This is a genomic window from Sulfitobacter sp. L-8 (assembly GCF_056859255.1).
Map to the genome: position 1 here is coordinate 166,010 of NZ_JBSXOD010000052.1, position 112,736 is coordinate 278,745.

At 58.1% G+C, this 112,736-nt stretch carries 111 protein-coding genes, 1 tRNA gene and 1 riboswitch (2 of these 113 running past the window's edge); of the genes, 62 read left to right on the top strand and 50 right to left on the bottom strand.

The window, feature by feature from the left end; genetic code table 11:
• Positions 1-1,871: the 5' portion of a carbamoyl-phosphate synthase large subunit gene (gene carB, locus AC13DE_RS12705; RefSeq protein WP_483048019.1), read on the bottom strand. It extends 1,489 nt beyond the left edge of the window; the window shows 1,871 of its 3,360 coding nt (coding positions 1-1,871); its start codon is at positions 1,869-1,871; its stop codon lies off the left edge, out of view.
• A gap of 170 nt (positions 1,872-2,041) precedes the next feature.
• On the bottom strand, positions 2,042-2,806 hold the full coding sequence (locus AC13DE_RS12710; protein ID WP_483048020.1) for an alpha/beta fold hydrolase: 765 nt from the start codon (positions 2,804-2,806) through the stop codon (positions 2,042-2,044).
• Positions 2,807-2,861: 55 nt separating this feature from the next.
• On the opposite strand from AC13DE_RS12710, the gene AC13DE_RS12715 reads away from it, so the two are divergent.
• Positions 2,862-3,236, top strand: coding sequence for a hypothetical protein (locus tag AC13DE_RS12715; protein ID WP_483048021.1), 375 nt, complete (start codon positions 2,862-2,864; stop codon positions 3,234-3,236).
• On the opposite strand, the gene AC13DE_RS12720 is transcribed toward AC13DE_RS12715, so the two are convergent.
• A complete protein-coding gene (locus AC13DE_RS12720) occupies positions 3,233-3,628 on the bottom strand; it encodes a (R)-mandelonitrile lyase (protein WP_483048022.1) in 396 nt (131 codons plus the stop codon). The genes AC13DE_RS12715 and AC13DE_RS12720 overlap by 4 nt on opposite strands.
• A gap of 95 nt (positions 3,629-3,723) precedes the next feature.
• Between AC13DE_RS12720 and AC13DE_RS12725 the strand changes: the two genes are divergently transcribed.
• On the top strand, positions 3,724-4,545 hold the full coding sequence (locus AC13DE_RS12725) for an SDR family NAD(P)-dependent oxidoreductase (RefSeq protein WP_483048023.1): 822 nt from the start codon (positions 3,724-3,726) through the stop codon (positions 4,543-4,545).
• 120 nt (positions 4,546-4,665) lie between these two features.
• On the opposite strand, the gene glyA is transcribed toward AC13DE_RS12725, so the two are convergent.
• Positions 4,666-5,943 carry a serine hydroxymethyltransferase gene (gene glyA, locus AC13DE_RS12730; protein ID WP_483048024.1) on the bottom strand — a complete coding sequence of 426 codons (1,278 nt, stop codon included), beginning with the start codon at positions 5,941-5,943 and terminating at the stop codon, positions 4,666-4,668.
• Positions 5,944-6,111: 168 nt separating this feature from the next.
• Between glyA and AC13DE_RS12735 the strand changes: the two genes are divergently transcribed.
• Together AC13DE_RS12735 and AC13DE_RS12740 are read left to right on the top strand one after the other, a co-directional pair.
• Positions 6,112-6,867, top strand: a complete 756-nt coding sequence (locus AC13DE_RS12735; protein ID WP_446296392.1) for an NAD kinase — start codon at positions 6,112-6,114, stop codon at positions 6,865-6,867.
• Between the two features lie 109 nt (positions 6,868-6,976).
• Positions 6,977-7,177 (top strand): CsbD family protein, encoded by a 201-nt coding sequence (locus AC13DE_RS12740; protein WP_446296393.1) that lies wholly within the window; start codon positions 6,977-6,979, stop codon positions 7,175-7,177.
• 60 nt (positions 7,178-7,237) lie between these two features.
• Here AC13DE_RS12740 and AC13DE_RS12745 read toward each other — a convergent pair whose 3' ends face one another.
• Positions 7,238-9,133 (bottom strand): propionyl-CoA synthetase, encoded by a 1,896-nt coding sequence (locus AC13DE_RS12745; RefSeq protein WP_483048025.1) that lies wholly within the window; start codon positions 9,131-9,133, stop codon positions 7,238-7,240.
• A gap of 282 nt (positions 9,134-9,415) precedes the next feature.
• Between AC13DE_RS12745 and AC13DE_RS12750 the strand changes: the two genes are divergently transcribed.
• Positions 9,416-9,544, top strand: coding sequence for a malic enzyme (locus AC13DE_RS12750; protein WP_446296395.1), 129 nt, complete (start codon positions 9,416-9,418; stop codon positions 9,542-9,544).
• A 73-nt stretch (positions 9,545-9,617) separates the two neighbouring features.
• Here AC13DE_RS12750 and AC13DE_RS12755 read toward each other — a convergent pair whose 3' ends face one another.
• Entirely contained in the window at positions 9,618-11,891 is a 2,274-nt protein-coding gene (locus AC13DE_RS12755) for an NADP-dependent malic enzyme (RefSeq protein ID WP_483048026.1), read from the bottom strand.
• A 230-nt stretch (positions 11,892-12,121) separates the two neighbouring features.
• Here AC13DE_RS12755 and AC13DE_RS12760 point away from each other — a divergent pair, with 230 nt between their 5' ends.
• From AC13DE_RS12760 to AC13DE_RS12780, 5 genes are all read left to right on the top strand, one after another.
• Positions 12,122-12,517, top strand: a complete 396-nt coding sequence (locus tag AC13DE_RS12760; RefSeq protein ID WP_446313736.1) for a cytidine deaminase — start codon at positions 12,122-12,124, stop codon at positions 12,515-12,517.
• Positions 12,518-12,520: 3 nt separating this feature from the next.
• Positions 12,521-13,825, top strand: a complete 1,305-nt coding sequence (locus tag AC13DE_RS12765) for a thymidine phosphorylase (protein ID WP_483048027.1) — start codon at positions 12,521-12,523, stop codon at positions 13,823-13,825.
• Entirely contained in the window at positions 13,825-15,018 is a 1,194-nt protein-coding gene (locus AC13DE_RS12770) for a phosphopentomutase (RefSeq protein ID WP_483048028.1), read from the top strand. The genes AC13DE_RS12765 and AC13DE_RS12770 overlap by 1 nt, the downstream gene beginning before the upstream one ends.
• A gap of 145 nt (positions 15,019-15,163) precedes the next feature.
• Positions 15,164-15,805 (top strand): uracil phosphoribosyltransferase, encoded by a 642-nt coding sequence (upp, locus tag AC13DE_RS12775; RefSeq protein WP_483048029.1) that lies wholly within the window; start codon positions 15,164-15,166, stop codon positions 15,803-15,805.
• A 91-nt stretch (positions 15,806-15,896) separates the two neighbouring features.
• On the top strand, positions 15,897-17,291 hold the full coding sequence (locus AC13DE_RS12780) for an SPOR domain-containing protein (protein WP_483048030.1): 1,395 nt from the start codon (positions 15,897-15,899) through the stop codon (positions 17,289-17,291).
• On the opposite strand, the gene AC13DE_RS12785 is transcribed toward AC13DE_RS12780, so the two are convergent.
• Both AC13DE_RS12785 and AC13DE_RS12790 read right to left on the bottom strand, forming a co-directional pair.
• On the bottom strand, positions 17,238-18,017 hold the full coding sequence (locus AC13DE_RS12785; protein WP_483048031.1) for an SGNH/GDSL hydrolase family protein: 780 nt from the start codon (positions 18,015-18,017) through the stop codon (positions 17,238-17,240). The two genes, AC13DE_RS12780 and AC13DE_RS12785, sit on opposite strands and share 54 nt — an antisense overlap.
• 9 nt (positions 18,018-18,026) lie before the next feature.
• Positions 18,027-19,040: a hypothetical protein gene (locus AC13DE_RS12790; protein WP_483048032.1), complete on the bottom strand. Its 1,014-nt coding sequence runs from the start codon at positions 19,038-19,040 to the stop codon at positions 18,027-18,029.
• Between the two features lie 107 nt (positions 19,041-19,147).
• Between AC13DE_RS12790 and AC13DE_RS12795 the strand changes: the two genes are divergently transcribed.
• A complete protein-coding gene (locus AC13DE_RS12795) occupies positions 19,148-19,618 on the top strand; it encodes a GNAT family N-acetyltransferase (protein WP_446296404.1) in 471 nt (156 codons plus the stop codon).
• A 76-nt stretch (positions 19,619-19,694) separates the two neighbouring features.
• Here AC13DE_RS12795 and AC13DE_RS12800 read toward each other — a convergent pair whose 3' ends face one another.
• Positions 19,695-21,320, bottom strand: a complete 1,626-nt coding sequence (locus AC13DE_RS12800) for an AMP-binding protein (protein ID WP_483048033.1) — start codon at positions 21,318-21,320, stop codon at positions 19,695-19,697.
• Between the two features lie 178 nt (positions 21,321-21,498).
• Here AC13DE_RS12800 and AC13DE_RS12805 point away from each other — a divergent pair, with 178 nt between their 5' ends.
• A complete protein-coding gene (locus AC13DE_RS12805) occupies positions 21,499-22,155 on the top strand; it encodes a sulfotransferase family 2 domain-containing protein (protein ID WP_483048034.1) in 657 nt (218 codons plus the stop codon).
• A 67-nt stretch (positions 22,156-22,222) separates the two neighbouring features.
• Here AC13DE_RS12805 and AC13DE_RS12810 read toward each other — a convergent pair whose 3' ends face one another.
• From AC13DE_RS12810 to AC13DE_RS12840, 7 genes are all read right to left on the bottom strand, one after another.
• A complete protein-coding gene (locus AC13DE_RS12810; protein ID WP_483048035.1) occupies positions 22,223-24,424 on the bottom strand; it encodes a 3-hydroxyacyl-CoA dehydrogenase NAD-binding domain-containing protein in 2,202 nt (733 codons plus the stop codon).
• 27 nt (positions 24,425-24,451) lie between these two features.
• Positions 24,452-24,751 (bottom strand): acetyl-CoA acetyltransferase, encoded by a 300-nt coding sequence (locus AC13DE_RS12815; protein WP_483048036.1) that lies wholly within the window; start codon positions 24,749-24,751, stop codon positions 24,452-24,454.
• The gene (locus AC13DE_RS12820; protein ID WP_446296409.1) at positions 24,751-25,962 is read right to left on the bottom strand and encodes an acetyl-CoA C-acetyltransferase; all 1,212 of its coding nucleotides are present in this window, start codon (positions 25,960-25,962) and stop codon (positions 24,751-24,753) included. Before AC13DE_RS12820 ends, AC13DE_RS12815 begins: the two co-directional genes overlap by 1 nt.
• A gap of 18 nt (positions 25,963-25,980) precedes the next feature.
• A complete protein-coding gene (locus AC13DE_RS12825) occupies positions 25,981-26,619 on the bottom strand; it encodes a glutathione S-transferase family protein (RefSeq protein WP_483048037.1) in 639 nt (212 codons plus the stop codon).
• A 300-nt stretch (positions 26,620-26,919) separates the two neighbouring features.
• Complete coding sequence (locus AC13DE_RS12830) at positions 26,920-27,132, bottom strand: hypothetical protein (protein ID WP_446296411.1); 213 nt, start codon at positions 27,130-27,132, stop codon at positions 26,920-26,922.
• 52 nt (positions 27,133-27,184) lie between these two features.
• Positions 27,185-28,966 carry an acyl-CoA dehydrogenase C-terminal domain-containing protein gene (locus AC13DE_RS12835; RefSeq protein ID WP_483048038.1) on the bottom strand — a complete coding sequence of 594 codons (1,782 nt, stop codon included), beginning with the start codon at positions 28,964-28,966 and terminating at the stop codon, positions 27,185-27,187.
• Between the two features lie 48 nt (positions 28,967-29,014).
• A complete protein-coding gene (locus tag AC13DE_RS12840) occupies positions 29,015-29,416 on the bottom strand; it encodes a MerR family transcriptional regulator (RefSeq protein ID WP_446296413.1) in 402 nt (133 codons plus the stop codon).
• 223 nt (positions 29,417-29,639) lie between these two features.
• Here AC13DE_RS12840 and AC13DE_RS12845 point away from each other — a divergent pair, with 223 nt between their 5' ends.
• On the top strand, positions 29,640-30,386 hold the full coding sequence (locus tag AC13DE_RS12845) for a helix-turn-helix transcriptional regulator (protein WP_483048039.1): 747 nt from the start codon (positions 29,640-29,642) through the stop codon (positions 30,384-30,386).
• A gap of 158 nt (positions 30,387-30,544) precedes the next feature.
• Complete coding sequence (locus AC13DE_RS12850; RefSeq protein ID WP_446296415.1) at positions 30,545-30,721, top strand: hypothetical protein; 177 nt, start codon at positions 30,545-30,547, stop codon at positions 30,719-30,721.
• On the opposite strand, the gene AC13DE_RS12855 is transcribed toward AC13DE_RS12850, so the two are convergent.
• Complete coding sequence (locus tag AC13DE_RS12855; RefSeq protein WP_446313981.1) at positions 30,718-31,104, bottom strand: MerR family transcriptional regulator; 387 nt, start codon at positions 31,102-31,104, stop codon at positions 30,718-30,720. The genes AC13DE_RS12850 and AC13DE_RS12855 overlap by 4 nt on opposite strands.
• Positions 31,105-31,221: 117 nt before the next feature.
• Between AC13DE_RS12855 and AC13DE_RS12860 the strand changes: the two genes are divergently transcribed.
• Genes AC13DE_RS12860 through AC13DE_RS12870 form a run of 3 tightly spaced genes read left to right on the top strand, consistent with a single transcriptional unit; the run spans position 31,222 to position 33,510 of the window.
• Entirely contained in the window at positions 31,222-31,644 is a 423-nt protein-coding gene (locus AC13DE_RS12860) for a PaaI family thioesterase (RefSeq protein WP_446296417.1), read from the top strand.
• Positions 31,641-32,153, top strand: coding sequence for a PaaI family thioesterase (locus tag AC13DE_RS12865; RefSeq protein ID WP_483048040.1), 513 nt, complete (start codon positions 31,641-31,643; stop codon positions 32,151-32,153). Before AC13DE_RS12860 ends, AC13DE_RS12865 begins: the two co-directional genes overlap by 4 nt.
• A complete protein-coding gene (locus AC13DE_RS12870; RefSeq protein WP_483048041.1) occupies positions 32,146-33,510 on the top strand; it encodes an MATE family efflux transporter in 1,365 nt (454 codons plus the stop codon). Before AC13DE_RS12865 ends, AC13DE_RS12870 begins: the two co-directional genes overlap by 8 nt.
• 27 nt (positions 33,511-33,537) lie before the next feature.
• On the opposite strand, the gene arsC is transcribed toward AC13DE_RS12870, so the two are convergent.
• The 4 genes from arsC to AC13DE_RS12890 are packed head-to-tail and all read right to left on the bottom strand — an operon-like array spanning position 33,538 to position 35,712.
• Positions 33,538-33,897 carry an arsenate reductase (glutaredoxin) gene (arsC, locus tag AC13DE_RS12875; protein WP_483048099.1) on the bottom strand — a complete coding sequence of 120 codons (360 nt, stop codon included), beginning with the start codon at positions 33,895-33,897 and terminating at the stop codon, positions 33,538-33,540.
• Entirely contained in the window at positions 33,894-34,937 is a 1,044-nt protein-coding gene (locus AC13DE_RS12880) for a quinone-dependent dihydroorotate dehydrogenase (RefSeq protein WP_483048042.1), read from the bottom strand. The genes arsC and AC13DE_RS12880 overlap by 4 nt, the downstream gene beginning before the upstream one ends.
• Positions 34,934-35,365 carry a DUF1330 domain-containing protein gene (locus AC13DE_RS12885; RefSeq protein ID WP_446313283.1) on the bottom strand — a complete coding sequence of 144 codons (432 nt, stop codon included), beginning with the start codon at positions 35,363-35,365 and terminating at the stop codon, positions 34,934-34,936. The genes AC13DE_RS12880 and AC13DE_RS12885 overlap by 4 nt, the downstream gene beginning before the upstream one ends.
• Entirely contained in the window at positions 35,362-35,712 is a 351-nt protein-coding gene (locus AC13DE_RS12890) for a DUF952 domain-containing protein (RefSeq protein ID WP_446296422.1), read from the bottom strand. The genes AC13DE_RS12885 and AC13DE_RS12890 overlap by 4 nt, the downstream gene beginning before the upstream one ends.
• A gap of 154 nt (positions 35,713-35,866) precedes the next feature.
• On the opposite strand from AC13DE_RS12890, the gene AC13DE_RS12895 reads away from it, so the two are divergent.
• Entirely contained in the window at positions 35,867-37,423 is a 1,557-nt protein-coding gene (locus AC13DE_RS12895; protein ID WP_483048043.1) for a bifunctional metallophosphatase/5'-nucleotidase, read from the top strand.
• 63 nt (positions 37,424-37,486) lie between these two features.
• On the opposite strand, the gene AC13DE_RS12900 is transcribed toward AC13DE_RS12895, so the two are convergent.
• The 3 genes from AC13DE_RS12900 to AC13DE_RS12910 all read right to left on the bottom strand — a co-directional run bounded on the left by AC13DE_RS12900 (position 37,487) and on the right by AC13DE_RS12910 (position 40,544).
• The gene (locus AC13DE_RS12900; protein ID WP_483048044.1) at positions 37,487-38,734 is read right to left on the bottom strand and encodes an MFS transporter; all 1,248 of its coding nucleotides are present in this window, start codon (positions 38,732-38,734) and stop codon (positions 37,487-37,489) included.
• A gap of 455 nt (positions 38,735-39,189) precedes the next feature.
• Positions 39,190-39,549: a cupredoxin domain-containing protein gene (locus tag AC13DE_RS12905; protein ID WP_446313281.1), complete on the bottom strand. Its 360-nt coding sequence runs from the start codon at positions 39,547-39,549 to the stop codon at positions 39,190-39,192.
• Between the two features lie 101 nt (positions 39,550-39,650).
• Positions 39,651-40,544 carry a LysR substrate-binding domain-containing protein gene (locus AC13DE_RS12910; RefSeq protein ID WP_483048045.1) on the bottom strand — a complete coding sequence of 298 codons (894 nt, stop codon included), beginning with the start codon at positions 40,542-40,544 and terminating at the stop codon, positions 39,651-39,653.
• A gap of 96 nt (positions 40,545-40,640) precedes the next feature.
• Here AC13DE_RS12910 and AC13DE_RS12915 point away from each other — a divergent pair, with 96 nt between their 5' ends.
• Both AC13DE_RS12915 and AC13DE_RS12920 read left to right on the top strand, forming a co-directional pair.
• Positions 40,641-41,864 carry an acyl-CoA dehydrogenase gene (locus AC13DE_RS12915; RefSeq protein WP_446313570.1) on the top strand — a complete coding sequence of 408 codons (1,224 nt, stop codon included), beginning with the start codon at positions 40,641-40,643 and terminating at the stop codon, positions 41,862-41,864.
• 86 nt (positions 41,865-41,950) lie between these two features.
• The gene (locus AC13DE_RS12920) at positions 41,951-44,131 is read left to right on the top strand and encodes a thiamine pyrophosphate-dependent enzyme (protein WP_483048046.1); all 2,181 of its coding nucleotides are present in this window, start codon (positions 41,951-41,953) and stop codon (positions 44,129-44,131) included.
• On the opposite strand, the gene AC13DE_RS12925 is transcribed toward AC13DE_RS12920, so the two are convergent.
• From AC13DE_RS12925 to AC13DE_RS12960, 8 genes are all read right to left on the bottom strand, one after another.
• Positions 44,128-45,360, bottom strand: a complete 1,233-nt coding sequence (locus AC13DE_RS12925) for a mandelate racemase/muconate lactonizing enzyme family protein (RefSeq protein WP_446313568.1) — start codon at positions 45,358-45,360, stop codon at positions 44,128-44,130. The genes AC13DE_RS12920 and AC13DE_RS12925 overlap by 4 nt on opposite strands.
• Positions 45,361-45,423: 63 nt before the next feature.
• On the bottom strand, positions 45,424-46,515 hold the full coding sequence (locus AC13DE_RS12930; protein WP_483048047.1) for a Zn-dependent alcohol dehydrogenase: 1,092 nt from the start codon (positions 46,513-46,515) through the stop codon (positions 45,424-45,426).
• 220 nt (positions 46,516-46,735) lie between these two features.
• The gene (locus AC13DE_RS12935; RefSeq protein WP_446296796.1) at positions 46,736-48,070 is read right to left on the bottom strand and encodes a lyase family protein; all 1,335 of its coding nucleotides are present in this window, start codon (positions 48,068-48,070) and stop codon (positions 46,736-46,738) included.
• A 3-nt stretch (positions 48,071-48,073) separates the two neighbouring features.
• The gene (locus AC13DE_RS12940; RefSeq protein WP_483048048.1) at positions 48,074-48,784 is read right to left on the bottom strand and encodes an alpha/beta fold hydrolase; all 711 of its coding nucleotides are present in this window, start codon (positions 48,782-48,784) and stop codon (positions 48,074-48,076) included.
• Positions 48,777-49,565 carry a 3-oxoadipate enol-lactonase gene (gene pcaD / locus AC13DE_RS12945; protein WP_483048049.1) on the bottom strand — a complete coding sequence of 263 codons (789 nt, stop codon included), beginning with the start codon at positions 49,563-49,565 and terminating at the stop codon, positions 48,777-48,779. The genes AC13DE_RS12940 and pcaD overlap by 8 nt, the downstream gene beginning before the upstream one ends.
• 21 nt (positions 49,566-49,586) lie before the next feature.
• Positions 49,587-50,558: a threonine ammonia-lyase gene (locus AC13DE_RS12950; RefSeq protein WP_483048050.1), complete on the bottom strand. Its 972-nt coding sequence runs from the start codon at positions 50,556-50,558 to the stop codon at positions 49,587-49,589.
• Complete coding sequence (locus AC13DE_RS12955; RefSeq protein WP_483048051.1) at positions 50,555-51,382, bottom strand: alpha/beta fold hydrolase; 828 nt, start codon at positions 51,380-51,382, stop codon at positions 50,555-50,557. Before AC13DE_RS12955 ends, AC13DE_RS12950 begins: the two co-directional genes overlap by 4 nt.
• Positions 51,382-52,068: a haloacid dehalogenase type II gene (locus AC13DE_RS12960; protein ID WP_483048052.1), complete on the bottom strand. Its 687-nt coding sequence runs from the start codon at positions 52,066-52,068 to the stop codon at positions 51,382-51,384. Before AC13DE_RS12960 ends, AC13DE_RS12955 begins: the two co-directional genes overlap by 1 nt.
• Positions 52,069-52,252: 184 nt before the next feature.
• Between AC13DE_RS12960 and AC13DE_RS12965 the strand changes: the two genes are divergently transcribed.
• The gene (locus AC13DE_RS12965; protein WP_446296790.1) at positions 52,253-52,681 is read left to right on the top strand and encodes an FKBP-type peptidyl-prolyl cis-trans isomerase; all 429 of its coding nucleotides are present in this window, start codon (positions 52,253-52,255) and stop codon (positions 52,679-52,681) included.
• Positions 52,682-52,830: 149 nt separating this feature from the next.
• Positions 52,831-53,943, top strand: coding sequence for a THUMP domain-containing class I SAM-dependent RNA methyltransferase (locus AC13DE_RS12970; protein ID WP_483048053.1), 1,113 nt, complete (start codon positions 52,831-52,833; stop codon positions 53,941-53,943).
• 80 nt (positions 53,944-54,023) lie between these two features.
• Here AC13DE_RS12970 and AC13DE_RS12975 read toward each other — a convergent pair whose 3' ends face one another.
• From AC13DE_RS12975 to fabA, 3 genes are all read right to left on the bottom strand, one after another.
• Positions 54,024-54,815, bottom strand: a complete 792-nt coding sequence (locus AC13DE_RS12975; RefSeq protein WP_446296788.1) for an enoyl-ACP reductase FabI — start codon at positions 54,813-54,815, stop codon at positions 54,024-54,026.
• Between the two features lie 9 nt (positions 54,816-54,824).
• Entirely contained in the window at positions 54,825-56,054 is a 1,230-nt protein-coding gene (gene fabB / locus AC13DE_RS12980; protein ID WP_446315906.1) for a beta-ketoacyl-ACP synthase I, read from the bottom strand.
• A 126-nt stretch (positions 56,055-56,180) separates the two neighbouring features.
• Entirely contained in the window at positions 56,181-56,690 is a 510-nt protein-coding gene (gene fabA, locus AC13DE_RS12985; RefSeq protein ID WP_446296191.1) for a bifunctional 3-hydroxydecanoyl-ACP dehydratase/trans-2-decenoyl-ACP isomerase, read from the bottom strand.
• 160 nt (positions 56,691-56,850) lie between these two features.
• Here fabA and irrA point away from each other — a divergent pair, with 160 nt between their 5' ends.
• Positions 56,851-57,279 carry an iron response transcriptional regulator IrrA gene (gene irrA / locus AC13DE_RS12990; protein ID WP_446296192.1) on the top strand — a complete coding sequence of 143 codons (429 nt, stop codon included), beginning with the start codon at positions 56,851-56,853 and terminating at the stop codon, positions 57,277-57,279.
• 83 nt (positions 57,280-57,362) lie between these two features.
• Here irrA and AC13DE_RS12995 read toward each other — a convergent pair whose 3' ends face one another.
• The gene (locus AC13DE_RS12995) at positions 57,363-58,232 is read right to left on the bottom strand and encodes a hypothetical protein (protein WP_446296193.1); all 870 of its coding nucleotides are present in this window, start codon (positions 58,230-58,232) and stop codon (positions 57,363-57,365) included.
• A 114-nt stretch (positions 58,233-58,346) separates the two neighbouring features.
• Between AC13DE_RS12995 and miaB the strand changes: the two genes are divergently transcribed.
• The 16 genes from miaB to AC13DE_RS13075 all read left to right on the top strand — a co-directional run bounded on the left by miaB (position 58,347) and on the right by AC13DE_RS13075 (position 73,322).
• Positions 58,347-59,666, top strand: a complete 1,320-nt coding sequence (gene miaB, locus AC13DE_RS13000) for a tRNA (N6-isopentenyl adenosine(37)-C2)-methylthiotransferase MiaB (RefSeq protein WP_483048054.1) — start codon at positions 58,347-58,349, stop codon at positions 59,664-59,666.
• A 222-nt stretch (positions 59,667-59,888) separates the two neighbouring features.
• Positions 59,889-60,464 (top strand): OmpA family protein, encoded by a 576-nt coding sequence (locus tag AC13DE_RS13005; RefSeq protein WP_446296195.1) that lies wholly within the window; start codon positions 59,889-59,891, stop codon positions 60,462-60,464.
• Between the two features lie 12 nt (positions 60,465-60,476).
• Positions 60,477-60,791, top strand: a complete 315-nt coding sequence (locus tag AC13DE_RS13010; protein WP_446296196.1) for a hypothetical protein — start codon at positions 60,477-60,479, stop codon at positions 60,789-60,791.
• Between the two features lie 133 nt (positions 60,792-60,924).
• Entirely contained in the window at positions 60,925-61,932 is a 1,008-nt protein-coding gene (locus AC13DE_RS13015) for a PhoH family protein (protein WP_446296197.1), read from the top strand.
• Positions 61,933-61,999: 67 nt separating this feature from the next.
• Positions 62,000-62,545: an rRNA maturation RNase YbeY gene (gene ybeY / locus AC13DE_RS13020; protein ID WP_483048100.1), complete on the top strand. Its 546-nt coding sequence runs from the start codon at positions 62,000-62,002 to the stop codon at positions 62,543-62,545.
• Positions 62,545-63,453, top strand: a complete 909-nt coding sequence (locus AC13DE_RS13025; RefSeq protein WP_483048055.1) for a hemolysin family protein — start codon at positions 62,545-62,547, stop codon at positions 63,451-63,453. Before ybeY ends, AC13DE_RS13025 begins: the two co-directional genes overlap by 1 nt.
• Positions 63,450-64,958, top strand: coding sequence for an apolipoprotein N-acyltransferase (gene lnt, locus AC13DE_RS13030; RefSeq protein WP_483048056.1), 1,509 nt, complete (start codon positions 63,450-63,452; stop codon positions 64,956-64,958). Before AC13DE_RS13025 ends, lnt begins: the two co-directional genes overlap by 4 nt.
• Before the next feature lie 30 nt (positions 64,959-64,988).
• A riboswitch (SAM-SAH riboswitch) is annotated at positions 64,989-65,036 on the top strand.
• A gap of 4 nt (positions 65,037-65,040) precedes the next feature.
• Positions 65,041-66,225, top strand: a complete 1,185-nt coding sequence (metK, locus tag AC13DE_RS13035; RefSeq protein WP_483048057.1) for a methionine adenosyltransferase — start codon at positions 65,041-65,043, stop codon at positions 66,223-66,225.
• 116 nt (positions 66,226-66,341) lie between these two features.
• Complete coding sequence (gene trmB / locus AC13DE_RS13040; RefSeq protein WP_483048058.1) at positions 66,342-67,043, top strand: tRNA (guanosine(46)-N7)-methyltransferase TrmB; 702 nt, start codon at positions 66,342-66,344, stop codon at positions 67,041-67,043.
• 165 nt (positions 67,044-67,208) lie between these two features.
• Positions 67,209-68,561 carry a 3-phosphoshikimate 1-carboxyvinyltransferase gene (aroA, locus tag AC13DE_RS13045; protein ID WP_483048059.1) on the top strand — a complete coding sequence of 451 codons (1,353 nt, stop codon included), beginning with the start codon at positions 67,209-67,211 and terminating at the stop codon, positions 68,559-68,561.
• A complete protein-coding gene (locus AC13DE_RS13050) occupies positions 68,561-69,175 on the top strand; it encodes a (d)CMP kinase (protein WP_446314168.1) in 615 nt (204 codons plus the stop codon). The genes aroA and AC13DE_RS13050 overlap by 1 nt, the downstream gene beginning before the upstream one ends.
• Before the next feature lie 184 nt (positions 69,176-69,359).
• Positions 69,360-69,737, top strand: coding sequence for a rhodanese-like domain-containing protein (locus AC13DE_RS13055; protein WP_483048060.1), 378 nt, complete (start codon positions 69,360-69,362; stop codon positions 69,735-69,737).
• Between the two features lie 319 nt (positions 69,738-70,056).
• Entirely contained in the window at positions 70,057-71,733 is a 1,677-nt protein-coding gene (gene rpsA / locus AC13DE_RS13060; RefSeq protein ID WP_446296205.1) for a 30S ribosomal protein S1, read from the top strand.
• Between the two features lie 273 nt (positions 71,734-72,006).
• Positions 72,007-72,291 carry an integration host factor subunit beta gene (gene ihfB / locus AC13DE_RS13065; protein WP_446296206.1) on the top strand — a complete coding sequence of 95 codons (285 nt, stop codon included), beginning with the start codon at positions 72,007-72,009 and terminating at the stop codon, positions 72,289-72,291.
• On the top strand, positions 72,291-72,641 hold the full coding sequence (locus AC13DE_RS13070; RefSeq protein ID WP_483048061.1) for a LapA family protein: 351 nt from the start codon (positions 72,291-72,293) through the stop codon (positions 72,639-72,641). Before ihfB ends, AC13DE_RS13070 begins: the two co-directional genes overlap by 1 nt.
• Positions 72,642-72,677: 36 nt before the next feature.
• Positions 72,678-73,322 carry a phosphoribosylanthranilate isomerase gene (locus AC13DE_RS13075; RefSeq protein ID WP_483048062.1) on the top strand — a complete coding sequence of 215 codons (645 nt, stop codon included), beginning with the start codon at positions 72,678-72,680 and terminating at the stop codon, positions 73,320-73,322.
• A gap of 12 nt (positions 73,323-73,334) precedes the next feature.
• Here the strand turns inward: AC13DE_RS13075 and kdsA are convergent, their stop codons facing one another.
• Genes kdsA through AC13DE_RS13090 form a run of 3 tightly spaced genes read right to left on the bottom strand, consistent with a single transcriptional unit; the run spans position 73,335 to position 76,487 of the window.
• On the bottom strand, positions 73,335-74,168 hold the full coding sequence (gene kdsA / locus AC13DE_RS13080) for a 3-deoxy-8-phosphooctulonate synthase (RefSeq protein WP_413851341.1): 834 nt from the start codon (positions 74,166-74,168) through the stop codon (positions 73,335-73,337).
• Positions 74,165-75,850, bottom strand: a complete 1,686-nt coding sequence (locus AC13DE_RS13085) for a KpsE/RkpR family capsule polysaccharide export protein (RefSeq protein ID WP_483048063.1) — start codon at positions 75,848-75,850, stop codon at positions 74,165-74,167. Before AC13DE_RS13085 ends, kdsA begins: the two co-directional genes overlap by 4 nt.
• Positions 75,828-76,487: an ABC transporter ATP-binding protein gene (locus AC13DE_RS13090; protein WP_413851337.1), complete on the bottom strand. Its 660-nt coding sequence runs from the start codon at positions 76,485-76,487 to the stop codon at positions 75,828-75,830. Before AC13DE_RS13090 ends, AC13DE_RS13085 begins: the two co-directional genes overlap by 23 nt.
• A 247-nt stretch (positions 76,488-76,734) precedes the next feature.
• Between AC13DE_RS13090 and AC13DE_RS13095 the strand changes: the two genes are divergently transcribed.
• The 3 genes from AC13DE_RS13095 to AC13DE_RS13105 all read left to right on the top strand — a co-directional run bounded on the left by AC13DE_RS13095 (position 76,735) and on the right by AC13DE_RS13105 (position 79,585).
• Positions 76,735-77,322 (top strand): uracil-DNA glycosylase family protein, encoded by a 588-nt coding sequence (locus tag AC13DE_RS13095; protein WP_446314165.1) that lies wholly within the window; start codon positions 76,735-76,737, stop codon positions 77,320-77,322.
• Complete coding sequence (locus AC13DE_RS13100) at positions 77,315-78,100, top strand: SseB family protein (protein ID WP_446296211.1); 786 nt, start codon at positions 77,315-77,317, stop codon at positions 78,098-78,100. The genes AC13DE_RS13095 and AC13DE_RS13100 overlap by 8 nt, the downstream gene beginning before the upstream one ends.
• A 63-nt stretch (positions 78,101-78,163) precedes the next feature.
• Positions 78,164-79,585 (top strand): FAD-binding oxidoreductase, encoded by a 1,422-nt coding sequence (locus AC13DE_RS13105; RefSeq protein ID WP_446315909.1) that lies wholly within the window; start codon positions 78,164-78,166, stop codon positions 79,583-79,585.
• Between the two features lie 88 nt (positions 79,586-79,673).
• Here AC13DE_RS13105 and AC13DE_RS13110 read toward each other — a convergent pair whose 3' ends face one another.
• On the bottom strand, positions 79,674-80,204 hold the full coding sequence (locus AC13DE_RS13110; protein ID WP_446296213.1) for an adenine phosphoribosyltransferase: 531 nt from the start codon (positions 80,202-80,204) through the stop codon (positions 79,674-79,676).
• Positions 80,205-80,417: 213 nt separating this feature from the next.
• Entirely contained in the window at positions 80,418-81,290 is an 873-nt protein-coding gene (locus AC13DE_RS13115) for an S-methyl-5'-thioadenosine phosphorylase (protein ID WP_483048064.1), read from the bottom strand.
• Between the two features lie 169 nt (positions 81,291-81,459).
• On the opposite strand from AC13DE_RS13115, the gene AC13DE_RS13120 reads away from it, so the two are divergent.
• Positions 81,460-83,121 carry a SulP family inorganic anion transporter gene (locus AC13DE_RS13120; protein ID WP_446296215.1) on the top strand — a complete coding sequence of 554 codons (1,662 nt, stop codon included), beginning with the start codon at positions 81,460-81,462 and terminating at the stop codon, positions 83,119-83,121.
• A gap of 73 nt (positions 83,122-83,194) precedes the next feature.
• Here AC13DE_RS13120 and AC13DE_RS13125 read toward each other — a convergent pair whose 3' ends face one another.
• The gene (locus AC13DE_RS13125; protein ID WP_483048065.1) at positions 83,195-83,800 is read right to left on the bottom strand and encodes a flavin reductase family protein; all 606 of its coding nucleotides are present in this window, start codon (positions 83,798-83,800) and stop codon (positions 83,195-83,197) included.
• Positions 83,801-83,883: 83 nt separating this feature from the next.
• Between AC13DE_RS13125 and AC13DE_RS13130 the strand changes: the two genes are divergently transcribed.
• Positions 83,884-84,375, top strand: a complete 492-nt coding sequence (locus AC13DE_RS13130) for a GNAT family N-acetyltransferase (RefSeq protein WP_446296217.1) — start codon at positions 83,884-83,886, stop codon at positions 84,373-84,375.
• A gap of 52 nt (positions 84,376-84,427) precedes the next feature.
• Positions 84,428-85,192, top strand: a complete 765-nt coding sequence (locus AC13DE_RS13135; protein ID WP_446296218.1) for an EcsC family protein — start codon at positions 84,428-84,430, stop codon at positions 85,190-85,192.
• On the opposite strand, the gene modC is transcribed toward AC13DE_RS13135, so the two are convergent.
• From modC to modA, 3 genes are read right to left on the bottom strand one after another with little or no spacing between them, the layout of a single operon-like run.
• Positions 85,189-86,277, bottom strand: a complete 1,089-nt coding sequence (gene modC / locus AC13DE_RS13140) for a molybdenum ABC transporter ATP-binding protein (protein ID WP_483048066.1) — start codon at positions 86,275-86,277, stop codon at positions 85,189-85,191. The two genes, AC13DE_RS13135 and modC, sit on opposite strands and share 4 nt — an antisense overlap.
• On the bottom strand, positions 86,274-86,963 hold the full coding sequence (gene modB, locus AC13DE_RS13145; protein ID WP_446296220.1) for a molybdate ABC transporter permease subunit: 690 nt from the start codon (positions 86,961-86,963) through the stop codon (positions 86,274-86,276). The genes modC and modB overlap by 4 nt, the downstream gene beginning before the upstream one ends.
• Positions 86,960-87,685 carry a molybdate ABC transporter substrate-binding protein gene (modA, locus tag AC13DE_RS13150; RefSeq protein ID WP_483048067.1) on the bottom strand — a complete coding sequence of 242 codons (726 nt, stop codon included), beginning with the start codon at positions 87,683-87,685 and terminating at the stop codon, positions 86,960-86,962. The genes modB and modA overlap by 4 nt, the downstream gene beginning before the upstream one ends.
• A 120-nt stretch (positions 87,686-87,805) precedes the next feature.
• Here modA and AC13DE_RS13155 point away from each other — a divergent pair, with 120 nt between their 5' ends.
• The 11 genes from AC13DE_RS13155 to AC13DE_RS13205 all read left to right on the top strand — a co-directional run bounded on the left by AC13DE_RS13155 (position 87,806) and on the right by AC13DE_RS13205 (position 99,995).
• Complete coding sequence (locus tag AC13DE_RS13155) at positions 87,806-88,273, top strand: NUDIX hydrolase (protein WP_446296222.1); 468 nt, start codon at positions 87,806-87,808, stop codon at positions 88,271-88,273.
• A gap of 64 nt (positions 88,274-88,337) precedes the next feature.
• Positions 88,338-88,787, top strand: a complete 450-nt coding sequence (locus tag AC13DE_RS13160) for a DUF1178 family protein (protein ID WP_483048068.1) — start codon at positions 88,338-88,340, stop codon at positions 88,785-88,787.
• Positions 88,788-89,042: 255 nt separating this feature from the next.
• Positions 89,043-90,281, top strand: a complete 1,239-nt coding sequence (locus AC13DE_RS13165) for an aspartate kinase (RefSeq protein ID WP_446296224.1) — start codon at positions 89,043-89,045, stop codon at positions 90,279-90,281.
• A 160-nt stretch (positions 90,282-90,441) separates the two neighbouring features.
• On the top strand, positions 90,442-92,703 hold the full coding sequence (gene ptsP, locus AC13DE_RS13170) for a phosphoenolpyruvate--protein phosphotransferase (protein WP_483048069.1): 2,262 nt from the start codon (positions 90,442-90,444) through the stop codon (positions 92,701-92,703).
• Between the two features lie 442 nt (positions 92,704-93,145).
• Entirely contained in the window at positions 93,146-94,306 is a 1,161-nt protein-coding gene (locus tag AC13DE_RS13175) for an iron-containing alcohol dehydrogenase (protein WP_483048070.1), read from the top strand.
• Positions 94,306-94,746: an acyl-CoA thioesterase gene (locus tag AC13DE_RS13180; protein ID WP_446295027.1), complete on the top strand. Its 441-nt coding sequence runs from the start codon at positions 94,306-94,308 to the stop codon at positions 94,744-94,746. Before AC13DE_RS13175 ends, AC13DE_RS13180 begins: the two co-directional genes overlap by 1 nt.
• Before the next feature lie 159 nt (positions 94,747-94,905).
• Positions 94,906-96,066 (top strand): glutamate 5-kinase, encoded by a 1,161-nt coding sequence (proB, locus tag AC13DE_RS13185; RefSeq protein WP_446295028.1) that lies wholly within the window; start codon positions 94,906-94,908, stop codon positions 96,064-96,066.
• Between the two features lie 137 nt (positions 96,067-96,203).
• A tRNA-Cys gene (locus tag AC13DE_RS13190) sits at positions 96,204-96,277 on the top strand.
• A 362-nt stretch (positions 96,278-96,639) separates the two neighbouring features.
• Positions 96,640-97,293 carry a protein-L-isoaspartate O-methyltransferase family protein gene (locus AC13DE_RS13195; protein ID WP_483048071.1) on the top strand — a complete coding sequence of 218 codons (654 nt, stop codon included), beginning with the start codon at positions 96,640-96,642 and terminating at the stop codon, positions 97,291-97,293.
• Positions 97,294-97,349: 56 nt separating this feature from the next.
• Positions 97,350-98,783 carry a TolC family outer membrane protein gene (locus AC13DE_RS13200; protein ID WP_483048072.1) on the top strand — a complete coding sequence of 478 codons (1,434 nt, stop codon included), beginning with the start codon at positions 97,350-97,352 and terminating at the stop codon, positions 98,781-98,783.
• 75 nt (positions 98,784-98,858) lie between these two features.
• On the top strand, positions 98,859-99,995 hold the full coding sequence (locus AC13DE_RS13205) for a hypothetical protein (RefSeq protein ID WP_483048073.1): 1,137 nt from the start codon (positions 98,859-98,861) through the stop codon (positions 99,993-99,995).
• Between the two features lie 275 nt (positions 99,996-100,270).
• Here AC13DE_RS13205 and AC13DE_RS13210 read toward each other — a convergent pair whose 3' ends face one another.
• Positions 100,271-100,591 carry a DUF6280 family protein gene (locus AC13DE_RS13210; RefSeq protein ID WP_093915679.1) on the bottom strand — a complete coding sequence of 107 codons (321 nt, stop codon included), beginning with the start codon at positions 100,589-100,591 and terminating at the stop codon, positions 100,271-100,273.
• A 220-nt stretch (positions 100,592-100,811) separates the two neighbouring features.
• On the opposite strand from AC13DE_RS13210, the gene efp reads away from it, so the two are divergent.
• From efp to AC13DE_RS13225, 3 genes are all read left to right on the top strand, one after another.
• Positions 100,812-101,375: an elongation factor P gene (gene efp / locus AC13DE_RS13215; RefSeq protein ID WP_446295494.1), complete on the top strand. Its 564-nt coding sequence runs from the start codon at positions 100,812-100,814 to the stop codon at positions 101,373-101,375.
• Positions 101,376-101,695: 320 nt separating this feature from the next.
• Entirely contained in the window at positions 101,696-103,324 is a 1,629-nt protein-coding gene (locus tag AC13DE_RS13220; protein ID WP_483048074.1) for an amidohydrolase, read from the top strand.
• Positions 103,321-104,196 (top strand): CobW family GTP-binding protein, encoded by an 876-nt coding sequence (locus AC13DE_RS13225; protein ID WP_483048075.1) that lies wholly within the window; start codon positions 103,321-103,323, stop codon positions 104,194-104,196. Before AC13DE_RS13220 ends, AC13DE_RS13225 begins: the two co-directional genes overlap by 4 nt.
• 33 nt (positions 104,197-104,229) lie before the next feature.
• Here AC13DE_RS13225 and ygfZ read toward each other — a convergent pair whose 3' ends face one another.
• Positions 104,230-104,973 (bottom strand): CAF17-like 4Fe-4S cluster assembly/insertion protein YgfZ, encoded by a 744-nt coding sequence (gene ygfZ, locus AC13DE_RS13230; RefSeq protein ID WP_483048076.1) that lies wholly within the window; start codon positions 104,971-104,973, stop codon positions 104,230-104,232.
• A gap of 66 nt (positions 104,974-105,039) precedes the next feature.
• On the opposite strand from ygfZ, the gene AC13DE_RS13235 reads away from it, so the two are divergent.
• Positions 105,040-105,714, top strand: coding sequence for a TIGR04283 family arsenosugar biosynthesis glycosyltransferase (locus AC13DE_RS13235; protein WP_446314456.1), 675 nt, complete (start codon positions 105,040-105,042; stop codon positions 105,712-105,714).
• 28 nt (positions 105,715-105,742) lie between these two features.
• Here AC13DE_RS13235 and AC13DE_RS13240 read toward each other — a convergent pair whose 3' ends face one another.
• Positions 105,743-107,599 carry an ABC transporter ATP-binding protein gene (locus AC13DE_RS13240; RefSeq protein WP_483048077.1) on the bottom strand — a complete coding sequence of 619 codons (1,857 nt, stop codon included), beginning with the start codon at positions 107,597-107,599 and terminating at the stop codon, positions 105,743-105,745.
• Positions 107,600-107,748: 149 nt separating this feature from the next.
• Here AC13DE_RS13240 and AC13DE_RS13245 point away from each other — a divergent pair, with 149 nt between their 5' ends.
• Positions 107,749-108,957: a pyridoxal-phosphate-dependent aminotransferase family protein gene (locus AC13DE_RS13245; protein ID WP_483048078.1), complete on the top strand. Its 1,209-nt coding sequence runs from the start codon at positions 107,749-107,751 to the stop codon at positions 108,955-108,957.
• A gap of 224 nt (positions 108,958-109,181) precedes the next feature.
• Here the strand turns inward: AC13DE_RS13245 and AC13DE_RS13250 are convergent, their stop codons facing one another.
• Positions 109,182-110,297, bottom strand: coding sequence for a pyridoxal phosphate-dependent aminotransferase (locus AC13DE_RS13250; protein WP_483048101.1), 1,116 nt, complete (start codon positions 110,295-110,297; stop codon positions 109,182-109,184).
• A gap of 137 nt (positions 110,298-110,434) precedes the next feature.
• Between AC13DE_RS13250 and AC13DE_RS13255 the strand changes: the two genes are divergently transcribed.
• Entirely contained in the window at positions 110,435-111,226 is a 792-nt protein-coding gene (locus AC13DE_RS13255) for a crotonase/enoyl-CoA hydratase family protein (RefSeq protein ID WP_483048079.1), read from the top strand.
• Between the two features lie 200 nt (positions 111,227-111,426).
• Here the strand turns inward: AC13DE_RS13255 and AC13DE_RS13260 are convergent, their stop codons facing one another.
• Positions 111,427-112,736 carry the 3' end of a valine--tRNA ligase gene (locus AC13DE_RS13260; RefSeq protein ID WP_483048080.1) on the bottom strand. 1,627 nt of this gene lie beyond the right edge of the window, so 1,310 of the gene's 2,937 nt are visible here — the last part of the coding sequence; its start codon lies off the right edge, out of view; it ends in the stop codon at positions 111,427-111,429.

Consider the following 112,736-nt stretch of genomic DNA (forward strand, 5'->3'; position numbering starts at 1 on the left):
TTCACCATGATGGTTTCGTAACCAGCATCGGTCAGCGCATAGCAGGCGTGACAACAACAATAGTCAAATTCGATCCCTTGCCCGATACGGTTCGGACCGCCGCCCAGTATCACCACCTTGCTGCGGTCCGACGGGCGCGCTTCGCACTCGACCTCGCCAAAGGCAGGTACCTCGTAGGTGGAGTACATATAAGGAGTCTGAGCCTCGAATTCCGCCGCACATGTATCGATACGCTTGAACACAGCCTTGACGCCCAGGTTAAGGCGGGCGCGGCGTACATTGTCTTCGTCACGGCCGGTCAGCGTCCCAAGACGCGCGTCCGTAAAGCCCATCATCTTGAGCTTGCGCATCCCGTCCTCTGTCAACGGCAGGCCGTCTTGACGCACTGTATTCTCGGCTTCGACGATTTCGCGGATGCGGGCAAGAAACCAAGGGTCAAACATCGTGACACCGTGAATATCTATATCGGACATGCCGTGGCGCATGGCCTGCGCGATGGTGCGCATCCGGTCCGGTGTCTGTTTGCTGATCGCGTTTATCAGTGCCGCTTCGTTTTGGGGAGCATCGGCAGGCAAATCAGCATTCAGGCCGGGGATCACGACCTCGTCAAATCCCGTCAGGCCGGATTCCATCGAAGCCAGCGCCTTTTGCAGTGACTCGTGGATCGTGCGGCCAATTGCCATTGCTTCGCCCACGGACTTCATCGCGGTGGTCAGATAGGGCTCAGCCCCGGGGAATTTTTCGAAAGCGAACTTCGGTATTTTGGTGACGACATAGTCGATTGTCGGCTCGAAGCTAGCCGGAGTGACACCGGTGATGTCATTGTCCAGTTCATCGAGCGTGAAACCTACAGCCAGCTTGGCCGCGATCTTGGCGATCGGAAAGCCTGTCGCTTTTGATGCCAGCGCTGAAGACCGCGAAACACGCGGGTTCATTTCGATCACGACCATACGGCCATCGGCAGGGTTCACCGCCCATTGGACGTTCGATCCACCGGTTTCCACGCCGATTTCACGCAGTACGGCGATAGAGTGATTGCGCATGATCTGATATTCTTTGTCGGTCAGCGTCAGCGCGGGTGCCACGGTGATTGAATCGCCGGTGTGGACCCCCATCGGATCAACATTTTCAATTGAGCATACGATGATCGCATTATCGGCGGTGTCGCGAACCACCTCCATTTCGAACTCTTTCCACCCGAGCAAAGATTCGTCGATCAGGATTTGCCCCATGGGCGACGCATCCATTCCCGAACGGCAGAAAAATTCGTAATCATCACGGTTATACGCAACGCCACCGCCGGTTCCACCCATCGTGAAGGCCGGGCGGATAATGGCGGGCAGACCGACATATTCCAGTGCCTCCAATGCAATCGCAACGCCCGCAGCAAGGTCTTTCTTACCGGCTGCGTTTTTGGGTGCAGTCACAATGGTCGCCTTGGGATTTTCGATGCCCAACCGATCCATCGCTTCGCGGAACAGCTTGCGGTCCTCGGCCATCTCGATGGCTTCGCGCTTGGCACCGATCATCTCAACGCCGAATTTTTCCAGTACACCCATTTCCTCGAGCGCGAGCGAGGTGTTCAAGCCGGTCTGGCCGCCCATGGTGGGAAGCAACGCGTCGGGGCGTTCCTTTTCGATGATCTTCGCCACGATCTCGGGTGTGATCGGTTCGATATAGGTAGCGTCCGCAAGGCCGGGGTCGGTCATGATCGTCGCCGGGTTGGAGTTGACCAGGATGACGCGGTAGCCTTCTTCCTTGAGCGCTTTGCAGGCCTGCGCGCCTGAATAATCAAATTCGCAAGCCTGGCCGATAACGATAGGCCCCGCACCAATGATCATGATCGATTTGATATCGGTTCTTTTTGGCATGTTCAGGCCCCCGGAAATTTGCAAATTCTCCGCGTTATAGGCCTTGGAGTGCGAGGTGCAAGGGGGGATGTCGGCTTATCGTGTCAGCTTTTCGGCAGTCGCTGATGTGAACAGGGGCCAAGTTTGGATATGCATTCACATGTTTGCGGACGGCCCTCCGCCAAGGCATGTCAATCCGAGTTCAAAAATGCCCGAACCGCTGCTTCGAAGGCACGGGGGTTTTCCGCGTGGAGCCAGTGTCCCGCTTTGGGAATCTTCGCGAAGTAAGCCTTTGGGAACAGCCGTTTGATCGTTGGGCGGTAATCAGACAGAACATAATGCGACGTCGCGCCAGACAGAAAAAAAGCAGGACCATTGAACGAACCTGTGACCGCTTCGGGCCAGCCGACGATATCAGGCATCGCAGCCTCAAGTACGTCAAGGTTCAGCTTCCACGATTTCGCAGCTACGTCCAGCGACTGCGTAAAAAAGCTTTGCAAGGCTGGTTCAACCCCAGCCGCAGCCAGTTGATCCTGTGCATCTGAACGCCGTGTGAGCAGGGACAGATCAACGCTGCGCATGGCGTCGATGAATTCTTGCTGACTATGGTTATACGGCACGGGGGCAATGTCTGCTATGATCAGCCGGCGCACTAAATCAGAGTGTTTCAGGGCGAGCATCATCGATGCCTTGCCCCCCATTGAGTGACCGCACACATCCATAGGGGCACCCAGGTGTTCGATGACTTCAGCCAGATCACCAGCCATGTCTTGATAGGTTTGCGTGTCCGCACGGGGGCTGTCGCCGTGATTGCGCATGTCCACGGTGACGACACGGCGCTGGTCGGCAAGGCGTTTGGCGATAACGTTCCAGTTGCGCTCGGACCCGAAAAGGCCGTGAGCGATGAGCAGGGCAGGAGTGTCGGTAGCGGTGCCGAATTCGGAATAATTTAACATGGTGAAAGGTTTAGAGACATTGCTTGAGACATGCCAGAACGATTACAGTGCTGGTATGTTAGATCAAAGTGACATCACCACCAAGATAGAAACCGTGGAGCGGGCGCTATACGCCAAACTTGGGGTCAGAGGCCGCGACCTGGCCCAGGCTCTGCGAAGAGCAGGGCGTCGATTGCCTTCTCGGATACGCAAGCAGGGCGCTATTCTCGCGCAGGCAGAGTTTATGGCCAGCAACCCGAAACTGGCACGTCAGATCGAAGTCGCGCCGGTTCATGACGCATTCGTTAAGGTGATAACGCATTTGAATGAAATCGATGTGGGCAAGCGACGGGTAGACCGTCTGTTGGGCGTCGCCGGTACAATAGCCTTTAACATTCTGGTCATCGTCGTGGCTTTTATCGTGTTCCTGTGGTGGCAGGGGTATGTTTAGGCGCTGTACTGCGCTTCGGTGACATGCTCCAGCCAATTGACTGCCTTGCCATCCAGCGCCTCTTGTATCGCAAGGTGGCTCATGGCGCAGTCGCTCGCGGCCCCGTGCCAGTGTTTTTCACCGGGCGCAAACCAGACCGTGTCTCCGGGCCGTAGCTTTTGTACAGGCCCGCCTTCGGTTTGGGCCAGACCGGCACCCGACAGGATCAGGAGCGTCTGTCCGAGCGGGTGGGTGTGCCAAGCCGTGCGCGCGCCCGGTTCAAACGTGACCGTCGCTGCACGAACGCGCGCGGGATCAGGAGCGGACACGACTGGCTCTAGCCGAACCGACCCGGTAAAATACTCGGGTGATCCGATCTCGGACGGGCGGGCGTCAGCGGGTCTTATATCCATGGGTAGCTCCGTGTGCAGGCTTTGGTTCGTGCCACTGGATCATGTAACCGATGCCAAGGGCAAGTGATCTTAGACTTTCACGGTAAAGCGGCTAGATGTCACATAATGATAACAACCAGGAAAAGAGTGCAGAATTGACAGGTACAGCTTTGATTACGGGTGCTTCATCAGGCATCGGCAAGGAATTTGCACGGATACATGCGAAAATGAAGGGCGACGTTATTCTCGTGGCCCGCCGCGAAGACAGCTTGATTGAACTGAAAAACGAGCTTGAGGCGAAAGAAGGTATCACAGCTCATGTGATGGCTTGTGACCTTGCCCACCCCGGAGCAGCGGAAAAGCTGTATGATCGTGTGAAAGCAGCCGGGCTGAGGGTAGATATCCTGATCAACAATGCGGGTTTCGGTGGTGCGGGCCGTCATATCGAGCGCCCTCTGGCCGACGAGCTGGAGATGATTGACCTGAATATCAAGGCGCTTGTCACGCTGACACATCGATTTGCGAACGATATGGCCGCCGCGGGCCACGGGCGTATCCTGAACGTCGGATCGACCGCCGGCTTCATGCCCGGTGCATTGCAGGCTGTCTATTTCGCTACCAAGGCGTTCGTGAATTCGTTCAGTCAGGCGATTGATCAAGAGCTTCGCGGCAAGGGTGTCACCTGCACCGTACTCACACCCGGTTATGTCGAAACCGAATTTGCCAAGCGCAGCAACCTGGAAGACACGCCGCTGGCCAAGAACGGTGCCACGGCGCGGAGTGTGGCGCAATATGGCTATGATGCGATGCTTGCCGGCGACCTGGTTGCGGTAAATGAGCGAAAGCTGAGTTTTGCGGTCAATTGGGTGATCCCGCTGCTGCCTCGACGTATGGTGCTGAAGATGACCCAGAAGATGCAGACCAGGAAAAACGTCTAGGGGGCAAACGAAAGCTTGCCAGAGCCGTTTCATCGGTCTGAGAAAAGAGGGGGGCGCTGCCCCCGCCCTTTGGGCCCCCCCGGGATTTTTGTCCATTTGGAAGGGGGGCAATCTTTGACTTTACAGGTTCGGGTAGATCGGGAACCGCGCGCACAGGGCTTCGACTTCGGTTTTAACCTTTGCTTCGATATCGGCATTGCCTTCCGCGCCGTTGGCGGCCAGCCCATCGACGACTTCGATGATCCAGTCGGCAATCTGGCGGAATTCGGCCTCTCCGAACCCGCGCGTGGTACCCGCAGGAGAACCGAGGCGGATGCCGGAAGTGACGGTTGGCTTTTCGGGGTCGAACGGCACGCCGTTTTTGTTGCAGGTGATATGGGCACGGCCCAAAGCCTTGTCGACGATATTACCAGTGACGCCTTTGGGCCGCAGGTCGACCAGCACCACATGGGTGTCGGTCCCATGGGTGACTGTATCGAGCCCGCCTTTGATCAATTGGTCGGACAGGGCCTGCGCATTGGCGATGACCTGTTTGATGTAGGTCTTGAATTCGGGACGCAGGGCCTCGCCAAAGGCCACGGCCTTGGCGGCGATCACATGCATCAATGGGCCGCCCTGGATACCGGGGAAGATCGCGGAGTTGAACTTTTTCGCCAGAGCTTCGTCATTGGTCAGGATCATCCCGCCGCGGGGGCCGCGCAGGGTTTTATGCGTCGTTGTGGTGGCCACATGGGCGTGCGGGAAGGGCGAGGGGTGTTCGCCCGCCGCCACGAGGCCAGCAAAATGCGCCATGTCGACATGCACGTACGCGCCCACCATGTCTGCGATCTCGCGCATGCGCTTGAAATCAATCTGGCGCGGAATCGCGGAGCCCCCGGCGATGATCATCTTGGGCTTATGCTCTTTGGCCAGTTCTTCGACTTGATCATAATCCAGCAGGTTGTCTTGTTTGCGTACGCCGTACTGGATCGCGTTGAACCACTTGCCGGACTGGTTCGGGGCCGCACCATGGGTCAGGTGGCCGCCGGCGTCGAGGCTCATGCCCAAGATCGTGTCGCCGGGTTGTAGCAGGGCCATGAATACCCCCTGGTTGGCCTGCGAGCCCGAGTTCGGCTGCACATTGGCAAAGCTACAGTCGAACAATTTGCACGCGCGTTCGATGGCGAGGTTTTCAGCAACGTCGACAAATTCACAGCCACCATAGTAACGACGCCCGGGATACCCTTCGGCGTATTTGTTGGTTAGAACCGAACCCTGCGCAGCCATCACCGCAGCCGACACGATGTTTTCGGAAGCGATCAATTCAATTTCATTTCGCTGACGGCCCAGTTCATCCGTGATGGAGCCGAAGATTTCGGGATCTGCTTCGGACAGGGGGGTTGTGAAAAATCCGGACATGCGCGTTTTCCTTTGAAGTGAGGCCAGGGTTGGGGCTATCTAGCTGAATCCTCGACGGGGGTGAAGGTCGATTGCGCCACAACCGGCTTTATATACGTCAAAGCTGGTAGCCATCCGCAGAATGTGGTTCCTTTGGGCAAGAATATCCCTCATTGGAAATAGTTACCTATGAAGATCGCTTTTACAGCCAGCCGCTCGGAAGTTGCTCAGGAGGCACTGACAGCTCTAGCGGCACGTTATGGCAACGTAGATACCGCCCGGGCAAAAGTGATCGTCGCATTGGGGGGCGATGGGTTCATGTTGCAGACCTTGCACGAGACCCAGGCGCTGGGAGTGCCGGTCTATGGCATGAACAGGGGTACCATCGGCTTTTTGATGAACGAATATGCCGAAGACGATCTGGTTGAACGTCTGGATGCAGCAGAAGAAGCGGTCATCAATCCGTTGGTCATGGTGGCCACCCACGCGACTGGGAACACGTCCAAGGCTTTGGCCCTGAACGAGGTTGCATTACTACGTGAAGGGCCGCAGGCTGCCAAGCTCAGGATCAGTGTCGATGGCCGCGTCCGGATGGAGGAACTGGTGTGCGACGGGGCCTTGGTGGCCACGCCAGCGGGATCAACTGCATATAACTATTCGGCGCACGGGCCGATCCTGCCTATTGGCGCGGATGTGCTGGCGCTGACCGCCATGGCCGCATTCAGGCCCAGACGTTGGCGCGGCGCGCTTTTGCCCAAGACCGCGACGGTACGATTTGACGTGCTCGAGCCTGACAAGCGCCCCGTCATGGCGGATGCCGATGGTAACTCTTATCGAAATGTCGTGTCGGTTGAAATCACCTCGGACCCTTTGATCGAACACCGAATTCTGTTCGATCCCGGGCATGGGTTGGAAGAGCGTCTTATCAGTGAGCAATTCAACTGAATCCCTTGGCGTGGTGGAACCAAATACCGCTTGCCACGTTTGATTATACGAAGCGTAGAAAGCCTCAGAGAGGTTTTTTCACTGGCTTAATGATAAAAGGAGTTATGCTATGAATTGGGATACAATTAAAGGTAACTGGAAACAGATGAGCGGTAAGGTCAAGGAGGAATGGGGCGATCTGACCGACGATGATGTCACTGAAGCCGCTGGCGAGCGTGATCAGTTGGTGGGCAAGATCCAGACCCGCTATGGCGTCGCCAAAGATGAGGCTGAACGTCAGGTAGACACGTTCGCAGCCAAGCATCGCTAAGCATTGGACTTACTGAAAAAGGCGGCCGCGATGGCCGCCTTTTTACGTCTGCCACCCCGATCATGTCTCTGCTGCGTACCCGACGGTTTGAAGCGACTGTTTGATTTCATCCAGCACGTCAGGGTCATCGATGGTAGCAGGCAGCTTGAACGGCTCGCTATCGGCCAGCTTGACGATCGTTGCCCGAAGAATCTTGCCTGACCGGGTCTTGGGCAGACGATCCACGACGAGGGTCAGCTTATAGGCGGCCACCGGGCCGATCTGATCGCGTACCATTTTGGCGCATTCGGCAACTATTTCGGCGTGAGGCCGGTTAACACCTTTGGAAAGACAGACCAGACCCAAAGGCACTTGCCCCTTGAGAGCGTCGCTGACCCCGATCACCGCACATTCCGCGACGTCGGGATGGTTGGCCAGAACCTCCTCCATTGCGCCGGTTGACAGACGGTGGCCCGCGACATTTATCACGTCATCGGTCCGCGCCATGATATAGAGATATCCGTCTTCGTCGATCATTCCCGCATCGCCGGTTTCGTAGTAACCGGGGAAAGTGGTAAGGTAGCTTTTGCGAAACCGGTCTTCGGCGTTCCATAGGGTCGGCAAGGTACCGGGGGGCAGCGGTAATTTGATCGCGATCGATCCCAGGGTACCGGTCGGCTGGCGGTGGCCTGCTTCGTCCAGGATCTGCACGTCATAGCCCGGCATCGGCACTGTGGGAGACCCAAGCTTGACCGGCATCGCCTCCAGCCCGGCGGGATTGCCGGCAATTGTATAGCCGGTCTCGGTTTGCCACCAATGATCATACACTGGCTTGCCCAGCTTGTTCTGGGCCCAAACCACCGTGTCGGGATCGGCACGTTCACCTGCAAGATACAAAGCGCGCAAGCACGAGATGTCGTATTTGGCGATCTCCTCGCCCTTGGGGTCTTCGCGTTTGACGGCGCGGATCGCGGTGGGGGCGGTAAAGAAACTGCGGACGTTATGTTCGGATATGATACGCCAGAAGGTGCCGGCATCAGGGGTTCCGACGGGTTTGCCCTCGAATACCACGGTCGTATTGCCGTGGATCAAGGGGCCATAGCAGATATAGCTGTGCCCGACGACCCAGCCCACATCTGACGCGGCCCAAAAGACATCACCCGGATCGACGTCATAGATGTTTTTCATCGTCCAGTTCAAGGCAACCAGGTGCCCGGCCGTTTGGCGGATGACACCCTTTGGGGCACCTGTGGTACCAGAGGTGTACAGGATATAGGCCGGGTGATTGCCTTGGACGGGGACACAATCGGCAGGAGCGACCCCGACCTGCGCGTCGTGCCAATCTAGATCGCGCCCCTCTATCATGTCGCATGGAGATTGTTCGCGCTGCAAGATCAGGCAGAAGTCGGGCTTGTGCCGCGACTGGTCGATGGCGCTGTCGAGAAGGGGTTTATATGCGACAATCCGGTTCGGCTCGAGCCCGCAAGAGGCGGCGATGATTGCCTTTGGGGTGCAGTCATCGATACGGACGGCAAGTTCGTTTGCAGCGAAGCCACCGAACACCACCGAATGCACGGCACCGATGCGCGCACAGGCCAACATCGCTTCGACAGCTTCGGGAACCATCGGCATATAGATGATCACGCGGTCGCCCTTGCCGATTCCATTGGCGCGCAAAACCCCTGCTGCTGCGGCAACTCGGGTTTGCAATTCGGCATAGGTGACCTTGGTTTTGGTGCCGGTAATCGGGCTGTCGTGAATAATTGCGACTTGATCGGCGCGCCCGCTGGCGACATGCCGATCCACGGCGTTGTAACAACCGTTCACCTTCGCCTCGGCAAACCATTCGTACAGATCATCGCCTTTGTCGTACAACGCTCTGGTTGGGGGCACGTCCCAGTCGATGGCTTTCGCCTGTTCCAGCCAATAGGCTTCGGGGTCGTCTTGCCAGCTTTTGTAAGTCTCGTGATAGCCCATTTTATGCTCCCTCCCGTGATCGTATGGGAATGTGGTATGTCACCGAAGTGGGGAAGGGCAAGGATGTTACGCAAAGCTGTGTCGTATCTTGCCGCCGAGCTAGCGCCATGTCGGATCTATTCGCGGGTGATTTTCACACCGCTGGCAAAAACTTGATCTTCGTCATTGTCGAAAACGTGCAGCAATGTCGATTTCCTGTCAGAAGTTTCCAAACCGTGCGCCATGGTTGGGGCAGAGGCGGCAGACGGCGGCCTCTCAGTCTTTGATCAAAGGATGAAGACAATGGGTGATAAGATCGCGAACAAGAAGAAGAAGGCCAAAGCGGATGCGCGGCCAGCCAAGCCGGTGCCAAGCGTTTTGGCGGACATCAAGCCGATATTCGCTGCGAAAGGCGGTAAATCAGCCAAGTGACCCGGTCTGATCAATGAGAGACGCCGCCACGGGAATGGCGGCGTTTATCCGTGCATCGACCTTCCGGCAGGGTTCAGCCGTAATGTGCCACTGGGGTGCCTGCAATGGCACCGACGTTTAACAACCCGCGCGCGGTTATCGAAGGTGACACGATGTGGGCTCGATTGCCCATTCCCATCAGAATCGGCCCGACCTCCAGCCCTGCGCCTTTCATCTTCAGAATGTTGCGCACCCCTGATGCCGCATCGGCGTGGGCAAAAATCAGCACGTTAGCGGCACCTTCCATCCGGTTGGAGGGAAGCAGACGACTGCGCAGTTCCGGATCCAATGCCGCATCAATGTTCATTTCGCCCTCGTAGCAGAAATCATGGTTCCCCTCGTCCAGAATCTTGAGCGCGGCACGCATGCGCTTTCCGGTCCCTTCGCCCTGGTTGCCGAACTGGCTTTGGGAACACAGCGCAATTTTCGGTTCAATGCCGAAGCGACGCACATGGCGGGCGGCACCGATGGCAATTTCAGCGATCTGCTCGGGGGTTGGATGCAAATGTACCTGGGTATCGGCAATGAAAAGCGGACCGTCTTCGAGAATCATCAATGACAATGCACCGTGCGGGCGACGGCCATCACGACCCAGTACCTGTTCCACATAGTTCATATGCCACCGGAATTCGCCGAAGGTGCCGCAAATCAGGCTGTCGGCTTCTTCGCGGTGCACCATCACGGCACCGATAGCGGTGGTATTGGTGCGCATGATCGCACGGGCGATATCGGGCGACACGCCGCGGCGCGCCATGAGCTGGTGATACGTCTCCCAATAGTCGCGATAACGTGGGTCGTTTTCGGGGTTCACCAGATCGACGGTTTCGCCAAGCCGGATCGTGAGTCCCGCTTTTTCGATGCGGCGCTCAATCACCTCGGGTCGACCGATCAGGATCGGACGTTCGCTGGTTTCTTCGACCATCGCCTGAGCGGCCCGCAGGACGCGTTCGTCTTCGCCTTCGGCAAATACGATACGGCGCGGTGCGGCGCGCGCGGCTTCGAAGACCGGGCGCATGAGCATCGAGGATTTGAAAACCGAACTGTCCAGCTTGTGGCGATAGGCGGCAAGATCTTCGATCGGGCGGGTAGCGACGCCTGTCTCCATGGCGGCCCTGGCAACCGCAGTGGACACGACCCCGATCAAACGCGGGTCAAAGGGCTTTGGGATAAGATAGTCGGCACCAAAGGTCAGCTGTTCACCTTGATAGGCTGCGGCTGCTTCGGCCGAGGTGGTCGCGCGGGCGAGGGCGGCAATCCCGTCGATGCAGGCGATCTTCATTTCATCGTTGATCGTGGTCGCACCAACGTCAAGCGCACCGCGAAAGATGAACGGAAAACACAGCACGTTATTGACCTGATTGGGAAAATCAGAGCGCCCGGTTGCGATTATCGCGTCTGGTGCAACCGCGCGGGCCAGGTCTGGCATGATTTCAGGCGTGGGGTTGGCAAGTGCGAATATGATCGGGCGAGTGGCCATTTTCTGAACCATCTTCGGGCTAAGGACGCCGGGACCGGACAGCCCGAGAAAAAGATCGGCATCATCGATCACATCATCCAGGTCGCGCAGGTCGGATTTCTGGGCATATTCGGATTTGATCGGGTTCATGTCGACCTCTCGACCTTCATAGACCAAGCCATGGATATCGCAGAGCCAGACATTTTCACGTTTCACCCCGAGTTTCAGCAGCATGTTCAGGCAAGCGATGCCGGCCGCCCCGCCGCCGGTGGACACGATCTTGATATCCTCGAATTTCTTGTTGGCAACGAAAAGCGCGTTTTTGACCGCCGCCCCGACCACGATCGCCGTGCCGTGCTGGTCATCGTGAAACACGGGTATATTCATGCGTTCGCGGCAGATCCGTTCGACGGTAAAACAATCGGGAGCTTTGATGTCTTCAAGGTTGATGGCCCCGAAGGTGGGTTCAAGTGCACAGACTAGGTCAGCCAGCTTTTCAGGGTCGGGTTCGGCAAGTTCGATATCGAAGCAATCGATGTTTGCGAATTTTTTGAACAGGACAGCCTTGCCCTCCATCACCGGTTTCGACGCCAAGGCCCCGATATTGCCCAGACCCAAAACCGCAGTACCGTTTGTGACCACACCGACAAGATTTGCACGAGTGGTGTACAAAGCGGCCGTTGACGGGTCGGCTTTGATCTCGAGGCAGGCTTCGGCGACGCCTGGTGAATAGGCGCGCGCAAGATCGCGCCCGTTTGCCAGAGGCTTGGTCGCGCGTACCTCCAGTTTTCCAGGTTTCGGTAGGGCGTGATAATCGAGCGCAGCTTGGCGCAGGTTGGGCGCGTCGGTCATGGCAGGTGGTTCCTTGAAAAGAATGGTTTAGCGTTAAACTATTTTTCAGAGTGCGCCAACCGGGCATTTGACACAGGCGCTTCCTTGCGTGCGTTGAGGGGGCCAGCCCCCATCGTGGCAAGCCACGATTCCCCCGGAGTTCTATTGGCAAAATGAAGCTGGGAATTTTATCGCTTTTGGCATCGCAACTTCGGGTAAAGGTTTTTATAGTTTTTACAAACGGGGGAAGCATGACAGACGATCTACGTAAGAATGCCATTACTGTGCGGGCGAACGCCTATGCGCCATATTCGGATTTCAAGGTCGGAGCCGCGCTGCGTGGTGTGTCCGGCAGGATATACGTCGGCTGCAATGTCGAAAACGTCGCTTATCCCGAAGGAACCTGCGCCGAAGCCGGGGCCATCGCTGCGATGGTTGCCGCGGGCGAAACCGAATTCGTCGAGGTTTACGTGATTTCAGGTAACCCTTTGCCGGTGACGCCCTGTGGCGGGTGTCGTCAGAAACTGGCGGAGTTTGGCAAGGCAGGCGCAAGGGTTACGATGGGTACAACGGCAGGAGGCGAGGAGACGATGACGCTTTTGGAGCTGTTGCCCGGGGCGTTTGGCCGCGCACATCTGGAGCATTGAGCAGTGAGTGCCCGCGTCATTCTTGCAAAATTGCGGCATCGGCAGTCACCCACCCGCGAGGAACTTGTCTGGTTCGCGACAGCGTTGGCCGATGGTCGGGTCAGTGATGCGCAGGCCGGTGCCTTTGCCATGGGGGTGTGTCAGGTTGGGCTGAGCGATGTGGGGCGTGTCGCGCTGACCTTGGCGATGCGTGACAGTGGCCGTGTATTTTCGTGGAACCTGGACGGTCCTGTGCTGGACAAGCATTCGACCGGTGGGGTGGGCGATTGCGTCAGTCTTGTTCTGGCCCCCGCACTGGCGGCATGCGGTGCCTATGTACCGATGATTTCGGGACGTGGTTTGGGGCATACCGGCGGCACCCTGGACAAGATCGAGGCGATCCCTGGGGTGAACTCTCAGGTCGATGAAGCGAAGTTTCGCCAGATTGTCATGCAAGTGGGCTGTGCCATAGTCGGTGCGACAGATGACATTGCACCGGCGGACAAGCGGCTTTACGCGGTGCGGGATGTGTCTTCTACTGTGGACAGTCTTGATCTGATTACGGCGTCGATACTGTCGAAAAAGCTGGCGGCGGGCCTTGATGGGTTGGTTTTGGATGTCAAGGTGGGGAGCGGGGCCTTCATGAAGGACCTTGGCCAGGCGCGGGCCTTGGCGACCGCGCTGACCAAGACGGCGAACGCCAGCGGTTGCCGAACCACTGCAATCATCAGCGATATGAGCCAGCCTTTGGTTCCGAGTTTGGGAAACGGGCTGGAGATCGCCGAGGTGATGCGGGTGTTGACGGGACAGGTAAGTGGCCCGGTGGTTTCGGTTTGTGCCGCCTTGGGAGGGGTGTTGCTGGCCAACGCGGGACTGGCCGGAGATGTCCAGACGGGTGCCGATGCCATTGTCGGTGCGATCCGGTCCGGGCGCGCGGCCGAAAAGTTCGGCCATATGGTTGCCGAGATGGGCGGACCCCCGCAATTTGTCGAGAACTGGAGCCGGTTCTTGCCCGAGGCGACGATCATCGGGGAGGTGCGGTCGTCGGCAAACGGATATGTGACCGCCATTGACGGGGAGGCGTTGGGGCTTGCCGTGGTCGCGTTGGGTGGCGGGCGCGTGATCGAAGGCGACCAGATCAACACCGCAGTCGGTATATCAGACGTGGTGCGATTGGGGGCTCATGTGTCGCGGCGCGCCCCGTTGGCGGTGGTGCACGCCGTGCGCAATGCTGACGCTGAAAAGGCGGCACAAGCAATCCGTGCGGCGATCACGATTTCGCCCGAGCCCGTTACGCCACCTGATTTGATCGTGGAGCGCGTCGGCTGATGGCACGCGCATTTCTCGTTGTCATGGATTCGGTCGGCATTGGCGGCGCGCCTGATGCGCATGGTTTTTTCAACGGTACCGTGCCCGATAGCGGGTCGAATACGATTGGGCACATCGCTCAGGCCTGTACCGAAGGCCGAGCTGACGAAGGCCGTTATGGGCATTTAAACGTGCCGCACATGATGGCAATGGGCCTGGGACGAGCTGTGGAACTTGCAAGTGGCGTGCGTATCCATGGATGGGATCGACCGGTGACCGGTGCCTGGGGGGCGGCCACGGAGATTTCGCGCGGCAAGGATACGCCATCGGGGCATTGGGAACTCGCCGGTTTGCCTGTGCCCTGGGCATGGCATTACTTTGATGACGTTACGAATTCATTTTCCGACGACCTGGTGAACCAGCTCGCCTCATTGGCCGGAACCACGGGTATTTTAGGAAATTGTCACGCGCCGGGCACCGCGATTATCGAGGAACTGGGTGCCCAGCACATCGCGAGCGGATTGCCGATTTGCTACACGTCGGCGGACAGCGTGTTGCAGATTGCAGCTCACGAGCAAAGCTTTGGGTTGGCCAGGCTTTTGGATCTGTGCGCCCGGGTCGCCCCGGTTGTTCACGAGATGAAAGTGGGCCGGGTGATTGCGCGTCCTTTCAGCGGGAGCGCCGAAGCGGGGTTCGTTCGTACGCCGAACCGGCGTGACTTTGCCATTACGCCGCCTGGACCGGTTCTGAGCAACTGGGTACAGGATGCGGGACGGCGTACCTATGCGGTGGGTAAGATTGGCGACATCTTTTCAATGGCAGGGTTCGACGAGGTGCGAAAGGGGACGGATGCGGAATTGATGATCCACCTGAATGATCTTGTCGAAACCACCGAAGACGGCAGTCTGACATTTGCGAATTTCGTAGAATTCGATAGCGTGTATGGGCATCGGCGTGATGTCGCGGGATATGCGCGGGCGCTGGAGTGGTTTGACATGGAGATCGGGAAGGTGATCGGCAAGCTGCGTGCCGACGACCTGCTTGTCCTGACAGCGGATCACGGGAACGATCCCACCTGGGTAGGCACGGATCACACGCGTGAGCGCGCGCCTGTACTGATGTCGGGGCGGGGCAGAGGCAGCGTGGGGCAGATTGGGTTTCGTGACGTGGCGGGGCTGATTGCTGGCCATCTAGGCGTGCCGGTCCGTCGTTAGCGGGCAGGGGGCCAGCCCCCATCGCGGCATGCCGCGACCCCCCCGGAGTTTATTTGGCAAAATGAAGCAACGCGAACTTGGGGAAGGTTGCGAAGCGAGGCTTTTCGGGGCAAGAGTTCAACATGTAATATGGAGAATGCCCGTAATGTCCCAGTCCGATCAGCATCTGACAGTTGTCAACCACCCGTTGGTTCAGCACAAGCTGACGATCATGCGCGACAAAGAGACACCGACGGCAGTGTTTCGACAGTTGTTGCGTGAAATCAGTCAGTTGTTGGCCTATGAGGTGACACGCGGCCTGCCGATGACGACCAAGCGGATCGATACGCCGATGCAGCCGATGGATGCACCGACGCTGGATGGCAAAAAGCTGGCGCTGATTTCGATCCTGCGGGCGGGCAATGGGCTGTTGGACGGTGTGCTGGAGTTGATCCCTTCGGCGCGGGTTGGTTTTGTCGGACTTTACCGTGATGAGAAAACGCTGGAGCCGGTAAAGTACTATTTCAAGGTGCCCGAAGGAATGGACGACCGGTTGGTGATTGCGGTTGATCCCATGTTGGCGACCGGGAATTCATCGGTGGCGGCGATTGATATGCTGAAGGAAGCCGGGGCGACGAATATCCGCTTTTTGTGCCTGCTTGCCGCCCCGGAGGGGATCGCACGCATGAAGCAGGCGCATCCTGACGTTCCGATTGTGACTGCGGCGGTGGACGAAAAGCTGAATGAAGCCGGGTATATCGTGCCGGGCCTCGGTGACGCCGGCGACAGGATGTTCGGCACCAAATAATGCCTGTAAATTGGTGCGCATCGGTAAGCGACTCTTTACTCTGATCCAGTGATGGCGCATGGTTCACCTACTAGATCATGTGGGGGCGCAGATGAAGATAACTAAAATTATGGCGATGGCTGTCGTGTTGGGGGCGTTCAGCGGCGGGATGTTGCAGGCGCAATCGTTTCGCGATCAGCCCGCCGAATTTCCACCAATGTCCTATAAGGGCAAGCAGTATGTAGACAGCAAGGGCTGTGTTTTCATTCGCGCCGGCATAGACGGGAACGTCACATGGGTGCCAAGAGTGTCGCGCAAGCGTCAGGGGGTGTGTGGTTTCAAGCCGTCGAACGTTGGAACCGCCGCGGCGAACCCGTCGACGAACACCGACACAGCGATCCAGATCACGCCCGACAACGGCAGTGTCGCGCAACCCGCAGCGCGTGTTGCGACAGCGCAAGTCACTCCGCGCCCCGTGCCAGTGCGGCGTAGCGCACCGGCAGTAGTGCGCAAGGCAGCGCCGAAGGTTGTACGTCAAACCGCGCCGCGTCCGGTTGTGGTTGCCAAGGCACCGGCCCCCGTTGTCGTACCATCTGTCAGGGTGCCGGCGTCAGCCGTGCAAGCGGGGGGAGCGTGCCCAGGCCGCTCGGCCCTGAGCCAGCGTTACTCCGGTTCGAACCGCCGAGGCTTGGCGGTGCGTTGTGGTCCGCAGTCTGCACCTATTGTGGCATCGCAGCCCGCACCCATCATGGTCGCACCCCAGGCCGGACGCGTGGCGACGGTACCCGGGACACAGCGTCAGCATGCAGGTGTGGTGACCACTGTCCCCTATGACCGCAGTGTTGCAGGTATAACGGCCACGACCCGTATCGTGCCCAAACACGTAGCGCGGAACCGGTTGAACACCTCGGCCAATGTCGCTGTTCCCCACGGGTACAAGCAGGTCTGGACCGATGGCCGTCTGAACCCCAATCGGGCCGAGCAGAACCTGGAAGGACGTGCCCGTATGCTTCTGATCTGGACGAATTCGGTCCCGCGTCGGTTGATCAATCAAGCCACAGGCAGAGACATGACGGCGCAAATACCGCTTGTTTACCCTTATACGTCGATCGAACAGCAGCGCCGCGAACTGGGCGAGGTTACATTTGCGACGCGTGACGGCCAGCTGGTCAAGCGGATTGTACGTAACTCGCATACCGCAAGGGTCGGCCACAAGCCGGTCGTGTCCAGCAGATCTGCGGCCAAACCTGTCGCCGGCGCCTCCGCTCGCCGGATTGAAGCAACAGGGAATAGCTATGTGCAGGTCGGTGTGTACAGTCACAGCTCCAACGCGCAAAAGACCGCACGGCAGATTGCAAATATGGGGATGGGCGCACGTATCGGCAAAACGACCCGTGGCGGCAAGACCCTGCTGACCGTTCAGGCAGGACCGTTTGGGAAGGCTTCGGCCCCGTCAGCGGTGAGTTCGCTGCGGCGGGTCGGCTTTAGCGACGCCTATATCCGCTAAGCCGCGCGCATCTGCATCTACGTCTGGCCAGTCGGAGATAATCCGGCTGGCTATTTCGTTTCCCCATAGCGCATAGATTTCGGGACCAGGGTGATACCCGTCTTCCGCCAGTTGGGTGTGGTCAAGCGCGACGCTGAAGGGGACATGGCGGACATGGGGATCCGGATGTGCCAGCCGCGCCAGCGCCGCGTTAAAGCGGTGAGCCTCGCGGCCAAGCGACCACCGCAGGGGCTGCGGTAGAATGGGAAAGTCTCCCAATGGGGGAACGCCGGAAAGATAAATCAGTCGCGGCGCAAACAATGTATCGAGCCTTTCGATCAACCTTTGTTGCTGCCGCAGCCAGAGAGACCTTGGAACGGCATGTGTCACGTCGTTGACGCCAAGCGCGGTGACGATGATGTCGAACGGCGCGGGGTCCAGGCCGTTCAGCGTATCCAGCGTGCTGCGCGTGGTTGCGCCGGTTCGTGCCACCAACCGCCAGTCAATCGTGAATTGGCTGGCAAGCAACCGGATAAGCTGACCTGACAGCGCTTGTGACTGTTGACCGACACCGACCCCTGCCGCCGATGAATCGCCCAGGATGAGGATCGAAAGCGGCGGGCCATCGCCAACCTGGCCAAACCGCGGGCCGTCGGCTTCGGGAAGGCGCAGCGCACGCGCCCGTACCCTAAAGCCTTGTGCCAAAAGAATGGGGAGCATCAAAACGCGAAGACTGACATCGAACATCAGCGGTGCCTATCCAACGCAGATGTCTTGCAATCTCAGCCAATCAGCGTCGTTCAGAAGCGGTGCCGTTTCCTGGCCGTTCATCGGGTCACGTTCAATCAATGCGCGAACCGTTGCGTCAGTTTTGTCGCGTGCCTGAGCGAATGGTGTACTGTGGAGCCTTTCCGCGGCAAACCGGGACAGCAAGGCGTCTGTCGGCGGTGGGTGGCCTTTCTGGCTCATCAGTCGTTCGGCATAGCTTTCGAGGGCCGCGTCGGAGACATCACCCGTCGTCAAAAGCCGGAAGTTTTCGCGCAATCCGATAGAGGAAAGCATATCGGCCAACGGGTCACTGACATCGCGGTTGGCCAGCTCTGACAGAATGAAGCCGCCGGCCACGTCGGGTGAATCGTAATTTTCAAACAGGGACTTGTCCAATACGATCAAGCCACCCGGTAACAGCAGGCTGGGTCGTGTCATCGCCGGCAGCACGACCAGCGGTCCTGCTGAGAGGCGCGCGCCGAGTTTGGCAAGGGCTAAGCGACCGCGAGGAAGGGTGCAGGCCACACCGGATACACGTTCGATTTGCTTGAGCAGCGCCGCACCGATGGTAGCAGTTTTTACCTTTGGTACGACACGCAGTGTATGGTCTTGCACCGCACCTGGCAGCCAAAAAATGGCCAGGGCTGCCACAACAAGAAACGACGCCAGGACACCATAGAGCCGAAGCCTGCCGGGACGCGGGCGACCACGGTCCACCACCTTGCGCAATGTTTCGATCGCAGCGATCATCTCGGCTTCGGAATCCGGAATTTCCAGCGTCTCGGAGGGGTCCCCGTCGGGGTGGTAGATAGCTGGTCGCAAACCGGGATTCTTGCGGTCCACCGCAGCCAGCGACCAGTGGGCCAGTGCTTGATCTTTCAGGTTTGATATCACCAAGGTCGCATCCCCGATGGATACGATTACCTCGCGCCGCTGTTCATCTGGACCAGCACGCCAAAGGCCCGTTGCTTCTAACCGGGCATATTTTGTGAGCGCCGTCATAACCTGTAGTATACTGCCATATCGTTTTCGCTAGTCTACCATCTGTTACGGGTTGAGCAATGGGGGCAGTTGGGCCAGCATGTGACAATTCTGGAGGAGATATGCATATGAAGATAAAACCCGCTCAAGTTGCCGATACAGCGGTTCTCGCTGACATGTGGTATAAGGGCTGGTACCAGGCTCATGCGAAAATAGTACCGCGCGCGCTTCTCAACCTACGTACGCCGGCAGAGTTTGCCGCGCGCATGGATGCACATCTGGGACAGACGCATGTGGCGTGGCAGGATGATCAGATTGTCGGATTTTTCATGCTCGACCAAGACGAGATATATCAGTTCTATGTGAACCACCCGTATCAGGGTACCGGCATTGCGACAAGGCTTATGCACGCGGCGGAACAAGCATTGGGCGACGGGCTGAAGTGGCTGGCCTGTTCAGTCGGTAATGAGCGTGCCGCCGCATTTTATGAAAAATGCGGATGGACGCAGGCTGGGGCGATCCCTTACGAGGTCGAGACCGGAGAGGGCCCGTTGGTGGTCGATGTCTGGCGGTACGAAAAACGACTGAACATAGCTTGAAAGCACCGGCGCCTTTCCCAACTTGCACCCCTTGGCTGGAATGGCGCGCGAGCGGGCGTAAAGCGGGACACTTCGCTTAAAGCGCCGCCGCGGATTTGCGCAGTTCAAATTTCTGGATCTTCCCGGTCGAGGTTTTTGGAAGCTCCTGAAACACAATCTTTTTTGGTGTCTTGAAACCGGCCAACGTTTCGCGTGCAAAGGCGATCATCGCAGCCTCGTCACCGACAGCGCCAGCTTTGAGTTCGACGAAAGCGCAGGGCACTTCGCCCCATTTTTCGTCCGGTTTGGCGACGACGGCGGCCAAATTAACGTCAGGGTGTCCCATCAAGACGCCTTCGACCTCTACCGATGAAATGTTTTCTCCGCCCGAGATGATGATGTCTTTGGCGCGATCCGCGATCTGGATGTGACCATTCGGGTGCTGCACCGCCAAATCGCCTGAATGGAAGTACCCCCCTTCAAAGGCTTCGCGCGTGGCGGACGGGTTTTTGAAATACCCTTTCATCACCGCATTGCCGCGGATCATGATTTCGCCTTGTGTCGTACCATCGCGTGCGACCTGCGCCATCTGGTCATCCAGCACGGTGATCTCCTCCATCATTGGCATGGCCACACCCTGACGGGCCTTGATCGCGGCGCGCTCGGCCCCTTGGGCGTTGTCCCAAGCGGGATCCCACAGGCATTCGGTGACGTGGCCGTAGGTCTCGGTCAGCCCGTAGACCTGCGTGACGTTGAACCCCAAGGCTTCGATCTTGGACAGGGTGGCGGGGGCAGGGGGCGCACCGGCGGTAAATACTTCGACCGTGTGATCAAAGGTACGCCGTTCGTTTTGCTGTGCGTTGACCAGCATGTTCAGCACGATAGGAGCCCCGCCGAAATGGGTCACACCCAGGTCCGCAATCGCATCGTAGATCGCGGCGGCGGTCACATCGCGGCAGCACACCAGTGTCCCGCCCAACAATGGCATCATCCAGGTGTGGTTCCATCCGTTGCAATGGAAAAGCGGCACGATCTGCATGAATACGGGGCGCATGACCATGCGCCAGCTGATCACTGTGCCCATTGTCATCAAATAGGCCCCACGGTGATGATAGACCACGCCCTTGGGCCGCCCGGTGGTGCCCGAGGTGTAATTCAGCGCGAGGCTTTCCCATTCGTCCTGCGGCATCACCCATGAAAACTGAGGGTCAGCTTCGGCGATCAGATCCTCGTATTCGCGGTGCCTGCCTGACGCGGGGTAGCCGGCACTGGGGTCGGGCACCTCGATGATCATCGGCGCATGCTCTCCTGCCTGCGCACAGGCCGCTTCTGCCAATTCGATGAATTGCGTATCGGCCAACAGAACACGGGCTTCGCCGTGATCAAGGATATAGGCGACGGTATCCACATCCAGCCTTGTATTGATTGTGTTCACCACCGCGCCGCATGCCGGAACGCCAAAGTGCGCTTCGGCTTGCGCTGGTACGTTCGGCAGCAGGGTCGCCACGACCTGCCCGGGGCTCACTCCAAGTTTGACCAAGCCCGAGGCCAGCCTGCTACACCGGGCATAATACTGCGCGTAAGTCAGGGACATCGCGCCATATGAAACAGCGGTCACGTCGTGGAATACCGTTGCCGCGCGTTGCAGATGCGACAGGGGGGTAAGTGCGACGTAATTGGCGCGACATTTGTCCAAGCCATCTTCGTTTGTCATCCAACCCATGGTATTTCCTGCCGTTTAGAACATTATCGGCATAAGTATTGCGTGGGAGCAGGGTTTTTGAAAAGAGTGAAACCGCATAGCCATTCGGAGACTGACGCATTTTGTGCACATTGCTGAACTTGGAGCGCACCCGCGCATTGGGCTTTATTGACCCGCGCAGCCCGACCGGGGACGTGATGTGATCATCAGCAAGGGTCGGGGTTATATCTTTGTTCACATTCCAAAAACCGGCGGAACATCATTGGCGCTGGCATTGGAAAGCCGCGCCATGAAAGACGACATGATGATGGGTGATACGCCCAAGGCGGTGAATCGCCGCAAACGGTTGGACGGTGCCAACGCTGCGGGGCGTCTTTGGAAACATTCTACATTGGCAGATATCGAGGGCTTGGTGCCACGGGATGAGATCGCGCGAATGTTTGCCTTTACCATGGTGCGCAACCCCTGGGACCGGATTGTCAGCTATTTCCACTGGTTGCGAGAGCAGACATTTGACCATCCGGCGGTGGCATTGGCCGGGCGGGTAGACTTTGGCACTTTTGTAAACACGCCGTTTGTACAGGCAAGCCTGCAAGCCGCACCATACGGCCATTATATGCGCGACAGCCTGAAACAAGAGCAGTGCAAGCTGTTCATTCGGGTTGAACATTTCGCCCAGGATGCCGCGCCGCTGTTTGATCATCTGGGGTTCGACCTGATCCTCGCACATAAAAACACATCGAACCGCGAGCGGGACTATCGAGGGTATTACACTGCGCAGACACGTGATCTGGTAGCCGGGCTTTGCGCCGAGGACATCGCGCGTTTCGGGTACCGTTTCGACACCCGAGGGTGAAAACGGCCAGCAGGGGATGCTGGCCGCTTCAAAAGTATTCATGCTTGGGTCAATACCGGTTTAAGTTTTAAGCGGCCTTGGCGTCCGGCCCGAAGCGACCATAGAAGGTCTGGTTCTTCTCGGCCATTTCACGCAGCAGGTCAGGGCATTTGAACCGCTCGCCGAACTGCGCTTCCAGCTGGTCACAACGTTCCGCGGCATAGGGCGTGCCGATGATGTCGAGCCAGCTGAACGGGCCGCCGGACCAGGGCGCAAAGCCCCAGCCAAGGATCGCGCCCACGTCGCCTTCGCGGATATCTTCCAGCACGCCTTCTTCCAGCGCACGTACCGCTTCGAGCACTTGCACGAACATCAGACGGTCCTGCACATCGCGCAGGTCTGGCTGTTCCTCGGCCAGCGGGAACTTGTCGTGCATCCCCTTCCAATAGCCCTGACGCTTGCCCTTTTCGTCATAGTCAAAGAAGCCCGCGTTCGCCTTGCGGCCCAGACGACCCAGATCTTCCATCCAGAAGATCAGATCATCCGCTTGGCTGGCAGGATAGGCATTGCCCATGGCCGCCTTGGTCGCGCGGGCAATCTTGGCCCCCAGATCGATCGAGGTCTCATCGGTCAGCTGCACCGGCCCCACGGGGAAGCCCAAAAGCTGTGCCGCGTGATCGACCAGTTGTGGCGCTGTGCCTTCGGTGATCATCCGCGCGCCTTCGTTGGCATAGGGGATGATGCAGCGGTTGGCATAGAAGAACCGCGCGTCGTTGACCACGATCGGCGTCTTGCGGATCTGACGCACATAGTCGAGCGATTTGGCCACCGCACGGTCACCGGTTTCGGCCCCCTTGATGATCTCGACCAGCGCCATTTTTTCGACGGGAGAGAAAAAGTGGATGCCGATGAACTGATCCGCCCGGCTGGAGGCTTTGGCCAGTTCGGTGATCGGCAGGGTCGAGGTGTTGGAGGCAAAGATGCAATCCTCGGGGATCACGGCTTCGACCTTCTTGGTCATCTCGGCCTTGACGGCAGGGTCTTCGAAGACGGCTTCGATGATCAGGTCACAGCCTTTCAGCGCGTCCAGATCGGTGGTTGCGGTGATCAGATCCAGGGCGGCGGCTTTCTTTTCCTCGGTGGATTTCTTGCGCGCGATGCCCTTGTCAAAGAAGCCGGCGGAATAGGCTTTGCCCTTGTCGGCGGCTTCCTGCGTCTGGTCGATCAACACGACTTCGATCCCGGCTTGCACGGAGACAAGCGCGATGCCCGCACCCATCATGCCAGCCCCCAGAACGCCCAGTTTCTTGACGCGCTGGTCGGCAACGCCTTCGGGACGTACCGCGCCTTTTTCCAGCGCTTCCTTGTTCAGGAACAGCGACCGGATCATGGCAGAGGAGGACGGGTTCAGCAGGATATTGGTGAACCAACGCGCCTCGATCTTCAGCGCGGTATCAAACGGCACAAGCGAACCTTCGTAAACGGCGCTCAGCAACGCCTTGGCCGCAGGGAAGGCACCTTGGGTCTTGCCGTTGACCATCGCATTGGCCCCGACAAACGTCATGAAGCCCGCAGGGTGATAGGGGGCACCACCTGGCATCTTGTAGCCTTTGGCGTCCCAGGGTTTCAGAATGTCCGCATCCTTTGCATTCAGCACCCATTCCTTTGCGGCGGCTACCGGATCAGCGACGACTTCGTCGATCAGACCGGCAGATTTCGCGGCAGCAGGGGCAACCATCTTGCCTTCCAGCAAGAAGGGCGATGCGGCCATCGCGCCCAGTTTGCGCGCCAGACGGGTGGTACCGCCCGCGCCGGGGAAGATACCGACCATGATCTCGGGCAGGCCGATGCGCGCCTTGGGGTTATCGGCGACAAAGATGCGGTGCGTGGCAAGCGGGAGTTCAAGCCCGATGCCCGCGGCAGTGCCGGGCAGGGCAGAGGCAATCGGCTTGCCGCCCTTGTTGGTCTTGGCATCCATGCCCGCGCGTTCGATCTTGCGCAGCAGGGCATGCATTTTCATCGTGCCGTCAAACAGCCCCTGTGCGGGGTCGTCCCCTGCGTCTTCGCGCATCTTGGCAAGCAGGTTCAGGTCCATACCACCGGCAAAGGATCCGTCCTTGCCAGAGGTGATCACCGCCCCCTTGATGGCGTCGTCGGACAGGACCGTGTCGATGATGCTGTCCAGCTCGGACAGGCCCTCGATCGACATGACGTTCATGGATTTTCCGGGCACGTCCCAGGTGATGATGGCGACGCCATCGGCGTCTGTCTTCATGGTGAAATCGGTCATTCAAATCTCTCCCTGATTTGGAGTGTGTTACGAGCGCTGAGGCGTATAGTCAGCGAATTTTTCAAGCAGTGAGCGGATCAAGGCGATGGTGGCTTCGGGGCCTTTGTCGCAGTCATCCGCGCTTAGCAGTATCCGTTTGAAGTCCTTGAACCGCTCGCGGTCATAGCTGTCGCTTGGATCGTTGCGATGCTTGAAGAACAGCGGCGGCGTGGCCTGATACAGGCGCACGTATTGCCCCCCGCGTTCTTCTGCGAGCTTAAGGTCCCTCAGCCCACGCCGCGCTGCCAGATCGGCTACGGCGTGGAAAGGATGCGGCTGGTCGCCCATCAAACGCGCTCGATGATGGTGGCGGCACCCATGCCGGAGGCGATACAAAGCGTGGCCATCCCGACTTCCTTGTCCGAACGCTCAAGCTCGTCCAGCAGCGTGCCGATGATCATCGCGCCGGTGGCTCCCAAGGGGTGACCCATGGCGATCGACCCGCCGTTCACGTTTACCTTGCTTTCATCAACGTCGAACGCCTGCATGAAGCGCATGACCACGGCGGCAAAGGCTTCGTTGACCTCGAACAGATCGATGTCGTTGATGTTCATGCCATTGTCGGCAAGGATCTTTTCGGTCACGGGAACGGGGCCGGTCAGCATGATGGTCGGGTCGGTCCCGATCTTGGCGGTCGCACGAATACGCGCGCGCGGCTTGAGACCGTATTTCTCGCCGAATTCCTTGTTCCCGATCAGGACAGCCGCCGCACCGTCCACGATGCCCGAGGAGTTCCCCGCGTGGTGGATGTGGTTGATCTTTTCGAGGTGCGGATATTTCATCAGCGCGACCTTATCAAAGCCGGGCATGACCTCGCCCATCTGCTGGAACGCAGGGTTCAGCGCGCCAAGTGATTGCATGTCGGTCTGGGGGCGCATGTATTCGTCATGGCTGAGGATAGACAAGCCGTTCTGGTCTTTTACGTCGATCACCGATTTTGCGAACCGGCCTTCGTCCCAGGCTCGCTTCGCTCGTTGTTGCGACTTGACGGCAAGCTGGTCGGCCTCGTCACGGGTAAAGCCATATTCGGTAGCGATAATATCGGCCGAAATTCCCTGCGGGACAAAGTATTTCTCCATCGCGATCGTAGGGTCGACGGCAATCGCAGCACCGTCGCTTCCCATCGCCACACGGCCCATCATTTCAACGCCGCCGGCGATATAAGCCATGCCAGCGCCGCCGCGCACCTGGTTAGCGGCAAGGTTCACCGCCTCCATCCCGGATGCACAAAAGCGGTTGATCGCAAGCCCGGGGATGCGCTCGTCCAAATCTGAGGCCAACACCGCTGAGCGGGCCAGACAGCCTCCTTGCTCCATCACTTGTGTCACGTTGCCCCAGATTACGTCCTCGACGGCGTGCCCTTCCAGGTTGTTACGCTCCTTGAGCGCGTTCAGCGTCAATGCGGACAGGCGCAGCGAGGTTACCTCGTGCAGCGACCCGTCTTTACGACCCTTGCCGCGCGGCGTGCGTAATGCGTCATAAATGTATGCTTCGGTCATGTGATCTCTCCGTTTCTGTCAGGCGCGGTCAGCTGGGCTGCCGGGCATTAAATCATAAGGGGCTTTCCAACCCGGTGTTTCGCTCAGGCGCGAAAGCCACGCGTCGATATGAGGCCAATCCGTCCGGTCAAATCCGAAAGGTTCCGGGTAATAGAGATAGCCACAGCAACTCAGATCGGCGTTTGTTATCTGGTCTCCGACAATCCACTGACGGCCATCAAGATGATCATTGAGCACCGCATACGCCGCCGCTAAACGACCTTGCATAAAGGCGATGACTTCCTTGGGGCGCTTGTCTTCAGGCAAAAAATTCGCGAGAAAGCGCGTCATCCCCGCGTTGGAGCTCAGCTTGTGGTTGTCCCACAGCACCCATCGCAAGATCTCGCGGCGTTCGTCGGCGTTTTTCCCGTCAAACTTGCCAGACTTTTCCGAAACGTAATCTTGTATGACACCGGACTGGGTGAGTCGGACATTACCGTCGACCATAACCGGGGCTTCACCCATATTGTTGATGCTCGTACGATAATCAGGAGTACGGGTCTCACCGCCGAAAAAGTCGACCTTTACCGGTTCCCAATCGAGGCCGGACAGTTGGAGTGCGAGGGCAGCTTTGTAAGCGTTGCCACTTTCGCCAAAACAGTAAAGTTTGATGGTCATATATGCCTCCCATAGGCGGTAGTAGAGTTAATCGTTGCGGTGGGGGTATCACACCCCCACACCCCCGTGGAGTTTTTTCGGCAAAATGAAAATGACGTTATTCTTGTTAAGCAAATGCTAAGTGTTCTGGGGTATCAACACTGGGCGGGGCAGGCTGGAGAGCCGAGCCGCGTGCAAAGTGAAACCCTGCTTTGGTCTTAAGCTGTAATAGGGCCAGAGCAGGGCGACAGGATTTCATTTTGCCAAAGAAACTCTCCCCGAAGGGTCGGTATCGTACAGGCGTATCTTCGAAGGTTCCTTTCATTTTTTCCGATCATCCAATTCGGCGTTGAAAAGCCGAAGGCGCGCAGTGAGATTTTCTTGGTTCGTAACGCTGTTAAAATTTTCGAATATAAATGACAGCGCTTCACCTTCGTCCAAACCTGCTTCGGAAGAAAACTTTTTGAGGCGACGATACCCGTCTTCTGTCATTGCCACGGGAAAGCGGCGGGTCAGGCGAAAACGTTTAGGCATAGCGGTCCTTTCTCTGGGCGTGAGGAGCGGGGTTTCTCCCACTCCCCGCAACTTAGAAGTTTGCCGAATCCAGCGCCATTACTGTCTGTGCGCCTGTTTCAATTCGGGTAAGGTGCAAAGCTGTCGCGGGCAATTGGCGGGCCATGTAAAACCGTCCGGTAGCCAGTTTGGATTCGAAGAAGGCGGGGTCGCCTCCCTTGTCCGCGAGGGCTTGCCTGGCGGCGATCGCCATTCTTGCCCACATGTAGCCCAAGCAGACGTGCCCGAACATATGCATGAAATCATTTGATCCTGCTAAGGCGTTGTTAGGATTCTTCATGCCATTTTGCATGAAATACATCCCCGCTGATTGCAGATCCTTGCTTGCTGCTTTCAGCGGTTCCAGGAAATTCTTGTCGAACTCGGCGTCCTGGCCTGCATTGTCCTTGATAAAGGTTTTGATCAGGTCGAAGAACGCCATGACATGCTTGCCACCATCTTGTGCCAATTTGCGTCCGACCAAATCTAACGCTTGAACACCGTTGGCACCTTCGTAAATCATGGCAATCCGGGCATCGCGCGTGAATTGGGACATTCCCCATTCCTCGATATAGCCATGGCCGCCATAAATCTGTTGCGCCTTGATTGTCATGTCATAGCCAACATCGGTCAAGAAGCCTTTGATGACGGGGGTCATCAGCGAGATCAACCCGTCGGCAGCGCTGTCACTCGAACGGTGTGCGGCGTCGATCAGATTTGCCCCCCATAAAATGAATGCCCGCGCCCCCTCGATGAAGGATTTCTGTTCCATCAGGCTTCGGCGGATATCCGGATGCACAATCAATGGATCGGCGGGGCCGTCGGGGTTTTCGGCCCCGGTGACGGCGCGGCCCTGCAAACGGTCCTTGGCGTAGGCCAACGCGTTTTGATAGGCGACGTCGGCTTGTGCCAACCCTTGCATGCCCACCCCGATCCGGGCTTCGTTCATCATGGTGAACATGGCACGCATGCCTTTGTGTTCTTCGCCCAGCAGATATCCGACGGCACCATCATAGTTCATGACACAGGTTGAGTTGCCGTGTATCCCCATTTTTTCTTCGATGGAACCGACGGATACGGCGTTTCGATCGTCGAGAGACCCATCGTCATTGACCATGAATTTCGGGACAATGAACAGCGACACGCCCTTGATGCCTTCGGGGCCGCCTTCAATTTTCGCCAGCACCAGGTGAATGATGTTGTCAGCCATGTCGTGTTCGCCGGAGGAAATGAAGATTTTCTGTCCGGTAATCTTGTAGCTGCCGTCGCCCTGAGGTGCGGCCTTGGTCCGCATCAAGCCAAGATCAGTGCCGCAATGCGGTTCTGTCAGGTTCATGGTGCCGGTCCATTCGCACGAAACCATGTTCGGCAGGTAGGTTTCTTTTTGCGCGTCCGATCCATGGGCGAGGATTGCGGATGCGGCACCATGGGTCAGACCCTGGTACATGGTGAATGCCTGGTTAGAGGCCGAGAACATTTCTCCTACCGCAGAACCGAGGATATAAGGCATGTTCTGCCCGCCATATTGCTCGGGCATGTCCAGACCGGTCCAGCCGCCTTCCTTGACCTTGGCGAAGGCTTCCTTGAAACCTTTCGGGGTGTAAACCACGCCGTTTTCAAGCCGGCAGCCTTCCTTGTCGCCAACCGCATTCAGGGGGGCAAGAACTTCGGAGGTCAACTTTCCAGCTTCTTCGAGGATCGCGGAGGTGAAATCTGCTTCTAGTTCCTCATAACCGGGGATGGAAGACTCAGTGACGTTCAACACGTTATGCAAAACGAACTGCATGTCTTTGATTGGGGCGGTGTAGCTAGGCATGTGGTCTTCTCCCTTGGCCAGGCGGTCGTCGATTATGTTTCGTGTGATTTATTCGGCGGCGTTGCGCGTGCTGTTGATCGAGGCGATCATTTTTTCACCCCATTTCAACTGGTTTTTCAGATCATCTATAGCATTGGTAAGGTCGTCACGCTGTGCCTCAAGCTCGGCCAGGCGCTCGCGAGCGATATCATAGGTGCGCGCAAGTTGGGTCTGCTGCTGATCGCCCATATGATACAGGTCCAGAAGCTGGCGGATCTCTTCCAGGCTAAAGCCAAATCGTTTCCCGCGGAGGATCAGCTTGAGCCGAGCGCGGTCGCGTTTGGTAAACAACCGCTTTTGCCCATGGCGTTCGGGGAAAAGCAACTCTTTGGCTTCGTAAAAACGCAAGGTGCGCGGTGTCACATCGAATGCGGTACACATCTCGCGAATGGTCATTGTTGTGTTCGACATTTACGGTACTCGCTAAGTTATTTTGCTTCGTACAATAGGTATCTGCGTTTACTGCCCCGGCAATACTATGGAACATGAGGTTGACGTAAGCCAGACGTCACGTCACATGCGGGTTTGACGTTAGGGAACGTTACGTAAGCCCGAATTTTGCCTTATTCAATGAAAGGGTAGGAACAAAGCAGCGCGAGACACACACAATTCAGTGAACAAACAAGGAGCGGATATGACGGAAAGGTTGGAACTGCACGCATTCATCGGGCGCGTTAGAAAGACAACGTCTTATGCGTCCTTGTGGTTGTTGATTCAACGATATGCGAGAGACAACGATTTTCGCAGCGTCACTTACCACAGCATTGATGTGCAGTCTTTGGGGGCAGAGAATTTCGGGGCTGTGGAATTTGGAATTCCAGCCGATTTCCGGCGTGTATATCTGGAAGAGCATCTATATCTGGATGATCCGTTTCCAGCGATCGCGGCGACGCGGACCGAGCCTTTCTATTGGTCAGACATTACAGGTTCTGTGCAGCTTACCGCCAGGCAGTCGACCTATATCGAAAAAGCAAGTAAGGCGGGCTTTGCAGATGGGATGATAATGCAGGTCTTTGGGCCGCAGGCGCGAAATGCGTTGGTGAGTATCGGCTTTCAGAAGGGAAGACCTAGACTTTCACCCCAAGAGGTTACGGAAATGCAATGGGCCGCTCAGTCCGTTCATTTACATTTTTGCAGCATGTCCAAGCCGACCGATGGACAACATTCCCGTTTATCACCGCAAGAGCTTGAAGTGCTGCGCTGGATAGCCCGTGGCAAAAGCAATACCGTGATCGCTGAAATCATGGGGCTTTCACGCCACACAGTGGATACGATCATTCGCCGCATGTTCGGTAAGTTGGACGTGACAGACAGGACTCGCGCGGCGGTCAGGGGGCTCGCATTCGGCCTGATCCACCAATCTTCGGACTACTTGGCATAGCAATCAACGTGTAGCGTAACTGCGTGACATGTTCGCTTGGTAGAAAACAGTTAACATGGTAACTTCAACTTTAACGATTAGACATTAAATTTTGTTTTTGTTAACCATTACCGAGTGTGCGTAAACTTGGGTATAGAGTAAAGGTGGCTTAGTTGGTTATGCCAGATGTCGTTGGAGTAGATGCGCTGCGTGTTGCAGCAAGCAAAGTGGAAGATGCAGCTTACGAACTTGCTGCTGACGTAAACAGTGATCTGGTCTCGGAAATGATTGTTCTCGCGGCCGAGCTCACCCGGATCGCCGATATTGTTTCACGACGCGCGGCGCAGGTCCGCTAGGTCGCGGAATCCAGCTTGAGAAGTGATTGAGCCGTATCATCACGGAGCCGTTGAAGTTCTGCGATTGCTTCGTCTAATTGTACGCGCTGATCTTTCAATTCTTCAAGCTGGTGGTCTGCACTGACCACCCACGCGCGCATTTGGGCGTGGGTTCCTTCCTTTTCATAGATAAGCAGCCACTGGCGTATGCCTTCAAGGGTATATCCAAATTTACGCCCCCGCATGATCAGCTTCATTCGGGCGATTTCACGGGGCCCATAGCTGCGCGACCGGCCTTCGCGATCGGGATGAAGAAGCTCAATATATTCGTAGTAACGCAGTGTGCGCGGCGTGACGTCAAACTCTGCACACATCTCTTTGAAGCTCAGGCGTTTTTCAGTCATTGTTCTCTCCTCAGAAAAGAAACCTATGCGTAACATTCTGCAAGCGCAACACTCGGGGTTGCTCTAGGTGACCAGCTTGGTTGATATGGAACGGTGAACAACAATCAAGGGCAATTCATGTTAGACAAGCTGCGGATGGCCGAACAGTTCATTGCTGCCCTACCTTACAGTGCAGCGTTGGGAATGAAGCTCGAAGAACTCAATGACGGGGTATCGGTGATTTCCATGCCCTATGATGAAAGATTTGTCGGGGACCCACGCACCGGGGTAATTCACGGCGGGGCGGTATCGGCGCTTATGGATACGTGTTGTGGGGCGGCGGTAATGAGCCACCGCAGCAACCCCGGCGGTACCGCGACAATAGACTTGCGCATCGAATATCTGCGCATCGCCAAGCCGGGACAGCGGATAACGGCGCGAGCCGAATGCTATCATGTGACACGCTCGGTTGCGTTTGTTCGTGCCACGGCCCACGACGAAGAAGATGACAACCCTGTCGCAACCGCGACCGGCAGTTTCACCGTAGAGGGTCGCAGATGAGCGTACGTGGCAAGCCGGAAGCGGTTCAGGTTGTGAAGAAACGCCGCGACTCTGCGTTGCGGGCCTTGGTTGATGGGGTGCCCTATATCAAGTTTCTCGGTATCGAATTTGATCGCCGTGGCGATGAACTGACGGGGATTTTGCCGTTCTCCGATAAGTTCATCGGGAACCCGATGCTTTCGGCATTGCATGGGGGTGTGACTGCTTCGTTTCTTGAGGTCACATCGATCATTACCCTAAGCTGGGCTTATCTTTGGGACGACCTCGAAGCGGGTATCATCAAGGTAGACGCAGAGCGCGAACCGAATCTGCCGCGCTTGCCAAAGACGATAGATTTCACACTCGACTACCTGCGTTCCGGTTTGCCGCGCGATGCCTATGCACGGGCACGCATCAACCGGTTGGGGCGACGGTATGCTTCGGTGCAGGTCGATGCATGGCAGGATAACCGCGATAAACTGTTTGCCCAGGCCACCGGTCATTTCTTGATGCCGCAGCGACGTGACTGAAACGATCCCTAACGATGAGATAAAGGCGTTTGCGCGCGGCAAGGTGGCGGCGCGTGACGTTGTGACTCATCGCCGGGTACTGAATATCGCTATTCCCATCGTCGTTTCAAATGCCACAGTCCCGATATTGGGGGCGGTGGACACCGGCGTGGTCGGTCAGTTGGGTCTGGCTGCCCCGATCGGCGCGGTCGGGATCGGGGCAATCATCCTCTCGGCGCTGTATTGGGTATTTGGCTTTTTGCGGATGGGCACCGTCGGGTTGACTGCGCAGGCAGCGGGCAATCAGGACGACGCCGAAGTGGCTGCGCTTTTGACCCGGGGATTGTTGATCGGGAGCCTCGCCGGCATGACGTTGATCCTGTTGCAACTGCCGTTGTTTTGGGCTTCCTTTCAGGTGTCTCCGGCAAGCTCTGATGTGGAAGGGCTGGCACGAGCATATATGCGAATTCGCATATGGTCGGCCCCGGCGGCGATTTCGATTTATGCGATCACCGGTTGGTTGATCGCCCAAGAGCGTACCCGCGCGGTACTGGTCATTCAACTCTGGATGAACGGCATGAACATCTTGCTCGACCTTTGGTTCGTGCTGGGTCTGGATTGGGGGGTAGAAGGAGTTGCCTTTGCCACGTTCCTTGCCGAATGGACGGGTGCGGCGCTCGGTCTGTGGCTTTGCCGGGCGGCGTTTGCTGGTCCGGCCTGGCGCGACTGGGTGCAGGTGTTCGACGGGCCTCGATGGATCAACATGGCCCGCGTCAACAGCGATATCCTGATCCGATCATTATTGCTCCAGGCGATCTTCGTATCGTTCCTGTTTCTGGGGTCGGGCCTTGGTGATGTCACGTTGGCCGCCAATCAAGTCCTGCTGCAATTTCTGATGATTACGGCTTTCGCGTTGGATGGCTTTGCGTTTGCTGCCGAAGCTTTGGTCGGTCGCGCCATGGGGGCCAGACAACGCGATATCGTGCGTCGCAGCGCCGTGCTTACCAGCGGCTGGGGTTTTGTCATCTGCGTGTTGATGGCCGTTGTCTTTGCATGGGGTGGCGGGGCTATCATCGACCTGATGACCACCGCCGTTTCTGTACGTGCAGAGGCGCGCGTGTTTTTACCTTACATGACCGCGGCACCGTTGCTGGGGTGGGCGTCGTGGATGCTGGACGGCGTTTTCATCGGAGCGACGAGATCGCGAGACATGCGAAACATGATGGCCGTATCCTTTGCGATCTACGCGGCAAGCGTTATCATCCTGTTGCCCTGGCTGGGCAATCATGGATTGTGGATATCGTTGCTGATTTCATTCGTCGCGCGCGGTGTCAGCCTGGGGCTGCGATATCCGGCGCTTGAACGGTCCGTCGCCTAGACGGTCCAGCGAAACCCGTGGGTAATTCTAACGCGACGCTCCGCCTGCCCACAGTGGTTTGATCGCCTCGGGTGGCCGGCCAATGATCGCTGCGGTGCCTTTGAACGCGATTGGCCGTTCGATAAGAACCGGAAATTCGGCCATTGCCCGCAGCAGATCGTCATCGCTGGATGTCTTGGACAAGTTCAATTCCTTGAACTTGGCTTCTCCCGTGCGCATCATATCGATCGGGCGCAGGCCGAGAGCTTTTGAAGCGGCCAAAAGCTCTGCTTTGGTGGGGGCGTCATCCATGTAACGTCTGATCGTGACATCAACCTTTGCCTGTTCGATCAAGCCCAAGGTTTGACGCGACTTTGAACAACGCGGATTATGCCACAGGGTGATCATAGCCATTTTTTCCGCCTGCTGCCGACAGCGTCGGCAACAGTGTCGAACCCATCATGTTTTAACAATTTGTCCAATCCGCGCGCAATATCTGCCGCCAGTGACAACCCGCCATATACCAACGCGGTATATAGCTGTACTGCGCTCGCACCCGCACAGATCTTGGCATACGCGTCCTCGGCTGAACTGATGCCGCCGACGCCGATCAGCGGAATATCGGTTAGCGTCGAAAGCCGGGCGAGAACGCGCGTCGACTTTTTAAATAGGGGGGCACCGGATAATCCGCCCATCTCGCTGCGGTGGTGGCTTTGCAGGCCGTTGCGATCCAGTGTTGTGTTTGTCGCGATAATGGCTGCAACGCCCGCGTCGTTGGCAACGTCTGCGACGTCGGCAGTTTCGGCTTCGGTCAAATCCGGGGCAATTTTCAGAAACACAGGCGTATCGCCGCGCACGGCCATTACGCCAGCCAGCAGCCCAGCCAGTGCAGCCTTACCTTGTAGATCGCGAAGCTTTTCGGTGTTGGGGGATGACACGTTGACCGTCGCAAAATCCACATGATCCCGCGCCACTTCCATAACTCTGGCAAAGTCAGCGGCGCGATCCTGGCTGTTCTTATTAGCCCCAAGGTTCAATCCGACCGGCACACCGGCACCACGTCGCGCAAGGCGGGTGCAGATCACCTGCATCCCGTCATTGTTGAACCCAAAGCGGTTGATCGCCGCCCGGTCTTCGGTCAGTCGAAACAGCCGGGGTTTTTCATTGCCGGGCTGGGGCAAGGGGGTCGCGGCACCCACTTCGATAAAGCCGAACCCAGCATTGGAGAGAGGCGCAACGGCCGTGGCATTCTTGTCAAACCCCGCTGCCAGCCCGACCGGGTTAGGCAAAGACATGCCGGCGACGATCGTTTTCAATCTGGACGATGTGACCGGGCCTGGCGATGGTGCCAATCCTGCGCGCAGTGCCGCTATGGCGACGCCGTGGGCTGCCTCCGGGTCGATGCGGTGCAAGGCGCGCAGGCCCAGCTGTTCGGCGACTCGCCTCATGCAAATTGATCGGTCAAGGGCAACGGGGCGCTGCGTATTAACCTTGAGGTCGCTACCGCCGCTTGCCGATGTACCACCGCCAGCTTGTAGCGCGGATCGGATATCATCCGCAAAAACGCATGGGCGTTGGGATATTGCGCGATGAACATCAGATCCCAGGCTTCGTCACCGGGGCCGATCAAGGTTGCTTCGAATTGACCGCGCCAAAGGATCGACCCGCCCACGTCAGCCAAAACTGGCCCACTTTCGGCCCCGTAGTTCTTGTAGGCCTGCGCACCGGTCAGGGCCTTTGACGCCAAGGCATGATCATCTGGATAACAGGCCTTTTCGCGCAGACGCACGAGATTCAGCATGTTTATCGGGGTCTCGCGGTCCAGCGCTTTGAAGCTGTCAAACTGGTCCCGGTCCGGGTCGATATAGTTGGTCATCCTTTTTCACTTTCAAAGCCGGCCGGAAATTCATGGGCACCGTTCACCAGCGGCAAGGGCTGGGCCCATACGACATCCGGCATTGTCAACTCGCGATAAAGATGCGGAAACTTGGCGTTGCCGCGCGATATTTCCCATCTCAAGGCATCGCCCAGGCGTTCCGTCTCGATGGCGAGCAGAAACAAATCGGTTTCATCGGCAAAATGCTTTGCCGCGGTTTCGGCCGCTTGGCTTGCGGTGGAGAAATGCACATAACCGTCGGTGACGTCGATGGGCGCACCGCGGGTGGACCCGTTCTGGCGCAGGGTTTGCCATTCGTCGGCGCGGAATATTTTGTATATCAGCATGACCTTGTGATGCCTCGGTATAATCGATGGGTCAAGGGGCGACCGCCGTGCCACGCCAATTCGATTGGCTTTGTCATTCGGGCCGATGAAACATCTTTGAAAACAAACGCGATACGGTCACGATACGTCAAACCTTCAACCTGGGGAGATGACCATGAAACGATTCCTTTCGGCCACCGCGGTTCTTGCGCTGACGTCCGGCGCGGCAGCGGCTGACTTTAACCTGACAATTTTGCACACCAATGATTTCCACTCGCGGTTCGAACCGATCAGCAAATACGACGGTCCGTGCCCTGCCGAGGATAACGCGGCGGGTGACTGCTTTGGAGGCACCGCCCGTCTGGTGAACGCAATCAAGGACGCGAAATCGCGAAGCTCCAACTTCGTGCTCGTCGACGGGGGGGACCAGTTTCAAGGATCGCTGTTTTACACGCGCTACAAGGGTAAGATGGCAGCCGAGATGATGAATATGCTTGGCTATGACGGGATGACAGTCGGAAACCACGAATTTGACGACGGACCGGAGGTGCTTGCCGGGTTCATGAACGAGATCAATTTTCCGATCCTGATGTCGAATGCTGACGTTTCCGCAGAACCGTTGCTTGCGGGCAAGTTGGCTAGGTCGGCGGTGATCGAACGCGCAGGCGAGCCCATTGGGTTGATCGGGCTTACCACCGAAGACACGCCCGAACTTGCCAGCCCCGGTGAAACGGTGGTTTTTCTCGACTCGGTCGCGGCGGTTCAAGGCGAAGTCGATTTGCTGACGGCGCGGGGTGTAAACAAGATTATCGTGCTCAGCCATTCCGGCTATGGCGTGGATCAGATGGTCGCAAAAAACACCACGGGCGTTGATGTGATCGTGGGTGGCCACAGCAATTCACTGCTCAGCAACACAAATGATCGCGCCGATGGACCTTATCCCACCATGGTCAACCAGACAGCCATCGTGCAGGCCTATGCCTATGGTAAATACCTCGGTGAACTTAACGTGACCTTTGATGATGAAGGTAACGTCAAGCAAGCCTCGGGCGAACCGGTTCTGATTGATGGACGCACGCCCGAGGACGAAGCCACGCTGGCGCGGATCGCCGAGCTTGCCGCCCCGCTTGAAGAAATACGCAACAAGGTTGTCGCCAATACCACTGACCCGATCGACGGGGATCAGGCGGTTTGCCGGATCAAGGAATGCCAGATGGGCAATCTTGTGGCTGATGCGATGTTGGACAGAGTCGCCGATCAAGGTATCGAGGTCGCGATCCAGAACAGTGGCGGGTTGCGCGCCTCGATTGATGCCGGAGAAGTCACCATGGGTGAGGTGCTGGCGGTGCTGCCTTTCCAAAACACGCTGTCGACTTTTCAGGTTTCCGGGGCAGAGCTGATCGAAGCACTTGAAAACGGGGTTAGCCAGATCGACAAGGCGGCGGGTCGGTTTCCTCAGGTCGCGGGGATGACATTTACCGTGGATCCCAAGGCCGACGTGGGGCGTCGCATAAGCGATGTAACGGTATCGGGTATGCCCATTGACCCGGAAAAGACGTATGGAATGGTATCGAACAATTATGTACGCAATGGCGGGGATGGCTATGCGACGTTTAAAACCGCAAAGAATGCGTATGACTATGGCCCCGATCTGGCCGATGTAACCGCTGAATTCATTGCCAAGAATGGCGATTATACCCCGTATATCGATGGTCGAATAAAGATAAAGTAGCGCGCACAATTCTGCGTGGCACTGTGCCTTTCAATGCGTGGGCACCGTGCTTCGCATGGCTTTTCACGCGTTGCCGGAGACACTGTCTGCCTTGGCAAAGGCCGCCGTTTGCGGTGTTGAAATACGCCCGCCCGGAACCGGCCGGAAATCAATCTTGTCTTCCGCGGGAACTGCTTCGCGTTTCATGATGCGGAACATGGTGTAGAAGATGATCACGACGTGACTGCCCGCCGTGATGACAAACAGCGCGCGATCTGCGAAGCCCGCCATCGCCCAACCGGCGATCAATGGGCCGACAATTCCACCGACACCATAAAGCAACAGCAAGCCGCCGGAAATTTGGATCGAGGTTCCAGGGGCAGCGTGGTCATTGGCGTGGGCGACAATGACCGGATACATGGCGAAAATGGACCCGCCTAAAACCCCTGCCAGCACCAGATTAAGGGCTCTGCTGTCAGGCGCGAAAACAAGAAATGCGGCATCGGCGGCAAGGGCGAGCACCGCCAACCCGATCAAGACGTGACGTCGGTCAGTCTTATCTGACAGCCAGCCAACGGGAATCTGCGCCAGTGCTCCGGCCAAGATCGGAATGGATGTGAAAAGCGCAATTGTCGCGAGAACAAGCCCGACACGTTCGGCGTAAACCGCAGCAAGCGTGCCGAAGGCCGAATTGGAAACCCCGACGAATAGCACCGCGATGACGGCCACAGGGGAGTTGCGCCAAAGTGCCTTGAGATCAAGATTGACGCTAACCAGCGGGGCAGGGGTCGCACTGGAACTGACAGCGGTCGGAACCAGTGCCAAGCAATAAAAGATCGCGGCAATCGCGAAAAAGGTAAATCCGTTCGGGTCCCCCACCGTCAACAGCATTTGGCCCGCAGTGGTCGCGCCCAAGTTAACCATCGTGTAGACTCCAAACACCTTTCCTCGGCTGGAAGGTTCGGTCTGTTCGGACAGCCAGCTTTCCACAATCATTGCCGCCCCGGCAAAGCAGAAACCGCACAGGGCCCGCAGAATGATCCAGGCGATCGGAGTCACCAGCAACGCGCTCAGCAATATGGAAATTGCCGCGATCGCGGCCATCGCACCGAATGCCCTGATGTGACCAACGCGCCCGACCAGCCGGGCGGTGAAGATGCAGCCCGACACATAGCCGATAGCCCAGCCGGTTCCCAATAAACCCAACGACAGCGCCGAGAACCCCTCGTATTGCCCGCGCAGAGGTAAAATCAGCCCATTTATCCCGCCAGCGAAAAGCAGAAATGCGGAGCCAAGCAACAAGGTACTGACAGGCAGGAATTGGCGAAGCATAAGGGGGCCTTTAATCTGTCATGCCTGCGACGGCGGGTCATGATACGGTTCTACGTGACGGTCATCGCGCCGGTCACGATGGTCTATCCATCCTTGCCTTTGGCTGCACAAGCATAGGGCGGTTTAGTGATTTGCATATCTGTCTGCAACATAGACCTTGCCCCGGTTAAGTAAAACCGAATGTCGGTAACCTATGCGGCGATATCACTGTGCGGGACGGCGTGGCATTCATCGGTTGGGATTTGAGGTATCAAAATTGCGCATGACGTCGAAGGCAGAAAGTGAATGCCGGCGGGAACATCTGCTGGTCCGATAACGGGGACGTCAATTTTCAACTGGGCCGCTGATGCAAACGCAAGGGCAGCAAGACATGGTATTTCGTGCGGCCATGGTCTGGTCACAGTCGGCACAATAACGGATGAGGGCTGAAACCCGCGTCCCCTAGCGGGTCATCGTTATTCGCTGAGCGGGGGCGCGGCGAAGCTGATCTCGCCGGTATAGCTTACTTCGCCGTACCGGGTTTCACCGGTGGCAACGAACTGTAGCGGAGTTTTGCTGTCGACAGGATACGTAAAGGTTTGGCCCCGGCTCATGTTACCTGATTTCCAACTTTTTCTGTCGCCCAGGATTGAGCGGACGTCTGATGCCTCGTTGGTAAACTGAACTTTGTCACCGGGTTGCAGATAGGTTACCGCCGGGAAGAACCCCCGGTCGTGTATCAAGACATAATGGGTCTGGGCGACTGCGCTGCCAGCGCTGAGCACCAAGCCGACTGTCACGGATACCATCGCCGTTTTGCGAACAGAATTATACATTGTACCGCTCCTTACCATCATTCGGGCAGAGTCGGTGGTCTCCATCCGAGCAAGTTGAGCTTCATTTAATGAACTATTAAGGCGTAATTAGGGCAAATTGGTTATAAATGCCTATCCGTTTGGGCCGCCACCCATCCTTTGAAAGATTTCAACGCCGCTGTTTCGACGCGATCCTCGGGCCAGACAAGGTAATAATTGCCGATACTGTGGGTGGTTTGGGTCGATGCCAATACCAGTTGTCCATCGCGCAGATAGGGGGCTGCGGAAAACGTCGGCAACAGGGCTACTCCCAGCCCGTGTACCGCTGCCTGCGCCATGGTGGAAAACTGATCAAAGACCATACCGGCAGGGGGGTCCTGTGTGACGCCGAGCGCACGCAGCCATCGCGACCAACCGCGTGGGCGGGTGTCAAGATGCAATAGCGGATAGGTGAGGATTTCAGCGGCGTTTTCCAAAGGAGCACCCAAAAGCTCGGGCGCACAGACCGGCACGACGGTTTCTGGCATAAGATGCAGATAACCGACGCCGGGCCAGTCCTCCTTGCCAAAGTGAATTGCGGCGTCGAAAGGGCTGTTCTGGAATGAGAACGGGTGAAGTCGGGTGCTGAGGTTCACCGTGACTTCGGGGTGGGTCTGGGCGAAATCGCGCAATCTGGGGGCCAGCCAATGCATGCCGAACCCCGGCAGTATGGCAAGGTTCAGCGCACCGGCCGTCGGGTTGGTACGGGCTGATATCGACGCCTGTGCCAGCTTGTTAAGTATGTCGCGCACCTGCACGACATAACTTTTCCCCGCGTCGGTCAACACCAACTGACGGCCCTGCCGCCCAAGCAGGGCAACGCCCAACTGATCTTCCAACGTCTTGAGTTGCCGGCTGATGGCGCTTTGGGTCAGCGATAACTCGCGTGCCGCCTGCGTGGCACTGCCAAGCCGGGCAACTGCTTCGAAAGCGAGCAATGAATTGACCGAAGGCAGGAAGCGACGCGGCGCTATCATATGACTTTTACTCATAGGTTCAGGACAAAGCAGCGATAGTCATTTGCCGTTTGCTTTGCAATACTGCCCCAAATTCGCACCCCGAGGAGAACACCGATGAGCACTGAATTGCCAGTATTGAAAGCAAAGGACGCACCGGACATGGGGAGCTTTGATTGGGCAGACCCGTTCCGCCTTGTCGATCAGTTGACCGAAGACGAGCGCATGATCCAGCAAAGTGCCCGCGCGTATGCGCAGGAAAAGCTGCAGCCCCGCGTGATCGACGCCTTTGCCAACGAAACCACCGACCCTTCGATATTTCGCGAAATGGGCGACATGGGGCTTCTGGGCGTCACGGTGCCCGAGCAATATGGCGGGCTGGGGGGGAGCTATGTTTCCTACGGTCTGGTCGCACGTGAAGTTGAACGTGTGGACAGTGGCTATCGGTCGATGATGTCGGTGCAATCCAGCTTGGTGATGTATCCGATCTACGCCTATGGCTCGGAAGAGCAGCGCATGAAGTATCTGCCGAAACTGTCCAGTGGCGAATTCATCGGCTGCTTTGGCCTGACAGAACCGGATGCGGGCTCCGACCCTGCGGGCATGAAGACCCGTGCGGTGAAAACCGCCAATGGCTACAAGCTGACGGGCTCCAAGATGTGGATCTCGAACGCGCCGATCGCGGATGTTTTCGTGGTCTGGGCCAAGTCCGAAGAGCACGGCGGCAAGATCCGCGGCTTCATCCTTGAAAAAGGCATGAAGGGTCTGTCCGCACCCAAGATCGGCAATAAGCTGTCGCTGCGCGCCTCGATCACAGGCGAGATCGTGATGGACAACGTCGAAGTCGACGAAGATGCGTTGCTGCCCCATGTCGAAGGTCTGAAAGGCCCATTCGGCTGTTTGAACCGCGCCCGATATGGCATCAGCTGGGGCGCACTGGGGGCCGCTGAATTCTGCTGGCACGCCTCGCGTCAATACGGTCTGGATCGCAAACAGTTCAACAAGCCGCTGGCGCAGACACAGCTGTTCCAGAAAAAGCTGGCCGACATGCAGACCGAAATCGCGCTTGGACTGCAAGCCTCGTTGCAAGTGGGTCGTCTGATGGACAATGCCAACGCCGCGCCGGAAATGATCTCTATCGTCAAGCGCAACAACTGCGGCAAGGCGCTGGACATCGCCCGCATGTCCCGCGACATGCACGGCGGCAACGGCATCAGCGGCGAATTCCAGGTGATCCGCCACATGATGAACCTCGAGACGGTGAACACCTATGAAGGCACGCACGACGTGCACGCGCTGATCCTGGGCCGCGCCCAGACCGGCCTGCAGGCGTTCTTCTAAAGCATTGGAAAAGGGGCTCCATGCCCCTTTGGGACCACCATTCTTGCCACTGATCTGGCAAGATACGCATAGTCATAAGGTGTAAGATGGACCGTGTTCAGATCGTCCATGACAATTTCCTGCGTCGCGTTTCGGCGCGGGATTTTCCCGTTGGCGGCGGCGTCACGCCCGGTTTGTCGGACGCTGAGGCGATCAGGCTTTATCGCGCTCAGGTTCTGTCGCGGGCGCTCGATCTACAAAGCCGGGTCATGCAGAAACAGGGGCAGGGGTTTTACACCATCGGCTCCAGCGGCCACGAAGGGATGGCGGCTGTCGCGCATGCCCTGCGCCCCGATGATATCGCGTTCCTGCACTACCGCGACGCTGCATTCCAGATTGCCCGCGCAGATCAGGTCGAGGGTCAGGATATGATGCGCGACATGTTGCTGTCGTTTGCGTGTTCGGCTGATGATCCCACCAGCGGTGGCCGCCACAAGGTGTTGGGTAGCCGAACGTTGATGATTCCGCCGCAGACCTCGACGATCGCCAGTCACCTGCCAAAGGCCGTCGGTGCTGCACATGCGCTCGGGCTTGCCCGGCGCAATCCCCCCGAACACCAAATGCTGCCGCGTGACGGGATCGCGATGTGCAGCTTCGGCGACGCCTCCGCGAACCACTCTACCGCGCAGGGCGCTATCAATGCCGCCAGTTGGACCGCGGTTCAGGGGGTTCCTCTGCCGCTGCTGTTTGTCTGCGAGGACAACGGCATCGGCATATCGACGAAAACGCCAACCGGCTGGATCAAGGCTTCCATGTCAGCGCGGCCGGGGTTGCGCTACTTCGAGACCGATGGACTGGACCTCTATGCGGCCTATGCGTCGGCCAAACAAGCCGCTGATTACGTCCGCAAACACCGCAAGCCTGCGTTTTTGCACCTGCGCACGGTTCGGCTTTACGGCCACGCCGGGGCCGATGTCGCGACATCATACCTGCCCCGTGCCGAGGTCGAAGCAGACGAGGCGAATGATCCGCTGTTGCATACCGTGCGCTTGCTGAGCGCGGCTGGGGTGATGGACCCAACGGATGCCTTGACGCTCTATACCCGAACACTTGATCGCGTGGCCGAGGTCGCCAGCGATGTCGTCACCCGCCCACACCTGACGACGGCCGCTGACGTGATGGCAAGCATTGTGCCTCCGAAACGGTTCTGCGCCCCGACCAATGGTCCCAGCGTCGAACACCGCGCCGATGTATTCGGCAGCGACCTTGCCCAGATGGACAGCCCGCAGCCGCTCTCCAGGCTGATCAACTGGGCGCTGCACGATCTGATGCTCGCACATCCCGAAACGCTGTTGATGGGCGAAGATGTCGGTCGCAAGGGCGGCGTCTATGGCGTCACGCAAAAGCTGCACCAACGCTTTGGACCGGCCCGCGTGATCGACACCCTGCTCGACGAGCAAAGCATTTTGGGATTTGCCATCGGTGCTGCGCATAACGGCTTCATTCCGATGCCCGAGATCCAGTTCCTTGCCTACCTCCACAACGCCGAAGATCAACTGCGCGGCGAAGCTGCGACGCTCCCGTTCTTCAGCAATGGTCAATGGTCCAACCCGATGGTCCTGCGGATCGCGGGGTTGGGGTATCAAAAAGGCTTTGGCGGCCATTTTCACAATGACAACTCGCTGGCGGTGCTTCGCGACATTCCCGGCATCGTCATCGCGTGCCCGTCCAGCGGGGCAGATGCTGTATTGATGCTACGTGAAGCACACAGGCTGGCCCGCGAAGAACAGCGCGTGGTGGTATTTGTCGAACCCATAGCGCTTTACCCGATGCGCGATCTGCTGGAGCCGGGCGACGGCGCATGGATGACCTTCTATCCCGACCCGGACCAGCGTATCGGGCTGCAAGATATCGGCGTGTATGGAGACGGTTCCGATCTGGCGATCCTGACCTATGGCAATGGCCATTACCTAAGCCGCCAGGCCCAGGTCGACCTTGCCGCCCGGGGCGTACAGTCGCGCGTCATCGACATGCGCTGGATCGCGCCATTGGCCCAAGATGCGATCATTGCAGCGATCGGTGCGCGGCCCGTACTGATTGTCGACGAATGCCGCCGTACCGGTGGGCAGGCCGAAGCACTGATGGCGCTCCTGCAAGAACGCGGTATCGACAGCTACGCCCGGCTCACGGCCCAGGACAGTTTCATCGCCACGGGCCCGGCCTATGCCGCGACACTTCCATCGCGCGAAAACATCGTGGCGTCGGCGTGTGCCTTGGTGGGCCGCTAAGTCTTTATCGACGGGGCCCCGCCCTCGAATGCGTTCCCGTTGACATAATCACACGGGTCCTCCTGCATCTGCAAATGCAGGTCCTGACCATGGTAAGGATGCGCCCGGGCCAATGCTTCGTCCACGTCAATGCCCAATCCGGGGGCGGTCGGTGCCTCGATGTACCCGCCTTCGACACGGATGCAGCTTTTGATCAACTTGTCATGGAACGGGGTTTCGATACATTCGCACATCAGGATGTTGGGGATAGATACCGCAAGTTGAATGTTCGCCGCCCATTCGATGGGACCCGCATAAAGATGCGGGGCGACCTGTGCGTTATAAACCTCTGCCATAGCCGCGATCTTCTTCGCTTCCCATATGCCCCCGGCGCGCCCCAACGCAGGTTGTAATATCGCCGCCGCCCCCGCTCGCAACACCGGGGCAAACTCGGCCTTGGTGGTCAAACGCTCTCCGGTGGCTACGGGGATCGGTACAGCACGGGCCACGGCTGCCATCTGCTCGACTGCATCGGGCGGGATCGGCTCCTCATACCAAAGCGGGTCATAGGGTGCGATCGCTTGCCCCAACCGGATTGCGCCGGCAGTGGTGAACTGCCCGTGGGTTCCAAACAATAGATCCGCCTTTTCGCCAACCGCGTCACGGATAGCTTTGCAAAACGCGACGGACCGCGTGATATCCGACATCGCCGGCATATGCCCGCCGCGCAGGGTATAGGGCCCCGCAGGGTCAAACTTGACCGCTGTATAGCCACGCGCAATGCAATCCAACGCGGATTCTGCCGCCATCTGGGGCGAGGTCCAGAAACCCGTCATGTCATGATGCGCAAGCGGGTACAGATACGTATAGCCGCGAACCCGCTCATTCATCCGCCCGCCGATCAGGGCATGAACGGGCCGCTCACGGTGCTTGCCCAGGATATCCCAACAGGCAATCTCCAGCCCCGAAAAAGCGCCCATTACCGTCGGGTCGGGACGCTGTGTAAACCCCGAAGAATACACCCGCCGATACATCAGTTCGATATTTTCTGGGTTCTCGGCGTGCATGTGGCGCTCGAAAACGTCCTGGATAACTGCCCGCATCGCGGCCGGCCCCACCGTCGACGCATAGCATTCACCCCAACCGACGATGCCGGTATCCGTTGTGACCTTCACCAATATCCAGTATCGCCCCCCCCATCCTGGTGCCGGAGGGGCCGTCACGATCACATCCAGATCCTGCAACTTCATCGCGCGACCCTCTCTTCCAAATGGTTCAAAATCCCGGGGGTGCGGGGGCTGGCCCCCGCGTCGTTATCGATCAAACAGAATGACATTGCGCCGTGCAGCCCCTGTCTTGGTATCGTCAATAGCCTCGTTGATCTGCCCGAGCGACCACCGCCCCGATATCAGTTGGTCCAGCTTCAACCGTCCTTGGGTATAAAGATCGACCATCCATGGGATGTCACGCTGGATCACCACATCACCCATTTTCGACCCAACCATACCTTGCCCCATCGCGGCCAGCATTACCGGCTCATAGGTCGATACGTCGCCCGAATGTGGCATCCCGACCATGACCACACGCCCCCCGGCCGCCAGATATTTAGGCGCATCGTCATAGGCGGGAATAGCACCTACCGTAACAATCACCGCGTCAACGCCCGCGCGCCCCACCAAACCGGCGACCTTGCGCCAAGGCTTGTCGTCCGTGGCCAGCACCCCGTCCGTCGCTCCGAATTCTCGGGCGATCGCCAGCTTCTCTTCGCTCATGTCTACTGCAACGATGCGCCTGGCCCCGGCAATCCGCGCCCCTTGAATGGCGTTCAGTCCGACGCCACCCGCGCCGATCACCACGACATCCTGACCGGGGCGCAATGCAGCTGCATTCACCACCGCGCCGACGCCCGTGATTACGCCGCATGCAATCAGGCAGGCCGCGTCTTTCGGGATGTCCGGGCTGATTTTCACCACCTGCGCCTGATCGACGACCACTTTTTCGGCAAACGCACCCGACGCCATCGCCTGATGCAACTTGCCACCTTCCTTGGTCTTCAGCGGTCCGGTATCACCGTCATAGGGTGTTTCGCAAATCACCGGCCGGCCACTGGCGCAACTGGGGCAGGACCCACATGCCCGGATAAGCGTGACGATGACGCTATCGCCAGGGGCCAGGCCGCTGACCTGTTCACCTGTTGCGCTGATACGACCCGCAGCTTCGTGACCATAGACTGCAGGTAACGAACCGCCCCAGCCGCCTCCTGCATAGGAAATGTCGGAGTGACAGATCGCTACAGCGTCAAGCGTCACCTCGACTTCGCGGCCCTCGGGAGCCCGCAACTCGACATCTTCAACAACAAGGGGGGCACCAAACTCGTGGCAAACAGCGGCTTTGATCAGTGGCATCGCAGGTCCTTTCGAGCGCGTGAATTTCAGCCAAGGTGACGCCTGCCCGTTTCAGGTGCAAGCCTCTTTGTGATCGTGTCAGTCAATTCCAGCGGTGCGCGGGGGGATCGGCCACGATGTCGACCTGACGACGGCGTAAATATCGCCTTTGGTGTGCTCTGACTTGCTTGGGTTCGATGTAATTTGATGTGATTTGGTTCTATATGCTTGGCTGCACGCGCTAGCTGTTTGACATTGCCCGGGCCCGCGAGACAAACGCAGCTGCATCGTGCGGTGCCTGGCCCAACTGTGCCGCAGGGTCAAACAATGACCCCGGCACGCTGGGATAATCCGCGTGTACCAGGTCCGCCAGCGGGACCTGTTTTTCCAAAGCATCAAGGCAGAGTTGCTTGGTTATTCTTTGTGCTTCGGGGCGGGGCATGAACTCGGCCAACGCAAAACTCAGGGCTTCGGCGTGGATCAACCCCAGCTCTGCGTGCAGGGCGCTGTGCATTTTTACCGGGTGCGGCGATATGCCTGACGCCAGCCGCTTGGCTTGAGACAGCGCAGAGGCCAGGCACAACGTCAGTTGTGGCACCGCCATCCATTCCGAGAACCAAGCACCGCCATCGCGTTGATGCTGGTGCGCGGCAGCAGCCTGCAAGGTTACGCGTTGCCCGGTAAACTGGTGACCAAGTGCGATGATTGCGGAAGGTCCCACCGGGTTTTGCTTTTGGGGCATCGTCGACGACGCACCCGAAGCTCCCAGTGCGACTTCGGTGATACCTGTCATCGTCAAGCCAAGGGTGCTTTGCGCGATATGCGTCAGCGCCGCCATCACGCGACCTTGCCAATCGGCGATGCGCAAGATCGGACCGCGATCGACATGCCAACTGCGCTTGGGATCATTCAGCCCCAGTGCCTTGGCCAGCCCCGCGCGGGTTTCAGCCGCTTTCGGCCCCAAAGCGGACCCGGTGCCGGCGGCACCTGACAGCGACACGAACAACGAGGATTTGCGCACGCTTTCAAGCTCCTCGATGGCGCTGCACAGCGGCATCCCCCATTCCGCCAACACCGCGCCCCAGCTTGTTGGCGTGGCGTGCTGTCCATAGGTCCGGGCAGGAAGCGGCACCGCTGCATGCGCCTGCGCCGCATCGGCAAGATGGCCGATGATCTCGCGCAGATCGGTTTCCGCCAGCAGCAATGCCTGACGCAGGCGCAGCATCAAAGCGGTGTCGATGATATCCTGGCTGGTCGCGCCCCAATGAACGTGCTGCGCGAACTCAGGTGCCTGCATTTCCGACCGGAACTGGGCCAGCAGGCCCGGTACACACACGCCGTTTTCGCCGGTCGACGCCGCGACGGCACCCGGATCAACCTGAATTTCCAACGACGCGCGATGGATAGCGGCAGCGCTGATTTCGGGGATTACGCCCAGGCCTCCCTGTACTTTGGCTAGCGCGCCTTCGACCAGCAGCATGGCCCGGATCGCCGCACTGTCCGAAAACAGTCGGCCGGCATCGCCGGTCTGGAAAAGATGCGCATACAGGGGGCTGTCAAAAACGCTGGCGGCCATCGGTTACCTCGATAAAATCGTTTCGATGATCCGCGCCAAACGGGCGGGATCTGTTAAGAAGGGTGAATGGCCGGTAGCCATTTCATAGACATCCTTGTCCGGCCAGTCCTGTGTCATGGTGACCTGATAGGCAGGAGGGATCGTGCGATCATCCATGCAGCGGATATAGCTGCGCGGCAGCGACTCGGCGCGGCGTGTGTCAGGCAGGGCAACAGTCGTGGGGGCAATCGCTTGCGCACACAGGCGCGGTATTGCGAATTCTGCCGCACCGGGCGGGCAATCGTTGTAAAACAAAGCCTCGGTCATCGTGGGGTCAAGGGTAAAGCTCTTGCCGTCGTCGGCCATGCGCACCGCAGGCATCAGGGGCTGGCTGGGGGCCTGCTTGCGCATGTCGGCAAGGGTCATTCCGGGGGCCGGCACATAGGCGCATAAATAGATCAGCCGCGCCATCGCAGCAGGGTTTTTTTGCGCGGCGGCGCTGATCGCGAACCCGCCCATCGAATGGCCCACCACCACGGTCTGGGGGGTCGACGCGGCGAGCACCGCGTCGGCATAGCTGTCGAGGGTAACATCGTTGACGGGTGTCGGGTCATCCCCGTGTCCTGGAAGGTCTATGGCACGGGGCGTATGCCCCAAAGCGCGCAATTCGGGTAACAGATCACGCCAGCACCACGCGCCGTGACACGAGCCGTGTACCAGTAAAATGTCAGACATGGCCGACGCTTCTTAGGAAATCAGTCAACACGCGGGCGTATTCCCGAGGATGCTCCACGCAAGGCAGATGCCCGGCCTTGCGGATGACATGAAACTTTGAACCGGGTATCAGGTCGACCGTTTCGCGAACCAGATCGGGCGGGGTCGACCCGTCTTCAGCACCTGCGATGCCCAGACAGGGCAAGCGCATCGCGGCGGTGGGCGTATAAAAATCTGTTCCCGAGATCGCGGCGGAACACCCCGCATAGCCTGCGTCCGGCTGACGCACGACCATGTTGCGCCACAGTTCCAGCTCTGGGGTGCCTCGAAAATCAGCGGCAAACCAACGCTCCATAATCGCGTCGGCCAGGCTTTCGATGCCGTTCTCCTCTACTGCCTTGATCCGCTCGGCCCACATGTCTGGCGTACCGATCTTGGCGGCGGTGTTTGACAGGACCAGCGCCCGGACCAGATCCAGACGCTTGGTTGCCAAGCCCTGTGCGATCATGCCGCCAATGGATAGGCCGACAAAGACGCTTTCCTTTACTTCCAGAAAATCCATCAGCTTTTCGGTGTCGCTGATCAAGGATCCCATTTTATATGGTGCAGGCGGGCAGGTCGACAGTCCATGGCCCCGCTTGTCAAATCGGATGATCCGCAACCCCTTGGGTAGGAACGGCAAAATAGGGTCCCACAGGCGCATGTCGGTGCCAAGCGAATTGGCAAAGACCACCGGCGCGCCGTCGTCAGGGCCGTCGACGCGATAATGCAGGCGCACTTCGCCCGTATCAAAAAGCTTCATATCTGTGGCTCCTTTGCTGGATCAATCAAGAGTGGCAAGGGCGCGGGCGAACATATCGCTATCCACGTTCCCCCCCGAAATGGTTACGATCACATCGCTGCCGTTTATCTGATCCGTGCGGAAAAGAGCGGCAGCGAGCGCCACAGCCCCACCGGGTTCGGCAACGAGTTTCAGACGGTTGAACGCGTGGGCAACCGCTTGCAGAGCTTCGTCGTCGCTGACCGCAAGACCGGGACCGCACAGTCGTTGCATGATCGGAAAGGTCAGGTTGCCGGGTTGCGGCGTAACGATTGCATCGCAAATTGACCCGCCGCTGTTGGCATTGCGCTGTATCTGTCCTGTTTGCAGCGAACGGGCCACGTCGTCGAACGCCTCGGGTTCGGCGGGGCGCACCCGCAGGGTAGGGGCGTCGACCTCAAGCGCGAGCGCGATACCGGATGTCAGCCCCCCACCGCCACAGCACACAATCACATCGGCGTTTTCAATCCCTGCCTCAACCGCCTGTTGCGCAATCTCGAGCCCCGTGGTGCCTTGGCCCGCAATCACCTGCGGATTGTCGAAAGGTTTGATCAACGTCAGATCTCGGTCTTCGGAAAGCCGCGCGCCGATGGCATCGCGATCCTCGCTCATGCGGTCGTAAAGCACGACTTCGGCCCCAAGCGCTCGGGTATTGGCGATCTTCAGGCGCGGTGCGTCGGCGGGCATGATGATCACCGCAGGCACCCCGTGCAGCTTGGCCGCATAGGCGACGCCTTGGGCGTGATTGCCGCTGGAAAAGGCGATGACACCTTTGGCCCGCACTTCCGGATCCAACGCCGAAACCGCCGACCAACCGCCGCGAAACTTGAAGCTGCCGGTGTGCTGCAAACATTCGGGCTTTACCCAGACACGCCGCCCCGCGATGTCATCCAGAAACGGCGAATTCAGCAAAGGCGTGCGCCGCACGTGCCCCTCCAGGCGTCTGGCAGCAGCACGGATCATGTCGATGTTCATTGCATTTTCCCGATCCATTTGCGCAAGGCCGCCACCGCTTCGGGTTCATCCAGAAACGGTATATGCCCGCGGCCTGGAACCCGTGCAACCACCATATCGGGGCGTCTTCTTTCCATTTCCGCCAGCGTGTCTTCGCTAAGCAGGTTGGAATTCATCCCGCGGATGCAGGCCAGCGGCAAGCCCTCCAGCGCATCGAAAAATGGCCATAAATCGGGCGAGGGCTTGGCAAACGCCTTGGCAACGGCGTCGCGCAAATGCTTGTCATAGGTGATGGTAAGGCCGGTATCGGTCTGGGTGTAGTGCTTGACCGCTTCCTCCATCCAGCGGCTTTCGGGCACACCTTCGAATTCGGGAAATACTCGCGGCATCGCCTCGGCCGCTTCGACATGGGTCTTGGCAGCGGGATCACGGCCGATGTACTGCATGATGAAGTCCAGCCCCTGCGGGTCGATATGCGGTCCCACATCATTGAACGCGACGCCCAGCAAACGGTCCCTGGCACCCACGGCCAACCCCATTGCGTTCAGCCCGCCGCGCGAGGTTCCCAGGATGGCCACTTTGTCGATGCCGAGATGGTCCAAAAGCTCAAGAGCGTCTCGGCATTCCACAGGGGGCGAATAGTGGGACCAGTCCGGGTCGAAATCGGACCGCCCGCGTCCACGATAATCCATCTTGATCAACCGGTTACCGGATAGATGCGGGGTCACGTAGTCGAAATCCGCCGTAGATCGTGTAAGCCCCGCCAGGCACAGTATCGGCAGGCCCTGGCCACCTTCATCCGTGTAAAACAGGCTCAGCCCGTCTGAACTGTTGAACGTTGGCATTATACACCAGCCAGTTTGGGAATGCCGTCCAGTTGTTTCAGAACATGCACCGGTGTCCACGGTAATCGGTCTACCGGATCGCTATTTCTGTTTACCCAGGCGGTGGTAAATCCATAGCCTGTCGCGGCCCCTGCGTCCCAACCGTTTGAGGACACGAACAAAACCTCGTCCTTGCTGCACCCGAATTGCTGGCCCACCAGGTCATAGACCCGGGAATCGGGTTTGAAGACCCCGACCGTTTCGACCGATAGCAGAACATCCAACGTGCCGCCGATACCCGCTGAATCGACGGCCCCTTGCAGCATCGCAGGCGATCCGTTCGACAGGATCGCCGTGTTCAATCCCGCGTCTTTCAAGGTTTGCAGCATTTCTGGCACCTCGGGATACGACTGCAACTCCCAATACAGGGCCAACAACCGCTCTCTTAGCGGAGCGTTGCCATCATGCCCGGTCTTTTCCAGAGCCCAGTCCAGCCCATCCTGGGTGACTTGCCAAAAATCGTCATGCGCCCCCGTCACGGCACGCAGCCAGGAATAATTCAGCTGCTTTTGGCGCCAATGCTCCGCCACCTGCGGCCAATCGTTCCGCAATGCGGCGAAATCCGGTTCGGATGCAGCTTGCCGTGCGGCGGCGGTGACATCGAAAAGCGTACCATATGCGTCAAAAACGCAGGTCGTGATCGGCATGTATTGTCCTTTCGGATTGTTCACGCAGCACAGTGCCACGGCCCGCGGGGACAGAAAAGGCCGAAAAACCGGAGCCAAGGGGGTTTACGGCGGCGCGCAGGCTTGAAACACTAAGCACCGAACCCGGAGCACCCGCGCAGATACGCGGCCTCCTGTATTTAATCATCAACGATAGGAATATTTTATGACGCAGGTTAAAGCCGGCGATACGGTCGCTATCCACTATACTGGCACGTTACTTGACGGCAGCACGTTTGACAGCTCGGAAGGTCGCGAGCCGTTGGAGTTCGTGGTCGGGTCCGGCCAAATCATTCCCGGCCTTGATGTTGCGCTTCCCGGTATGGAAGTCGGCGACAACAAGATCGTCAAGATCGGCAGTGACGATGCCTACGGGCCGCTGAACCCGGAAATGCGCCAGGCTGTGCCACGCGAAGGGATTCCGGCGGATATCCCTCTCGAGGTGGGTACCCAGCTACAAATGCAAACCCCGGATGGTCAGGCCATGCCGGTGACGGTCGTCGAAGTAGATGATGCAACCGTGACCCTGGATGCAAACCACCCATTGGCGGGCAAAGATCTGCAATTTGACATCAAGCTGGTGAAAATCGCCTGATACCGCCTGACCAAGACGTCGGTGCGGGGACTGCCCGCACCGCGGCCCGTCCGCCGGTTCAGGCGATTGCGCGGTACAACGCGCAACGCTATGGCGGCCTGCCGAAGATTATGCTCGAAACCCGGCGCTGCCCGCAGTAAGCAGCGACCATGGATACACAACACACTTTTGATATTTTCATTGTCGCGTCGCCGGGTCTCGAAGATATCCTGCTGAACGAAGTTATCGAAAAAGGCTTCGCCAATCCGTTGGTATCACCCGGAGGTATCACCATCCAGGGCGGCTGGTCCGATGTCTGGCGGGCAAACCTGGAACTCCGCGGGGCCACGCGGGTGTTGGCGCGAATTGGCTCGTTCATGGCGTTCCATCTGGCACAGCTCGATAAGCGGGCCCGGAAATTCCCCTGGGCACAGATATTGCGCCCCGACGTGCCGGTGCGCGTCCAGGTCACAACCAAGGCTTCACGGATCTACCATGCCGGTGCTGCCACCCAGCGGATCGAAACGGCCCTGCGCGAGAGCCTGGGTGCTACGATCTCACCAGAAGCAGCCCTGGTGCTGAAGGTACGGATCGACGATAATGTGGTGACGATCAGCCTCGATACCTCCGGTGAATCGCTGCACAAACGTGGCCACAAGGAAGCCGTCGGCAAAGCCCCGATGCGCGAAACCCTCGCTGCGCTTTTGCTGGGCAAGGCCGGCTACCGCGGCACGGAAACAGTCGTCGACCCCATGTGCGGTTCGGGTACATTCGTGATCGAAGCCGCAGAGATCGCTTTGGGGTTGAACCCAGGCCGCAGCCGCCAATTTGCCTTCGAATCCCTGGCCTCTTTCGACGCTGACGCCTTTGCCGCACTGCGCAACACTGCCCCGAAATCAACCAACCTGCGTTTCTTCGGATCGGACCGTGACGCAGGTGCCATCCGTATGAGCCGCGCCAATGCCGAACGTGCAGGCGTGTCGGATCTGACCAATTTCGAAAACCACGCAGCGGGTCAGTTGCAACCCCCGCCAGGGGGGCCGGGGTTGGTTATGGTAAACCCACCCTATGGCGGCCGCATCGGCAACAAGAAATTGCTCTACCCGCTATACGCAACTTTAGGTCAAACATTGCTGGCTCGGTTCAAGGGCTGGCGTGTCGGTCTGGTGACCTCCGAACCGCCGCTGGCCAAGGCCACAGGCCTGCCCTGGAAGCCGCAGGGTGCCGCCATCGCCCACGGCGGCATGAAGGTGTGGTTCTATCAGACCCCACCGTTGCGATAGGGCCACGGGCCTTCCAAATGGCATGAAATCCCGGGGTCCGGGGCAGCGCCCCGGTCCGTCAGCGACACGTCAAACAACGTTTAAAGATTTTCCGCCTGCGGCATGCCCAGGATATGAAACCCACCGTCTACCCGAATGGTTTCGCCGGTCGTGCAGGCCCCGGCATCCGACACCAGATAGACGGCGGTCCCGCCGACAGCTTCCAATGTCGCATTCGCACGCAACGGGGCATTCTGATCGGTATGTTTATAGGTTTTTCGCGCCCCGCCAATCGCGGCACCGGCAAGCGTCTTCATCGGTCCGGGGCTGATTGCATTGACGCGAATGCCCTCGGGTCCAAGGTCATTGGCCAGATAACGCGTAGCGGATTCAAGGGCCGCCTTGGCGACACCCATCACGTTGTAATTTGGGACAACCCGGTTCGACCCCTGATATGTCAGCGTCAGCAGCGTGCCGCCGTTTTCTTTCATCAAAGGATGCGCTCGGCGGGCAATTTCGATGAAGGAATACGCCGAGATGTCCAGCGAGTGTTTGAAATTCTCACGTGACGTATCCATGAAGCGCCCCGTCAGTTCGGACTTGTCCGAAAACGCAATGGCGTGCACCACAAAATCTATCGTAGGCCAACGTGCCCCAAGCTGGTCGAATGCCCGGTCAAGTGATGCGTCATCGGTCACATCGACATCTACCATGAAATCCGAACCAACGCTCTGCGCCAATGGTTTAAGCCGGGTCCCGAACGCGTCGCCCTGATAGGTAAACGCCACTTCCGCTCCGGCTTCGGCCATGGCGCGCGCGATACCCCAAGCGATAGACCTCTCATTCGCGACACCCATGATCAGGCCGCGTTTTCCCTTAAGCATACCAGACATCTGCGGCCCTTATTCTTTGAATTTGGAAAGGATCATCGACCCGTTGGTGCCACCAAACCCGAACGAGTTGGTCATCACCGAATCCAGCTGTGCGTTGTCAACTCGTTCCAGCGCGATTTCCGACGGGTCCAGCTTCGGGTCGAGATCGAAGACATTGATCGATTTTGCGATGAAATCGTCCTTGAGCATCAGCAGGCAAAAAATCGCTTCCAACGCTCCGGCGGCCCCTTGGGCATGACCGGTCATGGATTTGGTCGAACTCACCGGCGGGGTATTGCCTTGCCCGAAAACCCGGCGGACCGCTTCGATCTCGCCGACGTCGCCCACCGGCGTCGATGTTCCATGCGCGTTGATATAGTCGACTTTCCGCCCCTCGGGCAGGGTTTGCAAGGCCAACCGCATGGCGCGCTCGCCGCCTTCGCCCGACGGTGCCACCATGTCATGACCATCCGATGTGGCTGCATAACCGGTTACTTCGGCATAGATAGTTGCCCCGCGCGCTTTGGCGTGCTCAAGCTCTTCGAGCACCACCATACCGCCGCCACCAGATATCACAAACCCGTCGCGATTGGCGTCAAATGCCCGGCTCGCAGTTTCGGGGGCATCATTGTATTTGCTGCTCATGGCGCCCATCGCATCAAACAGGCACGACAGGGTCCAGTCGAGCTCTTCTCCGCCGCCTGCAAACATGATGTCTTGCTTGCCCATCATGATCTGCTCTGCCGCGTTGCCGATACAGTGCAGCGATGTTGAGCAAGCGGAGGTGATGGAATAGTTGATGCCTTTGATCTTGAAGGCGGTCGAGAGGTTTGCGCTGACTGTCGATGACATGGATTTCGGAACCGCAAAAGGCCCGATCCGCTTGGTCGCACCGGTGTCTTTCACGATGTTATGCGCGGTGAATATCGCCGAAGTCGAAGGACCACCGGACCCGGCGACCAGACCGGTGCGCGGGTTGCTGATCTGATCCTCGGTCAGCCCTGCGTCGGCGATGGCCTGACCCATGGCAAGGTAAGCATATCCGGCACCGTCACCCATGAAGCGCAACGTGCGTTTGTCGATATGATCGGCAAGATTGATCTTGAGTGTGCCGGCGACCCGGCTGCGAAACCCGTGCTCGGCCATTTCCGGGCTCGCGACAATGCCGCTGGTCCCGGCCATGAGAGATGCACGCACTTCCTCCGCGTTATTCCCGATGGATGAGACAATCCCTAACCCTGTGACGACGACGCGGCGCATGGCGCTCTCCTTGATCTTTCGGGCCTCGGCCCAGTTTGTCGCACGCTTGGCATCCTCATGGGTACTTGCCGCGCGTTCAATCCCCGTTTGCCGCCATTAGGGCGACAAATCAAGTCATCTGTCGGCTCAGCTTTCCGACAGGGCGACCTTCATGTCCTTGACCATATAGATGACTTCGCCGTCGGCTTCGACGATGCCGTCGGCCACACCCATGGTAAGGCGGCGCGTCTGGATGGCTTTGGTAAAGTCGATCTTGTAGGTCAGCATCTTGCGGTCGGGGCGTACCATGCCGGTCAGCTTCACTTCGCCCACGCCAAGCGCATAACCGCGCCCCTGCCAGCCGCGCCAGCCCAGGTTGAAACCGGTAAGCTGCCACAGACCGTCAAGGCCAAGGCAGCCCGGCATGATCGGGTTGCCGGGGAAGTGGCAGTCAAAGAACCACAGGTCGGGCGTGATATCGAATTCTGCGGTAATATGACCCTTGCCGTGCGCGCCCCCGTCGGCGGAAACATCTGTGATCCGGTCCATCATCAGCATCGGCGGGGCAGGCAGTTGCGCATTTCCCGGACCGAAAAGTTCACCACGGGCACATTTAAGCAGACCTTCTTTGTCGAAACTGGTGGGGTAATCGGCCATATTGTCGCGGCTCCTGCGGTCAGAATTTCAAGTTCATAGCGGTCTAGCATTGCGCAGATGGTGCCCGCAAGGGTGCAGGTGCCGAGGTCATTCAGGGTTTTTATTTGAAAACCATGCACTTTGTCCTCTATATATATCCCGAATGGCCCAAGAGTGTGTAATGACCCAAGTGATGCAGAAGATCAGTTCCGATTGGTTATCGAAGGCCGGCCTGCGGCCAACCCGGCAACGAATGACACTTGCGCAGCTTTTGGTGGGCGATGGTCAACATCGACACGTGACGGCCGAAAGCCTGTTTGAAGCGGCCAAGGGGCAGGGCGATGCGGTCTCACTGGCCACGGTCTACAATACCTTGCGCGCCTTTTGTGACGCCGGATTGATGCAAGAGGTTACCGTGGACGGGTCGAAAAGCTATTTCGACACCAACACCCATGACCACCCGCATTTTTTCTGGGAGGACGAGGGTTGCCTGACCGACGCGCCTTCGGATCAACTGGTGATAGCGAAGCTCCCCGAAGCACCGGACGGGGCCGAAATCGCATCGGTTGATGTGGTTATCCGTCTGCGCCGCAAATCCTCACCGCGTTAGACCGATCGCGCCCATTGGCGTGGCCGTAGGGACACCCCCGGACCCGGCGTTTCATCGGCCGGGTTTTGACGCGAAAAGAAATTTCAAAACCATTGTCCCGGCTCCATCAGTCCCAAATCCAAGAGCTGGCGTGAGTGCCATTCGAACGGCGCGGAGTTGTGCCACTTGAACGTATGGATATCGAACGTGCTACCTGGATTTCTTTTCAAGGCCTTGGCCGTGCGGAATGAACATACCGCCGCCGTGAGGTTATGGTGCCAGGGGCAGGCGTAGGTATTATATTCTTCGTCGTTGAAAGTAAAATTCGTCTGCAGGCGCAGGCCCGGTTTGGCCTTGAACAGAGATATCCTGTCGATCCTGCGCCGGGACGCGGGGACGTGCTCCTCGAACCGCCAACGCAGTCCGCCGTAAAAATCCAACTGGCGATCTTTGGGAGGTGCCTCAATAGTGTCGCCGGGGCGGGCAAGCGCGTAATAGCCCGAGCGGTCCATATGCGCCTGATCCAGCGATACCGCGTTGGGGTACCTGTCCAGATCTTCTGCATAAAGGTCAACGACATACGTAAGCATCGCATCCCGTCGCTCTTCGGTGTGAAAGCCCAGCATTTCGCCGATGCTGCGCGTTTCACAAAACGGGTAGAACAGATATTCAGCATTGTAGCAGAAATACAGCCACTGCCCTGGTGCGGCGTCAATCATCCGGTTGACGGCAGTCTCCAGCGCCAGGTCCCTGTCGGGGTCGTAGTCAATGCGAATGACGGTCCCGGCCACATCGCGCGCCAGTTCAAAGCTGGGCGGCATCAACACGATCACCTGGGAAAACCTGTATTGCTGGTGATGCCTTACGGTGGTGTCGATCTCAACGTCATCTTCCACAAGGATCAGGGCGATCGGACCCTTTGCCAACGCGGCTTGCCCTTCGCTTAAAAAGTGATCAAGACTGCGATATTGCATGAAACCCCGACGTCAGTGGATACCCTTTCTAGATCGGCTAAATCGGGACGCATTGCAAGACAACGCTGGCGCTGTTAGACCGCGTTTTTGCACTTCGTATCAACGGACCTTATCATGACCGCGCCCAAAAAGCTGTTCATCAAGACCTATGGCTGCCAGATGAATGTTTACGATAGTGAACGCATGGCCGAAGCCTTGGGCGATACCTATGTCGAAACCAAGACGGCCGCTGACGCCGACCTGATCTTGCTGAACACCTGCCACATCCGTGAAAAAGCGGCGGAAAAGATATACTCCGAACTCGGTCGCCTGAAACCACTGAAGACCCAGAACCCAGAGCTGAAGATCGGTGTCGCAGGGTGCGTTGCCCAGGCTGAAGGGGCTGAAATTATGCGCCGACAGCCCGCCGTCGATCTGGTGGTGGGGCCGCAATCGTATCATCGCCTGCCTGCAATGGAGGCCCGGGTGCGTTCCGGAAAAACTGCGCTTGATACGGATTTCCCCGAAGAGGACAAGTTCGACAAGATGAAGGGCAGGGGCAAAGCCCGGCGCGCACCTTCCGCGTTTCTGACAGTGCAGGAAGGATGCGACAAATTCTGCGCCTTTTGCGTGGTGCCCTATACACGCGGTGCCGAAGTGTCGCGCCCGGCAAGCCGGGTCCTGAACGAAGCGCGCGAATTGGTCGAACGCGGGGTTCGCGAGGTGACATTGCTGGGCCAGAACGTGAATGCCTATCATGGAGCCGGCCCCGAAGGTGCCGATTACACGCTTGCGCGTCTTATTCGTGAACTGGCGAAAATAGACGGGCTGGAGCGTATTCGCTATACCACCAGCCACCCCAACGATATGGATGATGAACTGATCGCCGCCCATGGCGAGGTTGAAAAGCTGATGCCCTATCTTCACCTTCCTGTGCAGTCCGGGTCAGATCGTATCCTCAAGCGGATGAACCGCAGCCACACCGCCGAAAGCTATCTCAGGCTGATCGAACGTATCCGCGCCGCCCGTCCCGACATCGTCATGTCGGGCGATTTCATCGTTGGCTTTCCTGAGGAGACCGACGCCGATTTCGAGGCGACGATGGATCTGGTCCGGACAGTGAACTATGGCTATGCCTATTCATTCAAGTATTCGACCCGTCCCGGCACCCCGGCAGCAGAGCGACCCCAGGTGGATGCGGCGGTGGCCGATGCGCGCCTTCAACGTTTGCAAGGGCTTATCACTGATCAGCAACGGGCCATTCAAGACGCGATGGTGGGACGAGACCTTTCGGTTCTGGTCGAAAAAACCGGGCGTGACGACGGGCAGATGGTGGGCAAATCCGAATATCTTCATTCCGTTCATATCGACAACGCCCGGGCCGCGATAGGTGAGGTCGTAAAGGTAAGAATCGTAGACGCAAAAACCAATTCATTGACCGCGCATCAACTTTGAGACGAAAAAGCCAAGACGTCGGCCCGGCTGATTGTCATGCAATTGGTCCACAATTGTCGCGTATTGGCCTAAGTGTTGCCATAATATAATAAATACCGCTGCATTCTTACTTCACAGAACCGTTAATACCTCTTAATCTCTCGATATTATTGCGGAAAGCTGCGGTGCTTCGGTGTCTTTGCGGTCTTTTCAGCGGGGGACATAAGAAAAAGGACGAAGGCTGTGTTAGACACATTTTCCAAAGGGCTTCGGCTGTTCGCTGGTACGATGATCGCCGCGACATTCGTATTCCAGGCATCGGTTGTCGATGCTCAAACCAGATCGCAAGGTGGGCGCGACAAGGGGCAGTATATCCCTACGATCTGGGTTGACCCGGATGGGTGTGAGCACTGGGTGATGGATGACGGCGCAGAAGGGTACATGACCCCTAACGTCAGCCGCCAGGGCATTCCGGTCTGCCGCCGGGGCAATGTCTGCGGCGTCATGAATACCGATCAGTTTTTTGCGACTGACAGCTACCGTATCAATCAGCAAGGCAAGGCGCGTCTGGCCGAGTTTTTTAAAACTACCGGCGCGGTTTCGTATATCATCAACGGCCATACCGATAGCCGCGCCTCTGACGAATACAACATGAGGCTGTCATTGAACCGGGCGAATTCGGTTGCGGTCATTGCCAAGCAAACCGGGGCACGTATCGCGGATGTCCGGGGTTACGGCGAACGTCTACCGGCGGCACCGAACGGCACGGCGGCTGGCATGGCGAAGAATCGCCGTGTCGAAATTATCTGCATCCGCTAGGGGGATAACAACGTGATAAAAACAAAAGTTATATTGGTCGTCGCCAGCGCCTTGGGCCTCGGGGCATGTGCAGACTTCGAAGGCCGCGGGTATCCCGCAGACAAAAGCATCGACCGCGGCATCGACACCAAACACCTTAGCCAATTGCAAGCCGGCATCTGGGTTGATCCCAACGGGTGCGACCACTGGATCATCGACGACGGTCTGGAGGGTTACCTCAGCCAGCGTCTGGATAAATATGGCAAGCCGGTCTGTTCGGGTGTGGCCCAGCCAACCTATACCGTGGGTGATTTCAAGGGCGGATCCCGGATCCCCGACCCCAACTGATCTTGCTGGGCGATCCCATCGTTCTCGGGCCGGGGCGTTTTGCGCCTCGGCCTTTTTTGTCTGATATCGAGGGTTCTCATTTGCTGCGAATGCCCCATATCGTTAAATGTACACTCTCGAATAGGAACAGGCTTTGAGCTCCAGTGAAATTATCCCGCCTTCAGGCACCACGTCACAACTATTGGAATACCCCGATAACAGGCTGTTGATCGACCTGTGCGGTGCCTACGATGCGCATCTTGCCGCCATTGAGAAAGCTTTTGGCGTACAGATTGTCAGGCGGGGCAATCAGCTTTCGGTGATGGGCGAAGACGACGCGATCGTACGAACCGCATCGGTTCTCGATACGCTTTATGCCCGCCTGGAAGGCGGCCGCGGCATAGAACCTGCCGATGTCGATAGTCTGCTGCGAATGGGCGATTCCGCTGTCGGAACAGGTGTGCGCGCAGGTGACCAGCTAGAAATGCCAATTCTGGGTGGCATCGAAATCCAGACCCGGAAAAAGCGCGTCGAACCGCGTACAGCGGCACAAAAAGCATATGTGCATTCGCTATTCGCCAATGAACTGGCCTTTGGTATCGGGCCGGCGGGGACCGGTAAAACCTATCTGGCCGTCGCAGTGGGCGTGTCGATGTTCATCGGCGGACATGTCGACAAGATTATCCTGTCGCGCCCCGCTGTCGAAGCAGGGGAGAAACTCGGTTATCTTCCAGGTGACATGAAGGACAAGGTCGATCCGTACATGCAGCCGCTATATGATGCGCTGAATGATTTTTTACCGGGCAAGCAACTTGCCAAACTGCTCGAGGATAAAAAAATCGAGATCGCCCCATTGGCCTTCATGCGGGGGCGTACCCTGTCGAATGCCTTCGTGGTACTGGACGAGGCGCAGAATGCCACCTCCATGCAAATGAAAATGTTCCTGACACGTCTGGGCGAAGGGTCACGTATGGTTATCACTGGTGACCGGACCCAGATCGACCTGCCGCGCGGTGTCGCCTCGGGGCTTCAGGACGCCGAACGGCTGCTCAAGTCCATCCCCAAAATCAGCTTCAACTACTTCACATCCAAGGACGTGGTGCGCCATCCTCTTGTTGCCGCGATCATCGAAGCATACGAAGCAGATACAGGTCACGCATGATCTCTGGTCCTTTCATTTTGCCTCGTAAACTCCGGGGGTCCGGGGGCTGGCCCCCGGTCTGCCAATGATGGATGATCTCCACATCGTCGAAGAAGACCGGCGCTGGTCCGCGCTTGATCTGGCTGCCTTGGGCCAGCGGGCCGTCACCGCGACCTTGCGGCATCTCGACGTCGATCCCTCCGCCGCCGAGGTGTCGATTCTCGCGTGCAATGACGATCGCATTTCGGCACTGAACGCCGATTATCGTGGCAAGCCTGCGCCGACCAACGTGCTAAGCTGGCCGTCCCAGGAACGCGGTGCCCCGGACGACGGCGGTATTCCGCTTCCGGTAAAGCCGGATTTTGACGATGTTCTCGAATTGGGTGATATCGCTATCTCTTACGATACCTGTTCGACCGAAGCTCAAGCGATGGGCAAATCCATGGCCGATCATGTGACGCATCTGCTTGTGCACGGCGTTCTGCATCTGCTGGGGTACGACCATGAACGCGACGCGGATGCGGCGTTAATGGAGCAGATCGAAGTGGAAGTACTTGGCAAACTGGGGTTGGATGACCCATATAAGGAGAACGCGGGAACACTTCCTGCATCAACACATGAAGACAGGACCTGATGGGCGAGACAGACGGATCATCTGAGGCGGCGCACAGCGCGCGGCCCGAAGACACATTGATAGCGGTTGACACTGAAGATTTAGAGGACGCCCCAAAAACCGGGGGGTTCTTCTCACGGATGATGGGGGCTCTCAGCACATCTGATGCCCTCGACGAAGAAGAGACTACGGCCGCGCAGGCCGACAGGTTGTCGGCGCGTGGCATGATGAACTTGCGTCGGATGAGGGTCGACGACGTCGCCGTTCCCAAGGCAGATATCACCGCGGTACCGATTACCACCAGTCTGGAAGAACTGGTAAGCGTTTTCAAGGAAAGCGGCCTGACACGCCTGCCGGTCTATGACGGCACGCTCGATACGCCGGTGGGCATGGCCCACCTCAAGGATCTGGCCTTGACCCATGGCTTCAATGGCAACACCGAAGACTTCGATCTGGCCGCGATGCTGCGCCCGCTCGTTTACGTGCCGCCGTCGATGACGATCGGGGTTCTGCTCACCAAGATGCAGGCAGAGCGGCGGCATATGGCACTGGTCATCGATGAATATGGTGGCGTTGACGGGCTGGTTACCATCGAAGATCTGATCGAACAGGTCATCGGGGAAATTGAGGACGAACACGACGTCGACGAAGGCAAATACTGGACCGTGGAGAAACCGGGCTGTTATCTCGCGCTTGCCAAGACCCCCCTCGATGATTTCGAATCCGAGATCGGCCACTCCCTTACCGACCATGACGACGTGGACGAAGAGGAAATCGACACCCTCGGGGGGCTGGTCTTCATGCTGTCGGGGCGCGTTCCCGCGCGTGGTGAAGTCGTCGTGCACCCCGATGGGCCGGAGTTCGAGGTGATCGACGCTGACCCACGCCGGATCAAACGTCTGCGGGTACGGATGCCAGGCAAATCATGATGCCAACCGCAAGACGTACGTGGCTGCGGTTTGCCGGTGCTATTGGCGCGGGTGCCGTGGGGGCGTTTGGTCAAGCTCCTTATGATATGCCGGCTGTCATGTTCCTCAGCGTCGTGGCGCTGGTGTTTCTGTTTCGGTACAGCCCTCGACCCATGCACGCTGCCGCCGTCGGCTGGGGCTTCGCAGTGGGTTACTTCATGCATGGTTGGACCTGGCTGCTCTCTCCGTTCATGGTCGATGCCGAACGCTACGCCTGGATGGCCCCTTTCGCCCTGGTTTTGCTATGCGGTGGGCTTGCCCTGTACTGGGGGCTGGCGTTCGGAATAGCGCGCTGGCTGTCGCCCCGATCCTGGCCGTTGATCATTTTGCTGCCGACCGCGGAATTGCTGCGCGGCTATCTCTTTACAGGTTTTCCATGGGGCATGTTCAGTCAGGGCCTGGTGAATCTCTGGCCCGGTCAGGGGCTGGCTGTAATCGGGCCGTATGGTATGACCCTGTTGTTTGTCGGCCTTGCCGTTGCCTGCGCGCGTCCAGCAAGTGGCTTGTTCGTGCGTCGCGCGGGGATGTACGCGCTGTGGGGTGTCGCAGCCGTGTTGCTGATCGTACCGTTCAGCCGGTCCGAGGCCGCCTTGACCGATTTCACCATTCGGATGGTGCAGCCTAATGCCGCACAAAAAGACAAGTGGGACCCCACGAAAATTCCCGAATTCTTTGATCGCCAGCTTGCCTTCACCAGCGCTCCGCCCGCGCCGGGCAGCCGGCAACCGGATCTGATCCTTTGGTCGGAAACCGCCATTGCCTGGCCGCTTGACCTGGCACAGGGCGCGCTTGACTACATCAGCGTTGCTGCTGAGGGCAAGCCTGTGGTGCTCGGGGTGCAGCGTCGCACCGAGACACAGTTCTATAACTCCGCGATCCTGCTTGGGGCTTCAGCGAACGTGACGCAGACCTATGACAAGCACCACCTGGTGCCATTTGGCGAATATGTTCCCTTTGCCGACGTGGTGAACCGTTGGGGCATTCGCGGTATCGCGTCACAGTTCAATTCCGGGTTTTCTGCCGGTCCCGGCGCAGAGCTGATGGATCTGGGGCCCTTGGGTCAGGCCCTGCCACTGATCTGCTACGAAGCGGTGTTCGCACGCGACGTCAACGCGGCCCCCGAGAGACCCGCGTTCTTGATGCAACTGACGAATGATGCGTGGTTCGGCAAGGGGCAGGGGCCGTTGCAACACCTTGCGCAGGCGCGGATGCGCGCAATCGAACAGGGCCTGCCGATGGCGCGTGTCGCCAATACCGGCGTGTCGGCGATGATTGACCCCTGGGGGCAGGTCACCGCAAGCCTTGCACTGAACCAAGCCGGTTTCCTTGATGCGCGCCTGCCTGCCCCCCGTGCGGCAACGATCTATAGCAAGTTGGGGGAGTGGCCATTTCTTGCGGTTTTATTCGCCGGGTTCGGGGTGCTGGTCATCAGTCGCTCCAGAAGGTCGGAGAAAGTTAGAGTTTGACCCGCCTGCTCGTCAAAGTTAAGCCCTATGTATCGGCCACAACGGCTTCCTGACGTGGCTACGAAACCTATTGGAGCACTAAATGTCCCGCATGAATTATACCTTCACCTCGGAATCCGTTTCCGAGGGCCACCCAGACAAGGTTTGCGACCGGATTTCTGATGCCGTTCTCGATGCCTTTCTGACTGAAGAACCCGAAGCGCGGGTCGCCGCGGAAACCTTTGCCACCACCAATCGCGTGGTCATCGGCGGCGAAGTCGGCCTGTCGGATAGAGACAAGCTGAGTGAATATATGGGCAGGATCGAAAGCATCGCCCGTGCTTGCATCAAAGACATCGGCTATGAGCAGGACGAGTTCCACCACGCCACATGCGAGATTACCAATCTGCTGCACCCGCAGTCCGCGCATATTGCGCAGGGTGTAGATGCGTCGGGCGACAAGGAAGAGGGTGCCGGCGATCAGGGCATCATGTTCGGATTTGCCACCACCGAAACACCCGAACTCATGCCCGCGCCGATCCATTATGCCCATGCGATCCTGCGCCGACTGACCCAAGCCCGCAAGGACGGCACCGAACCCACATTGCGCCCCGACGCGAAAAGCCAGCTTTCCGTGCGCTATGAGAACGGCAAACCGGTCGGTGTGTCTTCGATCGTGTTGTCGACGCAGCACGCGCATGAAAGCCAGACCAGCGCCGACATCCGCGATATCGTCGAACCCTATATCACCGAAGTCCTGCCCGAAGGCTGGATCACCGCCGACACCGAATGGTGGGTGAACCCAACCGGGACTTTCGTGATTGGCGGCCCTGACGGCGACGCCGGGCTCACCGGGCGCAAGATCATCGTCGATACCTATGGCGGCGCGGCCCCGCACGGGGGCGGCGCGTTCTCGGGTAAAGACCCGACAAAGGTCGATCGTTCGGCCGCCTACGTTGCCCGTTATCTGGCCAAGAATGTGGTCGCGGCGGGGCTGGCCGAGAAATGCACGATCCAGTTGAGCTATGCGATCGGCGTGTCCAAGCCGCTGTCGATCTATTGTGACACGTTCGGCGGCGACGCCGATGTTGCTGACGCGGCGATTGAAAAGGCAATCGGTCAGATTATCGACCTGACCCCGCGCGGTATCCGCGAGCATTTGCAACTGAACAAACCGATCTATGAACGCACAGCGGCCTATGGTCATTTTGGCCGCGCACCCGAAGCGGATGGCGGCTTCAGCTGGGAAAAGACCGATCTGGTCGATGCCCTCAAATCTGCGCTTTAAGCCGGACTGCATCACAGGGGGGGGGGCGACCTTTGCCAAGGCCGCCTCCGTTTTGGCCGCAGGGACTGATCGGCAGACCGTTGCGCCCACCCTTTGTGCAGGCTAAAGGCAGCGCCATGACACATTCAGAACGCCCCCGCCGAAATTTTTATGGACGCCTCAAAGGCAAATCCCTCAAGCAAAGCCAGAAGGGCTATATTGAGGAAGACCTTGATGCACTTTCACCAGGCCCTGTCGACTGGGACGCTAATCCATCTCGTGAACCGCTGGATTTGCAGGGCCTGTTCGCGGGCAAGCCGGTGTGGCTTGAAATCGGCTTTGGCGGCGGCGAACACATGGTACATCAAGCGACCCGGAATCCCGACGTCGGGATCATCGGGTGCGAGCCTTACATCAACGGCGTTGCCATGCTGTTGGGCAAGATACGTCGCGCTGCCGTTGAAAATGTGGCGATCCACCCCGGCGATGCGCGTGATATCTTTGACGTGCTGCCTCAGGGGTCGATTGACCGCGCCTTCCTGCTTTATCCTGATCCTTGGCCAAAAACCCGACATCATCGTCGCCGTTTCGTGACCCCCGAACATCTGGAGCCCTTGGCGAAAGTCTTGAAACCCGGTGCCGCTTTCCGAGTGGCCACTGACATCGAAGACTACGTCCGTCAGACCCTTGAGCAAGTCCCGCGCCATGGGTTCGAATGGCTGGCGGAACGTCCCGAGGACTGGAAAGAACCGTGGGACGACTGGATTTCGACACGCTACGAACAAAAGGCACTGCGCGAGGGACGAGTGCCGCATTATCTGACATTCAGGAAGCTATAACCGGTTCGCGGCTCTTTGCGGTTGCGTGGCGCAAGCCGCTGCCTGGTCGTCGCCATAGCGTTGTCAGTTGTACGTGCGATCGCGCAGGCTGGCATAGACGTGACGATGGACGGCACCTGCGTGCTGGTTTATGACAGCGTTCAAATTTTACCTTAGGGGTTTTTCATGTCCAGCCACGCCACACCCGTTCCGATGACGTCTTCTGCTTGCGGTCCGCTAACAGGCACAGCCGAGGTGCCGGGCGACAAGTCAATCTCGCATCGTTCGTTGATTCTGGGCGCCATGTGCGTCGGTGAGACAACGATCACCGGATTGCTTGAAGGTGATGATGTGCTGGATACCGCCAAAGCGATGCAGGCATTCGGTGCCGAGGTCAGTAATCACGGTGGTGGCAACTGGTCGGTACATGGGGTCGGGGTCGGCGGCTTTGCCGAACCCGACGGAGTGATCGACTGCGGAAATTCCGGCACAGGTGTGCGTCTGATCATGGGATCGATGGCGACCTGTCCGATCACCGCCACCTTTACCGGCGACGCGAGCTTGAACGGGCGGCCCATGGCGCGGGTAACTGATCCTTTGGCGTTGTTTGGTGCGCAATCGGTTGGGCGCAAAGGCGGGCGTCTTCCGATGACGATCGTGGGCGCGGTTGACCCGGTGCCGGTGCGCTATGTCGTGCCCGTGCCCTCTGCACAGGTAAAGTCGGCGGTGCTGTTGGCCGGGCTTAACGCACCTGGTAAAACCGTGGTGATCGAGGCCGAAGCCACACGTGACCATACCGAACGGATGCTGGCGGGGTTTGGTGCCGAGATCACTGTCGAAGACACCGACGAGGGCCGGGTGATTACCTTGACCGGCCAGCCCGAATTGCGCGCCCAACACGTAGAGGTGCCGCGCGATCCTTCTTCGGCGGCGTTTCCGGTCTGTGCGGCGTTGATCGTGCCGGGGTCAGACGTTCTGGTGCCCGGTATCGGGCTGAATCCGACGCGGGCAGGGCTGTTTACCACCTTGCGCGAAATGGGGGCGGACCTGACCTATGAAAATGAACGGATTGAAGGCGGTGAACCCGTGGCGGATCTGCGGGCGAAATTCTCGCCTCGGATGAAAGGCATCGACGTGCCGCCGACGCGTGCCGCGTCTATGATCGACGAATATCCGGTCTTGTCCGTTGTCGCCGCCTTTGCCGAGGGGCAGACGATGATGCGGGGCGTGAAAGAGCTTCGTGTCAAGGAAAGCGACCGGATCGACGCCATGGCCAAGGGGTTGCGCGCCAATGGTATCGACGTTGATGAAGGCTCCGATTGGTGGGCCGTGCACGGGTTGGGACACGGCAACGTCCCGGGTGGCGCGACCTGCGCCAGCCAGCTTGATCACCGCATCGCCATGTCGTTCATGATCCTGGGCATGGCGTCGAACGCGCCTGTAGGTGTCGATGACGGATCACCGATCACCACGTCCTTCCCGATATTTGAGACGTTGATGGAGCAGCTTGGGGCCAAAGTCACAAAAGGAGTGCTGTGATGTTGGGTTTTACCGTAGCCATTGATGGCCCCGCTGCAGCCGGCAAAGGTACAGTCGGGCGCGCCGTCGCCGCGCATTTTGGTTTTGCGCATCTTGATACCGGCTTGTTATACCGCGCTGTCGGGGCAAAGGTGCTGAATGGCGTTACCGCCGAAGAAGCTGCCGAAACGCTGAAGGCGCGGGATCTGGAGAGTGACCAATTGCGTTCCAGTGCGGTTGCCGAGGCGGCAAGCCGGGCCGCAGCGATCCCCGCCGTACGCAGTGCACTGGTCGATTTCCAACGCAGCTTTGCAATGCGGGCCGGCGGTGCCGTGCTGGACGGTCGCGATATCGGTACGGTGATATGCCCCGATGCCCAGGTTAAGCTGTTTATCACGGCCACCCCCGAGGTACGTGCTGCCCGACGTTTTGCCGAGCTGAGCCGGGTGGATCCGACAGTCACCCTTGAAGGCGTGCTGGCGGATGTTCAGGCCCGTGACGCACGCGATAGCAGCCGCGCGGAAGCCCCCCTGCGACCCGCCGAGGACGCGGAGCTTATGGATACGTCCACCATGGATATCGAGGCCGCCGTGGCCCGTGCGATTGCATTGGTGAACGCGCGTCGCGGGGAATAGGCAGCGGTTCTGGCGGAATGTGCCCTTGGGCTGTCCCGGCGTTTGGATTCACAAACCTGTTCATGATATCTGGTGGAAAAACTCTTTTGCATCGGGAACGTACAGTCCCCGCCCGGCGTTTGAGTCCGATGTGTGCGGGCCGTTCGGCGTGCACCATCAGTCTTAAATGGAAAGGAAATTTACCATGAAAACCGCGCAAGAGTATCTCGACGACGCGAATGCTGTGGTCCCGAAAATGGACGTTAAGGATGCGATAGCCAAACATGCGGAGGGCAACGGCATTTTCATCGATGTGCGCGATTCTGCGGCTATCGCCGAAACTGGTACTATCAAGGGCGCGCACCGGGTCCCTCGGGGCATGATCGAATTTCGGGCCGATCCCAAAGTCGAGGCTCTGTATGATCCCGTCTTCAAGAAGGATGCCGAAATCTATCTGATTTGTGGTGCAGGGGGCCAGGCTGCCCTGTCGGGCAAGACTCTGCACGACATGGGATATACCAATGTAACGAATATTGGTGGTTTCCCCGGCTGGAAAGACGCAGGCGGCCCGACCGAAGCCTAACCGTCCAACCACCCTCGCAAAGCCCGTCGGCAAGGCTTTGTGAGGGCCCGCGCGTCAGGCCAGCCCGGTGCACTCTGATAGCGGACTACACCGACAAGTCTGGTAGTGCTTGCGCTTGCCACCCATCTATTTTTCCTTTATATGCGCGAATGTCTAAGGGGCGGCTACAGCTTCGGACACGATATATCAGGCAGGGTCGGTTTTGTCCGGCCCTCTTTGCTTTTTGTGCCGAACACCATCACGGACGACATCTTCAACCATAGACCGGCGGAGACAACCGCGCGGCCAGAAACCAAATGCTAAAGGAAAATCAAGCTACATGGCTATGAACTCAATGGAAGACTTCGAAGCACTTTTGGAAGAAAGCTTTGAAATGGACACGCCCGAAGAGGGCTCAGTTGTCAAAGGCAAGGTTATCGCGATCGAAGCGGGCCAAGCTATTATCGACGTCGGCTACAAGATGGAAGGCCGCGTTGAGCTGAAAGAATTTGCCGAGCCTGGCGAAGCACCCAAAGTGGAAGTCGGCGACGAAGTCGAAGTATTCCTGCGTCAGGTTGAAAACTCACGTGGCGAAGCTGTTATCTCTCGCGAGATGGCGCGCCGCGAAGAAGCCTGGGACCGTCTGGAAAAAGCCTATGCCGCCGAAGAGCGCGTTGAAGGCGCGATCTTTGGCCGTGTCAAAGGTGGCTTTACCGTTGATCTGGGCGGCGCTGTTGCCTTCCTTCCCGGTTCTCAGGTTGATGTACGTCCCGTGCGCGATGCCGGCCCGTTGATGGGTCTGAAGCAGCCGTTCCAGGTTCTGAAAATGGACCGTCGTCGCGGTAACATTGTTGTATCGCGTCGTGCCATCCTTGAAGAATCACGTGCCGAACAGCGCGCCGAAGTTATCGGCAACCTGACCGAAGGTCAGGAAGTCGACGGCGTGGTCAAGAACATCACCGAATACGGTGCGTTTGTTGATCTGGGCGGCGTTGACGGCTTGCTGCACGTCACAGACATGGCATGGCGCCGTGTGAACCACCCTTCCGAGATTCTGACAATCGGCGAGACCATCAAGGTTCAAGTCATCAAGATCAACAAAGAGACACACCGTATCTCCTTGGGCATGAAGCAATTGCAAGAAGATCCATGGGATCTGGTTGCCGCTAAATACCCGCTGGAATCCTCGCACACTGGCCGTGTGACCAACATTACCGATTACGGCGCATTTGTTGAGCTTGAGCCCGGGGTTGAAGGTCTGGTTCACGTTTCCGAAATGTCCTGGACCAAGAAGAACGTACACCCCGGCAAGATCGTTTCCACCAGCCAGGAAGTCGAAGTCATGGTTCTGGAAATCGACGGTGCCAAGCGTCGCGTTTCCCTGGGTCTCAAGCAGACACAGCGTAACCCATGGGAAGTGTTTGCAGAAACACACCCTGAAGGCACCGAAGTCGAAGGCGAAGTCAAAAACATCACCGAATTCGGTCTGTTTGTTGGCCTGCCAGGCGACATCGACGGCATGGTTCACCTGTCCGACCTGTCATGGGATGAACGTGGCGAAGACGCGATCCAGAACTACCGCAAGGGCGATATGGTTCAGGCCGTTGTGTCCGAAGTCGACGTTGAGAAAGAGCGTATCTCGCTGTCGATCAAAGGTGTCGGTGGTGATAAGTTCGCAGAAGCAGTGGGCGGTGTTAAACGCGGCTCCGTGGTGACTGTGACTGTTACGTCCATCGAAGAAGGCGGTATCGAAGTAGATTACGAAGGCATGAAAGCCTTTATCCGTCGCTCTGATCTGTCGCGTGACCGTGCCGAACAGCGCCCCGAGCGTTTCTCGGTAGGTGATAAGGTCGACGTTCGCATCACAAACGTCGATGCCAAAGCGCATCGTCTGGGTGTGTCGATCAAAGCCCGCGAAATCGCAGAAGAGAAAGAAGCAGTCGAACAGTATGGCTCGTCTGACTCCGGCGCGTCCCTGGGCGATATCCTGGGTGCCGCTCTGAAAGGCGACGAATAAGCCTTAGCGCTTGTTGGATTGAACGGGGCCTCGCAGCGATCGCTGCGGGGCTTTTTTTGTGCGAATCGCGACTTGATTGGATGAGAACCAATCAAGCGCCGCAGCGCAGAATGCTGCGAGCGATAACATGAATCGGCAAAAAACGACCGAATAACAGCAACTTCCCGCCATGAAATCGGTGGATTAGAAATATGCATGCCTTCACGAACGCGTGGGATTTGCTATAGTCCACCAAATAAAATCATGAGAGATTACATCTCGGGGGGACGTTAAATGATCCGATCTGAACTGATCCAGAAGATTGCCGACGATAATCCGCACCTCTATCAGCGCGATGTCGAACGGATTGTGAATACCATCTTTGAAGAGATTACCGGTGCCATGGCTCAAGGTGATCGGGTGGAGCTTCGCGGTTTCGGTGCTTTCTCTGTCAAAAAACGTGACTCGCGTGTGGGCCGGAACCCTCGTACAGGCGAAACGGTTAATGTAGAAGAAAAACACGTGCCGTTCTTCAAAACCGGCAAGTTGCTTCGAGATCGTTTAAACGGGAATACCTAATGCGTTACGTTCGTTACCTCTGCATCGCAGTCTTTGCCATTGCGCTTATTGCTGTTGCCTTGGCCAACCGGTCCATGGTGTCGCTTAAGCTGCTGCCAACCGAGGTATCGGGCTGGTTTGCACTGAACCCCGAAATTCGGGTGCCTTTGTTCATCGTAATTCTCGGCAGCATCATTGCCGGTTTGCTGGTCGGGTTCGTATGGGAGTGGGTGCGTGAATACGGCCAGCGTGCCGAAGCCGAGCGTCAGGCCCGCGAGATGCGCCGGCTCGAGCGCGAAGTCGCTCGACTGAAAGTCGAAAAACACGAAGGGCAGGACGAGGTTCTGGCGCTTTTGGAGCAAGCAAGCTAAGACGTCATCGGACCACGACGGTCCGAGGAAGAACCGATGGCCCTGAATTTGCATGTAAAGTATTGCGGATTGCAGAACGTGGGCGATGTATCGGCCGCAGTCTCGGCAGGTGCACGGTATGTCGGCTTTGTTTTCTTTGAAAAATCTCCGCGGAATGTGTCGTTACAGCAGGCTGCTCCTTTGGCGCTTGAGGTGCCTTTGGGGCTTTGCAAGGTTGCTTTGACCGTCAATGCCGATGACGCGTTTCTGGACGCGCTCACCGATGCTGTGGCTGTTGACATGTTGCAGTTGCACGGCAGCGAAACACCGGCACGCGTGACCGAGGTCAAGCAACGATATGGTCTGCCGGTGATGAAGGCCGTGGGGATCGCGCAGGCCGAAGATCTTGCGCAGCTTGATGCGTATATGGATGTCGCCGATCAAATACTGGTGGATGCAAAGCCACCGAAAGGATCGGCGTTACCGGGTGGCAACGGGTTGGCATTTGATTGGCGTTTGCTTGCCGGGCGAAGCTGGCCCAAACCGTGGATGCTGGCGGGGGGGTTGACCCCTGAAAACGTCGCCGAAGCGGCGCGGATGACGGGGGCGCGACAGGTCGATGTATCATCAGGGGTCGAAACGCGCCCGGGGGTCAAAGACGCGGGCTTGATCGCAGCCTTCGGCAAGGCTGCGACAGTCTAGGTTCGGAAATGATCAGAACGTGATCGGGTCTTGCTTGGCCAGTGAGTCAAACCTCATCAACGATGCAATAAGTGCCGGCATTTGATCGAGATAAATCATGTTTGGCCCGTCCGAGGGCGCTTTATCCGGATCTTCGTGCGTTTCGATGAACACCGCTCCTACGCCGATGGCAACTGCGGCGCGCGCCATTACCGGTGCAAATTCCCGCTGACCGCCGCTTGATCCACCTTGTCCTCCGGGTTGCTGCACCGAATGCGTGGCATCCATTACAACCGGGTATCCGGTTTTTGCCATTTGCGGCAGGCTGCGCATGTCTGCAACCAAAGTGTTATAGCCGAACGACGTTCCACGTTCGGTCAACAAGATGCGCTTGTTGCCAGTGGATTCGATCTTGGAAACCACATTCGGCATGTCCCAGGGTGCCAGAAACTGCCCCTTCTTCACGTTGACGACCTTGCCGGTATTTCCAGCCGCAAGCAGCATGTCGGTCTGACGACACAGGAAAGCCGGAATTTGCAGAATGTCCACCGCTTCGGCGGCGATCGCGCACTGTTCCTGTGTATGCACGTCAGTCAGGACGGGAACCCCGATAGATTTTCCGACCGATTGCAAGATGGCCAAACCGTCATCGATACCAAGACCGCGCTTGCCGCCCAGTGACGTACGGTTGGCCTTGTCATAGCTGGCCTTGAAAACGAATTGGGCACCCGCAGCATCACAGGCTTCTTTCATCCGGCCCGCGATCATCTGTGCATGGGTTTCACTCTCCAACTGGCATGGGCCGGCGATGACCGTCAGAGGGAGATCGTTGCCAATTGTGACATTTCCGACGGCGACTTGGATCATTTTGTTACCTGTTCCTTGAGGATGGACGATGTCAGCGACAACATCAGATAGATGCCCGCAAAGATCAGGAATGTCAAAATCGTGTTTTCAAACTTGCGCGGATACGACGGGGCCTGCGACGGGACCGGACGCACCGCCACCGTGAGGTAGCGGACCTGTCGATTGGCTTCTGTGCGGGCTTGTTCCATCTGCGTCTGCGAGGCCTGAAGCGCCATGTCAGCCGCTGCCAGATCGGCCTGGGCCAACTGGAGGCTTACGGCCTGTTGAGCCAGGGAATTGCTGCCGGCGGTTGCGCTGTTCATCCGTTCGTTCAACCGATCAAGCTGGTTACTGATCCGGCGGACGTCGCCTTGGACGCCATCAACTTTCGCCCGGTTGGGGCGCGGGTTGTCCATCAACGCCGCCAGCTCCAGTTCTTTTTCCAGCAACAGGGTTTCGTAATTGCTGATTTGGGCCCGGATCGACGCAATGACCGCTTCCGGGTCTACACCGTTTTCGACTTGCAGCTTGATCAGCGCCTCTTGCGCATCGCGGCGTTTTTTGACCGTTTGTTCATAGGCCTCGCGCGCATCGCGCATCCCGTCTTCACGCTTTTGCTGCGACAGGGCGTTAACGCGTTCTTCCGCATAGGTTAGCAAATGCTCGGAAAACTGGGTCGCTGTCTGCGGATCTGCGGCGATAACCTCCATCCGGATCATGCCTTCGGTCGGGTCGTACCCGATTTTCACGTTTTTCTTATAGAACTTGTATGCGGCCTCATTTGACGCGCCAACATCCAGTCGCTGAATAGGATCGATCTTTGGATCCGAAAAATGACTGATAAAGCCTACATCCTTGTCCAAACGCAGCATGGCGTCTTTGGACTGAAGGTAGCTTTGCGTGGCGATACTGTCGGCAGAGTTGGCAAACTGGGTCGGTAGTAACCCCCCCAGCGGACCCAACCCGCCGGTGCCTTCGTTCTGGATGATCAAGAACTGGCTGTCAGTCGCATACATGGGGGTCGCAATGCTGTTGAAATAATACCCGCCCATAACTGTCGGAAGTCCAACGAAGAACGCAAGGCGCACCATGAGCAGCGCCATCTTACGGCGGCGACGTTTGGTGATATCGCGCTGGATGTCGGCTATTTCGCGCATCCGGCGATCCATTGGATTGACCTCGGTCGAGGGCAGGTTGCCGCCACCTGAGGGAACCGTTTGAGGCAGTTGGATACGCCCCTTGGTCAGCGCCGTGCTCCCCGAGCCTTTTTCCTGCGGCACCACAAGCTCGAGCATGTTTGATCGCTGAAACGGGTCGATGCCTTCGGCGCGCAGCAAACGCACCGCATCAAAATCAGAGGTGGGGGCAAGTCCGTGCTTCTGTGCGACCCGGCGGGCCATGCGTAACTGGCGCCCCGTCAGCCCTTCGCGGCGAATGGCGTCCATGTCCTGTTCACTACTGACCTCGCTGGCCGATGCCACTTCTCCGCTGCGCACCGGGCCTGTGTTTCTTGGCGAAGATGGGGCAGGGCGGGGCGCATCGGCTACGGCGCGGGGGCGGCTTGGCTGTGCGGCAGGCCGGGCCGCCGCTGCCGCTCCCTGCGGATCTGCGGGTGTTGCGGCGGCCGCGGGCTGTGCCGGTTGCGACGCCACCGGTGCGTTGCGTCTGATGCGAAATTTTCTAGCCTTGGGTTTCGTAGTCATAAAGCTGTTTTGCCTCTTCCAAGGTATCGAATATATGAAGCTTTCCGCCCAATAGTACAGCAGCGGAACGCGCGAATTGCTCCAAGGTTTCGGCTTGGTGCGAAACGATGATAATTGTGGTCGTGCGCAGCCGTTCTTGCAGAATTTCGCCGGCTTTACGATTGAATTCAACATCGGTCGTGCTCGGCATCCCCTCGTCGATCAGGTAAATGTCGAAATCAAGTGCAAGCAGGAGGGCGAAAGAGAAGCGCCCCCTCATCCCGGCGGAATAGGTGCCAAGGGGCTGGTCGAAATATTCGCCAAGCCCGCACAACCATCGACAAAAGCTTTCGACATAGTCCGGGTCGAGCCCATAGAGCCGTGCAATGTATCGGGCGTTTTCCATGGCCGAAACCTTGTTTACCACACCGCCCATAAACCCCAGCGGAAAGCTGATATTGCATCCGCGCCTGATCTCACCTTCGTCCGGTTTCTCAAGCCCCGCCATCATGTTGATCAATGTCGTCTTGCCGGTGCCGTTCGGTGCCAGAATCCCCAACGAATTTCCCAGTTCCACCCTAAAGGACACATGATCGAGGATCACTTTGTGCTGAGTGCCCGTCCAGAACGATTTAGATACGTTGTCGAATTCCAGCATGCCTGCTCCGGTTGGTGCTGTAGTGGGCCTGTCATTCCCCCTTGTTGACGGGGGTTGGCGAACGTCTAGCCGATGATCTTGACCATATTATGTCCCATTTTTGTGCAAATGTACAACGCGGTAACGTCGCATGCTCGCAAGGGTGCCAAGGGTAATTTCGTGATTGCCAGGCTGTAGGCGGACAGGCGTCAAATCGTGATCCGGGCCAGTATTTGAAAGCTGCCGCTGCTCTGCTATCTGCCTTGATATGACTGACATCCGCCCCGCCTTGCGCCGCTGCACCTTGTGCGCTGACCGATTTGCGCTGACCGCGACAGCGCATCGTCCCAACCCTGTGGTGTGGTTTCAACCCGGTGCCCGTATATTGATCGCGTCGCAGGCTCCGGGCCTGCGCGTACACGAGGCAAACACCCCGTTTTGGGATGCCTCTGGTAAACGGTTGCGCCATTGGCTCGGGGTGGATGAGGAAACTTTTTATGACCGCGACCGGGTCGCGATTGTTCCGATGGCCTTTTGCTTTCCCGGATATGACGCCAAAGGAAACGATTTACCGCCTCCGGCCATATGTGCGAAGACCTGGCGGGCTCAGGCGCTGGCCACGGTACCCGACGTTCGGCTAACCGTGCTGATAGGCGGCCACGCCATGCGCTATCATTTGCCACATTTCACCTCGGTGACCAAGGCGGTCGCCGATTGGCGAAACTGGCCCGAGGGCGTGTTTGCCTTGCCTCATCCGTCGTGGCGCAATACCGGTTGGCTAAAGAAAAATCCGTGGTTCGAGGAAGACGTGGTTCCTCGCCTGCGCAAGGCCGTAAAGGATGCATTGGATGACTGACAAGACGCCGCTGGATATCGCCCACGCAGCTATGATGGCAGATGAAAACGACGAAATCGCGCGTTTGCGCTTTTACGAGCGTATCGCCGACGTCGAACTGTTTCTGCTGCTCGAGAGCGAAGCGGAGGGCGATCAGGTAAATCCTGTATTGCTCGATGATGCCTATGTGATGGTGTTTGACCGGATCGAGAGGCTGGCGGCCTATGTCGGGCAACCTGCGCCCTACGTGGCGTTGTCGGGACGCGCGATTGCCGGTATGCTCGAAGGACAGACGCTGGGTATGGCGGTCAATATGAACACGGCACCATCGGCGATATTGTTACCCGATACGGCCATTGCCTGGCTACGTGATACCTTGGCGAACGAAGCGCAGCAGGTGCAAACGGGAATAGAACGGGTCATGCCTCCCAAGGGTCTACCCGAGGCATTGATCACGGCGCTCGATTCCAAGCTGGCGACGGCCACAGGCATGGCGGCTGGCGCGTGGTTGGTAGGCGTCGAATATACAGGCGGCGGGCGCGGACACATGTTGGGCTTTGTTGGCGCGATCCCGCGTGCACAGGACGCCTTAGTGCGCGCCGCATCCGAAGCACTCACATTCTCGGGGATAGAGGCCGGGGCGATGGATGTCGGCTTTTTCGAACCCTCTGATCCGACCGTCGCGAAATTGTCCAAGGTCGGCCTGCGGTTCGATCTGCCCCAGATGGAGGCCCTGCAAAAGACACCGCGCATGCAAGCACCGGGAACCGATCCGAACAAACCTCCGATTCTGCGTTGATTATTCCAAAGGTTGCTTACAAAGCCGCTTGCATCCGCTCAGCCCAGGCGCGAACACTACGTCATGACATTAAACCCCGCTGATCCCGCGTTCGAGGCCGCGCTGCGTGCCGATCTGTCTCCCGATGTGTTCCGTAAGGCGGAGCCGCGGTACTTGGAAGAGCCACGCGGGTTGTATCGCGGACAGGCGGCCGTTCTTGCTCTGCCGCGCACCGTGGACGAAGTCTCCAGGCTGATCTGGCACGCCAATGCAGCACGCGTCGGTGTCATTCCCTATGGCGGCGGTACCGGGCTGGTCGGGGGGCAGGTTGCCGAAACCGGGCCCAAACCGCTGATCCTGTCGCTCGAGCGGATGAACAAGGTCCGCGCGGTCTATCCGGATGAAAACGTGTTGATCGCCGAGGCAGGCGTCATCCTGTCGGACGTACAAGATGCTGCCGAAGCCCGGGACCGCCTGTTTCCCCTGTCGCTGGCAGCACAGGGGTCAGCCCGTATCGGGGGCAATCTAGCCACAAATGCCGGCGGCACCGGGGTGCTTCGCTACGGCAACGCGCGCGACTTGTGTTTGGGACTCGAGGCCGTTCTACCTGACGGTCAGATCTGGCACGGGCTGACCCGGTTGCGGAAAAACAATACGGGCTATGACTTGCGCAATCTGTTGATCGGGGCGGAAGGCACACTGGGGGTGATCACGGCGGCGGCGCTTAAACTCTATCCGCGCCCGGCAAAGACCGGTACCGCGCTGCTGGTCGTGCATTCTCCTGCCGCAGCGTTGGAATTGCTGTCCCTTGCACGCGACCAGTTGGGCGAGATGATAAGCGCGTTCGAGATCATCCACCGCACCGGGCTGGATTTTCTGGCCGAAACGCTACCCGATGTGCGCCAACCTTTCGCGACGCCCCCCGAATGGACCGTGCTGATCGAACTTGGACTTAGCGGTGGCCTGGACCCGACAACATCCTTGGAAAAACTGTTCGAGACCGCGTTCAGTGCCGATCTCGTGGTCGACGGGTTGATCGCCCAGAGCCAGCAACAATCGGATGATTTCTGGGCGATCCGCGAAATGATTCCCCACGCCAATCGCAAGATTGGCTCGATCTCCAGTCACGATATCTCGGTGCCGCTGGGGGCCATACCCGATTTCATCCGCAAAGCCGAACAGGCGATCGCCGGCCTGGGTGATTTTCGCATCAATTGCTTTGGGCATGTGGGCGACGGGAACCTGCATTACAACGTTTTTCCGAAACCCGGAAGATCACGCGAAGATCACGCTGCTCAGCAAGAGATCATCAAGACCACGGTCCACGATATCGCTCACGAGATGGGCGGCTCGGTCAGCGCCGAACACGGCATCGGACGCCTCAAAGTCAAGGATCTCGCACGATATGGCGACCCGGCAAAGCTGTCGGCCATCCGTGCGATCAAAGCGGCGCTGGATCCGAACGGCATTATGAACCCCGGTGTCATCCTGCCTGCACCAGCCTGACGGGGGGGCGGCATATGTCTCCACCGGTTCGATACCGGGTCGGCTGTGATCAGCTATCATCGGGTTTGGTGTCAGCAGCGCGGGTGTCTCACGCTCCGTCATAGCGGCAAAGCGCGTTCACCTCGATGCCCATCGCTTCAAGCCGCTCGCGGCCTCCCAACTCGGGGAGGTCAATGATAAAGGCGCATGACACGATTTCGCCCCCCAGACGTTCAATCAACTTGATCCCTGCTTCGGCCGTACCACCCGTGGCCAATAGATCATCGACGACAAGAATGCGTTCGCCGGGCTGAATGGCATCGTCATGTATCTCGACGATCGCCTCGCCATACTCCAGTTTGTAGTCTTGCGAAATTGTACGCCCGGGCAATTTGCCTTTCTTCCGCACGGGCACAAAGCCGACAGAAAGCTGGTGCGCGATAGCCCCGCCCAGAATGAACCCGCGCGCCTCAAGCCCCACCACCTTGTCGATGTCCACGCCCGCGTACGGGTGCAGCATCTGGTCGATAGCCATGCGAAACCCGCGCGGGTCGGCAAACAGCGTGGTCACATCACGAAACATGATCCCCTCGTGCGGGAAGTCAACAATGGTGCGAATGTAGTCCTGAACCTGTTTCATGCGGTGCTCCGGTCGGTTGGCAAGTATGCGAGGCCCCACGCAAATGCGGAAACCTGCGTGACAGCCCTAAGCGAGCCCGCCGCGATCAGCAAGTCACTTCCACGCTCGGTCGCATACCACACGACACAGGCGGCTGATCTGCCGACCTCGCCATTTCATTTTGCCAAATAAACTCATCTGCCACGCGCCATCGACCCTCGACAGGTTCAGCGTTTACATAACCCTGCCCGCTACTGCATCAAGCTTCGCCACCACCGCGGCATCTCGCATTTCGGGTTTTGTAAGGATCGCATACTCCAACGCCCGGTCGCACCCGTGGACACAAGGTTCCCGGCGCGGATCCAGCAGATCGGGCAGATGTCTGATCATCTGTCTGCCCTTGTCGGCATTGCCCATCAACGTGGCGATGATCCGCGTCACATCGACTTCGCCGTGATCGGGGTGCCAGCTGTCATAGTCGGTGATCATCGCGACTGACGCATAACACAGTTCGGCTTCCCGAGCGAGCTTGGCCTCGGGCATGTTGGTCATGCCAATGACATCGGCCCCCCATGCCTCCCGGTACATCCTGGATTCCGCCAATGTCGAAAACTGCGGGCCCTCCATGGCAAGATAGGTGCCGCCGCGGTGCACGGTTATGCCGGCGCGGCGGGCCGCGGCCTCGCAGGCGTCGCCCAAGCGCGGGCAGGTGGGATGGGCAACACTCACATGAGCCACGCAGCCCTCTCCGAAGAAGGTCTGCGCGCGCCCGATCGTGCGGTCGATGAATTGATCGACGACCACAAAGTCCCCGGGTGCCATCTCGTCACGAAACGAACCGCAGGCTGAAACACTTATGACATCGGTGCATCCCAACCGTTTCAGCGCGTCAATGTTGGCACGGTAGGGTACGGTTGATGGTGAATGAACATGCCCGCGCCCATGCCGCGGCAGAAATGCCATTTCAACGCCGCCAAGCGTCCCGGTCAGAATCGCATCGGACGGTGCACCCCACGGGCTTTCAACCGTTAGCCATTCGGCCCCTTCCAGCCCTTCGATGTCGTAAATACCCGATCCGCCGATAATGGCTATTTTCGTCTGTGTCATGGAAACGCCTTTGGATTTCAGTCGTGGCCAGAGTACCAAGGAACACTCCGATGAAAAGCCGCAAATCAACGGCTGAAGGCGGTGTGGGTTTCATTTCGTTCACGATTAAGCTAGGAGGCCCGAAAGACCTCTCCGACTTACTGATACGATTTGATCCGAAGGATGCCCCATGGTGCGCACCACTTTCCGCAGTTTTACCAAAAACCTCGACGTTACCGATCTGCGCTGGATGCCCGGAGAACCGTTCTCGGCCTCGCGCTTGCGCATCGAATTGCTGTCGGGGCTGACTGTCGCTCTTGCGTTGGTGCCCGAAGCGGTGGCGTTTGCCTTTGTCGCTGGGGTGCATCCGCTGGTGGGGCTATACGCCGCGTTTCTGGTTGGCCTGATCACCGCGCTGATCGGCGGACGCCCCGGGATGATCTCGGGGGCGACGGGGGCTTTGGCAGTCGTGATGGTGGCGCTCGTGGCGCAGCACGGGGTTGAATATCTCTTCGCGACTGTGATCCTGATGGGACTAATCCAGATGTTTGCGGGGATCATGCAATGGGGCAAGTTCATTCGTCTGGTGCCACACCCGGTGATGCTGGGCTTCGTGAACGGATTGGCCATCGTGATTTTCCTGGCTCAGATGAGCCAGTTCAAGGTCCCGGGTACCATGGTCGATACCGGCCATGGCATGTCGGGCGGTGAATGGTTGTCGGGTGGTCCACTTTATCTGATGCTGGCCCTCGTGGCGGCAACCATGGCGATAATCTGGGTGATGCCGCGTGTCACCAAACTGATCCCCGCGCCACTGGCCGGCATAGGTATCGTCGCCGTTCTGGTGATCGCGACAGGCATGGACGTGCCCCGCGTTGGTGACCTGGCGTCGATCCAGGGCGGGTTTCCGATGTTCCATCTGCCTTTCGGTGATGGCGTCGGGCTTTATGGCACGGCTCTGGCCCCCTTCAATCTTGAGACATTCTATATCATTCTGCCCTACGCCGTCATTCTTGCGGCCATCGGCCTGATTGAATCGCTCCTGACACTGAACCTTGTCAGCGACCTGACCAATACACGCGGCGGGGCAAGCCAGGAATGCATTGCGCAGGGCGTCGCGAATACGGTCACGGGTTTTTTCGGCGGCATGGGCGGCTGCGCGATGATCGGCCAGTCGATGATCAATGTGAAATCCGGCGGCCGCACCCGCGTGGCGGGCATCGCGGCGGCTGTGTTCCTGCTGCTGTTCATCCTGGTCGGTTCATCGCTGATCGAGCAGATCCCGTTGGCCGCGCTTGTTGGTGTGATGTTCATGGTCGTGATCGGTACCTTCGCGTGGAATTCGTTCGGGATCCTGCGCAAGGTGCCGCTAATGGATGCGTTCGTGATCCTGCTGGTGACCGTCGTGACCGTCTACGAGGACCTTGCCGTCGCGGTAGTGGTCGGTGTTATCGTATCGGCGCTGGCCTATGCTTGGAATAATGCCCGGCGCATCCATGCCAAAACCTATATCACCCCGGAGGGGGCCAAGGTCTACCAGATACAGGGCCCGCTGTTCTTCGGATCGTCCGAAGGGTTTGCCGAGCTGTTCAATGTAAAGGCCGACCCCAGCGAAGTGATCGTGGATTTCGAGGACAGCAGGGTCGTCGACCAATCCGCGCTTCAGGCGATCGAAACAATTGCGGCGAAATACGAGGGGGCGGGCAAGCGCATCCAGCTGCGCCATCTCAGCCGAGATTGCCACCGTCTGCTGACCAAGGCCGGGCACCTTATGATCGACAGCGACGACGACCCCGAATATCAGGTTGCCGTCAATTATCAGGTCCGGACCGGTATTCTGGGCGGCCACTAGGCCGCCGCCGACCCGAATACCACACCGTGACGGTCAAAAGCCCGGTGACATCCATGTTGCCGGGCTTATCGTTTCAGTCATCGGGACGAATGATTTCAAACACTTCGGTGACGCGGGCATAGTCGCGATAACCAAGCCGTGACAGCGGTTGATAGGTGGTAACGTCAAATCTCCCGTCGGTGATGCAGTCGTCGCGTATGTGCACGCCCACGACCTCTCCGAAGACCACAAAGTTGTTTTCGCCTTCGATTTTGACCATCTGCGTCATGCGGCATTCCAGACTGGCTGGTGCTGTCGCGACACGTGCACAGGCAATCTGATCGCATGCGGCCTTTTCGATACCGGCGTGCGCGAATTCATCGGCACCATGCGGCAACGTGGCCGAAGATGCGTTCATCGCGTCACGCATTGCATATTCCACGACATTGACACAAAACACGCCAGTCTCGCGGATGTTGGCCATACTGTCTTTTGTACCATCGATATCGGCTTTGGTCCCGGTCGAGGCAAACATGACTTGTGGCGGGGTATAGGCGACGCCGTTGAAAAAGGAATAGGGCGCGATATTGTCGCGTCCCTGGGCATCCCGGGTAGAAATCCACCCGATGGGGCGGGGCGTGACAATGGCATTGAACGGGTTGTGCGGCAGGGGGTGGCCATCTTGGGGACGGTAGAACATCGAACTCTCCTCATGGTTTGCACCTATGGCTAGCGTTATGGTAAGGCCTTTGCCACAGTAAAACCGTCCAGAGGTGCCAGCCCTTGTATCAAATCACCCCCGAGACGGCAGCCGACCACTGGGAGGTCGAGGCGCTTTATGATACCTGTTTCGCGCCGGGTCGCGAAGCCTTGTCGTCGTATCGCCTGAGAGATGGCATCCCGCCCGTGCGCGAGCTTAGCCATGTCGCAAGGGATGCTGACGGTATTCTCGCCGGTGCTATCCGGTACTGGCCGGTCAGGATCGGCGCGGGCGACCCGGCGTTGCTGCTTGGCCCTGTTGCCGTACACCCCACGCGTCAGGGCGAAGGGTTGGGTGGATTTCTGATCGAAGGCAGCCTTGACAAGGCACTGCCATTGGGCTGGAGCCGGGTCATGCTGGTTGGCGACGCGCCCTATTACAATCGCTTCGGGTTCACTTTGCTTGACAACGTGGTCATGCCGCCACCGACCAACCCGGCGCGTGTCCTCGGACGGGCGCTGGTGGATGGCGCATGGGATGGTATAGCCGGCGATGTCATGGCGTGGACAGCTTGAAACGGGTCGTGCCTCACCTACATCTCACAGTGCAACAGCCGGAGCCATCCCCATGCAAATCGAAAGCAACCTGCCACGTGTGATTGACGTAGAAGCGCGGCTGGACCAGATCGCCGCGCGGTACAAAAGCGCCGGCGGGCTGGGTATCAATGTCTTGAATGTGATTGGCGGAAGCGCCGAAGGGTTGATCGACAAGCTGCCGTCGGTGGTGCGGCAAAATCTGGAAAGCGCGACGGTCAAGGCGTTGCATCAGGCGATGAAGGCTGCGACGTCTTCGCGTAGCCTGGTCCCGGATCAGAAAAGCTGGCTGAACCAGGCGGTCAGCGCGGCCATGGGGGCCGCTGGCGGGGCAGGCGGATTGCCAACGGCCATGGCCGAACTGCCGGTCACCACGACCTTGCTGTTGCGGGTCATCCAAGGCGTAGCTGTCGAGCATGGTTTCGACCCGCTATCCGAGAATGTACAATTTGACTGCGTACAGGTGTTCAGTGCAGCCGGTCCCTTGTCCGACGACGACGGTGCGGATCTGGGCTTTTTGTCTGCGCGTGTCGCCCTGAGCGGCCGGGCCATGCAGGCGGTGATCGCCAAAGTCGCGCCGCGCCTCGCGGTCGTGTTGGGCCAAAAGCTTGCGGCGCAGGCTGTTCCGGTGCTGGGTGCCGTGGCGGGTGCCGCGACGAACTATGCGTATACCAGCTATTACCAGGATATGGCGCATGTGCATTTCGGTCTGCGCAAGCTGGCGATAGATGCCGATATCCCGCAGGAAAAGCTGGTCGAACGTCTGCGTGAGAAGGTAGGCCGCAAGCGGGTACGTTAACGCCCGATGCTGCCCGGTGCGACGGTGGTCGCCTTGAGGATCGCATAGCACTTCAAGCCCGGACGAAGCCCCAGTTCGGTCACTGCACGGGCGGTGACCCGGCTCAGCAATCGGTCCTGGTTGGCACGCAGCGCGATTGCCGCCCCAGGACCGTCGCCGGGATGGATCGCTTCAACTTCGACCGGTAACACGTTGACCGAACTCAGCCCTTCGGGCCGGGTCAACGACAGGATCACATCCTGCGCCAGGACACGCAGGCGCACACGCGCACCCGTTTCGGCATGTACGCCCGGCAGTTCAAGCGTACCGGCGCTTATACGCAAGGTTGAAATCCCATCGGTGCCATGGTCCAGCACATCGGCCTCGATCACCGCACCGGCTTCGCGCACGCCCAGCAGGGGAACGGCGGCGGGGTCCGCCATTACATCAAAAAGCGGGCCCTGTGCCTGCACCCTCCCGCTTTGGATCAGCACAAGCGTATCTGCAAGGCGCGCGATTTCGTCAACGGCATGACTGACATACAGGATCGGCAGACCCAATGGACCATCCCGCAAGCGTTCGAGAAACGGCAGGATCTCTTGCTTGCGCGGTCCATCAAGGCTGGCCAGCGGTTCGTCCATCAACAGCATGCGCGGGTGGCTCAACAGCGCCCGCCCCAACGCGACACGCTGCTTTTGGCCGCCTGACAGGGTTGCCGGCGCACGATCCAGCAGATCTTGCAAACCCAGCAACGCCACAACATCCTTTAACGCCGGCCCGGAACTGCCGCGCGGGGCATAGCGGGCACCGAACATCAGGTTTTGCGATACGCTCAGGTGGGGGAACAGACGGGCATCCTGGAAGACCGTGCCCAGGCGGCGTTTGTGGGGGGGCACAAAAATCCCCAGATCAGTATCGAGCAACACGTCTCCGTCAACCGCGATGCGCCCGGAATTTGGATGAAGCAAGCCACCAACCGCGTTGATGATAGTGGATTTTCCCGCGCCCGACCGGCCAAAAAGCGCGGTGATGCCCGGCCCGGCCTCAAGCGTGATGTCAAGCGCGAAGTCGGCAAAGCGGTGCGAAAGCGTCAGCGACAGGCTCATGCGCCAGCGATCCGTGCCGCGACCCGCCTGGCCAACAATTCTGCCAGCAACACCGCGGCGATGGCCACGATCGAGGCCATCAGCACCATCATCACCGCCTGGCGCTCACCTCCGGGGATCTGCAACGCCGCCCATATCGCGCTTGGCAGGGTTTGCGTCTTGCCGGGAATATTTGCGACAAATGTGATCGTGGCCCCGAATTCACCCATCGCCTTGGCAAACCCCATGACGGTACCCGCCAGAACACCGGGCAGGATCAATGGCAAGGTGACGCGGAAAAACACCATTCCACGCGGTGCACCAAGGGTGGCTGCGGTGTCTTCGAGCTTGGGATCGACCGCCTCGATGGCGAGCCGCATTGCACGGACCATTAGGGGGAACCCCATGATCATCGCCGCAAGCACTGCGCCAGTCCAGTGAAACGCCAGTTGTATCCCCAACGCGTTCAAGGCTTGCCCCAACGGCGCAGTCCGGCCAAAGGCAAGCAGCAACAGGTAACCCGTCACCACTGGCGGCAAAACCAGGGGAAGGTGAACTGCAGCATTCAGGACCGCCTTGCCCCAGAAGTCTTTTCGCGCCAGTAACCACGCGACCCACACCGCGAGGGGGATCGCAAGCAACGTCGCCCAAAATGCCACCCACAATGACAGGCGCAGGGCATCCCATGCGGCGGCGTCGGGCGTCATGGCTTGACCGGCGCGAAGCCATGTGCGGCGAAGATATCCATGCTTTCATCGGTTTGAAGAAATTTCAAGAACACCTTGCCCGCATCCGTCAGAGCCGCGGCAGGATACACTATCGGGCTATGTTGGTCGTCGGGCACGGTGTAGACCACACGCACCTTGGGTTCGGCCATGGCGTCGGTACGATAGACGACGCCAAGCGGCATCTCAGCCCTTGCGACCAGAGCAAGAGCAGTGCGTACATTATCGGTTTCGGCAAGCATGTTCTGCAATGCTTCCCACTGCTTTGTGGCTTGCAGCCACTCTCGGGCATAGATCCCGGCAGGCACCGCGTCACGCTGCCCGATCACCAGCCGCATGTCACCAAGAGATGCCGCAAGGTTTCCGGGATCAGGGGCAATGGTGCTGTTGGCAGGGGCGACAAGCACCAGTCGGTTACCCAGCAGATAGGTTTGCGGCGCATCCCCCAGAATACCGCGTTCTTGCAGCCAGTCCATCCAGACCGGTGCCGCAAGAATGACAATGTCCGCCGGGGCACCGGCGTCGATCTGACGCGCCATTGTCCCGGAGCCACCGTATGAGATGGAGACATCCGCACCGAAATCCTCGGCGACCGCGTCGAGCGCCCCGCGCAAGCTCGCGGCTGCGAATACCGTCACCGGGGCGGGTTGCCCCAAGACAACGCCGGGCAGGAAAAAAGCAAGGAGGATCAGCAGTGTTTTCATAACGTCTTACTATCTGCCAAGCATATGACGGGTGCAAGGGTGGCTGGCCTTGCCAAGTCGCCGCAGGTAAGGTTTTGTGATGTGCATACGCCAAACCGACCCCGGATGAAGATGCTCAAGATGAAACAACTGCCTATTTCCATTCATGGTGCCCGCAAGGGTGACGTTCGGTCGCAATTCGCTGCCCTGTGTTACCGCGTGCGTGATGGTAAAGTGCAGGTGCTGCTTATCACCTCTCGGAATGCCAAACGCTGGATCGTTCCGAAGGGATGGCCGATGAACGCGAAGACCCCCGCGGCGGCGGCCGAACAGGAGGCGTGGGAAGAGGCCGGAGTGCAGGGCCAGGTGACAGGCGGTTGCCTCGGCGTGTATTCCTATGCAAAAGATATGGGTGACGGGGAAATTTTGCCTGTCGTGGCGATGGTTTACCCGGTCAAGGTTAAGGCCACTCTTGATGACTACCCCGAAGCGGGACAAAGGCGTCGCAAATGGGTATCTCGCAAGAAAGCGACCAGAATGGTGATGGAGCCCGAGCTTGCGCGACTGATCCGCGACTTCGACCCTCGCGGCGGCCACCGCATAGCTTGACGTAACGGCAAGACCTCACCATATTATTGTGCCGCACCATCAGAAAGGGCAAACTGCCAAGACAATGATCCAGTTTTCTTTAAAATGTGACCACGACCATCGCTTTGACAGTTGGTTCAAATCTGCCAGTGCGTTTGATGCGCTGGCAAAGGCTGGGCATATTCAGTGTGTGGTTTGCGGATCGGGCAACGTGACCAAGGCGATCATGGCACCTCGGGTTTCCACGGCGTCCAGTACAGACAAGGATGATCCGGCGGTGAACCCTCGGGTCTCGGCATTGACCCGACCACGGACCGAATTCGAAAAAAAGCTGACGGCGCTGCGCAATGAGATCGAAGCGAACTCTGATTACGTGGGGAACGATTTTGTCAAACAAGCCCGCGCAATGAGCGCTGGCGACGTCCCTGAGAGATCTATCTATGGGGAAGCACGTCTGGATCAGGCGCGTTCCTTGATGGAAGAGGGGATAAAAGTAATACCTCTGCCGTTTATCCCCAAGCAGTCCACCCAATAGCAGGCCCGACGTTGTACGGCCCGAGGCGGCAATCTTGCGTCAAACTGGCGGTCTAGGTGCTCGCCTGGCTGCCAGACAAGGACGATATTCCAACTTGAATGGACTGCGGGGCGACCGGCTTTGGCCCGGTTGCTGTGAATAAGCCGCTGAACACGGTGATTTTGACAGGAAGGAACCGCGCGATCAGCGTCGCGTGGGCTTGCTAAGGCATCTGCTTGCGCGTAAACCGCGCCGGAGTTTTGTAGCGGGGGACCTATGCCTGTTCTGGTGATGAAATTTGGTGGCACATCTGTTGCCACCCTGGACCGTATCCGCCGCGCGGCCAAGCGGGTGGGCGTCGAAGTCGCAAAAGGCTATGACGTGATCGTGATCGTGTCAGCCATGTCCGGAAAGACCAACGAACTGGTCGGCTGGGTGAACGAGATATCCCCCCTGTATGACGCGCGTGAATATGATGCCGTCGTATCATCGGGTGAAAACGTGACCGCCGGGCTGATGGCGCTGACGTTGCAGGAAATGGACGTACCTGCGCGTAGCTGGCAAGGCTGGCAGGTCCCGGTCAAGACCACATCGGCGCATTCGTCGGCCCGGATCGAGGAAATTCCGTCGGACAATATCATGGCCAAGTTCGCCGAAGGCATGCGTGTCGCGGTCGTTGCCGGATTCCAGGGTGTCAGCCCCGAAGGACGCATCACCACATTGGGACGCGGCGGATCCGACACAACTGCGGTCGCTTTCGCAGCGGCATTCGACGCTGAACGTTGCGATATCTATACTGACGTAGACGGTGTATATACCACTGACCCCCGTGTCAGTGCCAAAGCCCGCAAGCTGGATAAGATCGCGTTCGAGGAAATGCTTGAACTGGCGTCTTTGGGGGCAAAGGTCCTGCAAACCCGCTCGGTCGAGCTGGCGATGCGTTACAAGGTAAAGTTGCGAGTGTTGAGCAGCTTTGAAGAGCAATCGGACGAAGCTGGAACGCTGGTCTGCGATGAGGAAGAAATCATGGAAAGCAATGTTGTATCGGGTATCGCGTTTTCTCGGGATGAGGCAAAGATGACCCTGGTGTCCGTCGCCGACCGGCCAGGCATCGCCGCCGCGATTTTTACCGCGCTTAGCGACGGTGGCGTGAACGTGGACATGATCGTGCAGAACATCGCGGAAGAAGGCCGAACCGACATGACCTGGTCATGTCCCGTCGACCAGATCAAACGCGCCGAGGTCGCGATGGATGCGGCCAAAGCGGCGGGTGCGATCAATTTTGATGAACTGATCGCGGATTCGGATGTGGCGAAGGTTTCCGTCGTCGGTATCGGCATGCGCAGCCACACCGGCGTTGCAGCCAAGATGTTCCAGGTGCTGTCGAACGAGGGTGTGAATATCAAGGTCATCACCACCTCGGAAATCAAAATTTCAGTGCTTATTGACCGCAAATACATGGAGCTGGCCGTGCAAGCGCTGCACGACGCGTTCGAGCTGCATAAAGCCGCTTAAAACCCGTGCAGGCAGGTGCACAAACTCTGTGCATCTCCCGCGAAGGTGGAAAAGCTTCTTTTCTGTAAACCGTGTCTGGTGATAGAAAACGACCAGATCAGCGTTTCATTCGGTTGAAGCCTGTGGTCTAAGTTCGTCTTGGCTGGGGGAGATTTTTTGCATGGGTGATGGTATCGAGACAGAAAGTCGCAAGCTGCTGGGCCGTTTGCGCGATGCAATGGCCAGCGACGATGCAGGCCAGGCCCGCCTTGATAAGATCACCCACTTGATTGCCACGTCGATGGGCTGTGAAGTTTGCTCTATCTATCTTTTTCGCGATGAAGACACGTTGGAGTTGTGCGCCACCGAAGGTCTGAAGGCGGACGCGGTGCACGAAACGCGCATGAAAATGGGCGAAGGCCTTGTTGGACGTGTCGCTAAGCGCAAACGTATCATTAACACGCCTAACGCGCCTCAGGCACCTGGGTTTCGGTTCATGCCGGAAACCGGTGAGGAGCTATATTCGAGCTTTCTGGGTATTCCGGTGCAGAGGCTCGGTGAAACTCTCGGCGTGCTTGTGGTGCAATCCAGGGCGGCGCGCGAATTTTCATCCGACGAAGTATACGCTCTTGAAGTCGTCGCGATGGTGTTGGCTGAAATGGCCGAACTGGGTGCCTTTGTCGGCGAAGGTGCGGCCATGTCCGCGCGTCACAGTCAGCCGGTTCTGGTGCGGGGAACGGTAGGCCAGGAAGGTGTTGCCGAAGGCCATGTATGGCTGCACGAACCGCGCGTTGTCGTCTCGAACCCGGTGGCAGACGACCCGGTGCGCGAAACCGAAAGGCTGAACGAGGCTGTAGATCAGCTGCGCGTCAGCGTCGACCAGATGATGTCTATGGCAGGCGGGGACAAGGATCAGCAACAAGTCCTGGAAGCCTATCGGATGTTTGCCAATTCAAAAGGTTGGTTGCGCCGGATGGAGGAGGACATCAGCCGGGGCCTGTCAGCGGAGGCCGCTGTCGAGAAAGAGCAATCGCATGCGCGTGCACGTATGGGCCAAGCAAGCGATGCCTATCTGCGTGAACGACTGTCCGATCTGGATGATCTCAGCAACCGGTTGCTGAGAATCCTGACCGGACAAGGGGCCGATACCGGTGCGGAGATGCCGCCTAACCCGATTTTGGTAGCTAGAAACATCGGGCCTGCTGAATTGTTGGAATATGGCCGATCCTTGCGTGGGATTGTGCTTGAAGGCGGTTCAGTTGGAAGTCACGCCGCTATCGTCGCGCGGGCTTTGGCGATACCTTTGATTGTACATGCGTCTCGGATCACCAACGATGCGTTGAACGGTGATCGGATCATGGTAGACGGGGAACAGGGCGTCGTGCACCTGCGGCCGGACGAGACAGTTGCAGCGGCTTTCCGCGATAAGATCGCCATGCAGGCCGAGGCACAGGAACGATATGCTTCCATTCGTGACAAGGCCGCTGAAACCAAGTGCGGTACCATTATTGGGTTGCACATGAACGCCGGGTTGATGGCCGACCTGCCATCGCTTGAAGGGTCGGGTGCCGAAGGGGTGGGGTTGTTTCGGACTGAGCTGCAATTCCTGGTCCGGAGCCAGATGCCGAAACGGTCCGAGCTGTCCGCGCTTTACAGTCGCGTGCTGGATGCCGCCAACGGCAAACGCGTGGTGTTTCGGACCCTTGATATCGGTTCGGACAAAGTGCTGCCCTACATGAAGCCCAACGATGAACCGAACCCGGCCCTGGGGTGGCGCGCGATCCGAGTAGGTCTGGACAAGCCGGGCATCATGCGAATGCAGTTGCAGGCGCTGATCCGCGCCGCGAATGGGCGTCCGTTGTCTGTGATGTTTCCCTTTGTGGCGCAGTTTGAAGAATATCGTGCCGCAAAGCTGGAGATGGACAAGACACTGGCGACGGAAAAGCGGTTGGGGCATGTCCTTCCCTCGCGGATCGAAGTCGGTGCAATGCTTGAAACTCCCTCTTTGGCATTCGCGCCGAAAAAGTTTTTTGAAGAGGTCGAATTTCTGTCCATCGGTGGGAATGACCTCAAACAGTTTTTCTTTGCGGCTGATCGCGAGAATGAATTGGTACGGCGTCGCTATGATACGCTGAACGCGAGCTTTCTGACCTTCCTTGAAGGTATCGTCGAGCGGTGTCGCGAAACAGGAACGCCGCTGTCTTTTTGTGGTGAGGATGCCGGCCGTCCGGTCGAAGCATTATGTTTTGCGGCGATCGGTATGACATCATTTTCCATGCGCCCCGCATCGATCGGGCCGGTCAAAAACCTACTGCGCCGATCGGATCTTGGGGAAGTCCGCGACGTCATCTATGCTTCTCGGGAACGGGGCGACCAATCGGTGCGGGCGGCGGTGATGGATTACCTGCGTCATCAACCGACCGAAGCGCGAAAACTGCCCTGAAGCGTTGAAATTATCACATCGTGTCGGCAACAACCTTCATGGATGAGAATAGCCTGTTAAAAATATGTTTTTTAATAACTAATTCCGAAGTGGATAATTCTACGTCACTCGGTTGTGGTCTTAATATTGATTGTACTATTGATGCATTTTGGCTCGAATTTCCCGTAATAAAATGGTCATAATTATCTTTATAGAACCTTTTTGCTGTTTCCACCGGATGAGCCAAACTGAAGCAGCCTAAAGCCCCTCTTTGGTCGTCTGCACGCGTCGCTTGGCAGTGCGTCCTTGACGCAGGGGGCAGATCAGGCGTGCGCCCTCAGGGCCCCCAAAGCGTCTGCGCAAAAACCAGATTAACACTAGGCGACAGGCTTGGAATTGCCTTTAATGGGAGTTGCCTTGCACGGTTTCCCAAGGCTCAATTGTCTCATGAAAGGCTTTTATTGTGTCTCCATTTATCTTTAACACTACGAAATCTGTCGTTTTCGAAAATGGAGCAGCACAGCGCCTGCCTGATCTGGCCGGGGACCTGCTGGGAACCGACTGCTTGCTGGTGACGGACGCGGGGCTTCGCAAGCTCGGGCTTGTTGACGCGACTGTTTCGAGCTTGGAGGCCGCTGGTCATCGGGTCGTTATCTTTGATGAGGTCGAAGCGGACCCCTCACGCGAAACATTGATGAAGGCCGTCGAAACAGGGAAAACGGCGGGGGTGACCAGCGTCGTCGGATTTGGCGGTGGTTCCTCTCAGGACGTGGCAAAACTTGCGGCGCTCTTGCTGGGGTCTGACGCGGACCTGGATAGCGCGTGGGGGGTGGGCCAAGCAAAGGGTCCGCGTCTGCCGCTGGTCCTGATCCCCACGACCGCGGGAACCGGTTCAGAGGTGACACCGGTGTCGATCATCACCGTGGGTGCCGAGGAAAAACGCGGGGTATCGTCACCGGTCATCTTGCCCGATATGGCGATTTTGGACGCCGGATTGACGTTGGGTTTGCCTGCGCACATCACCGCGGCAACCGGAATCGACGCAATGGTACACGCGATCGAGGCATACGCGTCGAAAAACGCGAACAGCAATCCAATCTCCAAGCTGCTCGCCCGCGAGGCGCTGCGGCTTCTGGGGGCCAATATCGAAGCCGTCATTGCCGATGGATCGAATATCGAGGCGCGCGGGGCCATGCTGTTGGGGTCGATGTTGGCGGGGCAGGCGTTTGCTAATTCGCCTGTCGCGGCGGTTCATGCGCTGGCCTATCCGATCGGCGGCACGTTTCATATTCCGCATGGGCTTTCCAATGCGCTGGTGCTGCCGCATGTGCTGCGGTTCAATGCGCCCGACGCCGGTTCGCTTTATGCGGAAATCGCAGGTGACGCTTTCCCGCATCTTGCCGACCTGGAGGGTACCCAGGCGCGCACCGCGGCATTTATCGATGCGTTAGCCGATCTATCAACAAGGGTGGGGCTGCAAACGCGGTTGCGTGACGTTGATATCCCGAAGAACGCAATCGACAAAATGGCCGCCGACGCGATGCTGCAGTCACGTTTGCTGGTGAACAACCCGCGGGAGGTGACCCAAGACGACGCCCGCATGATCTATACGGCTGCCTGGTAATGGCAGACCGTCCCACCGCCCCGAACCGCGCCGACTTTGCCGAGTTCTATCCCCTGCAAACCCGGTGGAACGATAACGACACCTACGGTCATATGAACAACGTCGTGCATTATGCGCTGTTTGATACGGCGGTGAACGGGTGGCTGATTGAACGCGGGTTGCTTGATCCGCTGACGAGCCCTGCATTTGGGCTCGTGGTAGAGACCGGATGCCGTTACTTTGGTGAAATGCAGTTTCCCGATCGAGTCACGGCAGGGTTAAGGGTCGCGCATTTGGGCAAAAGCTCAGTTCGGATGGAACTGGGGCTGTTTCGCAATGACGAGGAACATGCGTCGGCGGAAGGCTTTTTCGTTCACGTTTATGTCGAACGAAAAGGGCATCGCCCGACTGCGATACCGGACGACATTCGCGAAGCATTGGCAATGCTTCAAACACGCTGATCGGTTGGCAGGAACCGGCACGCAATCGGTTAGCCGGTTGCAATCCGGTCTTGTCCACGTGTTATACACCCTCGAATCACACTTTTTTCTGCGCTGCGGCATTAACAGCCGAAAGTGCGCCAGTGTTGAAATTGAACAAAAAACGGAGCACCAATCGTCGTGTCCAAAAAGAAACGTATCGTTGTCAAAATTGGGTCGAGCCTCTTGGCGAACGAAGAGAAACTTACCTTGCGGTATGCCTTTATGAACGGGCTGATGTCCGATCTGGCCGATTTGCAAAGCGAAGGCTGCGAAATCATCCTGACTTCTTCGGGGTCCGTGGCACTTGGTTTGAACATGATCGGAAAGCGCCCCGAAGATGCGGGTTTGCTTGACAAACAGGCTGCCGCCGCCTGTGGTCAGCCGCTTTTGATGAATGCCTATCGTCAGGTCGCATCGGAATTCGGCGTGGAAGTCGCGCAGATGCTGGTGACCGTTGAAGACATGGAGGAACGCCGGCGTTTTCTTAACATCAAGAATACCATGCTGCGTCTGTTCGAAAATGACATCCTGCCGATCATCAACGAGAATGATTCAGTCGCCACTCGCGATCTCAAGGTGGGTGACAATGACCGCCTGTCCGCCAAGGTCGCGCAGATGGTCGAAGCAGACCACCTGATTATCCTCACCAGCGTGGAAGGGCTGTATGATCGCGATCCATCCGAAGAGGGTGCGCAGTTCATCGACGAGATCGAAGATGTGACCGAGCATCTGGAATCCACCAAAAGCATCAGTGAGCTGGGTTCCGGTGGGATGTTGACCAAGATGCTTGCTGCCAATATGGCACAGAACGCCGGGGTTGAAACGATCATCGCCGAGGGCATCATTGACCGTCCGGTTTCGTCCGTCCTGAACCGCGAACGCCGTCACACCCGTTGTTTGGCGACCGGTAAGGCGGCGTCGCCTTTGATGATCTGGCTAAGCAACCGTTTGCAGGTCGCGGGCACGTTGGTGGTTTCAAACGCGGCCGTGGGTCCGATTTCCAGGAAGGAACGCGGCCTGCTGCGCAGCGATCTTGTCTCGATCCAGGGCGAGTTCTCCAAGGGTGACGTCCTGCATGTCTATGACGAAGGCGGAGACGAGCTTGCCCGGGGTTTGACCAACTTTTCGTCCGAGGAAACCATCTTGATGGCACGAAATCCCGAGATGGAGATCGAGGACGTAATTGGCTACAAGACGAAAAGCGCAATTATCGGTTCCGAGAATATTTTGATCCTGGAAGATCACCATCTTCAGCTCGACGCGCCCGAAAACGCCGACAGACCGGTCATTTCGCTGTAGGCGAGGCAGGGCGAGGGCGCGAAAATAAAGCCGCCCAAATGTCACAAACTGGACTAGACAATCCCTGTAAAAATCGGGATAAGCCGAAACGCACACGGGCTTTGATCGGTGTGCGCCTATCGCGGTCACGTGATAGAGGCGAGTTGGCGGAGTGGTTACGCAGCGGATTGCAAATCCGTGTACAGGAGTTCGATTCTCCTACTCGCCTCCAGTATTTCCAGAGACAATCAATGCGCCTTGATCACGCGGTGATAGGGTTGAAACTGTAAAAGCACATGGCGCTCGTTGGCCCCTTTGGGGCGATGACAATCCTTGTCATGTGGATATACTTTCTATTTGATGAAATTCATGGGCGCGAAAGCTGTTCGTTAACCGGACTTTCGGGCAACATAGTCGAGAGAAAAAGTAAATTCCCCTGCTGCTGGGTTGATAAGGTCACGCAACACCTACAACTTAGCCCGGATTCTGCGAGGGATAACATACATTTGCGTGAACGTCCCAACCGACTATTGCTAGGCATACTACGATGTGGCATTTCAACGTCGCAGACAACTGAACGAAGGTGTTTAGATAATGACTGATTTCACAGCCAGGCGCAGGATGATGGTTGATACCCAAGTGCGCCCGTCGGATGTCACAAAATTCCCGATCATAGACGCGATGCTAAAGGTGGCGCGCGAAAATTATGTTCCAGTCGCAAAGCGCGAAGCGGCTTATCTTGGGGAAAATCTTGAACTCGGCGAAGGTCGGATTATGCTTGAACCCCGGACTTTGGCAAAAATGCTGGATGCGCTGGCGATCAATGGCGATGAGCTGGTATTGGACGTGGGCTGCGCCTATGGTTATTCATCCGCCGTCATCGCGCATATGGCCCAAGTGGTCGTCGGCGTCGAGGTCGACGAACAAATGGCGAAAGACGCGCAAGAAACCATCATCGCTTCGGATATCGATAACGTCATCGTGCATCACGGTCCCCTTGCCGAAGGTGCTCCGAAACACGGGCTTTATGATGTCATTATCGTTGAAGGCGGCGTGGATTTGCTGCCTGATGATTTGTTAGCCCAGCTTAAGGATGGCGGTCGCATCGCCTGCATCTTTATGGATGGTCCGTTGGGCGAAGTTCGTCTGGGATACAAGCGCGACAACGCAATAAGCTGGCGTCCCGCATTCAATGCTGGTGCGCCGATACTTGAGGGCTTTACCCGCGAGAAAGCTTTTCAGCTATAGTTTCAATACAGTTGCAACAGGCAACGCATACGGTGTGATCCACCTACGGGGTTTTTATGACAGTATTACCTACCAAGCGGAATTTCCGAACTTTCGTTGCCGCGTCCTGTCTCAGCTTGGGCTTTCTATCTCCTGTATCTGCCGAGACACTCGCTGACGCTTTGGTCGGGGCATATAACTATTCGGGCTTGTTGGACCAAAATCGCGCGGTACTGCGCGCCGCGGACGAAGACGTCGCTATTGCAAAGTCCTCGCTTAAGCCGGTGGTGCAATGGACCGGCAACCTGAACAAAGCGATCGGTCGATCGGTAAGCGCGGGTTCGACTTTCATTCCGGCAGGGACCAAGAGCTCGACCAACTCGCTTTCTACGTCGGTCAATCTGATTGCATCGCTGTTGGTCTATGATTTCGGCGCGACGCAATATTCGGTCGAAGCCGCCAAGGAAACAGTTCTTGCGACGCGTCAAAGCTTGGTCAGCGTGGAACAGCAGGTGCTTTTGCGTGCGGTTGATGCCTACATGGGGGTGATACAAGCCCAGCAGCTGATGTCGATCAGCGAAAACAATGTGCGGGTGCTAACGCAGGAATTGCGCGCCGCCCGCGATCGGTTCGAAGTCGGTGAAGTTACGCGTACCGACGTTTCCCTTGCTGAAGCGCAGTTGGCGTCGGCGCGCAGCCGCTTGGCGGGGTCGCAGGGTGATTTGATGAGCGCCAAGGCCTATTACAAGGTCGCCATTGGTCGCGATCCGGGCCAGCTTAGCCCTCCACCACGCCTGCCGACCATCGAGAGCAATGTAGCCGCAGCCAAAGCAGGGGCCGTTCGTCGCCATCCCGATATCCTTACTGTGCAGCATCAGGTTGCCGCGGCTGAATTGCTGATCCGCAGCAGCGAAGCCCGTATGAAGCCGCAAGTCTCTGTGCAAGGTTCGTACGGATTGACCGAGACCTTTGGATCCGATGCCTCAAGCAATAACGCCAGCGTCGGCATTCAATTCGGCCAGACCATTTACCAAGGTGGTGCATTGTCTGCCGGGGTGCGTAAGAACAGAGCGCAGCGAGATGCCCAGCGAGGCAACCTGTTCGTGACCGTGGACAATGTCGAGCGGGCGGTCAGTGATGCCTATGCAGTCTTGTCCTCTGCCCGCGCTCAGATCGACGCATCGCAACGTCAAGTCAGAGCCGCGCAGGTCGCCTTTCAGGGGATCCGGGAAGAGGCGTCATTGGGTGCGCGTACGACGTTGGAAGTGTTGGGTGCGGAACAGTCCTTGAACGAAGCGCGTTCTTCCGTGGTTACAGCACAGACACAGCTTTATGTCGCGGCCTATTCGGTTTTGTCCGCAACGGGCCAGCTGACCGCACAGGCCCTGAAGCTACCGGTGCAAATTTACGACCCGGCGGCCTATTATAATCTGGTCAAGGACGGGCCTGCCAAGTACTCGAAAGAAGGGAAGAAATTGGACCGTGTGTTGCGGGCGCTGCAAAAAGACTGACAATTTTCACGTCCCCATTGTCTGAATGAAAGCCTCGGGTTAGACTTGCACGCAAGCAGTGAATGGTGGTTATTTATGTCTGATCCAGTGTCCAATTCAGAGGTCGAGGATGTTCTTTCTTCAATTCGCCGGTTGGTGTCTGAAGACCGGCATCCCATCAATCGCAAACGGTTGGATGTGACCAAGGATGATAGGCTGGTACTGACACCTTCGTTTCGCGTAGCCGGTGATGCACCGGCATCGGATTCATTCCGGTCACAGCGCAAGCCGATGCAGCCCCCAAGTGGGGCGGGGGACGCATCGTCGGGAAGGGTGGGCGCGTCGCCGCGTGATGCCGCCGCTAGGTCGGCTCGGTCTGCGGATGCGCATGACGATAACGGCCGGCTAGGGTCTTCCCCCGACCAATCCGACGTCCGTCATCCCGACAAGCTTGAAAAATCTTTCAAGCCGGCCCCGTCGCTTTCGCTCGCTGAAGAATTTGAAGATCTGGACCTGATCGCGGACGATCACGAGCAACGCCCTCAAGATGTTGACGCGGGTCTGAAACCTGCCAACATCGATGAAGAGAAAACCCAACACCTTCAGTCTAATCTTTCCGCCTTCCGGTTTTCGGCGCGTCCACCGGGAATTTTGGATCTCGGCGCATCGGAACTGGTTGAAGACGTGCCGCCGACGCCGGATCGCCTGAGCGCCAAGATTGCCGCCTTGGAATCTGCTATCAGTCGAATTCCCGAAACCTACGACCCTGACGAACCTGGTGACGATGATTACTCGGGCAGCGATGCCCCCGCGATGGCGTGGGAAGATGACGTCGAACTGGACGCAACCGGCGCGCGTTTATCTACAGTGCTGGATGAAGATCCGCTCGACGCTGCGGCGACATTCTCTTCGGGTGCGAACCATTCCGCTTCCGATGACATTGCCGATGACCCGCTGAGCGAAATGGATTTTGCAAGCGAAGACCTGACCGGCAACATCGAAGATGAAGTCGCCCAGAAGACCGATCCGGTTGATCCTCTGGAAACCGAACAGGAAACCGGCCTTGGCCTGGGTGGTGACGAATATTTCGACGAAGAAATGCTGCGTGATCTGGTCAGTGAAATCGTCCGCACGGAACTGCAGGGCGCGTTGGGTGAACGTATCACCCGTAACGTCCGAAAGCTGGTTCGGCGCGAAATCCACCGTGCGCTTACATCACAGGATCTGGAATAGGCATATCGCGTTTTCAAAGACGGTTTGATTATTGTTTTTGTCCAGAACGATCCGTTCTGGCTGTTATGCCCCGTGGACGGATCACAGGCGAACGGCCAGCCGTAGGGCGAAACTGACCCAATATTCAGTGACCTCGTAAAGTTGTTTTGATACGTTGCGGTTGAGGCTGTTTTTCCGAGCTGAAATAGCAGTTAAAGCATTGGCGTACTGCATCCATCGCGCAAAAAAAACGCGCTCGAAAGAGCGCGCTTTTTTTGAAATCAACTCAGTAGCGCTTATGCAGCTTCCGCTTGCTGAGCAGCATGACGACGCTCGGATTCTTCGCGTGACAGGGCCACGGAAGTGCGAACACCTTTGCCAACGAAATCCATCAGGCCGGAGACAACCCGTTCATTGGGGTCAATACCGGCACAGCTCAGCACTTCGCGGCCATCGCGCGAACGCGCCCAACGTGCAATCTGCTCTGGACCATTGCCATATTTCTTGTCATCGGCAATTGCGTCATCCAACGCAGCCAGAACTACTGCTGCGAAAAGTTTGCGGGCACGGTTACCTTGTTCATTGTTAAAGGCAGTGCCATCAACGAAATCTTTCATCTCGTCGTCCTTTCTATTATTCTTGCTCTTGTCATTTAGGCGTGGAGGTCCTTATGACGGATTGAGTGCGATTCGGATAGACCTTTATTGCATGACAGTTATGCAAATTTCGCATACCATGTCGCAAGCGCAGCATCGTAGGGCTGCCTTGCGCGGGACAGCTATAACACATATAGGTCACCCAAATTCTTCTTCAACTTTATTGCTATGGTGCGGATACATGCCAAAGATTAACGGGAATGAAATCAGGCCGGGAAATGTTCTCGAACATAACGGCGGCTTGTGGGCTGCTGTTAAGGTCGATCACGTAAAGCCCGGCAAGGGCGGTGCCTTTGCCCAAGTCGAAATGCGTAACCTGCGCAACGGGTCGAAATTGAACGAACGGTTTCGCAGCGCCGACAAGGTTGAAAAGGTACGGTTGGTACAGAAAGATCAACAATTCCTGTATGAAGACGCAGGAATGTTGGTCCTCATGGACACAGAAACCTATGAGCAGGTTCAGCTTTCTGCCGAACTTTTGGGCGAACGTCGTCCGTTCTTGCAGGACGGAATGATGGTGGTTGTTGAATATCACGAGGATGAAGCCTTGAACGCTTCATTGCCTCAAAAGGTTACCTGCAAGATCGTTGAGACCGAGCCTGTTGTGAAAGGCCAGACAGCCGCGAATTCTTTCAAGCCGGCCATTCTGGACAACGGGGTCAAGGTAATGGTGCCGCCGTTTGTCGGGCCTGACGAAGATATCATCGTCAACACTGAAACAATGGAATATTCAGAGCGCGCCTAGCCTGAGCGTTGACGTTACGTCATACCTTCGCTGCATCGCAGAGCCCCGGTCGATCCGGGGCTTTTTCCGTTTTTGAAGGACGTCTTGACAGCGCCGATTCGTGAGAACCCCAATTTTGACGGTTAGATTGTTGCATTTATGCATCAATTCTTCACGCCGCTTTGTGCTTGGAAACATTGCCTTTCGATTTCGCGCCCCGGGATTTTCGGCACGCCGGCGATTTCGATATCCCAACGCACTCGGCGTATTTACCGAACTTTGAACACCAGCCTATTTTTTCCAGTTTGGAATGTTATAGCTAGGTGGAAACTCAGGGGGGCATGATGTCGGATATAGTCGTCTATTCTGCGAAAAAGATTATCACCATGGATGTAAACCGGCCCGAGGCGACCCACGTCGCCGTGCGCAACGGCGAGGTTCTGGCGGTGGGTGATGCACGCTGTGCTGATCAATGGGGTACGGTGACCCATGACGACAGCTTGAAGGATGCCGTTTTGATGCCAGGCTTCATCGAAGCCCATGCGCATATGATGGCGGGGGCGATGTGGGAATATGCCTATGCCGGATTTCACGACCGGATCGATCCGGATGGCAAGCTTTGGCCAGGCCTGACCGACATCGACGCGGTGATTGGCGGGCTTTCCGATTACGCGCAAGGTCTGGACGATGACGCGCCTTTGGTCGGGTGGGGGTTTGATCCGATCTTTCTGAAGACAGAGAGGTTGAGCAAGAAGCATCTGGACCAGATCAGCACGACCAAGCCGATTGCCATACTCTATTCGAACCTCCATCTGATGTGCGTGAATTCGGTCGCTCTTGAAATGGCGGGCTTTGACCATACAACCAATGCCGAAGGTGTCATCAAGGGGCCAGACGGTACGCCCACAGGCGAATTGCAGGAAATGGCCGCAATGTTTCCGGTGATGCGACGTCTGAATATAGATTTTCGCGGGCTGAGCCAAAAGGAAACGTCGATCCGTGCCTATGCCGACGTGTCGCGACGGGCAGGGGTGACCACCGTCACCGACCTGTATTCCGAGATGGAGGAAGAGGACGTGGCAACCATGCTGCGCGTGACTGGCGAAGACAGCTATCCGTTGCGCATCGTGCCGGCGCTTGGCGCGATGTCCGGGCCCAAGGCGATCGCCGACAAGGCCGAGGCCTTGGCAAAGCGCAGCACCGACAAGCTTCGGCTGGGGGCAGTCAAGCTGATGACCGACGGTGCTATCCAGGGCTGGACCGCGCGGATAAAATCTCCCGGGTATGTCGGCGGACAGCCCAATGGCATCTGGAACACCCCGCCCGAGGTGATCTTTCAACTGGTCGAAGAGCTGAACAGTCGTGGCATTCAGATGCACATCCATGTCAATGGCGACGAAGCCGCAGAAGTGGCGCTGAACGCGATCGAAGCTGCCTTGCGCAAACATCCGTGGATGGGCCATCGCCATGTGCTGCAACATTGTCAGATGATGGGCCGTGACCTGTTTACGCGTGCCGCCGATATGGGGTTGTGCTGCAATATATTCGCCAATCACATCTATTACTTTGGCGATCAACATGTCGCTATGACCATTGGGGTCGACCGTGCCGAACGGATGGACGGTGCGCGGTCCGCCATTGATGCGGGTGTGAATATCGCGATCCATTCGGACGCGCCGGTGACGCCGATGGCACCCCTGTTTACCGCGTGGTGCGCCGTTAATCGCCAGACGACATCGGGGCGCACATTGGGTCATGCGCAGCAGATTACCGTGCAAGAGGCGCTTTTCGCGATCACGTTGGGGGCGGCCTATACATTAAAGCTCGACCGCGAAATCGGGAGTATACAGACCGGCAAGCGCGCTGACTTTACGGTATTGGGTGACGATCCGACCAAGGTTGACCCGATGGCGCTCAAGGACGTGCCGGTGTTGGGAACCGTCTTTGGAGGACGGGTGCATCTGCTATGAAACCGCGTCTGCCGTTGGCGGTGGTTTCGGGGTATCTTGGCGCTGGCAAGACAACCTTGATCAATCGCCTGTTATCCGAGCCACACGGGCTGCGGTTGTTGGTGATGGTCAACGATTTCGGCGCGATCAATATTGATGCCGACCTTCTGGCAGAGGCAGGCGATGATACGATGACCTTAACCAACGGGTGCGTGTGTTGCACCATGGGTGCCGACCTCTATATGGCGATTGGCGATGTGCTTGATCGCGACACGCGCCCCGATTATCTGGTGATCGAAGCGTCGGGCATAGCGGACCCGGCCCGTATCGCCCAAGTCGCCATGGCCGAACCGGATCTGGTTTACGGCGGCATCGCTACTGTCGTGGATGGGCAAACCTATGCGTCACTGGTGGCTGACCCTCTGATAGGTGCGCAGATCGAGAGGCAGACTAGCGTCGCCGACCTGGTGTTGATCAGCAAGCTGGACCACCCCGACCCGGCTTTGACATTGCGCTTGGGAGTGCAGTCCCGCGCGGCTGTGGTCGACCTGGCAGAGCGAAATGCACTGGCACCGTTGCTATTCGGGGGGGCACCACGGTCCATCCCGATGGTCAAGGGGCAGGCCCACGCGCCCTATGTCACCTGGAGCAGTTCAAGCCCAATTCAGTTGGACCATGAAGCATTGCTGGCCAAGCTCAACACCCGCCCCGCAGGGCTGTTTCGGTTCAAGGGTTTTGTGGCTGGCCCCTCGGGCCGCGGGTGGGAGGTGCATTGCGTCGGTCCCGCTGTCAGCGTCAAACCGATCAGCCAGGCGCAGGGCACCAAGGTCGTAGGCATCGGGCTTGAGGGGCAGATAAACCCCGAGCAGATCGAAAATTGGTGGCTCGACTAGGCGCGAGCCAGCCCCGGGCCGCCCGCAGCCTGTTCAGCCGTCTGTCATCAACGTAACGGTGGCATCCGCGGCCTGCATCGCCGCACGGGCACGGTCAAAGCGCAAATACGCCAACGCTTGGTTGCCAGATTGGGTAAAGATTGTGCCCGCGGGTTTGCCATCGGCTGAGATCTCGGTGCCCGATGTAACGGGCGCGCTGACTTCGACCTGGGCGAGTCCTTTGCGAAGCTCGGTTTTGTGCTTCATGCGGGCGGTCACTTCTTGGCCGACATAGCAGCCCTTGCGAAAATCGACCCCGTTCAACCGTTCGAATCCCATCTCGAGAATGAAGCTGTCTGGGCCAAGCTCGACCCCGTTTTCGGGTATCAGATACGCCACGCGCATGGCATCCCAATCGGTGTCGTCATCGACTTGGGCTTGATCACGGTAGGCCCGCCAGCCCAGACGATGATCACGCGGATCGGCATATCCGTCTTCGGGTGCGTCGCCCAGGCCACGATGCAGGTAGAGCGAGGTTGCCTCTATCGTCACGTCGGCGCGAAGTTTGTACATGGTCAATCGCTGTACCAGGCTATCGGCAAACGGCGCACCCACATCCAGTAATATCGCATCATCGGCTTTGGATAGAAAAAAGTCCGTTATGAACTTGCCTTGCGGCGTCAGGATGGCGGCATAGATCGGCCCGTGATCCAGTTTGCGAATGTCGTTGGTAATCAAACCTTGCAGAAAACCGGTTGCATCGCGGCCCGTTATTCTGAGGATGCGGCGGTCATTCATATCGCTTGTCCTTTTAATCTTTGCCATGACATATAGCACCCCATAACGAAGCTGAAAGGGGCAACCATGCGGGCACCTATATCTGTGGTTATCCCGACCCTGAACGCCGAAGCGGGGTTGAGCAATTGCTTGACCGCATTGATGGAAGGGTTGGACGCCGGGCTGATCCGTGAATTGATCGTGACAGACGGAGGATCGCAGGATGCCACGCTTGCGCTCGCGGAGGCCTGGGGCGCTCAGGTGGTTGAGGGGGCGGCCTCGCGGGGGGGGCAATTGCGACGCGGTTGCGCCAAGGCGCAGGCGGATTGGCTGCTGGTGTTGCATGCCGATACGCAGTTGGCACCTGGCTGGACCAAGCCGGTGATCGCGCACCTCGAGGGTCAGCAAGCCGGGTGGTTCAAGCTGCGCTTTGACCATGGCGGATTTCCGGCAAGGTTTGTCGCGGGGTGGGCCAACACGCGAAGCAGGTTGGGTTTGCCATATGGCGATCAGGGGATGTTGATCCCGCAAACGCTTTATCGGTCCATCGGCGGGTATCCGGACCAACCCCTCATGGAGGACGTTGCACTGGCTCTGCTGCTGAAAGGTAAGTTGACTGGTCTGGATGCTACGGCGGTGACTTCGGCTGACAGGTACCGGCGCAGCGGCTGGATCAAGCGAGGGGCACGCAACCTGTGGACGCTGACACGCTATCTGGCCGGCGCAACACCGGCCAAACTGGCTGCGGATTATTCAAAGTGAGCAAGGCGAGAAAACGAGCCGTTAGCCCTTACCCGAACAGGCGTTGCCCCAAGCGTTGGAAAATGTTCGGGGCCGACGGTTTCAGCCCAGGCTGAAGTGCACGAAGCGCGTTCACGTTGCGACTGTCCGAGACGGTTTTTCCATCTTCGAACTGTAGTCGGTAAAGGTCGGCATAGATGCCGCCGCGCGCCAAAAGCTCGTCGTGTTTACCCTCGTCCATCACCCGGCCCCTGTCCATGACCACAATCTTGTCCGCCCCTCTGATGGTGGAAAGCCGGTGCGCGATGACCAGGGTGGTGCGCCCTTTTGACAAGCGATCCAAGGCTTGCTGAACGACCTTTTCTGACTGCGCATCAAGGGCGCTTGTTGCTTCGTCCAACAGCAAGATCGGCGTATTGCGCAGCAAGGCTCGGGCGATCACGACACGCTGACGCTGGCCCCCCGAAAGGGCCGACCCGCGCGGGCCGACACGGGTCTCTAGCCCGTGTTCAAGCTTTGGCAGGAAATCCGCGACATGTGCAGCTTCAAGTACCTTTTGCAGTTCGTCGTCACTGACGTCTTCCCGGCCCAGAACAATATTCTCGCGCAGGGTTTCATCGAATAACAGCGCCTCTTGTGTGACCACTGAAAACAACCCACGCAGGTCGGAAATCTCCATGTCCTTGAGCTCTACACCCCCGATCGAAATGGTGCCTTTTTGCGGGTCAATCAGCCGCGTCAACAGGTTGAATATGGTTGACTTGCCAGCGCCCGACGCGCCGACCAGTGCAGTTGTCTGCCCCGCAGTTGCAGTAAGCGACAAGCTGTCGAGAACCGAGGCTTCCCCATACGACAGACTTACGCCGTCCAGCACGATGTCAGGCGCCGCCGTCGGCGCGGCAACAGGGTGCTCGGGCGATTTGAGGTTTACCGGCGCATCCATCAGCTCTTTGATGCGTTCCAGGGCTGCGGCGGCCGTCTGCCACAGGCCGCTGATAGCGCCCAAGCGGCGCAGCGGGTTAAAGGTGAAGCCCATTGCGGTGAAAAACGTCATGAACTGGCCGATGGTCTTTTCGCCGTCGATGATTTCGGAGCCTCCGTACAGGATCACAGCCATGAACCCGATTCCGGACATGATATCTATCAATCCCGGCAAAGCCGAATTGCCGAATGATGCGCGGACCTCGGTGCGTACATACGTCCGGGTCAGGTCGCGGTATTGGCGGGCCTGGTACCGTTCCAAGGCATTCAGCTTAATCTGGACGATACCGTGAAAAACCTCATCAAGCCGGGTAGACAGGTGCGCCCCAAGGTCACGGGCCTCGCGCGAGCGGGCGCGCACGAAACGCTGGGCCAATGCCGCGGGCATCACCATCAAAGGTACCCCGATGCAGGCCAGCAAGGCCCAAACCGGGTCAATGGACACCGCAACACCCAGCAAGACGATCAACCCGACAAAATCGCGCCCGGTTCCGGTGATGACGGCCTGCCAGACAGCCCCGATCGCGTTTACGTCGGATTGCACACGCTGCACCAGGAAACCCGGCGGGTGTGTCTGGTGAAAGGCCCCGTCCTGGATCATCATACGATCTAGCAGATCAATACGCATGTCCGCGGCCGATTTCTGCGCTATGCGGGTCAGCAAGACCTTTTGGACCACGCCAGCGATCGCCCGCAGAACAAAGATCCCGACCAACACCAGCCCGACCCAGATCAATGCGTTTTCTTGACCGGCCACAAAGACCTGATCGAACATCGGTTGCATGAGCTTGGCCAAGGCACCCATGGTCGCGCCTTCGACCGCCATGAAGACGAGGGCAATCAGCAGCAAGCCCATATGCTTGCGCAGGTAATCACGCCAAAGCCATTTCAGCAATTCGCTTGAGGTATAGGTCACGTCGCTCATACTTGGGCAGCATCCGTTAGGGTATCCATCCCGACGGGTTTACGCAGCCCGGCAGGGTAGGACAAGCACAGCGACGTTGATTGCATGATTGACGCCACGCCGCGGCAGGATAAGTTGCATTAAATTTTCTGCGTGAAAGGCCCGCACATATGTCACATCATCCCAACCTTTCGCAAGGGCGCGGATACCTTGCGATACCGGGCCCGTCGGTGATGCCCGAGGCTGTATTGAACGCAATGCACCGTCCTGCGCCCAACATATATGCCGGTGAACTGATCGACATGATGCCGCCCCTGATGCAGGATTTGCGCCGCATCGCGAAAACCGACCACCAGTTGGCGATGTATATTGGCAACGGTCACGCCGCATGGGAAGCAGCACTCAGCAATGTGATTGCCCCAGGTGACAAGGTGCTGGTGCCAGCGACAGGTCGGTTCGGCATTGGTTGGGGTGACACGGCAACCGGCCTCGGGGCCGATGTAGAGGTCATGGATTTCGGGCTTCAAAGCGCGTTGGATATTGACCGCATTGCACAGAGACTCAGGGCCGATACAGCCCATGAGATCAAGGCGATTTTGGTGGTTCACGTCGATACGTCGACCTCGGTCGTGAACGACGTGGCGGGGGTACGCGCGATACTCGACGCAGCCGGGCACCCGGCGCTGTTGATGGTGGACTGCATTGCGTCTTTTGCCTGTGACCGATTTGAAATGGATCACTGGGGTGTCGATGTGATGGTGACCGCCTGTCAAAAGGGGCTGATGGTCCCGCCGGGCGTGAGTTTTGTGTTTTTCAATGACCGCGCATCGGCCGTGCGCGCCGCAATGCCCCGGGTAAGTCGGTTTTGGGACTGGACCCCGCGGGCCAACCCTGCTGAATTCTTCCAGTACCATTGTGGTACCGCGCCAACACATCACATCTATGGCTTGCGCGCAGCACTGGACATGATCAACGCCGAGGGTATCGAGAACGTCTGGTCGCGGCACGCGACACTGGCAAGGGCGGTTTGGGCCGCTTGCGAAATGTGGGGAACCCAAGGGAGCCTTGCCCTCAATATCGCTGACCCCGCGCTGCGCAGCCACGCGGTGACGGCGCTGCGACTGGATGCGCCTCAGGCGACGCAGTTGCGCGATTGGGTCCAGGAGAACATCGGCCTTACCCTGGGCATAGGATTGGGAATGGCACCTGTGGGCAGTGCCGCAAGCCACGGATTCTTCCGCGTCGGGCACATGGGGCACGTCAACGGCCAGATGATCATGGGGGTTCTCGGGGGAATGGAAGCGGGGATGGCGGCAATTGGGATCAAGCGTGGGGCAGGTGCGCTCGACGCCGCGGCCAAAGTCATCGGCGGGGGTTAATTCCGGTGCCGTGCGCCGATACGGTCTATTGCGATTCTAACGGCCCAGCCCGTAAGCATTACAGCTGGAAGACCCCATATTGCCCAAATCAACATGAACACCCACAGGACATTCACGCCAAACATGACGACGCAGGCGCTGATGTAATTTGGGGCAGATCTGCCTTGGTCAGTGTGGCGCATCGGTTCACTCCGGTACGGGGGACCTCGCAATCATATGCCGGATCAGGCTTGTGTCATCCCGATTTTGGCATCGGAAAGCGCGTCGGGTAGGGCGGCTGCAAAAGCGTCCAGGTCCGCCGGAGTGCCGCAGCTTACCCGAATGCAGCGGTTTTGCGGTGCGGCAAAGGGCATGCGAACGAATATGCCGCGTGCGACCAATCCGTCCAGCACTGCCTTGGCAAAAGCAGCGTCACGCCCGCAGTCAACAGCTACGAAATTCGCCGCCGAAGGTAGGGGTGACAAGCCATTGTGTACAGCAATTTGCGCGATCCGGTCGCGCGCCGCTGCAATCCGTTCCTGAACCTGGGCAAGCCATCCGGTGTCAAGCAACGCTGCCAGCGCCCCCGCCTGAGCGGCGCGGTTCATTCCGAAATGGTTGCGCACCTTGCCAAAGGCCGCGATCAGATCGGGCGTGCCGATGGCATATCCCACCCGCGCCCCGGCCAACCCATACGCCTTGGAAAAGGTCCGCATCCGGATAAGGCGCGGGTCATCTGCATTCAGGGCAGGGGCGGCCTCGGCTGGGGCGCATTCAATATAGGCTTCATCCAGGATCAGAAGGCAGCCTTGCGGCAACATATCAAGCGCGCTGGCAATCTTTTCTCCGGTGTGCCAACTGCCCATAGGATTGTCGGGGTTGGCAAGATAGACCAGCTTTGCTTCTTTCTCCGAAGCTTCCTTGAACAAAGCTGCCACATCTTCATGGTCGTCGAGATAAGGCACTTTATGCAGAATACCCCCATAACCCGCGACGTGGTAATTGAACGTGGGATACGCCCCCTCCGACGTGATGACCGGATCGCCCGGGGCAATCATCAGGCGAACCAGATACCCCAGTAGCCCGTCGATGCCTTCGCCTACGATAATGTGCTCGGGGGTGACAGAGTGATGTGCGGCTAAAGCACTGCGCAGTTCAAAGCTTTCTGGGTCACCGTACATCCACTGTTGTGCAGCTGCCATCGCCTCTGTTGCCCGGGGGGATGGACCAAAGACACTTTCATTGGCCCCCAGCCGTGCGGCAAATCTGCGGCCTTGTGCACGCTCCTGTGTTTCCGGCCCCACAAAGGGTACGGTCGAGGGTAACGAAGCGGCGAGCGGCGTGAGGCGATATTGTGTCATGTCCATCACGTAGCGCATGTGAAGTCGGCTCAGCAAGGATAGAAACATACCTGACCAATCAAACGCATGCCGTAGCGTTTTGCTTTGCAAGCGCATGGGTCTGACGTCACACTAAATTCATTGGCCAGGAGGATATCATGACACGCGTTTCCGTTACCTATGAAGACCATATCGCGCATGTGCGGCTTACCCGCGCGGAAAAAATGAACGCGCTCGATCAAGAAATGATCGACGCAATAATCGCAGCGGGAAACGAGGTCGCTGCGTCCGACGCCCGCGTGGCACTGATATCCGGTGAAGGCAAATCTTTCTGCGCTGGTATCGATATCAACGGGCTAAGCTCCATGGCCGGGGGGGACCCGGCTGAACTTATGATGCCCCGAACGCACGGCAATGGCACCACCAATCAATGGCAAGAGGTGTCGATGATCTGGACCCGCCTGAGCATACCGGTGATCGCAGCGCTGCATGGCAAGGTTTACGGGGCGGGGCTCCAGCTCGCCCTTGGGGCTGACATCCGTATCGGGGCACCGGATACAGAAATGGCGGTTATGGAAATGAAGTGGGGGATCGTGCCCGACATGGGCGGCATGGTGTTGCTCCCCAAACTGGTGCGCGGTGATATACTACGTCTGCTGACCTACACCGCCGACCCGATTGACGCGCTCAGTGCTGAACGTTGGGGCCTGATTACGAAAGTGGCGGACGATCCCGTTCTGACTGCAATGGAACTTGCAGAGGTGATTACCGGTAAAAGCCCGAGTGCCATCAAGGCGGCCAAACGCCTGATCACATTCGCCGAGGTTTCCGGCGTGGACGACGTTCTGCTTGAAGAATCGCGAGAACAGGCAGCGCTGCTGGGTCGGCCCCACCAAATGGAAGTTATCGCCGCAGAATTTGGCAAGCGTCGCGCGGTGTTTTCCGACTGACAGGTCAGCCCCGACTGAGATTTCAGACGGGGCCTTCCAAATGGACGATCTTCGCTTCCCAGCTAGGACCGCGAGGTCAAGGTCACTGCAAATGATTTCCAAATGGTAAAAAATCCTCGCCGAAGGCATTTTTCTTCTGGTGGACCAAAAGAGATTTACGCCTTCGGCGAGGATTTAAAGCCATTTGGAAGCGAACGCGATTACCCCAACTCGGCCAAACGGTTCAGGGCGGCCTGAAGCTGGTCTGCTTCTTCCTGACGCGCGTCAAGGTTACTTTGGGCTTCTGCGACAACTTCGGCCGGGGCGGAAGCGGCGAATTTGGGGTTGTTCAGGCGCCCCTTCAGACCGCCGATCTCCTTACCCAGTTTGTCGAGTGACTTTTGCAAACGGGCTTTTTCCGCGTCGATGTCGATCAGCCCCGCAAGCGGGAGGCCAAAGCTCGCGCCCGGCGCGGCGATGGAGACGGTGCCTTTGGGGAAGCTCTCTGTCTTCTCGATGGTTTCGACCCGTGCCAGACGTTTGATCATTACCTCGTTTCGGTCCCATGCGGTTTGGCCGGCGTCGTCCATGTCGGTATAGAGCATGGGTACTTTGAGCCCCGCAGGCACATGCATCTGTGCCCGTGCCGAACGGATGGATTCGATCAGGCTGATCACCCAGTTGAGTTCGCGGTCGGCGTCGGCGTCCAGCATTTCGGCGGTGCTGTAGGTCGGCCAGTCGCCATGCACCAGCATCTTGGGACGGGTAGCCGTGGTCTGCCACAGTTCCTCGGTGATGTAGGGCATGATCGGGTGGAGCAGTACAAGGCATTGATCCAGCACCCATTTCAGCGTCTGGCGAGTCTCGGCGGCCTCTGGCGCGTCGTCTTGCAGCAGGGGTTTGGAGAGTTCAACATACCAGTCGCAGACCTTGCCCCAGACAAAGGCATACAGCGCATTGGCCGCGTCGTTGAAACGGTAGTTGTCCAATGCGGCGTCGACCTCTTCGCGGACGCGGGCGGTTTCGCCGATGATCCATTTGTTCAGCGTGTGGTCGACCTGGGTGTGGCTGGTGTAGGTCACCGTCTCGACGCTCTCTTCGAACACGCCGTTCATCTCGGCGAAACGGTGGGCGTTCCACAGTTTGGTGCCGAAGTTGCGGTAGCCGGCGATGCGTGCGGTCGACAGTTTCAGGTCGCGCCCCATGGCGGCCATCGCCGTCAGGGTAAAGCGCACCGCATCCGCGCCGTATTCGTCGATCAGGTCCAGCGGGTCCAGCACGTTGCCAAGCGATTTGGACATTTTCTTGCCCTTCTCGTCGCGCACCAGCGCGTGGACATATACTGTATCAAACGGCTTTTGATCGACAACGGCGTATTGCATCATCATCATCCGGGCGACCCAGAAAAAGATGATGTCAAAGCCGGTGATCAGCACCGAGGTGGGGAAGTATTTCGCCAGCTCATCCGTCTGTTCGGGCCAGCCGAGCGTACCGATGGGCCAGAGACCCGACGAGAACCAGGTGTCGAGCA

Excerpts from the sequence above, each read along its gene's own strand:
- AC13DE_RS12710 (WP_483048020.1), bottom strand. The coding sequence starts at position 2,806 with ATGTTAAATTATTCCGAATTCGGCACCGCTACCGACACTCCTGCCCTG.
- AC13DE_RS12715 (WP_483048021.1), top strand. The coding sequence starts at position 2,862 with ATGTTAGATCAAAGTGACATCACCACCAAGATAGAAACCGTGGAGCGG.
- AC13DE_RS12720 (WP_483048022.1), bottom strand. The coding sequence starts at position 3,628 with ATGGATATAAGACCCGCTGACGCCCGCCCGTCCGAGATCGGATCACCC.
- AC13DE_RS12725 (WP_483048023.1), top strand. The coding sequence starts at position 3,724 with ATGTCACATAATGATAACAACCAGGAAAAGAGTGCAGAATTGACAGGT.
- glyA (WP_483048024.1), bottom strand. The coding sequence starts at position 5,943 with ATGTCCGGATTTTTCACAACCCCCCTGTCCGAAGCAGATCCCGAAATC.
- AC13DE_RS12735 (WP_446296392.1), top strand. The coding sequence starts at position 6,112 with ATGAAGATCGCTTTTACAGCCAGCCGCTCGGAAGTTGCTCAGGAGGCA.
- AC13DE_RS12740 (WP_446296393.1), top strand. The coding sequence starts at position 6,977 with ATGAATTGGGATACAATTAAAGGTAACTGGAAACAGATGAGCGGTAAG.
- AC13DE_RS12745 (WP_483048025.1), bottom strand. The coding sequence starts at position 9,133 with ATGGGCTATCACGAGACTTACAAAAGCTGGCAAGACGACCCCGAAGCC.
- AC13DE_RS12750 (WP_446296395.1), top strand. The coding sequence starts at position 9,416 with ATGGGTGATAAGATCGCGAACAAGAAGAAGAAGGCCAAAGCGGATGCG.
- AC13DE_RS12755 (WP_483048026.1), bottom strand. The coding sequence starts at position 11,891 with ATGACCGACGCGCCCAACCTGCGCCAAGCTGCGCTCGATTATCACGCC.
- AC13DE_RS12760 (WP_446313736.1), top strand. The coding sequence starts at position 12,122 with ATGACAGACGATCTACGTAAGAATGCCATTACTGTGCGGGCGAACGCC.
- AC13DE_RS12770 (WP_483048028.1), top strand. The coding sequence starts at position 13,825 with ATGGCACGCGCATTTCTCGTTGTCATGGATTCGGTCGGCATTGGCGGC.
- upp (WP_483048029.1), top strand. The coding sequence starts at position 15,164 with ATGTCCCAGTCCGATCAGCATCTGACAGTTGTCAACCACCCGTTGGTT.
- AC13DE_RS12780 (WP_483048030.1), top strand. The coding sequence starts at position 15,897 with ATGAAGATAACTAAAATTATGGCGATGGCTGTCGTGTTGGGGGCGTTC.
- AC13DE_RS12785 (WP_483048031.1), bottom strand. The coding sequence starts at position 18,017 with ATGTTCGATGTCAGTCTTCGCGTTTTGATGCTCCCCATTCTTTTGGCA.
- AC13DE_RS12790 (WP_483048032.1), bottom strand. The coding sequence starts at position 19,040 with ATGACGGCGCTCACAAAATATGCCCGGTTAGAAGCAACGGGCCTTTGG.
- AC13DE_RS12795 (WP_446296404.1), top strand. The coding sequence starts at position 19,148 with ATGAAGATAAAACCCGCTCAAGTTGCCGATACAGCGGTTCTCGCTGAC.
- AC13DE_RS12800 (WP_483048033.1), bottom strand. The coding sequence starts at position 21,320 with ATGGGTTGGATGACAAACGAAGATGGCTTGGACAAATGTCGCGCCAAT.
- AC13DE_RS12810 (WP_483048035.1), bottom strand. The coding sequence starts at position 24,424 with ATGACCGATTTCACCATGAAGACAGACGCCGATGGCGTCGCCATCATC.
- AC13DE_RS12815 (WP_483048036.1), bottom strand. The coding sequence starts at position 24,751 with ATGGGCGACCAGCCGCATCCTTTCCACGCCGTAGCCGATCTGGCAGCG.
- AC13DE_RS12820 (WP_446296409.1), bottom strand. The coding sequence starts at position 25,962 with ATGACCGAAGCATACATTTATGACGCATTACGCACGCCGCGCGGCAAG.
- AC13DE_RS12825 (WP_483048037.1), bottom strand. The coding sequence starts at position 26,619 with ATGACCATCAAACTTTACTGTTTTGGCGAAAGTGGCAACGCTTACAAA.
- AC13DE_RS12830 (WP_446296411.1), bottom strand. The coding sequence starts at position 27,132 with ATGCCTAAACGTTTTCGCCTGACCCGCCGCTTTCCCGTGGCAATGACA.
- AC13DE_RS12835 (WP_483048038.1), bottom strand. The coding sequence starts at position 28,966 with ATGCCTAGCTACACCGCCCCAATCAAAGACATGCAGTTCGTTTTGCAT.
- AC13DE_RS12840 (WP_446296413.1), bottom strand. The coding sequence starts at position 29,416 with ATGTCGAACACAACAATGACCATTCGCGAGATGTGTACCGCATTCGAT.
- AC13DE_RS12845 (WP_483048039.1), top strand. The coding sequence starts at position 29,640 with ATGACGGAAAGGTTGGAACTGCACGCATTCATCGGGCGCGTTAGAAAG.
- AC13DE_RS12850 (WP_446296415.1), top strand. The coding sequence starts at position 30,545 with ATGCCAGATGTCGTTGGAGTAGATGCGCTGCGTGTTGCAGCAAGCAAA.
- AC13DE_RS12855 (WP_446313981.1), bottom strand. The coding sequence starts at position 31,104 with ATGACTGAAAAACGCCTGAGCTTCAAAGAGATGTGTGCAGAGTTTGAC.
- AC13DE_RS12860 (WP_446296417.1), top strand. The coding sequence starts at position 31,222 with ATGTTAGACAAGCTGCGGATGGCCGAACAGTTCATTGCTGCCCTACCT.
- AC13DE_RS12865 (WP_483048040.1), top strand. The coding sequence starts at position 31,641 with ATGAGCGTACGTGGCAAGCCGGAAGCGGTTCAGGTTGTGAAGAAACGC.
- arsC (WP_483048099.1), bottom strand. The coding sequence starts at position 33,897 with ATGATCACCCTGTGGCATAATCCGCGTTGTTCAAAGTCGCGTCAAACC.
- AC13DE_RS12880 (WP_483048042.1), bottom strand. The coding sequence starts at position 34,937 with ATGAGGCGAGTCGCCGAACAGCTGGGCCTGCGCGCCTTGCACCGCATC.
- AC13DE_RS12885 (WP_446313283.1), bottom strand. The coding sequence starts at position 35,365 with ATGACCAACTATATCGACCCGGACCGGGACCAGTTTGACAGCTTCAAA.
- AC13DE_RS12890 (WP_446296422.1), bottom strand. The coding sequence starts at position 35,712 with ATGCTGATATACAAAATATTCCGCGCCGACGAATGGCAAACCCTGCGC.
- AC13DE_RS12895 (WP_483048043.1), top strand. The coding sequence starts at position 35,867 with ATGAAACGATTCCTTTCGGCCACCGCGGTTCTTGCGCTGACGTCCGGC.
- AC13DE_RS12900 (WP_483048044.1), bottom strand. The coding sequence starts at position 38,734 with ATGCTTCGCCAATTCCTGCCTGTCAGTACCTTGTTGCTTGGCTCCGCA.
- AC13DE_RS12905 (WP_446313281.1), bottom strand. The coding sequence starts at position 39,549 with ATGTATAATTCTGTTCGCAAAACGGCGATGGTATCCGTGACAGTCGGC.
- AC13DE_RS12910 (WP_483048045.1), bottom strand. The coding sequence starts at position 40,544 with ATGATAGCGCCGCGTCGCTTCCTGCCTTCGGTCAATTCATTGCTCGCT.
- AC13DE_RS12915 (WP_446313570.1), top strand. The coding sequence starts at position 40,641 with ATGAGCACTGAATTGCCAGTATTGAAAGCAAAGGACGCACCGGACATG.
- AC13DE_RS12920 (WP_483048046.1), top strand. The coding sequence starts at position 41,951 with ATGGACCGTGTTCAGATCGTCCATGACAATTTCCTGCGTCGCGTTTCG.
- AC13DE_RS12925 (WP_446313568.1), bottom strand. The coding sequence starts at position 45,360 with ATGAAGTTGCAGGATCTGGATGTGATCGTGACGGCCCCTCCGGCACCA.
- AC13DE_RS12930 (WP_483048047.1), bottom strand. The coding sequence starts at position 46,515 with ATGCCACTGATCAAAGCCGCTGTTTGCCACGAGTTTGGTGCCCCCCTT.
- AC13DE_RS12935 (WP_446296796.1), bottom strand. The coding sequence starts at position 48,070 with ATGGCCGCCAGCGTTTTTGACAGCCCCCTGTATGCGCATCTTTTCCAG.
- AC13DE_RS12940 (WP_483048048.1), bottom strand. The coding sequence starts at position 48,784 with ATGTCTGACATTTTACTGGTACACGGCTCGTGTCACGGCGCGTGGTGC.
- pcaD (WP_483048049.1), bottom strand. The coding sequence starts at position 49,565 with ATGAAGCTTTTTGATACGGGCGAAGTGCGCCTGCATTATCGCGTCGAC.
- AC13DE_RS12950 (WP_483048050.1), bottom strand. The coding sequence starts at position 50,558 with ATGAACATCGACATGATCCGTGCTGCTGCCAGACGCCTGGAGGGGCAC.
- AC13DE_RS12955 (WP_483048051.1), bottom strand. The coding sequence starts at position 51,382 with ATGCCAACGTTCAACAGTTCAGACGGGCTGAGCCTGTTTTACACGGAT.
- AC13DE_RS12960 (WP_483048052.1), bottom strand. The coding sequence starts at position 52,068 with ATGCCGATCACGACCTGCGTTTTTGACGCATATGGTACGCTTTTCGAT.
- AC13DE_RS12965 (WP_446296790.1), top strand. The coding sequence starts at position 52,253 with ATGACGCAGGTTAAAGCCGGCGATACGGTCGCTATCCACTATACTGGC.
- AC13DE_RS12970 (WP_483048053.1), top strand. The coding sequence starts at position 52,831 with ATGGATACACAACACACTTTTGATATTTTCATTGTCGCGTCGCCGGGT.
- AC13DE_RS12975 (WP_446296788.1), bottom strand. The coding sequence starts at position 54,815 with ATGTCTGGTATGCTTAAGGGAAAACGCGGCCTGATCATGGGTGTCGCG.
- fabB (WP_446315906.1), bottom strand. The coding sequence starts at position 56,054 with ATGCGCCGCGTCGTCGTCACAGGGTTAGGGATTGTCTCATCCATCGGG.
- fabA (WP_446296191.1), bottom strand. The coding sequence starts at position 56,690 with ATGGCCGATTACCCCACCAGTTTCGACAAAGAAGGTCTGCTTAAATGT.
- irrA (WP_446296192.1), top strand. The coding sequence starts at position 56,851 with ATGACCCAAGTGATGCAGAAGATCAGTTCCGATTGGTTATCGAAGGCC.
- AC13DE_RS12995 (WP_446296193.1), bottom strand. The coding sequence starts at position 58,232 with ATGCAATATCGCAGTCTTGATCACTTTTTAAGCGAAGGGCAAGCCGCG.
- miaB (WP_483048054.1), top strand. The coding sequence starts at position 58,347 with ATGACCGCGCCCAAAAAGCTGTTCATCAAGACCTATGGCTGCCAGATG.
- ybeY (WP_483048100.1), top strand. The coding sequence starts at position 62,000 with ATGGATGATCTCCACATCGTCGAAGAAGACCGGCGCTGGTCCGCGCTT.
- AC13DE_RS13025 (WP_483048055.1), top strand. The coding sequence starts at position 62,545 with ATGGGCGAGACAGACGGATCATCTGAGGCGGCGCACAGCGCGCGGCCC.
- lnt (WP_483048056.1), top strand. The coding sequence starts at position 63,450 with ATGATGCCAACCGCAAGACGTACGTGGCTGCGGTTTGCCGGTGCTATT.
- metK (WP_483048057.1), top strand. The coding sequence starts at position 65,041 with ATGTCCCGCATGAATTATACCTTCACCTCGGAATCCGTTTCCGAGGGC.
- trmB (WP_483048058.1), top strand. The coding sequence starts at position 66,342 with ATGACACATTCAGAACGCCCCCGCCGAAATTTTTATGGACGCCTCAAA.
- aroA (WP_483048059.1), top strand. The coding sequence starts at position 67,209 with ATGTCCAGCCACGCCACACCCGTTCCGATGACGTCTTCTGCTTGCGGT.
- AC13DE_RS13050 (WP_446314168.1), top strand. The coding sequence starts at position 68,561 with ATGTTGGGTTTTACCGTAGCCATTGATGGCCCCGCTGCAGCCGGCAAA.
- AC13DE_RS13055 (WP_483048060.1), top strand. The coding sequence starts at position 69,360 with ATGAAAACCGCGCAAGAGTATCTCGACGACGCGAATGCTGTGGTCCCG.
- rpsA (WP_446296205.1), top strand. The coding sequence starts at position 70,057 with ATGGCTATGAACTCAATGGAAGACTTCGAAGCACTTTTGGAAGAAAGC.
- ihfB (WP_446296206.1), top strand. The coding sequence starts at position 72,007 with ATGATCCGATCTGAACTGATCCAGAAGATTGCCGACGATAATCCGCAC.
- AC13DE_RS13070 (WP_483048061.1), top strand. The coding sequence starts at position 72,291 with ATGCGTTACGTTCGTTACCTCTGCATCGCAGTCTTTGCCATTGCGCTT.
- AC13DE_RS13075 (WP_483048062.1), top strand. The coding sequence starts at position 72,678 with ATGGCCCTGAATTTGCATGTAAAGTATTGCGGATTGCAGAACGTGGGC.
- kdsA (WP_413851341.1), bottom strand. The coding sequence starts at position 74,168 with ATGATCCAAGTCGCCGTCGGAAATGTCACAATTGGCAACGATCTCCCT.
- AC13DE_RS13085 (WP_483048063.1), bottom strand. The coding sequence starts at position 75,850 with ATGACTACGAAACCCAAGGCTAGAAAATTTCGCATCAGACGCAACGCA.
- AC13DE_RS13090 (WP_413851337.1), bottom strand. The coding sequence starts at position 76,487 with ATGCTGGAATTCGACAACGTATCTAAATCGTTCTGGACGGGCACTCAG.
- AC13DE_RS13095 (WP_446314165.1), top strand. The coding sequence starts at position 76,735 with ATGACTGACATCCGCCCCGCCTTGCGCCGCTGCACCTTGTGCGCTGAC.
- AC13DE_RS13100 (WP_446296211.1), top strand. The coding sequence starts at position 77,315 with ATGACTGACAAGACGCCGCTGGATATCGCCCACGCAGCTATGATGGCA.
- AC13DE_RS13105 (WP_446315909.1), top strand. The coding sequence starts at position 78,164 with ATGACATTAAACCCCGCTGATCCCGCGTTCGAGGCCGCGCTGCGTGCC.
- AC13DE_RS13110 (WP_446296213.1), bottom strand. The coding sequence starts at position 80,204 with ATGAAACAGGTTCAGGACTACATTCGCACCATTGTTGACTTCCCGCAC.
- AC13DE_RS13115 (WP_483048064.1), bottom strand. The coding sequence starts at position 81,290 with ATGACACAGACGAAAATAGCCATTATCGGCGGATCGGGTATTTACGAC.
- AC13DE_RS13120 (WP_446296215.1), top strand. The coding sequence starts at position 81,460 with ATGGTGCGCACCACTTTCCGCAGTTTTACCAAAAACCTCGACGTTACC.
- AC13DE_RS13125 (WP_483048065.1), bottom strand. The coding sequence starts at position 83,800 with ATGTTCTACCGTCCCCAAGATGGCCACCCCCTGCCGCACAACCCGTTC.
- AC13DE_RS13135 (WP_446296218.1), top strand. The coding sequence starts at position 84,428 with ATGCAAATCGAAAGCAACCTGCCACGTGTGATTGACGTAGAAGCGCGG.
- modC (WP_483048066.1), bottom strand. The coding sequence starts at position 86,277 with ATGAGCCTGTCGCTGACGCTTTCGCACCGCTTTGCCGACTTCGCGCTT.
- modB (WP_446296220.1), bottom strand. The coding sequence starts at position 86,963 with ATGACGCCCGACGCCGCCGCATGGGATGCCCTGCGCCTGTCATTGTGG.
- modA (WP_483048067.1), bottom strand. The coding sequence starts at position 87,685 with ATGAAAACACTGCTGATCCTCCTTGCTTTTTTCCTGCCCGGCGTTGTC.
- AC13DE_RS13155 (WP_446296222.1), top strand. The coding sequence starts at position 87,806 with ATGAAACAACTGCCTATTTCCATTCATGGTGCCCGCAAGGGTGACGTT.
- AC13DE_RS13160 (WP_483048068.1), top strand. The coding sequence starts at position 88,338 with ATGATCCAGTTTTCTTTAAAATGTGACCACGACCATCGCTTTGACAGT.
- AC13DE_RS13165 (WP_446296224.1), top strand. The coding sequence starts at position 89,043 with ATGCCTGTTCTGGTGATGAAATTTGGTGGCACATCTGTTGCCACCCTG.
- ptsP (WP_483048069.1), top strand. The coding sequence starts at position 90,442 with ATGGGTGATGGTATCGAGACAGAAAGTCGCAAGCTGCTGGGCCGTTTG.
- AC13DE_RS13180 (WP_446295027.1), top strand. The coding sequence starts at position 94,306 with ATGGCAGACCGTCCCACCGCCCCGAACCGCGCCGACTTTGCCGAGTTC.
- AC13DE_RS13195 (WP_483048071.1), top strand. The coding sequence starts at position 96,640 with ATGACTGATTTCACAGCCAGGCGCAGGATGATGGTTGATACCCAAGTG.
- AC13DE_RS13200 (WP_483048072.1), top strand. The coding sequence starts at position 97,350 with ATGACAGTATTACCTACCAAGCGGAATTTCCGAACTTTCGTTGCCGCG.
- AC13DE_RS13205 (WP_483048073.1), top strand. The coding sequence starts at position 98,859 with ATGTCTGATCCAGTGTCCAATTCAGAGGTCGAGGATGTTCTTTCTTCA.
- AC13DE_RS13210 (WP_093915679.1), bottom strand. The coding sequence starts at position 100,591 with ATGAAAGATTTCGTTGATGGCACTGCCTTTAACAATGAACAAGGTAAC.
- efp (WP_446295494.1), top strand. The coding sequence starts at position 100,812 with ATGCCAAAGATTAACGGGAATGAAATCAGGCCGGGAAATGTTCTCGAA.
- AC13DE_RS13220 (WP_483048074.1), top strand. The coding sequence starts at position 101,696 with ATGATGTCGGATATAGTCGTCTATTCTGCGAAAAAGATTATCACCATG.
- AC13DE_RS13225 (WP_483048075.1), top strand. The coding sequence starts at position 103,321 with ATGAAACCGCGTCTGCCGTTGGCGGTGGTTTCGGGGTATCTTGGCGCT.
- ygfZ (WP_483048076.1), bottom strand. The coding sequence starts at position 104,973 with ATGAATGACCGCCGCATCCTCAGAATAACGGGCCGCGATGCAACCGGT.
- AC13DE_RS13235 (WP_446314456.1), top strand. The coding sequence starts at position 105,040 with ATGCGGGCACCTATATCTGTGGTTATCCCGACCCTGAACGCCGAAGCG.
- AC13DE_RS13240 (WP_483048077.1), bottom strand. The coding sequence starts at position 107,599 with ATGAGCGACGTGACCTATACCTCAAGCGAATTGCTGAAATGGCTTTGG.
- AC13DE_RS13245 (WP_483048078.1), top strand. The coding sequence starts at position 107,749 with ATGTCACATCATCCCAACCTTTCGCAAGGGCGCGGATACCTTGCGATA.
- AC13DE_RS13250 (WP_483048101.1), bottom strand. The coding sequence starts at position 110,297 with ATGACACAATATCGCCTCACGCCGCTCGCCGCTTCGTTACCCTCGACC.
- AC13DE_RS13255 (WP_483048079.1), top strand. The coding sequence starts at position 110,435 with ATGACACGCGTTTCCGTTACCTATGAAGACCATATCGCGCATGTGCGG.